Source organism: Aeromonas sp. 602396 (assembly GCF_049173735.1).
GTDB classification, from domain to species: Bacteria; Pseudomonadota; Gammaproteobacteria; order Enterobacterales; family Aeromonadaceae; genus Aeromonas; species Aeromonas veronii_A.
Window position 1 is genome coordinate 1 of record NZ_JAAKSD010000008.1, and the last position, 115,343, is coordinate 115,343.

General features: G+C 57.0%; 100 protein-coding genes and 1 tRNA gene (1 of these 101 running past the window's edge). 64 read left to right on the forward strand and 37 right to left on the reverse strand.

The window, feature by feature from the left end; genetic code table 11:
• The first annotated feature begins 15 nt into the window (after window positions 1-15).
• From G5229_RS11180 to G5229_RS11190, 3 genes are all read left to right on the forward strand, one after another.
• Entirely contained in the window at window positions 16-3,498 is a 3,483-nt protein-coding gene (locus G5229_RS11180; RefSeq protein WP_421206637.1) for a VWA domain-containing protein, read from the forward strand.
• 85 nt (window positions 3,499-3,583) lie between these two features.
• Complete coding sequence (locus G5229_RS11185; protein ID WP_042056172.1) at window positions 3,584-4,144, forward strand: hypothetical protein; 561 nt, start codon at window positions 3,584-3,586, stop codon at window positions 4,142-4,144.
• A gap of 56 nt (window positions 4,145-4,200) precedes the next feature.
• Complete coding sequence (locus G5229_RS11190; RefSeq protein ID WP_005337338.1) at window positions 4,201-4,917, forward strand: SIMPL domain-containing protein; 717 nt, start codon at window positions 4,201-4,203, stop codon at window positions 4,915-4,917.
• A 136-nt stretch (window positions 4,918-5,053) separates the two neighbouring features.
• Here G5229_RS11190 and ahpF read toward each other — a convergent pair whose 3' ends face one another.
• The 3 genes from ahpF to G5229_RS11205 form a co-directional block, all read right to left on the reverse strand.
• Window positions 5,054-6,634 carry an alkyl hydroperoxide reductase subunit F gene (gene ahpF, locus G5229_RS11195; protein WP_421206635.1) on the reverse strand — a complete coding sequence of 527 codons (1,581 nt, stop codon included), beginning with the start codon at window positions 6,632-6,634 and terminating at the stop codon, window positions 5,054-5,056.
• Window positions 6,635-6,757: 123 nt separating this feature from the next.
• The gene (ahpC, locus tag G5229_RS11200; RefSeq protein ID WP_005337335.1) at window positions 6,758-7,324 is read right to left on the reverse strand and encodes an alkyl hydroperoxide reductase subunit C; all 567 of its coding nucleotides are present in this window, start codon (window positions 7,322-7,324) and stop codon (window positions 6,758-6,760) included.
• A gap of 703 nt (window positions 7,325-8,027) precedes the next feature.
• Window positions 8,028-8,474, reverse strand: a complete 447-nt coding sequence (locus G5229_RS11205) for a CBS domain-containing protein (protein WP_013723842.1) — start codon at window positions 8,472-8,474, stop codon at window positions 8,028-8,030.
• Window positions 8,475-8,686: 212 nt separating this feature from the next.
• Here G5229_RS11205 and queA point away from each other — a divergent pair, with 212 nt between their 5' ends.
• The 8 genes from queA (at window position 8,687) to G5229_RS11245 (ending at window position 17,222) form a co-directional block, all read left to right on the forward strand.
• Window positions 8,687-9,739, forward strand: a complete 1,053-nt coding sequence (gene queA, locus G5229_RS11210) for a tRNA preQ1(34) S-adenosylmethionine ribosyltransferase-isomerase QueA (RefSeq protein WP_042056163.1) — start codon at window positions 8,687-8,689, stop codon at window positions 9,737-9,739.
• Between the two features lie 74 nt (window positions 9,740-9,813).
• A complete protein-coding gene (gene tgt / locus G5229_RS11215) occupies window positions 9,814-10,950 on the forward strand; it encodes a tRNA guanosine(34) transglycosylase Tgt (protein WP_005337329.1) in 1,137 nt (378 codons plus the stop codon).
• A gap of 49 nt (window positions 10,951-10,999) precedes the next feature.
• Complete coding sequence (yajC, locus tag G5229_RS11220) at window positions 11,000-11,335, forward strand: preprotein translocase subunit YajC (protein ID WP_005337327.1); 336 nt, start codon at window positions 11,000-11,002, stop codon at window positions 11,333-11,335.
• Window positions 11,336-11,353: 18 nt separating this feature from the next.
• The gene (secD, locus tag G5229_RS11225; RefSeq protein ID WP_005337324.1) at window positions 11,354-13,207 is read left to right on the forward strand and encodes a protein translocase subunit SecD; all 1,854 of its coding nucleotides are present in this window, start codon (window positions 11,354-11,356) and stop codon (window positions 13,205-13,207) included.
• A 10-nt stretch (window positions 13,208-13,217) separates the two neighbouring features.
• On the forward strand, window positions 13,218-14,165 hold the full coding sequence (gene secF, locus G5229_RS11230; RefSeq protein ID WP_421173000.1) for a protein translocase subunit SecF: 948 nt from the start codon (window positions 13,218-13,220) through the stop codon (window positions 14,163-14,165).
• A gap of 84 nt (window positions 14,166-14,249) precedes the next feature.
• Window positions 14,250-14,618, forward strand: coding sequence for a rhodanese-like domain-containing protein (locus G5229_RS11235; protein WP_005344690.1), 369 nt, complete (start codon window positions 14,250-14,252; stop codon window positions 14,616-14,618).
• A gap of 90 nt (window positions 14,619-14,708) precedes the next feature.
• Entirely contained in the window at window positions 14,709-15,644 is a 936-nt protein-coding gene (nlpI, locus tag G5229_RS11240; RefSeq protein WP_005344691.1) for a lipoprotein NlpI, read from the forward strand.
• A gap of 600 nt (window positions 15,645-16,244) precedes the next feature.
• Window positions 16,245-17,222, forward strand: coding sequence for a helix-turn-helix domain-containing protein (locus G5229_RS11245; protein WP_421209120.1), 978 nt, complete (start codon window positions 16,245-16,247; stop codon window positions 17,220-17,222).
• Window positions 17,223-17,317: 95 nt separating this feature from the next.
• On the opposite strand, the gene G5229_RS11250 is transcribed toward G5229_RS11245, so the two are convergent.
• From G5229_RS11250 to G5229_RS11260, 3 genes are all read right to left on the reverse strand, one after another.
• Entirely contained in the window at window positions 17,318-19,699 is a 2,382-nt protein-coding gene (locus G5229_RS11250; RefSeq protein WP_421209121.1) for a beta-glucosidase, read from the reverse strand.
• Window positions 19,700-20,121: 422 nt separating this feature from the next.
• Complete coding sequence (locus tag G5229_RS11255) at window positions 20,122-20,583, reverse strand: serine protease chaperone (protein ID WP_421209178.1); 462 nt, start codon at window positions 20,581-20,583, stop codon at window positions 20,122-20,124.
• 15 nt (window positions 20,584-20,598) lie between these two features.
• Window positions 20,599-22,476, reverse strand: a complete 1,878-nt coding sequence (locus G5229_RS11260) for a S8 family serine peptidase (protein ID WP_421209122.1) — start codon at window positions 22,474-22,476, stop codon at window positions 20,599-20,601.
• Window positions 22,477-23,078: 602 nt separating this feature from the next.
• Between G5229_RS11260 and G5229_RS11265 the strand changes: the two genes are divergently transcribed.
• Window positions 23,079-23,864, forward strand: a complete 786-nt coding sequence (locus G5229_RS11265; RefSeq protein WP_058056192.1) for a MetQ/NlpA family ABC transporter substrate-binding protein — start codon at window positions 23,079-23,081, stop codon at window positions 23,862-23,864.
• Window positions 23,865-23,948: 84 nt separating this feature from the next.
• Here the strand turns inward: G5229_RS11265 and G5229_RS11270 are convergent, their stop codons facing one another.
• Both G5229_RS11270 and G5229_RS11275 read right to left on the reverse strand, forming a co-directional pair.
• A complete protein-coding gene (locus tag G5229_RS11270; protein ID WP_058056147.1) occupies window positions 23,949-25,799 on the reverse strand; it encodes a DUF3413 domain-containing protein in 1,851 nt (616 codons plus the stop codon).
• Window positions 25,800-25,846: 47 nt separating this feature from the next.
• Window positions 25,847-26,074 (reverse strand): DUF1414 domain-containing protein, encoded by a 228-nt coding sequence (locus G5229_RS11275; RefSeq protein ID WP_421209123.1) that lies wholly within the window; start codon window positions 26,072-26,074, stop codon window positions 25,847-25,849.
• A 73-nt stretch (window positions 26,075-26,147) separates the two neighbouring features.
• Here G5229_RS11275 and yejK point away from each other — a divergent pair, with 73 nt between their 5' ends.
• The 5 genes from yejK to G5229_RS11300 all read left to right on the forward strand — a co-directional run bounded on the left by yejK (window position 26,148) and on the right by G5229_RS11300 (window position 32,623).
• Complete coding sequence (yejK, locus tag G5229_RS11280; RefSeq protein WP_005333872.1) at window positions 26,148-27,197, forward strand: nucleoid-associated protein YejK; 1,050 nt, start codon at window positions 26,148-26,150, stop codon at window positions 27,195-27,197.
• 408 nt (window positions 27,198-27,605) lie between these two features.
• Window positions 27,606-28,787 (forward strand): maltose/maltodextrin ABC transporter substrate-binding protein MalE, encoded by a 1,182-nt coding sequence (malE, locus tag G5229_RS11285; RefSeq protein WP_005333871.1) that lies wholly within the window; start codon window positions 27,606-27,608, stop codon window positions 28,785-28,787.
• Window positions 28,788-28,862: 75 nt separating this feature from the next.
• Window positions 28,863-30,515, forward strand: coding sequence for a maltose ABC transporter permease MalF (gene malF, locus G5229_RS11290; RefSeq protein WP_005333870.1), 1,653 nt, complete (start codon window positions 28,863-28,865; stop codon window positions 30,513-30,515).
• Between the two features lie 12 nt (window positions 30,516-30,527).
• On the forward strand, window positions 30,528-31,418 hold the full coding sequence (malG, locus tag G5229_RS11295; protein ID WP_005333868.1) for a maltose ABC transporter permease MalG: 891 nt from the start codon (window positions 30,528-30,530) through the stop codon (window positions 31,416-31,418).
• A 68-nt stretch (window positions 31,419-31,486) separates the two neighbouring features.
• Window positions 31,487-32,623, forward strand: coding sequence for an ABC transporter ATP-binding protein (locus tag G5229_RS11300; protein WP_005333867.1), 1,137 nt, complete (start codon window positions 31,487-31,489; stop codon window positions 32,621-32,623).
• 112 nt (window positions 32,624-32,735) lie between these two features.
• On the opposite strand, the gene ppk2 is transcribed toward G5229_RS11300, so the two are convergent.
• Window positions 32,736-33,551, reverse strand: a complete 816-nt coding sequence (ppk2, locus tag G5229_RS11305) for a polyphosphate kinase 2 (protein ID WP_421209179.1) — start codon at window positions 33,549-33,551, stop codon at window positions 32,736-32,738.
• A 128-nt stretch (window positions 33,552-33,679) separates the two neighbouring features.
• On the opposite strand from ppk2, the gene G5229_RS11310 reads away from it, so the two are divergent.
• On the forward strand, window positions 33,680-34,480 hold the full coding sequence (locus G5229_RS11310) for an alpha/beta fold hydrolase (protein ID WP_421209124.1): 801 nt from the start codon (window positions 33,680-33,682) through the stop codon (window positions 34,478-34,480).
• A 111-nt stretch (window positions 34,481-34,591) separates the two neighbouring features.
• On the opposite strand, the gene G5229_RS11315 is transcribed toward G5229_RS11310, so the two are convergent.
• Genes G5229_RS11315 through G5229_RS11325 form a run of 3 tightly spaced genes read right to left on the reverse strand, consistent with a single transcriptional unit; the run spans window position 34,592 to window position 36,763 of the window.
• A complete protein-coding gene (locus G5229_RS11315; protein WP_421209125.1) occupies window positions 34,592-35,398 on the reverse strand; it encodes a MipA/OmpV family protein in 807 nt (268 codons plus the stop codon).
• Between the two features lie 35 nt (window positions 35,399-35,433).
• The gene (locus G5229_RS11320) at window positions 35,434-36,504 is read right to left on the reverse strand and encodes an AI-2E family transporter (protein ID WP_421209126.1); all 1,071 of its coding nucleotides are present in this window, start codon (window positions 36,502-36,504) and stop codon (window positions 35,434-35,436) included.
• A 25-nt stretch (window positions 36,505-36,529) separates the two neighbouring features.
• Window positions 36,530-36,763: a sulfurtransferase TusA family protein gene (locus G5229_RS11325; RefSeq protein ID WP_101529959.1), complete on the reverse strand. Its 234-nt coding sequence runs from the start codon at window positions 36,761-36,763 to the stop codon at window positions 36,530-36,532.
• 121 nt (window positions 36,764-36,884) lie between these two features.
• On the opposite strand from G5229_RS11325, the gene G5229_RS11330 reads away from it, so the two are divergent.
• Entirely contained in the window at window positions 36,885-38,339 is a 1,455-nt protein-coding gene (locus G5229_RS11330; RefSeq protein ID WP_005333848.1) for a M48 family metalloprotease, read from the forward strand.
• A gap of 90 nt (window positions 38,340-38,429) precedes the next feature.
• Here the strand turns inward: G5229_RS11330 and G5229_RS11335 are convergent, their stop codons facing one another.
• Entirely contained in the window at window positions 38,430-38,912 is a 483-nt protein-coding gene (locus G5229_RS11335; protein ID WP_421209127.1) for a TlpA family protein disulfide reductase, read from the reverse strand.
• A 60-nt stretch (window positions 38,913-38,972) separates the two neighbouring features.
• Here G5229_RS11335 and arsC point away from each other — a divergent pair, with 60 nt between their 5' ends.
• Both arsC and G5229_RS11345 read left to right on the forward strand, forming a co-directional pair.
• Window positions 38,973-39,323 (forward strand): arsenate reductase (glutaredoxin), encoded by a 351-nt coding sequence (gene arsC / locus G5229_RS11340; protein ID WP_304520777.1) that lies wholly within the window; start codon window positions 38,973-38,975, stop codon window positions 39,321-39,323.
• The gene (locus G5229_RS11345) at window positions 39,320-39,703 is read left to right on the forward strand and encodes a DUF2069 domain-containing protein (protein WP_421209128.1); all 384 of its coding nucleotides are present in this window, start codon (window positions 39,320-39,322) and stop codon (window positions 39,701-39,703) included. The genes arsC and G5229_RS11345 overlap by 4 nt, the downstream gene beginning before the upstream one ends.
• A 56-nt stretch (window positions 39,704-39,759) precedes the next feature.
• On the opposite strand, the gene G5229_RS11350 is transcribed toward G5229_RS11345, so the two are convergent.
• A complete protein-coding gene (locus G5229_RS11350; RefSeq protein WP_019445363.1) occupies window positions 39,760-40,368 on the reverse strand; it encodes an ACP phosphodiesterase in 609 nt (202 codons plus the stop codon).
• A 389-nt stretch (window positions 40,369-40,757) separates the two neighbouring features.
• On the opposite strand from G5229_RS11350, the gene G5229_RS11355 reads away from it, so the two are divergent.
• On the forward strand, window positions 40,758-41,537 hold the full coding sequence (locus G5229_RS11355) for an ABC transporter substrate-binding protein (RefSeq protein WP_026034932.1): 780 nt from the start codon (window positions 40,758-40,760) through the stop codon (window positions 41,535-41,537).
• A 66-nt stretch (window positions 41,538-41,603) separates the two neighbouring features.
• Window positions 41,604-42,734, forward strand: a complete 1,131-nt coding sequence (iadA, locus tag G5229_RS11360; protein WP_421209129.1) for a beta-aspartyl-peptidase — start codon at window positions 41,604-41,606, stop codon at window positions 42,732-42,734.
• 103 nt (window positions 42,735-42,837) lie between these two features.
• Here the strand turns inward: iadA and G5229_RS11365 are convergent, their stop codons facing one another.
• On the reverse strand, window positions 42,838-43,740 hold the full coding sequence (locus G5229_RS11365) for a lysine exporter LysO family protein (RefSeq protein WP_227343036.1): 903 nt from the start codon (window positions 43,738-43,740) through the stop codon (window positions 42,838-42,840).
• Window positions 43,741-44,273: 533 nt separating this feature from the next.
• Between G5229_RS11365 and G5229_RS11370 the strand changes: the two genes are divergently transcribed.
• From G5229_RS11370 to G5229_RS11420, 11 genes are all read left to right on the forward strand, one after another.
• Window positions 44,274-45,044, forward strand: a complete 771-nt coding sequence (locus G5229_RS11370) for an ABC transporter ATP-binding protein (protein WP_005337310.1) — start codon at window positions 44,274-44,276, stop codon at window positions 45,042-45,044.
• A 49-nt stretch (window positions 45,045-45,093) separates the two neighbouring features.
• The gene (locus tag G5229_RS11375) at window positions 45,094-45,867 is read left to right on the forward strand and encodes an ABC transporter substrate-binding protein (protein WP_005337307.1); all 774 of its coding nucleotides are present in this window, start codon (window positions 45,094-45,096) and stop codon (window positions 45,865-45,867) included.
• Window positions 45,868-46,078: 211 nt separating this feature from the next.
• Entirely contained in the window at window positions 46,079-46,819 is a 741-nt protein-coding gene (locus tag G5229_RS11380; protein WP_005352911.1) for an ABC transporter permease, read from the forward strand.
• Window positions 46,820-46,822: 3 nt separating this feature from the next.
• Complete coding sequence (locus tag G5229_RS11385; RefSeq protein ID WP_005337302.1) at window positions 46,823-47,515, forward strand: ABC transporter permease; 693 nt, start codon at window positions 46,823-46,825, stop codon at window positions 47,513-47,515.
• A 177-nt stretch (window positions 47,516-47,692) separates the two neighbouring features.
• Complete coding sequence (locus G5229_RS11390; protein WP_203116596.1) at window positions 47,693-48,352, forward strand: TIGR01621 family pseudouridine synthase; 660 nt, start codon at window positions 47,693-47,695, stop codon at window positions 48,350-48,352.
• A complete protein-coding gene (locus tag G5229_RS11395) occupies window positions 48,352-49,047 on the forward strand; it encodes an HAD family hydrolase (protein ID WP_421209130.1) in 696 nt (231 codons plus the stop codon). The genes G5229_RS11390 and G5229_RS11395 overlap by 1 nt, the downstream gene beginning before the upstream one ends.
• 224 nt (window positions 49,048-49,271) lie before the next feature.
• Window positions 49,272-50,408, forward strand: a complete 1,137-nt coding sequence (hppD, locus tag G5229_RS11400) for a 4-hydroxyphenylpyruvate dioxygenase (RefSeq protein ID WP_421209131.1) — start codon at window positions 49,272-49,274, stop codon at window positions 50,406-50,408.
• Window positions 50,401-51,552, forward strand: a complete 1,152-nt coding sequence (locus tag G5229_RS11405) for a homogentisate 1,2-dioxygenase (protein WP_110302312.1) — start codon at window positions 50,401-50,403, stop codon at window positions 51,550-51,552. The genes hppD and G5229_RS11405 overlap by 8 nt, the downstream gene beginning before the upstream one ends.
• 10 nt (window positions 51,553-51,562) lie before the next feature.
• Window positions 51,563-52,558: a fumarylacetoacetate hydrolase family protein gene (locus tag G5229_RS11410; protein ID WP_245132399.1), complete on the forward strand. Its 996-nt coding sequence runs from the start codon at window positions 51,563-51,565 to the stop codon at window positions 52,556-52,558.
• A gap of 139 nt (window positions 52,559-52,697) precedes the next feature.
• The gene (gene maiA / locus G5229_RS11415) at window positions 52,698-53,333 is read left to right on the forward strand and encodes a maleylacetoacetate isomerase (RefSeq protein WP_421209132.1); all 636 of its coding nucleotides are present in this window, start codon (window positions 52,698-52,700) and stop codon (window positions 53,331-53,333) included.
• Window positions 53,334-53,789: 456 nt separating this feature from the next.
• Window positions 53,790-55,286, forward strand: coding sequence for a C69 family dipeptidase (locus G5229_RS11420; RefSeq protein WP_421209133.1), 1,497 nt, complete (start codon window positions 53,790-53,792; stop codon window positions 55,284-55,286).
• 172 nt (window positions 55,287-55,458) lie between these two features.
• On the opposite strand, the gene G5229_RS11425 is transcribed toward G5229_RS11420, so the two are convergent.
• Window positions 55,459-55,983 (reverse strand): acyloxyacyl hydrolase, encoded by a 525-nt coding sequence (locus G5229_RS11425; protein WP_201996469.1) that lies wholly within the window; start codon window positions 55,981-55,983, stop codon window positions 55,459-55,461.
• 1,171 nt (window positions 55,984-57,154) lie between these two features.
• On the opposite strand from G5229_RS11425, the gene G5229_RS11430 reads away from it, so the two are divergent.
• From G5229_RS11430 to G5229_RS11505, 16 genes are all read left to right on the forward strand, one after another.
• Window positions 57,155-57,529, forward strand: coding sequence for a hypothetical protein (locus G5229_RS11430; protein ID WP_201996467.1), 375 nt, complete (start codon window positions 57,155-57,157; stop codon window positions 57,527-57,529).
• Window positions 57,516-59,324, forward strand: coding sequence for a polysaccharide biosynthesis/export family protein (locus tag G5229_RS11435; RefSeq protein ID WP_254204258.1), 1,809 nt, complete (start codon window positions 57,516-57,518; stop codon window positions 59,322-59,324). Before G5229_RS11430 ends, G5229_RS11435 begins: the two co-directional genes overlap by 14 nt.
• Window positions 59,325-59,389: 65 nt before the next feature.
• Entirely contained in the window at window positions 59,390-60,190 is an 801-nt protein-coding gene (locus G5229_RS11440) for an ABC transporter permease (RefSeq protein ID WP_421209134.1), read from the forward strand.
• An 11-nt stretch (window positions 60,191-60,201) separates the two neighbouring features.
• A complete protein-coding gene (locus tag G5229_RS11445) occupies window positions 60,202-60,852 on the forward strand; it encodes an ABC transporter ATP-binding protein (RefSeq protein ID WP_421209135.1) in 651 nt (216 codons plus the stop codon).
• Between the two features lie 14 nt (window positions 60,853-60,866).
• Window positions 60,867-62,093: a sugar transporter gene (locus G5229_RS11450; RefSeq protein ID WP_421209136.1), complete on the forward strand. Its 1,227-nt coding sequence runs from the start codon at window positions 60,867-60,869 to the stop codon at window positions 62,091-62,093.
• 227 nt (window positions 62,094-62,320) lie between these two features.
• Entirely contained in the window at window positions 62,321-63,313 is a 993-nt protein-coding gene (locus tag G5229_RS11455) for a CgeB family protein (RefSeq protein ID WP_421209137.1), read from the forward strand.
• Between the two features lie 48 nt (window positions 63,314-63,361).
• Window positions 63,362-64,537, forward strand: a complete 1,176-nt coding sequence (gene wecB, locus G5229_RS11460; protein ID WP_227342487.1) for a non-hydrolyzing UDP-N-acetylglucosamine 2-epimerase — start codon at window positions 63,362-63,364, stop codon at window positions 64,535-64,537.
• Window positions 64,538-64,604: 67 nt separating this feature from the next.
• The gene (gene wecC / locus G5229_RS11465) at window positions 64,605-65,861 is read left to right on the forward strand and encodes a UDP-N-acetyl-D-mannosamine dehydrogenase (protein ID WP_421209138.1); all 1,257 of its coding nucleotides are present in this window, start codon (window positions 64,605-64,607) and stop codon (window positions 65,859-65,861) included.
• Between the two features lie 59 nt (window positions 65,862-65,920).
• Window positions 65,921-68,686 carry a glycosyltransferase family protein gene (locus G5229_RS11470; RefSeq protein WP_421209139.1) on the forward strand — a complete coding sequence of 922 codons (2,766 nt, stop codon included), beginning with the start codon at window positions 65,921-65,923 and terminating at the stop codon, window positions 68,684-68,686.
• Window positions 68,683-69,462 (forward strand): alpha/beta hydrolase family protein, encoded by a 780-nt coding sequence (locus tag G5229_RS11475; RefSeq protein WP_421209140.1) that lies wholly within the window; start codon window positions 68,683-68,685, stop codon window positions 69,460-69,462. The genes G5229_RS11470 and G5229_RS11475 overlap by 4 nt, the downstream gene beginning before the upstream one ends.
• Window positions 69,459-71,411: a hypothetical protein gene (locus tag G5229_RS11480; RefSeq protein WP_421209141.1), complete on the forward strand. Its 1,953-nt coding sequence runs from the start codon at window positions 69,459-69,461 to the stop codon at window positions 71,409-71,411. Before G5229_RS11475 ends, G5229_RS11480 begins: the two co-directional genes overlap by 4 nt.
• On the forward strand, window positions 71,408-72,277 hold the full coding sequence (galU, locus tag G5229_RS11485) for a UTP--glucose-1-phosphate uridylyltransferase GalU (protein WP_421209142.1): 870 nt from the start codon (window positions 71,408-71,410) through the stop codon (window positions 72,275-72,277). Before G5229_RS11480 ends, galU begins: the two co-directional genes overlap by 4 nt.
• An 11-nt stretch (window positions 72,278-72,288) precedes the next feature.
• Window positions 72,289-73,359 carry a galactosyltransferase-related protein gene (locus tag G5229_RS11490; protein WP_421209143.1) on the forward strand — a complete coding sequence of 357 codons (1,071 nt, stop codon included), beginning with the start codon at window positions 72,289-72,291 and terminating at the stop codon, window positions 73,357-73,359.
• Window positions 73,360-73,383: 24 nt separating this feature from the next.
• Window positions 73,384-75,474: a capsular polysaccharide biosynthesis protein gene (locus tag G5229_RS11495; RefSeq protein WP_421209144.1), complete on the forward strand. Its 2,091-nt coding sequence runs from the start codon at window positions 73,384-73,386 to the stop codon at window positions 75,472-75,474.
• Window positions 75,475-75,481: 7 nt separating this feature from the next.
• A complete protein-coding gene (locus G5229_RS11500) occupies window positions 75,482-76,816 on the forward strand; it encodes a capsule biosynthesis protein (RefSeq protein ID WP_421209145.1) in 1,335 nt (444 codons plus the stop codon).
• Between the two features lie 60 nt (window positions 76,817-76,876).
• Window positions 76,877-77,383: a hypothetical protein gene (locus G5229_RS11505; RefSeq protein WP_421209146.1), complete on the forward strand. Its 507-nt coding sequence runs from the start codon at window positions 76,877-76,879 to the stop codon at window positions 77,381-77,383.
• Window positions 77,384-77,700: 317 nt separating this feature from the next.
• Here G5229_RS11505 and asnB read toward each other — a convergent pair whose 3' ends face one another.
• The 4 genes from asnB to G5229_RS11525 all read right to left on the reverse strand — a co-directional run bounded on the left by asnB (window position 77,701) and on the right by G5229_RS11525 (window position 82,462).
• Window positions 77,701-79,365 (reverse strand): asparagine synthase B, encoded by a 1,665-nt coding sequence (gene asnB, locus G5229_RS11510; protein WP_139463991.1) that lies wholly within the window; start codon window positions 79,363-79,365, stop codon window positions 77,701-77,703.
• 192 nt (window positions 79,366-79,557) lie between these two features.
• Window positions 79,558-79,926: a cupin domain-containing protein gene (locus G5229_RS11515; RefSeq protein WP_267511228.1), complete on the reverse strand. Its 369-nt coding sequence runs from the start codon at window positions 79,924-79,926 to the stop codon at window positions 79,558-79,560.
• 157 nt (window positions 79,927-80,083) lie between these two features.
• Window positions 80,084-81,658, reverse strand: a complete 1,575-nt coding sequence (locus G5229_RS11520) for a cation:proton antiporter (protein ID WP_421209147.1) — start codon at window positions 81,656-81,658, stop codon at window positions 80,084-80,086.
• 54 nt (window positions 81,659-81,712) lie between these two features.
• Window positions 81,713-82,462: an HAD-IIA family hydrolase gene (locus G5229_RS11525; RefSeq protein WP_005337281.1), complete on the reverse strand. Its 750-nt coding sequence runs from the start codon at window positions 82,460-82,462 to the stop codon at window positions 81,713-81,715.
• Between the two features lie 197 nt (window positions 82,463-82,659).
• On the opposite strand from G5229_RS11525, the gene G5229_RS11530 reads away from it, so the two are divergent.
• Complete coding sequence (locus tag G5229_RS11530; RefSeq protein WP_421209148.1) at window positions 82,660-83,724, forward strand: adenosine deaminase; 1,065 nt, start codon at window positions 82,660-82,662, stop codon at window positions 83,722-83,724.
• A gap of 111 nt (window positions 83,725-83,835) precedes the next feature.
• On the opposite strand, the gene G5229_RS11535 is transcribed toward G5229_RS11530, so the two are convergent.
• From G5229_RS11535 to G5229_RS11550, 4 genes are all read right to left on the reverse strand, one after another.
• Window positions 83,836-84,822, reverse strand: a complete 987-nt coding sequence (locus G5229_RS11535) for a zinc-binding dehydrogenase (protein ID WP_421209149.1) — start codon at window positions 84,820-84,822, stop codon at window positions 83,836-83,838.
• A 147-nt stretch (window positions 84,823-84,969) separates the two neighbouring features.
• Complete coding sequence (locus G5229_RS11540; RefSeq protein WP_421209150.1) at window positions 84,970-86,091, reverse strand: alkene reductase; 1,122 nt, start codon at window positions 86,089-86,091, stop codon at window positions 84,970-84,972.
• Window positions 86,092-86,298: 207 nt separating this feature from the next.
• The gene (locus tag G5229_RS11545; protein ID WP_421209151.1) at window positions 86,299-87,834 is read right to left on the reverse strand and encodes a TerC family protein; all 1,536 of its coding nucleotides are present in this window, start codon (window positions 87,832-87,834) and stop codon (window positions 86,299-86,301) included.
• Window positions 87,835-88,134: 300 nt separating this feature from the next.
• Entirely contained in the window at window positions 88,135-89,061 is a 927-nt protein-coding gene (locus tag G5229_RS11550; protein ID WP_005352774.1) for a cation diffusion facilitator family transporter, read from the reverse strand.
• 167 nt (window positions 89,062-89,228) lie between these two features.
• Between G5229_RS11550 and G5229_RS11555 the strand changes: the two genes are divergently transcribed.
• From G5229_RS11555 to G5229_RS11570, 4 genes are all read left to right on the forward strand, one after another.
• The gene (locus tag G5229_RS11555) at window positions 89,229-92,300 is read left to right on the forward strand and encodes an FAD-binding and (Fe-S)-binding domain-containing protein (protein ID WP_421209152.1); all 3,072 of its coding nucleotides are present in this window, start codon (window positions 89,229-89,231) and stop codon (window positions 92,298-92,300) included.
• The gene (locus tag G5229_RS11560) at window positions 92,300-92,788 is read left to right on the forward strand and encodes a hypothetical protein (RefSeq protein WP_421209153.1); all 489 of its coding nucleotides are present in this window, start codon (window positions 92,300-92,302) and stop codon (window positions 92,786-92,788) included. The genes G5229_RS11555 and G5229_RS11560 overlap by 1 nt, the downstream gene beginning before the upstream one ends.
• Window positions 92,789-92,956: 168 nt before the next feature.
• The gene (locus G5229_RS11565; RefSeq protein WP_216953377.1) at window positions 92,957-93,418 is read left to right on the forward strand and encodes a hotdog fold thioesterase; all 462 of its coding nucleotides are present in this window, start codon (window positions 92,957-92,959) and stop codon (window positions 93,416-93,418) included.
• A gap of 180 nt (window positions 93,419-93,598) precedes the next feature.
• Complete coding sequence (locus G5229_RS11570; RefSeq protein ID WP_199258754.1) at window positions 93,599-95,494, forward strand: DEAD/DEAH box helicase; 1,896 nt, start codon at window positions 93,599-93,601, stop codon at window positions 95,492-95,494.
• 449 nt (window positions 95,495-95,943) lie between these two features.
• Here G5229_RS11570 and G5229_RS11575 read toward each other — a convergent pair.
• The 9 genes from G5229_RS11575 to G5229_RS11615 form a co-directional block, all read right to left on the reverse strand.
• A tRNA-Ser gene (locus tag G5229_RS11575) sits at window positions 95,944-96,031 on the reverse strand.
• 145 nt (window positions 96,032-96,176) lie between these two features.
• Complete coding sequence (locus tag G5229_RS11580) at window positions 96,177-96,794, reverse strand: TPM domain-containing protein (protein WP_421209154.1); 618 nt, start codon at window positions 96,792-96,794, stop codon at window positions 96,177-96,179.
• A gap of 21 nt (window positions 96,795-96,815) precedes the next feature.
• A complete protein-coding gene (locus G5229_RS11585) occupies window positions 96,816-97,541 on the reverse strand; it encodes a TPM domain-containing protein (protein WP_139743589.1) in 726 nt (241 codons plus the stop codon).
• A complete protein-coding gene (locus G5229_RS11590) occupies window positions 97,538-98,128 on the reverse strand; it encodes a LemA family protein (RefSeq protein ID WP_421209155.1) in 591 nt (196 codons plus the stop codon). Before G5229_RS11590 ends, G5229_RS11585 begins: the two co-directional genes overlap by 4 nt.
• A gap of 85 nt (window positions 98,129-98,213) precedes the next feature.
• Window positions 98,214-98,951, reverse strand: a complete 738-nt coding sequence (gene mepA / locus G5229_RS11595) for a penicillin-insensitive murein endopeptidase (protein WP_421209156.1) — start codon at window positions 98,949-98,951, stop codon at window positions 98,214-98,216.
• Window positions 98,945-99,850 carry an amino acid ABC transporter permease gene (locus G5229_RS11600; protein WP_069555751.1) on the reverse strand — a complete coding sequence of 302 codons (906 nt, stop codon included), beginning with the start codon at window positions 99,848-99,850 and terminating at the stop codon, window positions 98,945-98,947. Before G5229_RS11600 ends, mepA begins: the two co-directional genes overlap by 7 nt.
• Window positions 99,850-100,671 carry a transporter substrate-binding domain-containing protein gene (locus G5229_RS11605; protein ID WP_139442150.1) on the reverse strand — a complete coding sequence of 274 codons (822 nt, stop codon included), beginning with the start codon at window positions 100,669-100,671 and terminating at the stop codon, window positions 99,850-99,852. The genes G5229_RS11600 and G5229_RS11605 overlap by 1 nt, the downstream gene beginning before the upstream one ends.
• A 2-nt stretch (window positions 100,672-100,673) precedes the next feature.
• Window positions 100,674-101,471: an amino acid ABC transporter permease gene (locus G5229_RS11610; protein ID WP_257124755.1), complete on the reverse strand. Its 798-nt coding sequence runs from the start codon at window positions 101,469-101,471 to the stop codon at window positions 100,674-100,676.
• Complete coding sequence (locus tag G5229_RS11615; RefSeq protein WP_421209157.1) at window positions 101,464-102,234, reverse strand: amino acid ABC transporter ATP-binding protein; 771 nt, start codon at window positions 102,232-102,234, stop codon at window positions 101,464-101,466. The genes G5229_RS11610 and G5229_RS11615 overlap by 8 nt, the downstream gene beginning before the upstream one ends.
• Window positions 102,235-102,340: 106 nt before the next feature.
• On the opposite strand from G5229_RS11615, the gene G5229_RS11620 reads away from it, so the two are divergent.
• On the forward strand, window positions 102,341-102,883 hold the full coding sequence (locus tag G5229_RS11620; protein WP_421209158.1) for a hypothetical protein: 543 nt from the start codon (window positions 102,341-102,343) through the stop codon (window positions 102,881-102,883).
• A 216-nt stretch (window positions 102,884-103,099) separates the two neighbouring features.
• Window positions 103,100-103,381, forward strand: a complete 282-nt coding sequence (locus G5229_RS11625; protein WP_005337180.1) for an RNA recognition motif domain-containing protein — start codon at window positions 103,100-103,102, stop codon at window positions 103,379-103,381.
• 71 nt (window positions 103,382-103,452) lie between these two features.
• On the opposite strand, the gene G5229_RS11630 is transcribed toward G5229_RS11625, so the two are convergent.
• Window positions 103,453-104,352: an aldo/keto reductase gene (locus G5229_RS11630; RefSeq protein WP_421209159.1), complete on the reverse strand. Its 900-nt coding sequence runs from the start codon at window positions 104,350-104,352 to the stop codon at window positions 103,453-103,455.
• Between the two features lie 147 nt (window positions 104,353-104,499).
• Here G5229_RS11630 and G5229_RS11635 point away from each other — a divergent pair, with 147 nt between their 5' ends.
• The 3 genes from G5229_RS11635 to ltaE all read left to right on the forward strand — a co-directional run bounded on the left by G5229_RS11635 (window position 104,500) and on the right by ltaE (window position 106,828).
• Complete coding sequence (locus G5229_RS11635; RefSeq protein ID WP_005351138.1) at window positions 104,500-104,907, forward strand: helix-turn-helix domain-containing protein; 408 nt, start codon at window positions 104,500-104,502, stop codon at window positions 104,905-104,907.
• A gap of 87 nt (window positions 104,908-104,994) precedes the next feature.
• Window positions 104,995-105,696: a short-chain dehydrogenase gene (locus G5229_RS11640; RefSeq protein WP_216953382.1), complete on the forward strand. Its 702-nt coding sequence runs from the start codon at window positions 104,995-104,997 to the stop codon at window positions 105,694-105,696.
• Window positions 105,697-105,808: 112 nt separating this feature from the next.
• Window positions 105,809-106,828 carry a low-specificity L-threonine aldolase gene (ltaE, locus tag G5229_RS11645; RefSeq protein WP_216953383.1) on the forward strand — a complete coding sequence of 340 codons (1,020 nt, stop codon included), beginning with the start codon at window positions 105,809-105,811 and terminating at the stop codon, window positions 106,826-106,828.
• Between the two features lie 89 nt (window positions 106,829-106,917).
• Here the strand turns inward: ltaE and G5229_RS11650 are convergent, their stop codons facing one another.
• The 3 genes from G5229_RS11650 to G5229_RS11660 are packed head-to-tail and all read right to left on the reverse strand — an operon-like array spanning window position 106,918 to window position 109,373.
• On the reverse strand, window positions 106,918-107,349 hold the full coding sequence (locus G5229_RS11650) for a PAS domain-containing protein (protein WP_005337175.1): 432 nt from the start codon (window positions 107,347-107,349) through the stop codon (window positions 106,918-106,920).
• A gap of 8 nt (window positions 107,350-107,357) precedes the next feature.
• On the reverse strand, window positions 107,358-108,380 hold the full coding sequence (locus G5229_RS11655) for a response regulator (RefSeq protein WP_421209160.1): 1,023 nt from the start codon (window positions 108,378-108,380) through the stop codon (window positions 107,358-107,360).
• 54 nt (window positions 108,381-108,434) lie between these two features.
• The gene (locus tag G5229_RS11660) at window positions 108,435-109,373 is read right to left on the reverse strand and encodes a LysR family transcriptional regulator (RefSeq protein ID WP_216978986.1); all 939 of its coding nucleotides are present in this window, start codon (window positions 109,371-109,373) and stop codon (window positions 108,435-108,437) included.
• Between the two features lie 833 nt (window positions 109,374-110,206).
• On the opposite strand from G5229_RS11660, the gene G5229_RS11665 reads away from it, so the two are divergent.
• The 4 genes from G5229_RS11665 to G5229_RS11680 form a co-directional block, all read left to right on the forward strand.
• A complete protein-coding gene (locus G5229_RS11665) occupies window positions 110,207-112,159 on the forward strand; it encodes a putative bifunctional diguanylate cyclase/phosphodiesterase (RefSeq protein WP_421172599.1) in 1,953 nt (650 codons plus the stop codon).
• 143 nt (window positions 112,160-112,302) lie between these two features.
• Entirely contained in the window at window positions 112,303-113,868 is a 1,566-nt protein-coding gene (locus tag G5229_RS11670; protein ID WP_216978984.1) for an AbgT family transporter, read from the forward strand.
• Window positions 113,869-113,939: 71 nt separating this feature from the next.
• Window positions 113,940-114,665, forward strand: a complete 726-nt coding sequence (nfsA, locus tag G5229_RS11675; RefSeq protein ID WP_216978983.1) for an oxygen-insensitive NADPH nitroreductase — start codon at window positions 113,940-113,942, stop codon at window positions 114,663-114,665.
• A 192-nt stretch (window positions 114,666-114,857) separates the two neighbouring features.
• Window positions 114,858-115,343, forward strand: the 5' portion of a protein-coding gene (locus G5229_RS11680; RefSeq protein ID WP_216953387.1) for a DNA repair protein. 279 nt of this gene lie beyond the right edge of the window; the window shows 486 of its 765 coding nt (coding positions 1-486); it begins with the start codon at window positions 114,858-114,860; the stop codon falls past the right edge of the window.

Here is a 115,343-nt window from a genome sequence, read left to right on the forward strand (position 1 = left end):
GACTGGAGCGGGGTCGTGAATGGCAATGTGGCGGGGACCACGGACGAGGGTGGGGCAGACAGCAAGCCCTTCACCGTGACCGTCACTGCAACTAATGATGCTCCCATGCTGACTGTCTCGGATCTGCGCATATCCGAGGAGGGATTACCGGGATCCAATCCAGACAATTCACCCAATCCCGGCGATATTACCGATAGCACCTCGACCCATGCGACGGCAAGTGTGACAGATATCGACAGCAATACCTTTACGTTCACTCTTTCTGCTCCATCTGGCCTGAGCTCTGGAGGGGTACCAGTTGTGTGGAGTGGTATAGGGTCTGCGACACTGGTGGGTTCAGCGGGAGGGATCCCAGTCATACAAGTATCTGTAGATCCGGTTGGTAAATATACCGTCACCTTGCTGGGGCCCATCGATCATGAATTTGGAGACAATAAGGAAGGACTGAAGACATTTACCTTCAACCTGTCAGCCAGTGATGGTGACTTGAGTGATACCAAGCAGGTCAGTGTTGTTATTGAAGACGATATGCCCGTGATCACAGGCATCGAAAGTCTGGAAGTGATGAATGTAGCCGACATCACTACCGGTGGATTGTTTGGCGTCTCTTTTGGTGCTGATGGCCCTCTGGGTACTGGTGGACTGAAACTGACTGGATGGCCTGATTTGGCAGGGATCACCGAAACCTTGTCGACTGATGGCAAGACTCTGGTAGCAACCATTGATGGTAGTGGGCAGCCACCTAAAGTGTTCTATACATTGACACTCAATGACGACAATACTTACAGCTTTGAACTGGTTACTCCCCAGCCAACCCAAACTTTCTCGATCGGGGCACAGTTCGGTGCTGGCGGGCCTGTTGAGACGATCGGAGTTACTGCTGGCGGGATTGGTGTACTGTTCGATGGTCTGCTGTTCAATGGCAGCGTCAATAATCCTCAGGATCTGCCGGGGAGTGATGCAGATAATCTCAACCCGAACAACAATGGTTTCGGGATTAAGAACGGCAACCTGGACAATAACGAAGGGTTCAAGGTATCCACGACTGCAGCCGTTGATGGGCTCTCTTTCAACGTCTACGGGGTTGGCAACACCAATACCAGCACCATACAGTGGGTGGCTTATGCTGCCGATGGCGTGACCGTCGTCGATTCCGGAGAGCTTGTTCTGTCAGGACTCAAAGGGTCGATGCAGTTGGCCAGCATAGAACCCGATGGGGAGTTCAGCCAGCTTTATGTCCGCTTTGTGCTGAATGGCAATGACTCGGTGAGGATCGAGAATTTCGGAGTGATCGACAAGATCACGCCTCCTGATATTGACCTTGATTTCAGTGCTACCTTGACTGATGCCGATGGAGATAAAGCCAGCGCCAACTTTACTGTATCGGTCAAGAGCAATGAGCCTCCCGTCGCGTCCAATATTCTGGTTGTGGGCAGCAACACCTCGGATACCCCCGACACTACCGGGACCCCCGGCACGGATGATGATCACAAGGTGCCCAACTCCAACGGTAGTGTGGATGGTCTGGTTGCAGGCGGTGCTGGTCACGATATTGTGGTGGGGGACATCGGCGGCACCAGTACCAATTTCATCCCGGGTGAGAATTACAATATTGCCCTGGTGGTCGATGTGTCTGGAAGTATGGCTGGAGCACGACTGAATATGCTCAAGGCCTCCCTGACCCATTTGGCCAACCAGTTGAAAGATCATGATGGTGAGATCAATGTCACCTTGATTGGTTTTGCGGCGAATGCCAGCGAGAGTGTGACAATAGTAGGGCTTGATGCCAGTAATGTGAGCAACCTGACCAATGCCATTGATGCACTGGTTGCCAATGGTGGCACCAACTATGAAGCCGCGTTCAATCAGGCCGTGCAGTGGTTCAATGATGGTAGCAAGGCTGCTCCCGGTTACCAGAACCTGACATTCTTTGTCACGGATGGTAACCCGACTTACTACCTCAATGACAGCAATCAGGTCGCCGGACCAGGCAACAGCACCACATTTGAGGTGATCAAGGAGTCGGTGGATGCTTTTGTTTCACTCAGTGCCATCAGCCAGGTCAATGCAATCGGGGTGACCAATGATGTTAACAAGGATTTGTTGAAGTTCTTTGATAACACGACTGAAACGGCAGATCAGTTTTACTCGGCAGGCAGCTTCCTTGACTTGGCCACATTTGGTAGTGGTAGCGGCATAAATGCCGCCTCGGGATGGGTGCTCAGTGGTGATGCTCAGGGATCGCATACTGTTACAAATGGAAGCTTGCGGATCCGGGATGATCGAACCGGTTCTGATTCTGACAGGACAATATTGGCGCTCGCCGTGGCCAATGCCATCCAGGTTTCTGCGGCACAAGCCGGAGCAAGTCTGCAGTTCCAGTATGCCTTGAATGGTGTTAATAGCAGCGACAGCTTCACCTGGAAGTTGGTGAAACTCGAGGGTGGCGTCTGGGATATGCTCAATCCAGTGCAAACGGGCACCATTACTGGCGTTAGTTCATCTGTTTTGACGGCTTACAGCACTATCACAACCGATGGACTGCCTGTCGGGCAATACGGGTTTGTGTTCGAACTGCTCGACAGCTCCAATGACCGGAATGCTGAGGTACGGATAGACAATATCCGGATCGAGCAGGGTTTCAATGCCCCGATCGGCGATGCCCAGATTGTGACCAGTGCCGAGCAGTTGACGGCAGCCCTGACCGAGGGGGATCAGATTACTGTGTTGCTGGGGGCCGGCAATGACGTGGCCGATGGTGGTGTTGGCAATGACATCCTGTTTGGCGATGTACTCAATACCGATACGCTGGCCAGCGAGTTGGGACTGGATCTGCCCCAAGGTTCTGGTTGGCTGGTATTTGAAACGCTGGAGTCCAGTCATGGGTGGACACGTGAACAGACGGTGGATTACATCCGGACCCATATTACTGAGCTGAGTGGGGAGAGTAGCCGCAGTGGTGGTAATGACACCCTATATGGTGGCAGTGGCAACGATATCCTTTTTGGCCAGGAAGGGAACGACACCCTTGTTGGAGGTGTCGGTGATGATTATCTGGATGGTGGTTCTGGTAGCGATATACTCACGGGCGACCTTGGTAAGGACATTCTGATCGGCGGCCTTGGCAGCGATACCATGACCGGTGGTGGGGAGAGTGACACCTTCAAGTGGCTGGCGGGGGATGCGGACGGCAGTATCGATACCATTACTGATTTCACTTTAGGTGATACCAACAATGGTGGAGATGTACTGGATCTCTCGGATCTGCTGGTCGGCGTACCTGCAGTGGGGAACAACGAGGATCTGGCAGCCGTGCTGGACAACTATCTGCAGTTCAACACGACGACCAAGACGTTGACGATAGATCCTGCCGGGGCCGGTGGGAGCCCGGAACTGACCATCCAGTTCCAGAACTCACTCGACCTCGCCTCACTGGGCTCCAATCAGGAGATCATCAAGCACTTGCTGGATGACGGTAACTTGAAGGTTGATCCGTAACCCTCTCTCGGGGCCGGGCTTGCCTGGCCCCTGTTTTTTCTTTAGGTGGATGGATAAGATAGCGGCCGTAGAAGAGAGGGTAATCATGCAGTCATTCAACTGGGTCGACATTGATGGCATCCGTTATAGCTGGGATGGACAGGGCAACATTACCTGCGCAGGTCAGTTTGGCTATCAGGCCTCGATCGCCGGTGATCGGCTGGATGGGATGGAGATAGAGAATGAGGCCGGTGATGTCGCGGGCTCGCTCTATGTTGACTTTGCTGCAGCCTCTATCACCTATGTGCCTGTTTTGGATACCGAGTCTGCCCATAACATGATTCTGGTTGGCCATGAGCAGGGTCAGCAGGAGTATCCACTGGTCAGTTTTCACCCTCCGTTGTTGCAAAATTTGCTTGGGCCGTCTGATACCATCCCTTGGTCTGCGATGGAGGAGGCAATTGGTGGCACCGATCTCGGACAGGCGGTGCAAGGACATGTTCTGTCGTGGGACTCGTTCCATTTCGATGATGAGGTGCAGGTCTGCGGTGCGACATCGTCACAAGATAAGGTAGAGCAGAGCCCAGATGTCTGCAGCGTGGTCACCATCAGTCTCGATCTGACCAATCAGATACTGGATCAGTTCCCCCCCTCGCATGATATATGAATCCCGTAGCTGCACGGGCATAATGGCCTCAATCTTTTCGATTGAGGTTTTTTTCTATGTGGCGTCCCCTTCTTACTCTTTCCGCTCTGGTTGTCAGTGCTCCGCTGCTGGCGATTGAAGTGCCGCAAGCGCCCCATCTGGTGGTGAGTGGTTATGCCGAGCAGAAGACCGAACCCGATATGCTCACCCTCAATGTGGCGGTGAGTGCACTGGATAAGCAGGGCCTCAAGGCCAAGCAGCAGGTCGATACCAAGGTCGCAGCCTTTTTCAGCCAACTGGAAGGGCTGGGGATCAAGCGCAGCGATGTTGAGGCTGGCAACCTGATGGTCTCTCCGGAATATCAGTATGGCGAGAACAAGAAGCCGGTATTGTTGGGATACCGTGCTCAGCGACAATTGGCGGTGAAGCTCTATCAGCTCGACAAGTTGAGCCCCCTGATGGATACCGCACTCAAAGCCGGGCTGGAGTCCGTATCCCAGATTGAGTACGGGTTGAAATCGCCGCAGGTCATCAAGGAGCAGGCCCGTTTGAATGCCGTTGAGGATGCCAAAACCAAGGCTGAATCTCTGGCCAAGGCCTTCGGGATGAAGCTTGGCAAGGTCTACAGTGTGGAGTACCGCAATGCTTCGCCCATTACCGCCTACAGCCGCAACCTGAAGGTAGTGCAGGCCATGGCGATGGCTGCACCTGCGGCGGATATGGCGGACAACAGCTATCAACAACAGCAGATCACGGTAAGTGATAATATTGAGGCTGTTTTCTTGCTGGAGTGATGCCCGTCGTTTAAGTCCAGTCATGAACACCCCCGCCATTTGCGGCGGGGTTTCTATTGCGCATCGATGCAGATATAAAAAAGCCGACGCTCGTGTTTACTAAATCGAGCATCGGCTTTTTGTTGCGCTGGGTTTATCAGGCGGTCACAGCATCAGCCTTGGTCGCTTCCGGCGCCGGGTTGCGGATGAGGTAATCAAACGCACCCAGTGCGGCGGTGGCGCCAGCACCCATGGAGATGATGATCTGCTTGAACGGTACCGTGGTGGCATCGCCAGCGGCGTAGACGCCGGGCAGGGAGGTCGCCCCTTTGGTATCGATCTCGATCTCGCCAAAGCGGGTCATGGCAATCTCGCTCCCTTTGAGGAACTCAGTGTTCGGTACCAGGCCGATCTGGACGAAGATGCCCGCTACCGCCAGGTGCTTGATCTCACCTGTGGTGCGATCTTCGTAATCCATGCCGACCACCTTGCTGCCATCACCGATCACTTCGGTGGTGCGAGCGCTCATGATGATGTCGATATTGCCCATGGAGCGAGCCTTCTTCTGCAGCACTTCATCGGCACGCAGGGTGTCGGCGAACTCCACCACAGTCACATGCTCGACGATGCCAGCCAGATCGATGGCCGCCTCGATACCGGAGTTACCGCCACCAATCACAGCTACTCGCTTGCCCTTGAAGAAGGGGCCATCGCAGTGCGGGCAGTAGGCCACGCCCTTGGTGCGGTACTCAAGCTCGCCCGGTACGTTCAGATCACGCCAGCGGGCACCGGTAGCCAGGATCACGGCGCGGCTCTTCAAGGTGGCACCAGAGGCGAGATCCACGTTCACATATCCATCTTTGCTGATGGCGGCGGCGCGCTGTTCGGTTATCACTTCCACGCCGTACTGTTTGACGTGCTGCTCCAGGCTGGCGGCCAGTTTGGGGCCTTCGGTGTAGGGCACGGAGATAAAGTTCTCGATACCGACGGTGTCCATCACCTGACCACCGAAACGCTCGGCAACGATGGCGGTGCGAATGCCTTTACGGGCGGCATAGATGGCCGCTGCGGCGCCAGCCGGGCCACCGCCCACCACCAGTACGTCGTAGGGATCTTTCTCATTCAGCTCGGCAGCCTTGCGCTCGGCGGCGCCGGTGTCGAGTTTGGCGACGATCTCTTCCAGCGATATCCGGCCCTGGCTGAACGGTTGACCGTTCAGGTAAACATTCGGTACCGCCATGATTTGACGCTCGGCGACCTCTTCCTGGAACAGGGCGCCGTCGATCATGGTGTGAGTGATGCCGGGGTTCAGGGTCGCCATCAGGTTGAGGGCCTGTACTACGTCCGGGCAGTTGTGGCAGGAGAGGGAGATATAGGTCTCGAAGTGGAACTCACCTTTGAGATTGCGGATCTGCTCCTGCACTGCCGCATCGGCCTTGGAGGGGTGGCCGCCGCTTTGCAGCAGGGCGAGTACCAGAGAGGTAAATTCATGACCCATGGGGATGCCGGCAAAGTGAACACGCGGTGCTTGGCCCTGGGGCGCGACGCTCATGGAAGGCTTGCGAACGGCAGTGCCAGAGGTCTGGGTGATCTTGGGGGACATCTCGGCGATCTCGCTGGCCAGTGCCAGCAGCTCTGCAGATTTGTCGCTGTCGTTGCCGGACACGCTGATCTCGATGGGATTGACGATGTACTGCAGATAGGTGTTCAGCTGTTGTTTGAGGTTGGTATCCAACATGGTCGAATTCCTTCTTGTAATGGCGAGTTGGCATTAAATGTGAGTCGGTCTGCTTTCAGGCCTATTTGGCAATGCCGGAAAGCAGACCGGCCCTTATGCGGGCCGGTCTTGGAAGCGGGAGGCTTAGATCTTGCCTACCAGATCCAGGGACGGGGCCAGAGTGGCTTCGCCTTCTTTCCATTTAGCCGGGCACACTTCACCCGGGTGGGAAGCAACGTACTGGGCTGCTTTGACTTTGCGCAGCAGTTCCAGTGCGTCACGGCCGATGCCGCCAGCGTTGATCTCGACGATCTGGATGATGCCCTGCGGGTCAATCACGAAGGTACCGCGGTCAGCCAGACCAGCTTCTTCGATCATCACGCCGAAGTTGCGGGTGATGGTACCAGTCGGGTCACCAATCATCGGGTACTGGATCTTCTGAATGGTGTCAGAAGTGTCGTGCCATGCTTTGTGAGTGAAGTGGGTATCGGTAGAGACAGAGTAGATCTCAACGCCCAGCTTCTGGAATTCAGCGTAGTTGTCAGCCAGGTCGCCCAGCTCGGTCGGGCAAACGAAGGTGAAGTCAGCCGGGTAGAAGAAGACCACGGACCACTTGCCTTTCAGGTCAGCGTCAGACACCTGAACGAATTTACCATTGTGGTAGGCGGTAGCATTGAACGGCTTGATTTCAGTGTTGATGTAGGTAGACATGTAATTGCTCCTTGGTGATGTACATATGCCGGTCTGGTGTTGAAGAGTCTGCCAGACGAGGCGCTTAACTTTCGATGGATTCATCATAGGGGCTTCCACTAATCGAGAAAAGCCGCAATTTTGAATCGCTTAAATCTACTTATTAGATAACTCACTATGGCTGTACCTAACATGAATATCTCAGGCCTACTGAGATAACTCCTTGTCGTGGTTCAATATCTGTGCGCTACATCGCCTTTTCAAGGCATGGGAAGAGGTGTGCAGAGCCACGATAACGCGATGAGATAAACGGTGGTGCAAACATATAGAGCAAACAGGTGGCGAGGAGGTTGAGACCGTTCCTCGCAGCGATGGGGGATGTGCTGACAAGGGGGAGAGCAGAAAACGCGGATAAAAAAATCCCGGCGCTATCGCAACGACAGGGCCGGGTCATCAAACAAGGAATGGCTATATAAACAAATGCTTTACAGCAAAGACTAACTACGGGGTGTGCAAACTTGCAGACATATGAGAGGAAGATAATGGGTGCACAATCCCTCGTCTTCCCCTCGGCAACTATTGCATGGGAGGGATAATAGTGTGACGCAGATCACAAGGCAAGTGTTTGTTGTAATTTTTCAATCAAAATGAAAGTGTTTCATCATTTCAGCTTATTTAGACGGCTGAAAACGCTTTTATTGTAATTTAATTACAACTTAATCTATCAAAAGTCGGTAGGTGGTTCCTGCTCTTCCATCAATTCCAGCAGGTTGATGGCCACGGCAATAAAGTCCGACTCGGTGACAATGCCGATTAGCTTGCGTCCTTTGAGTACCGGCAGGCAGCCATATCTGTGGCGCTGCAGGTAAAGTGCTGCCTCCTTGATGCCGGCGTGAGGATCTACGCTCGCCACTTGCCGTGTCATGATCTCGTCGAGTTGCACGCTGTCGGTAAATTCGGCTTCCCGCTCCGGGCTGATGAGCAGCAGCTTGGATTCCCGGGTGGCCAGGATATCGGTGAGAGTTACCAACCCCAGCAGGTGATGCTGCTCGTCGACGATGGGAATGTGGCGGATTCGCTCCTGCTGCATCAGGTCCATCGCCTGTTTGACACTGTTTGACGGACCCAGAGTGAAGGGGTGTTCGGTCATGATTTCGGATAGGGTCATCATGGTGGGCCTCCTTGTGTATCTGCTTTCACCCTAGCCCAGCGCCCATTGGCAAAACATGATCAGGGTCAATACAGAACATTAAAGAATCATTAACCGGATGTGTGTCTCAATATTGCTCGCTACCCCTTGTCTCTCTTGGGTTTTTGGTCTTTTGGGTTGCCTTGGAAGATGGGGATAACTAGACTAGCCGCCGATTCCCCCCGAGGTGAAAGATGCAAGTATCCGATTTTCATTTTGATCTGCCAGACGAGCTGATTGCCCGCTATCCGATGGCAGAGCGTACTGCCAGCCGCCTGTTGCAGCTCGATGGTCAGACTGGCGCCCTGCGCCACGGTCAATTTGTGGATGTGCTGGATCAGCTCAATCCGGGTGACCTGCTGGTATTCAATAACACCCGTGTCATTCCGGCTCGCATGTTTGGCCAGAAGGCCAGCGGCGGCAAGCTGGAGGTACTGGTCGAGCGCATTCTGGACGAGCACAGCGTGCTGGCCCATGTCCGGGCCTCCAAGGCGCCCAAGCCCGGCACCCGGATGATCATGGATGGTGGTGTGGAGGCAGAGATGCGCGCCCGCCACGACGCCCTGTTCGAGATCCACTTCCTCGACCCGCGTCCGGTGCTGGAGATTTTGGAGGCCATCGGCCACATGCCGCTGCCCCCCTATATCGACCGCCCCGACGAGGATGCCGACAAGGAGCGCTACCAGACCGTTTACAATCAAAAGCCGGGCGCTGTCGCTGCGCCGACCGCCGGCCTGCACTTTGATGAGCCGCTGCTTGAGAAAATTCGGGCCAAAGGGGTTGAAACGGCCTTCGTCACCCTGCATGTAGGGGCGGGCACCTTTCAGCCGGTGCGGGTAGATAAGATTGAAGATCACCACATGCACTCCGAGTATGCGGAAGTGCCGCAAGAGGTGGTGGATGCCATCGCGGCCACCCGTGCCCGTGGTGGCCGGGTGATTGCGGTCGGTACTACTTCGGTCCGTTCGCTGGAGAGCGCGGCCAAGGTCACCCTGGCGCAGGGCAAACCGCTGGCGCCCTTTTTTAGTGACACCGATATCTTCATCTTCCCTGGTTACCAGTTCCAGATTGTCGATGCCATGGTCACCAACTTCCATCTGCCGGAGTCGACCCTGATCATGCTGGTCAGCGCCTTCGCCGGTTATGACAACGTGATGGCGGCCTATCAGGCAGCCGTGGTCGGACAGTACCGTTTCTTCAGCTACGGGGATGCCATGTTCGTCACCCGTCGCCAGGTTGAAGCATAAGCTTCAGCTTATTTACCGGGCCGTGAGCGGCCCTCCTATAGTCAGACTGTTTATCTGACGCAGCCGAGGTAGCAATGAAATTTGAACTGAAAACCACCGACGGCCGTGCCCGTCGCGGTCAACTGGTCTTCGAACGTGGTGTGGTACAAACGCCGGCCTTTATGCCGGTCGGGACGTACGGCACCGTCAAGGGGATGACCCCGGAAGAAGTGCGTGAAACCGGCGCCCAGATCCTGCTGGGTAACACCTTCCACCTCTGGCTGCGTCCGGGTCAGGAAGTGATGCGTGCCCACGGCGATCTGCACGATTTCATGAACTGGCAGGGCCCGATCCTGACCGACTCCGGTGGTTTCCAGGTGTTCAGCCTGGGCCATATTCGCAAGATCACCGAAGCGGGCGTCCACTTCCGTCACCCCATCAATGGCGAGAAGATCTTCCTTGACCCCGAGAAGTCCATGGAGATCCAGTACGATCTGGGCTCCGACATCGTGATGATCTTCGACGAGTGCACCCCGTACCCGGCTACTTATGAAGAAGCGCGCAAGTCCATGGAGATGTCCCTGCGCTGGGGCAAGCGCTCCCGCGACAAGTTTGATGCACTGGGTAACAAGAACGCCCTGTTCGGCATCATTCAGGGCTCGGTCTACGAAGATCTGCGGGATGTCTCCCTAAAGGGGCTGCTGGAGATCGGTTTCGACGGTTATGCGGTCGGTGGTCTGGCCGTGGGTGAACCCAAAGAGGACATGCACCGCATCCTCGAGCACGTCTGCCCGAAAATTCCAGCCGACAAGCCGCGTTACCTGATGGGGGTCGGCAAGCCGGAGGATCTGGTGGAAGGGGTGCGCCGTGGTATCGACATGTTCGACTGCGTCATGCCGACCCGCAACGCCCGCAACGGCCACCTGTTCACCACCGATGGTGTGGTGAAGATCCGCAACGCCCAACATCGCAACGACACCAGTACCCTGGATGCCGAGTGTGATTGCTACACCTGCAAGAACTACAGCCGAAGCTACCTGCACCATCTGGACAAGTGCAACGAGATCCTCGGTGCCCGTCTGAATACGATTCATAACCTGCGTTATTACCAGCGTGTGATGCAGGGTTTGCGGGACGCGATCGAGCAGGGTAAATTAGACGACTTTGTAACAGAGTTTTACCGTCGGCAAGGGAAGCCTGTGCCTCCGTTAGCTGAAAATGACGTTAAATAACAACAACATATAATTTTTTTTTAAATCTACATCAATAAGAGGTTGTTAAATGAGCATTATCTCCAAGGCGTATGCAGAAGGCGCAGCACCGGGTGCACAGGGTGGTGGTATGGAAATGATCATCATGCTGGCCGTATTCGGCCTGATTTTCTACTTCATGATCTATCGTCCCCAGGCCAAGCGTGCCAAGGATCACCGCAATCTGATGAGCTCATTGTCCAAGGGTGATGAAGTGCTCACTTCCGGTGGCCTGGTTGGCAAAATTGCCAAAGTGGCTGCAGACAGCGATTACCTGGTGATCGCCCTGAACGACCAGACTCAAGTCACCATCAAAAAGGACTTCGTCTCTGCCGTTCTGCCCAAGGGTTCTATCCAGTCCCTTTAATCTCCCAAGGAGCACAGCGTGTTGAATCGCTATCCGCTGTGGAAATACCTGATGGTGATCCTGGTGATCGCCATCGGTTTTCTATATGCAGCCCCCAATCTTTACGGCGAAGATCCGGCTTTGCAGGTTTCTGCCAGCCGTGGTGCCGAAGTCAAGCTAGATACTCTTGATCTGGTGAAAGAGACCCTTGAAGCGGCCAAGATCCCGGTCAAACATGCTGCATTCGAGCACGGTTTTATCCTGATCCGTTTCAAGAACACCGAAGACCAGCTGAAGGCGCGCGATATCGTTGCCAACAAGCTGGGCGACAACTTCATTACCGCACTCAACCTGGCACCTTCCACTCCCGCCTGGCTCGAAGCCATCGGTGCGGCGCCTCTGAAGCTGGGTCTTGATCTGCGCGGTGGTGTGCACTTCCTGATGGAAGTGGACATGGCCGAAGCACTGACCAAGCAGCAAGAGCAGATGGTGCAGGATTTCCGCTCCGAGCTGCGCACCCAGAAGATCCGTTACTCCGGCGTGCGCCGGGTCGGTGATCAGGTGCAGGTGATCTTCCGTGACGAAGCCGATCAGGAACGCGCCGTTTCTCATCTGCGTCGTCAGAACCCTGATTTGACCTTCACTACCGAGCAGAAAGGGGATGAGTTCATCCTGCTGGCTGGTCTGAGCGAAGCCAAGATAAAGGAAGTGAAGAAGTACGCCCTCGAGCAGAACATCACCATCATCCGTAACCGGGTCAACGAACTGGGTGTGGCCGAGCCGCTGGTACAACAGCAAGGTGCCGAGCGCATTGTCGTTGAACTGCCCGGTATTCAGGATACCGCCCGCGCCAAGGAGATCCTGGGGGCAACCGCGACCCTGGAGTTCCACATGGTCGATGAGACTGCCGACATCCAGGCTGCGGCCGACGGCCGTGTCCCGCCCAGCTCCAAGGTCTACAACGATCGCAACGGTCGTCCCGTGGTGCTGCAAAAGCGGGTGATCCTGACCGGTGACCACATTGTGGGTGCCCAGTCCGGTTTCGACGAGTACAGCCGTCCCCAGGTCAACATCAAGCTGGATGGCCAGGGTGGCAACAAGATGGCCAACTTTACCAAGGATAACGTCGGTAAAGGGATGGCGACCGTCTTCATCGAGTACAAGCCGGTCGGTCAACCGGGTCCGGATGGCAAGCGCAAGTTCCGCAAGCAGGAAGAGGTGATCAACGTCGCCACCATCCAGTCGCGTCTTGGCAGCCAGTTCCGTATCACAGGTATCGACAACGCCAACGAAGCCCACAACCTGGCGCTGCTGCTGCGTGCCGGTGCCCTGATCGCCCCGATCCAGATCGTGGAAGAGCGCACCATTGGCCCGAGCCTGGGTCAACAGAACATCGACAGCGGTATGGAAGCCATCGGCTGGGCCATGCTGGTGATCGTGCTGTTCATGGGGATCTACTACCGCGCGTTCGGCTGGGTTGCCAATCTGGCGCTCTGCATGAACCTGGTGTTGATTGTCGGCATCATGTCGATGATCCCGGGGGCCACCATGACATTGCCGGGTATCGCCGGTATCGTCTTGACGCTGGGTATGGCGGTGGATGCCAACGTACTGATCTACGAGCGTATTCGTGAAGAGATCCGCAACGGTCGTGGTGTTCAGCAAGCCATCCATCTGGGCTTTGATCGAGCATTCTCCACCATCGCCGACTCCAACGTGACCTCGCTGATCACCTGTGTGATCCTGTTCGGTATCGGCACCGGCGCCATCAAGGGCTTTGCCCTGACGCTGGGCATTGGTCTGACCGCCTCCATGTTTACTGCCATCACAGTTTCCCGTGCCATTATCAACCTGGCTTGGGGTGGACGGCGTATCGACAAGCTGCCCATCTGAGGATAGAGAGATGTTTCAGATTCTACATTTTGAAAAACCGATCCCGTTTATGCGCTATGCCAAGCCGGGTGTGGTTTTCTCTTCCGTGCTGATGGTGGTAGCCCTGTTCTTCCTGTTTGATCGGGGGCTGAACTGGGGTCTGGACTTTACCGGTGGTACCACCATCGAGGTGGGATTCCAGCAGTCGGTGAGCCTGGACAAGATCCACGACGTTCTGGAAGAGCAGAAGATTGAAGGGGCCACCCTGCAACACTTTGGCTCCAGCCGTGACGTGCTGTTCCGTTTGGCGCCGAAAGAGGGGGTCAAGGTCGAGCAGCAGGGTAACGAGGTGCTGGCAGCGGCCAAGCTGCTCGATGAGGGCGCTGTACTCAAACGCGTCGAATTCGTCGGCCCTTCAGTCGGTGACGAGCTGGCTACTGACGGGGCGTTGGCGATGCTGGCCTCCATCATCTGTATCCTGATCTACGTGGCGGTGCGCTTTGAATGGCGTCTGGCCATGGGCGGCATCCTCTCGCTGGTGCATGACGTGGTGATCACCCTGGGCGTCTTTGCCTACTTCCAGTACGAGTTCGACCTGACCGTGCTGGCGGCATTGATGACCCTAGTGGGTTACTCCCTGAACGATACCATAGTGGTGTTCGACCGCTTGCGGGAGAACTTCCGCAAGGTGCGCAAAGGGGATACCGACTACATTCTCGATCTCTCCATGACCGAGACCCTGAGCCGTACCATCATCACCTCCGGGCTCACCTTCGTGGTGGTGCTGGCGCTGCTGCTCAAGGGCGGCGCGCTGATCCACGGTTTTGCCGTGGCCATGGTGATCGGTGTGGCGTTCGGTACCTACTCCTCCATCTATGTGGCGAGTGCGTTTGCCATGTTCCTCGGCGTCAAGCGCGAGCACATGCTGCCCACCCAGGTAGAGAAAGAGGGTGCGGACCAACAGGAAATCCTGCCGTAACAGTGAAGAGCGCCTCATGGCGCTCTTTTCTTATCTCTGCGTGTCGTTTGCTGACGCAGATGATTTCAACAAAAGGAGCTTGCCATGCAACACAATCCCCGTTTTTTGGCGCTGGTTGACGGGATCCGCTCCCGCATCACCGAAACCGATGTTCACCAGATCAAGCGCTGGCAGGACGAAGGGCGCACGTTTCACCTGATCGACGTGCGGGAAGAGAGCGAGTGGGCCAAAGGCCATCTGCCCGGAGCCCAATATCTGGGTCGTGGAGTGATTGAGCGGGATATCGAGACCCTGTTCCCGGATCCCGAGACCACGCTCTATCTCTATTGCGGTGGCGGTTTTCGCTCCGTACTGGCGGCCGACAATTTGCAACAGATGGGTTATCGCAACGTAATCAGTGTTGACGGCGGTTTTCGCGGCTGGCTGGAGGCCGGATACCCTGTCGAATCCTGATTTATTTGATGGAGAGGGGCTCAGCTACATGACAAAGTGGCGGCTGACCTTTACCATATGCGGGGTCAAGCGTAAGCGTCGGAGTGTTCATTGAACGTCAGGAAAGGGATTGGATACCTCCTTGGTATCCTGTTGCTGCTACCCATGTGGGGTTGCAGCAGTAGCAGTCATGTCAACACCCCTAAGGTTCCCAAGGCGCAGCCTGCTTCACTGGTATTGGCGACCCCCCTGCAGGTCTCCTACCAAAGCGAGTTGGCGCTCGCCCGACTCGGGCAGATGCTGAGTGAAATGGAGTTGACCACGGAGCAACGGGCCGAGTTGTTCTATGAACGTGCCGTGGTGTTTGATCGCGTCGGCTTGCGTTCCCTTGCCCGTCTCGATTTCAACAGGGCCCTGCGGGAGAAACCGGATTTCGCTGAAGCCTACAACTTCATCGGTGTCTATCTGGTACAGCAGCAGAACTACGACGAAGCCTATGAGGCATTCGACTCAGCCCTCGAGCTGGCACCCGATTATGACTATGCCTACCTTAACCGCGGTATTGCCCTCTATTACGGTAATCGTCCCGAGCTGGCAGCGGCCGATATGAAGCGTTTCTACGAAGCGCAGCCGGAAGACCCTTATCGGGTGATCTGGCTCTATCTGGCCGAGCAGAAGCTCAATCCCGCTGCGGCCATGAGCCGGATGCGCGAGCGCCTCAACAAGTACGATGACGATGCATGGAACTGGGATCTGGTGCGTCTCTACACCGGTGAGATCAACGCGTCCCAGCTGATGGGCAATGTGGTGAAAGGGGTGAAAGATAACCGGGAGCTGGCCGAGCGCCTGTGTGAAACCTATTTCTATCTGGGCAAGTTCGAGTTGGGCAAAGGCAACCGCAAGGAAGCCATCAGCTACTTCAAGCTGGCGCTCTCCAACAACGTCTATGACTTCATCGAGCACCGCTATGCTCTGCTCGAACTGGAGTTGATGGCGCGCAAACCCTTGCCGCCGGGTGCCCAGAGCAAAGGCGAACAGCCCTCCTGAATGGAGATGGCGATTACCCGGTGATAAAAAACCTCGGTATGAGGCTAATGCCAGTCAGTAAAGCCTGACTGGCATTGTTTTTATCTGCTTTTTCACACCCACTCCCGTGGCTTGGCTCCATGTCACAGTGAGCTTCGTGTCGCTAATCCACACAACCCCACCAGTTTTTCCAACTCTGCCGCCCGCCTCTGAATAATGAACGGGCACATCTGATCCATGCAGCTCAACAGATGGATGGGGCCGACTCCGTGTGAAACCCGGTCGGCTCGTCGTATGCCTCCTGATATGGGTGATTCTCTTCCCTATCGCGGTGGGCGACTGGTTGACTATCGCTGCTCTTGTCCGATTCCTGCCGGACTGCCTCTCTCATAATGGGTGAGGCTGACGATAGGGAGTAAATATGCGTGCTGGCCCGTGCTTTTACACTCCGTTACATCTGCTCGTCCTGTGACCGCCCCATAATGGTCCCTGGTCTCCTAACCCTGTTCGATGGGAGGTGGATCAGTAGTCGATAAAGTGGAGATCACGAGCAATTTCCTGTCAGCACGGAGGCCTGGACGACGGATGTCACAGAGCGTATCAAACCAGGTGATCAGACGAATGCTGGGAGCCTGCCAGCAGCAGGGGGGCGATCCCGATGCCATTTTGATGGCGGGCGGCCTCACGTCGTTCGACATCGAGCGGGAGCAGGGCCGGCTGCCGGCCCACAGCCACTACCGGATGCTGCAACTGATGCAGCCCTATCTGGCGAGTTTTCACGAAACCATCCTCTCCTACGACATCGGCCAGCTTTACCAGCACTATCCGCCGCTCATCAGCCTGTGCCTGAACCAGCCCTCGCCGCGGGCGGCGCTCGAGGTGCTGCTGGCCTATCGCCCCATCATCGGCAGTTGTGACGAGCTGCGGGTACGGCGGGGGGCGCAGGCCAGCCAATACCTGTATGTCAATCAGGGGCCTGCCAGCCTGGGGGCGAGTCAGGCCATCCCCAACTTCATCATGCTCTACCGGATTTTGCGGGTCTATCTGGCGGATCCCCGGGTCTCGGTGGGCTTCACGGGGCGGCCGCCACCGCGCCATCAGTTGCTGGACCAGTTCTTCGCCACCCGCTGCCGCTGGGAGCAGGAGGAAAACACCCTGACCATCGACAACGCCCAACTCGACTGTTCCAGCCAGTGCTACAACGAGCCGCTGGGTCATCTGCAATTGGCTCAGCTGGCGCAGATCTGTGCCGACATCGCCGAGCGGGCCCCCTTTGCCTGTCTGGTGGGGGAGCGGATCCGCCACAAGATCCGGGAAGGGGGGCTGGAGAGCGACGAGAGCCTGCTCAAGGAGGTGTGCGCCGCCATGAATGTCAGCCGCTGGACCCTCAATCGCAAATTGCAGGGGGAGGGACGCAGCTTCTCAACCCTGCTCAGGGAGGCGAGGGTGAGCGAAGCCTGCCGCTTGCTGGGGGAGGGTGATCAACCGCTACAGAACATCAGCGATCGGGTCGGCTTCTCGTCCCAGAGCGCCTTCAACCGCTTCTTCAAGGCCAACACCCGGATGACGCCGCTAGCCTATCGCAACGCCCGCCAATAAAAACGGGACTGGTGCAAGGCCGGTCCCGTGGGCGGGTCATTGCTGGGCAATGTTCGGGCAAGGCCGGGCTGGGGGCCCGGCCGTGCCTGCCTTTGTTAGCGGGTGATGGTGGTGACGCTGGCGGGATCCACCCCGGTCGGCAGTGCCAGTGCCCCTGGCGTGGTGTTGCTCACCACGATCTCTTTGCTAACCGTGAAGCTGACCGGCGTGCTGGCGGAGACATCCGACGAGGGGCTGATGTAGGCGCTGTAGCGGCCCGGCTCCACGATCCACTGGTTGCTGGCCTCATCGAAGCTGGCGAGGATGCTGGCCGGAATGGTGAAGCTCAGCTGTTCGCTGGCCCCCGGTGCCAGTTGCGCCGTCTTGGCAAAGGCCTTGAGCTCGATGAGCGGTTTCTTCAGCTTGACCTCGGGGGCGGTCACATAGACCTGGGCCGCCTCCTTGCCTGCCACGGCGCCGGTGTTGGTGATGGTGGCGGTCAGCACCAGGTTGCCGGCGCTGCCGTCCGCTAGGGTATTGCTGGCGATGGCGGGGCTGGTGTAGCTGAAGCTGGTGTAGGAGAGACCGAAGCCGAACGGGTAGGAGACCGCCTGCTCGAAGGTGCTGTAGTAGCGATAGCCCACGTAGATCCCTTCGTTGTAGTAGAGATCGTCCGGTTCGCCGTCCCCGTCGGTGTCCTCGCCTGGGAAGGTGCCGGCGGAGGGTACGCTGGCGTAGCTGTGCGGGAAGCTCTGGGCCAGTTTGCCGCTCGGGTTGACCGCGCCGGAGAGCACGTCCGCCACCGCGTGACCGGTCTCCTGGCCGGCCATGTAGGCCAGCAGGATGCCATCCACCTTGTCGCTCCACTGGGCGGTGTCGATGACGCCGTTGACGTTGAGCACCACCACCACCTTCTTGCCCTGGGCGTGGAAGGCGCTGCTCACCGCGTCGATGAGGGCGCGCTCGTCATCACCGAGCAGATAGTCCCCCTTGCCGCTGCTGCGATCCGCCCCTTCCCCGGCCTGGCGGCCGATGCTGATGACGGCGGCTTGCTGGGTAGCGGCCGCACTGGCGATCAGGGCCGCCAGATCGCCGCTGATTGGCGCCTCGGCGCAGGTGTAGTAGCCCTTGGCGCCAAATTGCCCCTCGTGATAGACCTTGTTGTTCTCGTAAAAATCGCGGTAGTAACTCTGCAACGCCTCGTTGACCGGGAAGCGTGCCGCCAGTCCCTGCGCGATGGTGGTGGTGCTGGCGGCGTTCACATCCCCGCTGCCGGTGCCGCCCTTGTAGGTGTTGATCTGGTTGATGCCAAAACTGGCCAGCGTGCTGCTTGCCGCCAGCGGCAGGGCCGCGGCGTGGTTGCGCAGCAGCACCATGCTCTCGGCACCGGCCTGACGGGCCAGTTTGGCGTGGGCGGTCAGGTCCGGGCTGTTGCTGATGGCCAGCTGGTTGTAGGAGGGGCTCTTCATTACCTGGGTCAGGATGTGGATGGCGGCCTCGTTTACCTTGGCTTCGTCGAGCTGGCCCTGCTCGATGGATTGCTGCAACTGCTCCTTGACGTTGCCCGGCTCGATCAAATCCTGTCCCGCCAGCACCTGCTTGTAGGCGTTGTTGGCCACGTCGCCGGCAAACCAGTCGGACATCACCAGGCCGTCGAACTTCCACTCGCCGCGCAGCAGGTCGGTCACCGCATCCTTGCGCTCGTTCACATAGGTGCCGTTGACCTTGTTGTAGGAGGTCATCACCGCCCAGGGCTGGGCCTCGTCCACCGCTATCTGGAAGCCGCGCAGATAGATCTCGCGGAAGGTTCTCGGTTCGCCGATGTCGTTGATCTGGTTGCGGTTGGTCTCGGAGTTGTTGCCGAAGTAGTGCTTGATGGTGGTGCCTACCCCGTTGCTCTCCACCCCGTTGACCATGGCGGCGCCGATTTTGCCGGTGAGCAGGGGGTCTTCCGAGTAGTACTCGAAGTTGCGGCCATTGAGGGGGTTGCGCTGGATGTTCATGCCCGGGGCCAGCAGGATGTCGACCCCGTACTGGCGCACCTCGTCCCCCATGGCTTCGCCGACGGCCTTGACCAGCTTGACGTCCCAGCTGGAGGCGAGCAGCGAGCCGATGGGCCAGGCGGTAGCGTAGTAGCTGGCGCTGTCACCGTCGCGGTTGGCGTTGATCCGCACCCCGGCCGGCCCGTCCGCCAGTTTGAGGGCCGGAATGTCGATGCCGTCCGCGCTGCGCAGCACGCCGTTGATGTAACCCGCCACGCCGGGCACGTCCTGCTTGACGTTGATGGCGCCGTTGGCACTGCCGTAACCGGGGCCGGAGAGCAGGTCCAGCTTCTCGCTCAGGGTCAGCTTGGCCACCATGGCCTCGGCTTGGTCGCGGTAATAGGCATCGTCCTTGACCAGGGGATCCGAGTCATTCTGGTTGCAACCGACCAGCAGGCCGGCCAGCGCCAGGCTGACACCCAGTGAAACCGCTTTCAATTTTGTGGTGATAGGCATGAAGACGTCCTCGTAACTGTCTGAATAAAAATAAAAAGGAGATATCGACACCGGGTGGAAGGCATCCGCCCGGGCTGGGCCGCTCTGCTGGCGGCTGCCATTGGATATCGCAAGGAAGGCCGAACGGGCCCGTGGGCCGGCGTTTGGCTGCAGGCAGGTTAACAAGCCGGGCGAGGGCCGCCTTGCCCCGGGGGAGCGAGAAATGTGCCGGCGGGAGCAAGGGTGCCGAGTTGTGAGCGAGGTCGCATCGAAAGGCGGTGCCAAACCAGGGGCTGAAAGTGACAAGAGGGGAGAAGGGCAGGGGAGATGCGGAAAAAACGGGTGGCCTGATGGCCAATGAAGATGACCGCGGGCAACACGCGAGGGGGCCGGCGGCCCCCTCGAAGATCAGCTGATATGCCCGGGCAATGGCCCGGGACGGCTCACTTGGGCTGTTTGAGGGCCCCGGCGAGTTCAATCTGCACCTTGACCCCCTCCTGCTTGAGCGCCGTGGCGACGGCGTTCAGATCGGTACCCGGCTTGGCTTCCAGCAGGGCGATGCCGCCGCTGCTCTGCTTGAAGCGCAGGCCGTGACGGCTGGCCAGTGCGCTGGCCTGGTCGTCATCGGCTTCCACCAGCAGGGTGCCGCTGACGGTGAGCTCGGGGCTGGCGGCCCCCTGCATCAGCACATCGCCACGGTGCAGGGTCTGCAGCGGTTCCTTGCCATCGAGACTGCGGGTGGTTCGCGACTTGCTGCCATGGTCGGGGATGAGGTAAGTCTGGCCATTTACCTCTATAGTGCGGTACTGCTTGCCCTCCAGAGTCACGGCTTCTGCCGCCACAGCATTAAGCACGAGGGGGGCCAACAGGCTGGCCAGCAGTAAGGTAACCGGTTTGTTCATGATAAAACTCCTCGCTTGTTAGCTGTGGTTGGCGTCGTGACCCAGGATCCGCAAGGACCACTCGATCAGCTTGCCTGGCTGGCGGTTGTTGCGCTCGGTCAGGGTGGTGCGCTCACGGGTCTGGAGACTGAGCAGAGAGACCTCGCGATTACCGTTGGCAACGTCGGTTACTTCCAGTCGCCAAGCTCCTTGTGCCGGTTCACCATAAAACTTGTGGGAGAGCAGGCGCATGTCACGCAAGCCCTTGGTGCGCACATAGCCCATTTTTTGCAGATCGAGCGACTGGCCAACCAGGCTGTTGAACGGGTTCAGCAGTATGCTGCGGGTACCGGCGGGGGAAACCAGTTCGATCAGCAGATCGGGCAGACGCTGGTGATCCAGGCTGACCGTGATCTGTACCGCTTCGACGGTCAGCGGGGTTGCGACTGTGGCGGTCGAACTGGTCGGGCTATTGCCCACATCGGCAATGGCAGAGGAGGCGCGATCCACCGGTTTGACCTTCAGCCATGGCAACTGAACCAGTGGCGGCAGTGGCTGGTGAGTGGCCGCCAGCGCGAGAGCCTTGTTGACATCGATCAGGCCAAAGCCATAGGTGGGACTGAACCACATGCCGGCGGCATTGCGCTCCCACCCTTCCAGTCCCTTGACCTCACGGCGTTTTCCGGTGCTGCTGGTGTAGCTCACCATGACCGGAGGGTGCGCAGCATCAACCCGGGTAGCACTGCGTGCCAGCAGATCCCGTTGGTCCCGCACCGACAGATCGGGATAGGCAGACATTAGCAGCGCCATGGCGCCAGCGGTGCTCGGGGTCGCCGAAGAGGTGCCGTTCATCACACCGTTGTAGTCACAGCTGGCATCCAGTTGCAGGTTGCCGTGCAGCCGGTTGCTACTGGGATCATCGGTACGGTTGTAGCCCATGTCACAACCGGGTAGATCCGTGGTGACCATGGCGGGGGAGTCGGTGCCATATTCGCCACCGGTGGCGCTCAGGAAGACGTTGCTGCCGACGCTGGAGTAGGAGGATCTGACACCATCTGCGTTGAGCGCACTTACCACCAGGTTCCAGAAGTTACTGTTCGAGGGGTCGATATTGCTGTTTTCAAACGGCAATTTGGGGCCGCTGCCGGTGCGGTTCAGCACATAGCCACCTGCCGCTATTCTGTTGAAGCCGTTGCCGGCAGCCTTGATATAGGCCGCCCCTTGCCGCTTGAGGGTCTGTTGTTCGAACAGACGATCGAGTTGCACCTGATCGAGATCGTTGGCCGGACGGGGATCCACCAGGCTCATGCCGTAGCTCTGGTTGAAGACCCGATTGTCGCGGCTGGCCTCGCTGTCGCCAAGGGCGTAGAGCCAATCCTGCTGCAGCTGTTCACTCTCGTCATCAAGCAGATTGAATCCCTGCAACTGGGCGCGGGGGGCGATCCCCTTGGTGCCTATGGTGTTGTCCACCGCGGCGATAATGCCCGCCACCGAGGTGCCATGGGCGGTATCCGGATTGGTCGGGGTCGGGTCATCGCTGCCGGTTACCACATTTTTTGAACCCGGACGCACGTTGTCCGCCAAATCCGGGTGGCCGATGGCCAAGCCATCATCCACTACCGCGATATTTATACCCTGTCCCAGCACGCCGGTACGGTGTGCCCACCAGAGGTTGAGGTCATTGCCTGCCATTCCTGCCCTGGCACTGAATCCATCCTGGCCGCTGTTGAGCAGATACCACTGTTGCTCCTGCAGGGGATTGGCACCTGGCAGGCAGCGCTCGGTGCTGCTGCGTCCGATATCCATGCCGCTCTCCTTGCCGGTGAGCGGCGCACAACCTTCATTTGCCTGAACGAGCGCACTGGGCAGGGTCGACAGCAGTGCTGTGATCGCCAGTGCTAACGATGTTTGCTTCATTATTTTTTTAACTCCATCTTGGATCGCACCATCCTGAGTGCGACGGAAATCTATACACGGGTGGAGGGGGTTCAAAAAGAGCCATTTTCAAAAAACGCAATGAGGTTCAAAGAAATCCGATCTGGTTTATGGTAGGTATTCCAATGACGCTGGTTATGTGTTTTATTGAGAATGGTTCTCACCGCCCACTACTGATCTTTTTATCTGTAATTCACTCCTCTCGCGACTCTCCTTCGCCGCAGCCATCTCGATTCGGGGCAATCCCGAGGGGAGCTCGTGCGCTCTTGAACGTGAGTGGCATTGTTGTATGTGCCAATGTGATACAGCTATGCATTCGGGGGTGACAGCAAGGGTGATGAGGTGGGACCAGCGGTTTATTGCTTGGCGGCGGTGGATGGCTCTGTTATGGTAATTGAAATGGCCGTTTGGATGGCTAGATTGCTGCGGTTTGAGGGGCCTAATCTATGAGAGCCACCCCGCCGCAGTCCCATAGCTTGATGCGTACCTGACAGGGAGTCCCTATGCCGTTTCGTTCCTTCTTATCTTCTCCTTTGACTGCTTCCTTGCGCGCCACTGCTGGCGCCAGCACCTTTATTGCCGCGATGGCGGTCGGGAGCCTCTCTTTTTCCGCGGTTGCCGCCGATGCTCCCTTGCCGACCAAGCAGGAGATCGTGATTGGTACTACGGTGGGGGATTTTGCCGACATGGTGACCGACTCGATCAAGCCGCAGCTGGAGGCCAAGGGGTACAAGGTCAAGCTGGTGGAGTTCACCGACTATGTGACGCCCAATATTGCTCTGGCTGACGGATCACTGGATGTGAACTGCTTCCAGCACAAACCCTATTTGGAGAGTTTTGCCAAAGATCGCGGCTTGTCGCTGGCGCCCATTACCCAGGTGCCAACCGGTCCGATGGGACTCTATTCCGGCAAGCTGGCAGCACTCGACAAGGTGAAAGAGGGGAGCACGGTGGCCATCCCCAACGATCCCACCAATCAGGCGCGGGCGCTGTTGATGCTGCAGGATCTTGGTTGGCTCACTCTCAAGGAGGGGATAAACCCGCTCAAGGCGAGCGAGTTTGATGTGGTGAACAATCCGCACAATCTCAAGCTGGTGTTGCTGGAGGCGGCGCAACTGCCACGCTCGCGGGAGGATGTGGACTTCTCGGTGATCAACGGTAATTTTGCCGCCTCCAGCGGAATCCCGTTCAGTGAAGGACTGTTTCTGGAGCGCAGCTACGATTTTATCAACTGGGTGGTGGTGAAAAGCGCAGATGCGGATCAGCCGTTTGCCAAAGATGTGGCGGCAGCCTACAACTCGGCGGCTTTCAAAGCCTATGCAGCCAAGCGTTTCGTCGGCTACAAGTACCCGCAAGGGTGGGGTGGCTAACAGTCGTGAACGTGGCCGGCTATACAACGAAAAACGCCCCGAATTCGGGGCGTTTTTTATGGTATCAAGCCATCAACGGGCGCTTCACTGGTTGCGATAGAAGCGGTTCAGCTCGTTCATCACCTGGATCATGGCGCCCATATCCGGGGTGCCGTGCTTGATCGGGCGATAGCTGTTGCGCTCCAGCAGTTCGAAGTCACCCTGCTTGTTGAAGTGGGTGATGGTCTCCCCTTCATAGATGGCGAAGTCGTTCTGATCCCCGGCCAGCAGCCAGTTGCGCGGGCTGGTATCAAACAGCGAGCGGCCAACGCTGTAATCGCGCGCCGGATTGCGCACGCCCAGCATCCCCTGCATCAGGGTCGGCGCCAGATCGAAATGGCTGCTCGGTTGTTCCCGAACGTCACTGCCGCGCCCCGGCCAGGCCATTACCAGCGGTACCTGCACCTGATAGGGTGAGTAGTTGCTGCCTGCGCCCCAGCTGTTGCTGCGGGTGTCGTTGAACTCCTGACCGTGGTTGGAGGTGATGACGACGATGGTGTTGCTGTCCATCCCCTGCGACTGCAATTTGGTCAGCATCTGCTCAAGCAACTGGTCGGTATAGAAGACCGAGTTCTTGTAGCGGTTTTCCAGTTTTTGCAGGTTCTCCGCCCGATAGGCGGTCGCCGGATTGAAGTTGGCAAGCTCCGGTTGGAACGGCCCCTTCATGGTGGCGGGTAACTGGTAGTCGCCTGGGCTCGAGAGATAGACCAGCGAGAACCAGGGGCGCTCGGGAGAGCGCTTCTCCAGCCACTGTTGCCAGTCGGTCAGCAGCTTGCCATCGTCACTCTGTTCGGAGACAAACACCTGTTTGCGCAGACCGGCGAGGATGCTCTTGCGATACTTCTGGGCATCTTCCATCGCGCCGAACAGCCCGAACTGGTAATCCTGGCGCAGCATCTCGTCGAACAGCACCGGCGGACGCTTGTCGCTGCTGATGTCCTTGTAGTAGTGACCGGGCAACCCGTAGAAGAGGCTGAACATGCCCATCAGGTCGTCGTTGCCGCCACTCAGGTGATTGCGGAACGTCAGATGCTGATCCGCATAGCGCTGCAGATTGGGCATGTTGATGTTGTTGAGCATGTCAAAGCGCAGCGAATCGACCACCACAATCAGCAGATTGTTGTGAGTCAGGGGGGCGTTGACGTTGAGCGGGCGCAGCGGATAGTGCATCCGGCTGTCGCTGTTATCCCCCTGGGAAGCAGCCTGCTTCTCGTACTGATCCAGATCCAGCCAGCCATGTTTGGCCAGGAAGGAGCGGGCCGTCATGGGGTAGGAGAGGGGGAAGTTGGCTCTCTGCATGGTGATCGGCTGATAGAGGGTCGCATCCGCCCAGCTGTTGACCACGTGGGTCAGAATAAAGCAGATCAGCAGGGCCAGCCCCACCTGATTGCCGTACTGGCGGCGCTTGCGCTTGTTGATCTTGCGCCAGACATAGGCCGACAGCAGCAGTTGCAGCAGGAAGATGGTGGGCACGGCAACGAAGATGATGCTCCAGATTGAGCCCTCTTCGGTCTGCGCCTGATCCAGCAGTAACTGCCATACCTGACTGTTGAGGTGGAACTTGAACAGCCGGAATACCTGGGTGTCGATCAGCAGCAACACCAGCGCCAGGGTAGCGATGATGGCCGAGATGAACCGCAACGACTTCTCCTTGGGCAGCACGAAGCTGAGCGGGAAGATCGTCAACAGGTAGGTGACAAAACTCAAAAACGAGAAGTGGCCAATCCAGCTTACAACGAGATAGATCACGCCAAGCGTGGTCGATGGCCAGCTGATGGCACCCAGATAACGGGTGGCGATGAGCATGGCCAGAATAATGTTGAAGAAGGAGAACCAATGCCCCCAGGTGATCAGGCGAGAGACATTATCACGATAGGGGTTACCGGTTTCGACCATAGTGATCCATCTGCGTTGAGAAACGTCAAATCAACAGAGTCGGGGACTCAGTGTGCGTCGTGGCGATTATCGACCGATGCGGTCAGGGCCTGGACAAACTTTTCAGTGATGGCCTGGCGCTGGGCCGGTGCCATACTGTTGATGATATTGGTGGTCAGATTGCCAAGCACCATAAGGCTGAGATCCACCGGCGCTTTATGCTTTTCCAGCGCGGTGATCAGGTCGTTCATCAGGGCGTCAAATTGCTCGTTATTGTACTTTGATACGATAGGCATAATCTTCAGTTCATCTCGGTTCAAAGCGCCTTATAATACTTCACCCTTTCGGCTAACACTATGGCTTTGTGACATGAGTCTCGATATCGACAAGATCATTCTTCACTCCTTGCGCCAGGGCGGCGATGGTCAACCCCACGCCGATACCCGCAGCCAGACCCTGCCCCCTGATGAGGCGGTACAGGGACTGATGGCGGAACTGCATCGGATCTACAACGGCAAGGGCGGCAAGGGCTTTGGCTTCTTTGCTGACCCCGAGGCCGCCGTCGCCGAGCTGGCCGACGGTGAAGAGGCTCCCAAGCAGCCTTCACCCGCGTTTCGTATCGCCCTCGAACAGCTGCTCGACGAGCAGACCGAATTCGTCCCCTTCTCGGTCACTGTGACCCAGATGCTGGTCAAGCAGCTGGTGGAGCACGCCCTCGATGAGCAGGGGGTGCTGCTGTTTGCCAAATATAACTACGTCGGGGTCGATTATCTGCTAATTGCTCTGCTGGAGGGCAAGGAGAGCGTCACCGTCAGCGAAGCGCTGGAATTGCGCCATATCCAGTATCTGGATATCGGCAAACTCAATCTGGTGGCCCGCATTGATTTGACCGAATGGAAAACCCAACCGGATTCGCGCCGCTATATCACTTTCAGCAAGGGGCGCATTGGTCGCAAACTGGGCGACTTCTTTATGGATCTGCTGGGTGCCCGCGAGGGCATGGATGCCAAGGTACAAAATAAAGGCTTGCTGCAGGCGGTCGAAGATTATTGTGACAGTCGTCAGCTCGAACCGACCGAGCGCAATGACTATAAAAAGCAGGTCTTCAAATATTGCACCGAACAGGCGAGCGCCGGTGAAGAGATCGAAATCAAGGAGCTGTCTGCAGAATTGCCCGGCGACGGTGACCTCGATTTTTACAGCTTTATCGGTCAGGAGTATGAGCTGGAAGAGCGCTTCCCGGCGGATCGCTCTACTCTGCGTGGTTTGACCAAGTTTGTTGGCTCCGGCGGCGGTCTGACTCTGAGCTTTGAGCAGAAGCTGTTGAACAGCCGGATCTTTTACGACCCCCAGACCGACACCCTGACCATCAAGGGTGTGCCGCCCAATCTCAAGGATCAGCTGCTGCGCCAGTCGTAGTCATGCTCCCGAGTGTGATCAACTCGTCATTTCTGGCAAAAAGAGACTCCGCCCCGGCGGGGTCTCTTTTTTTATTGCGCCCGGGCAGACCTCGAAACTGGCGCGGTACTTTGTTAACAAATCAAACAAAATAAACCATCTGAAAGGGTTTTCATTGAGGTGAAAACCCTTTCATTCATGAAATTTTATTTCATTTTGGTAATTATTATTCTGTGGTTGTCTGGAATTAAGCCGATAAATGGCCGTAATTCCCTGAAATAAGAAAATGTTTTCAAAACTTTCTGGAAGGAAATACGTAATTGCATTTCAAAAATGCGAGTTGCGTCATGTGAGCCGTTTGCCGCTTGGGATAATATTCATCTCGCACACAATGCTCTTACAGCGCGGAACTAATACAAGGAAAGGCTCATGAAAAAGAAATTGCTGTCATCCCTGATCGGTCTGGCCACTCTTGGCGTCGCTTGCTCTGCTACTGCTGCCATCGATGAAGGCCAGCTGACCATCTGGATCAACGGTGACAAGGGATACAACGGTCTGGCTGAAGTGGGTAAGAAGTTTGAAGCAGAAACCGGCATCAAGGTTACTGTGGCTCACCCGGATCAGGTTGAAGTGAAATTCCAGCAAGCCGCCGCCACTGGCAACGGCCCGGACATCTTCTTCTGGGCTCACGACCGTTACGGTGAGTGGGTCAAAGCCGGTTTGCTGGTTCCGGTAACGCCGAACGCTGCCACCAAAGGCAAATTTGAACAGCTGGCATGGGATGCCATGACTGTTGATGGCAAAACCTATGGCTACCCGGTTGCCATGGAAGCGGTCAGCCTGATTTATAACAAGGACCTGCTGCCCGAGCCGCCGAAAACCTTCGAAGAGATCGCCAAGATTGACGAGACTCTGAAGAAAAACGGCAAGCGCGCCATCATGTGGGCTTATGACACCCCGTACTTCAGCTATCCGCTGGTGGCTGCCAACGGTGGTTACGCCTTCAAGAAAACCGCTACCGGTTATGACGTCAAAGATACCGGCGTGAACAACGCAGGTGCCAAGATGGGCGTGGGCTACATCTCCGAGATGATCAAGTCCGGTCACCTGGAAAAAGGCATCGACTACGGTGTGATGGACGCCAAGTTCAACAAGGGCGAAGTGGCCATGATGATCAATGGTCCCTGGGCCTGGAGCAACCTAGACAAGAGCGGTATCAAGTACGGCGTAGCGCCGCTGCCGACCCTGAACGGCAAGCCGGCCAAAGCCTTCGTTGGCGTACTGGGTGCCACCATCAACGCTGCCAGCCCGAACAAGGATCTGGCTATCGAGTTCCTGGAAAACTACCTGCTGACCGATGCCGGTCTGGCGCCGGTTAACGCCGACAAGCCGCTGGGTGCCGTTGCGCTGAAATCCTTCCAGAAGACCCTGGAATCCGATCCGCACATCAAGGCCACCATGCTGAACGCCCAGGCTGGCGAGCCGATGCCATCCGTTCCCGAGATGAGCCGTTTCTGGTCTTCCTTCGAAACTGCCCTCAAGAACGTGACCTCCGGTCGTCAGGGTGTTGACGAAGCTCTGGATACCGCTGCCAAGCGTATCGTTCAGTAAGCACGCACTACCCGGGAGGCCGTCATGGCCTCCCACTCTCTCAAATCTCTCTTGGCGTTATAAAGGTTAATTGGCATGGAAGTAGTACCTTCTGTTGAGTCCTATGCCGGTCCGAAGGATAAGCACACCTGGCTTAAGTGGACCATAGCGGCCCTGGTTGCCATCCTCAACGGCTACGCAGCCGTGATGATGTACGCCAGTGGCGAGTGGGTATTCGCGCTGCTGGATCTGGTGGTGGTTTCCGTCGGTCTGTATGTCTTCATGAACAAGAAGACCTATGCCCATCGCTACATCTTTCCGGGTGTTGCGGGCATGGTTGTGTTTATCATCTTCCCTCTTGCCTACACCATTGGCATTGCCTTCACCAACTATTCGGGGTCCAACTTGCTCTCCGTGGAGCAGGCGCGGGACTACCACCTGAAGAAAACCTACAAGGTGGCGGGCGGTGAATTCGATTTTACCCTGCTGGGTGGCGACAACGGCCAGTTCCAGCTGCTGCTGACACAGGATGATCAATCCTTTATCAGCCAACCTGTTTCCCTGATGACCAACAAGGCCCGTGAGCTGGCGTCCCGCGAGGGCCGTGTGCAGAACACCCAGCAAGTGGTCGAGCTGCAGCCCTTCACCGGCGAAGCGGCCAGCAAGGCCGCACCGATCCGCGCCATTGTTGAGCATCGTACTCACCTGAGTGACCTTGATCTGGTGCTGCCGGATGGCGGTACCCACCTGACCCTGAGCAGCCTGCGCAAGTTTGCCGCCCAGAAGCAGCACTACACCCGTCTGATGGATGGTGCCGTGCTCAAGTCCGGCGTGGTGATCAAAGACAGCAACCTGCTGCGTGATACCCAGAATGGCGAGCTGATGCTGCCCAATGGCGAGACCGGCTTCTATCAGTACATCGACGAACAGGGTCAGTTTGTCGGCAAGGGTATTGCTCCGGGCTTTGTGGTGAGCGTCGGTTGGAAGAACTTCGCGCGCATCGTCACCGATCCGGGCATCCAGTCACCCTTCCTGCAGATCTTCATCTGGACCGTGATCTTCTCAACCTGCTCCGTCGCTTTCACCCTGGCTATCGGCATGGTGCTGGCCTGTCTGGTGCAGTGGGAAGAGCTCAAGGGGCGCGGTTTCTATCGGGTCATGTTGATCCTGCCCTATGCGATCCCGGCGTTTATCTCCATCCTGGTGTTCAAGGGGTTGTTCAACCAGAACTTCGGTGAGATCAACATGTTCCTGGAAGCGGCGTTTGGCATCAAACCGGACTGGTATACCAACCCCTTCCTGGCCAAGGTGATGATCCTGATTGTCAACACCTGGCTCGGCTACCCCTACATGATGATCCTCTGCATGGGCCTGCTCAAAGCCATCCCGGAAGATCTCTATGAAGCGTCCGCCATGGACGGTGCCGGTCCGGTGCAGAACTTCTTCAAGATCACCGTGCCGCTGCTGATGAAGCCGCTGACACCGCTGTTGATTGCCTCGTTCGCATTCAACTTCAACAACTTCGTGCTTATCCAGTTGTTGACCAACGGTGCGCCCGACATCATCGGCGCCAGCACCCCGGCCGGTACCACCGACTTGCTGGTGAGTTATACCTACCGGATTGCGTTCCAGGGATCGGGTGGTCAGGACTACGGTCTGGCCAGTGCCATCGCCACAGCCATCTTCCTCATCGTAGGTGCGCTGGCGCTGCTCAACCTGAAATTGTCCAAAGCCGACAAGCAGCTGTAAGGAGGCTTCAACATGGCAATCGTACAACCCAAATCAGTCAAATACCGGGTGTGGGCAACCCACCTGGTCATGTGGGGCTTCCTGGCGTTGATCATCTTCCCGTTGATCATGGTTATCGCCATCTCGTTCCGTAACGGTAACTTCGCGGTAGGGGAGATCATCCCCTCCAATCCGACGCTGGATCACTGGAAGCTTGCGCTGGGCATGTCCATCACCAACGCCGACGGCAGCATCACGCCGCCGCCGTTCCCGGTGCTGACCTGGTTGTGGAACTCCATCAAGATCGCCGGCATCACTGCCCTGATGATCGTGACGCTCTCCACCACCTGTGCTTACGCCTTTGCCCGCCTGCGTTTTCGTGGCAAGTCCACCATCCTGCAGGGCATGCTGATTTTCCAGATGTTCCCGGCGGTGTTGGCGCTGGTAGCCATCTACGCGCTCTTTAACAAGATTGGTGACTATATTCCCTGGCTGGGTCTCAACACCCACGGTGGCCTGATCCTGGCGTACATGGGGGGGATTGCCCTGCACGTCTGGACCATCAAGGGCTACTTCGAGACCATCGACTCCTCCCTGGAGGAGGCGGCGGCCATCGACGGTGCAACCCCGTGGCAGGCATTCCGTCTGATCCTGTTGCCTCTGTCGGTGCCCATCCTAGCGGTAGTGTTTATTCTGGCCTTTATCGGTTCCATTACCGAGGTGCCCATGGCCTCCATCCTGCTGCAGGATGTGAACAATCTGACCCTGGCGGTCGGGGCCCAGCAGTACCTCTATCCGCAGAACTATCTGTGGGGTGATTTCGCGGCGGCCGCAGTGCTCTCCGGTTTCCCCATCACAGTGGTCTTCCTGTTGGCACAGCGCTGGCTGGTTGGCGGTCTGACCGCCGGTGGTGTGAAAGGTTAAGTTTATGGCCGGGGGAGCTGACTCCCCCCGCTATCACGATTTGCAAAGATTCAAGAGCGGAGCTCGTCATGGCTGAAGTAGTACTCAACAACGTTCGCAAAAATTACGATCCGGCTGTTCACAAGGACACCCTGCGCAACATCAACCTCTCCATCAAGGAGGGCGAATTCATCGTCTTCGTCGGCCCGTCCGGCTGCGGTAAATCCACCCTGCTGCGGATGATCGCGGGTCTGGAAGACATCACCAGCGGTGAGCTGACCATCGGCGGTCGCTACATGAACGACGTGCCGCCGGTAGAGCGCAACGTCGGCATGGTGTTCCAGTCCTACGCCCTCTATCCGCACATGAACATCTACGAGAACATGGCCTTTGGTCTGAAGCTCAAGAAAATGGACAAGGAGAACATCCACAAGCGGGTGATGCGCGCCGCCGAGATCCTGGGTCTTGAGCCGCTGCTGGACAGAAAGCCCAAGGCGCTCTCCGGTGGTCAGCGTCAGCGTGTCGCCATCGGTCGCTCCATCGTGCAGCAGCCGCAGGTGTTCCTGTTTGACGAGCCGCTCTCCAACCTGGATGCCGCGCTGCGGGTCAAGATGCGGATCGAGATCGCCAAGCTGCACAAAGAGCTTAACTCCACCATCATCTACGTGACCCACGATCAGGTGGAAGCGATGACCCTGGCCGACAAGATTGTTGTGCTGAGCCCGCTCAAGGCCGAAGCTGCCACCAACCTGGAACAGTTCGGTTCACCGCTGGATCTCTACCACAACCCAGACAACAAGTTCGTGGCGGGCTTTATCGGCTCTCCCAAGATGAACTTCCTGGCGGGCGAGTTGCTGGAGATTGGCGAGCAGGAGTGCCTGGTCAAGCTGACCTCTGGCGATACCGTGCGTGCCCGGGTCGATGCCCGCAGTGGCGCTGTGGGTGACAAGGTGGAGCTGGGCATTCGCCCCGAGCACCTGATGCCGCTGGATCACCCCCATGCACACAGCAAGGTGAGCGGGATCGTGCAGGTGGCCGAGCACCTGGGTGCCGAGTCCTTCGTTTATATGGATGTGGATGGTCACGACTTTACCGTCAAGGCCACCTCGGATGTGGATGTGGCGACCGGTCAAACCTACAGCGTGGGTATCCCGGCCGAAGCCTGCTACCTGTTCGATGCCAAGGAGCAGGCGTTCCCCCGTACCGCCAAATATATCCGTACCTGATTTTTTGTTGTGCCGGTTTTCCTTTCTTAATAATCAATGCCTTTTTGCCGGTCGTCAGACCGGCTTTTTATTGCCTGCGATTTGAACATGCAGATAGGCAAGGTAACCCGGTTCAAGCCTCGAGTTCGGCGGTAATATCGGGCACAAAGGTCTGGCTGGCCAGCGGCGGGCGCTCATACCCTTCGGTCTTGATGGGGGGAAGCTTGATAGGCTCGTAGTGGATCGCCTCGTAGGGCACCTTGCTCAGCAGATGTGCAATGCAGTTGAGGCGGGCACGGCGTTTGTCGTCCGCCTCCACCACGAACCAGGGGCAATCCTCGGTGTCGGTGTAGGTGAACATGTCATCCTTGGCGCGGGAGTATTCCACCCAGCGCGAGCGGGACTGCAAATCCATCGGGCTGAACTTCCAGCGCTTGATGGGCGTATTTATCCGCTCCTTGAAGCGCTTCTCCTGTTCCTCATCGCTGACCGAGAACCAGTATTTGATCAAGGTGATGCTGGAGCGGATCAGCATCCGCTCAAACTCGGGGCAGGCGCGCAGAAACTCGCGATACTCGGCATCGCTGCAAAATCCCATCACCCGCTCGACTCCGGCCCGGTTGTACCAGGATCGGTCAAACAGCACCATTTCGCCAGCGGCGGGCAGGTGGGCCACATAACGCTGAAAGTACCACTGGGAGCGCTCCCGATCGGAGGGGGCGGGCAGTGCCGTGACCCGGCAGACCCGGGGGTTGAGCGGTTCGGTAATCGCCTTGATGACGCCCCCTTTACCGGCGGCGTCCCGTCCCTCGAACAGCACCACCACCTTCAGCCCCTCCTGCTTGACCCACTCCTGCAGCTTGACCAGCTCCTCCTGCAGATGGGCAAGGTGGTGCTCGTAGCACTTCTTGTCCAGACGCGGCCGCTTCTTGCTCTTCTCCTTCGCCATGGGCTTCTCCTTTTGGCATCCTTTCATGGGTGACTTCTTTGAGTCACTGTCAGCTTGCACCAGGGAGGCGTCACCTGCCAAGGGGGACGTGATACACTGCCCGCCCATCGCTGGCAACAGGAGATAACATGAAGCATTTTATGGAGATAGCGGGCCGCCGGATGGCCTATCTGGACGAAGGGCAAGGGCCGGTACTGCTGTTTGGCCACAGCTATCTGTGGGACAGCGCCATGTGGGCGCCGCAAATCGAGGCGTTCAAGGGCAGCTATCGCTGCATCGTCCCCGAGCTGTGGGGCCACGGTGATTCCGACCTGCTCCCCAAAGGTAGCTGCACCCTGGCGACTCTGGCGCGGGATCACCTGGCGCTGCTCGATGCCCTCGGCATTGAGGAGTTCGTGTTGGTGGGCCTCTCCATCGGCGGCATGTGGGGTGTTGAGCTGGCGCGCATGGTGCCAAACCGCCTCAAGGGTCTGGTGCTGATGGACAGTTTTGTCGGCCTCGAGCCCCAGATCACCTGCGAGCGCTACCTCGGCATGCTGGCGATGATCGAGCAGCTCGGCACCGTGCCGGCGCCCATCATCGAACAGGTGGCGCCGATCTTCTTTGCCAACCAGCCCGATGCCGACTTGCTGGCCGATTTCAAGGCGCGCCTCGCTGCCTGGCCAAAGGATAAGATTGCCGCCATGGTGGCGGTGGGCCGCAGCTTTGTGACCCGCGAAGATCGTATCGAGTGGCTGGAGGAGATCACTACTCCCGCACTGGTGATGACAGGCTGTGAGGACAAGGCCCGTCCGGTGCTGGAGGGCTATCTGATGGCCGAGATGCTGGGTTGCCCGTTCAGGGAGATCCCGATGGCTGGCCATATCTCGTCGCTGGAAAATCCGGCCTTCGTCAATCAGCAGCTGACCGAGTTTCTGGCGGCGCTGTAAGCCTGAATTGGTGGCCTGAGTAGGCTGTACTACCAGCCTGATGGTCGTGAAAAAGGGAGCCGAGGGCTCCCTTTTGTTTGGTCGTGTCTCACGGTTCAAGACTCATAACCGTTACCAGATATAGCCCAGCGCAAAACCCGCATAGAGCTCGCCATCGTGCTGGACGATGGGGCTGTTTTTGATGTCCCGATCATACCATTCGTAGTTCATGGCAAACATGCCAATCCAGTTGGGGCTGAAGCGGTAGCTGGTGATGAGGGCCGCCATCGGGGATAGGGTGGTACCGGTATCCCAAGCGGGCCGCTGGGCAGTCGCCTCGCTCTCGGAGATGCCGCCGAAGTAGTAGTTGGCCATCTTGTCGCTGCGCAGCATCAGCCCCATCCCCGGCATGATCAGCAGGTTGTCGCGCAGGATGGGGAAGTCGGCCCACAGCAGCAGCTCCTGCCCCTTGCTGCGGCCGGTGACATCGCTGTTGGCCCGCACGGTCAGCAGGGCATAGGGGGTGATGATGTTGCCACCGATCCCGCCTTCCAGCTGCCATTTTCGCTGCTCCATGCCGCTGAAGGCGGGCGAATCCTCGGGATCCAGATTGCCAAAACGGACCCGGCCATAGCCGTACAGGGCGATCTTCTCATCCTTGTGGAAGTAGTAGCGGGCCCGATCCCCCAGAAACATAAAGTCGTCGCCGAAGTAGATAAAGCCGGGGATGGCGTAGAGGGCGTTGTCCTGCGCTTCATAGCGGGCTTGTCCCCCGATGAGCGCAGCTCCGGCGACAAAGCCCTGTGGCACCGGGCTGGTAGGGCTGTCGCTGGTGAGCAGATCCATGGCGCCAAGATCGATATCGGCACGCGCTGGGAGGGTTGCAGCGAGGAGCAGGGCCGTCAGCCCTGCCGCTCTGATTTGACGAAAAAAGGTCATGGACACTCCGTTGTCACGATTGCAGGGGAAGTTGGTTATTTTGCGGCACCGGGCATCTCTTCACGTTTTGGCCAGGCATTGATCACCGCTTTGACCAGGGTGGCGAGGGGAATGGCGAAGAAGACTCCCCAGAATCCCCACAAGCCGCCGAAGACCAGCACGGCGATGATGATGGCCACCGGATGGAGGTTGACCGCTTCCGAGAAAAGCACCGGCACCAGCAGGTTGCCATCGAGGGCCTGAATGACCAGATAGGCCACCATCAGCCAGGCAAAATCCGCGGTGAGCCCCCATTGGAATAATGCCACCATGGCCACCGGCACGGTCACCACGGCGGCGCCGATATAGGGGATCAGCACCGAGAAGCCGACCGCGACCGCCAGCAGCACCGAGTAGCGCAGTCCCATCAGGGCGAAGGGAACATAGGTGGCGATGCCGACGATGAGGATCTCGATCACCTTGCCGCGGATGTAGTTGATGATCTGGTTGTTCATCTCGACCCACACCCGGTTGACCAGGGTGCGGTTGCGCGGCAGAAAGCGGCGCAGGCTGCCCATCAAGACCCGCTTGTCCTTGAGCATAAAGAAGACCATCAGCGGCACCAGAATGAGGTAGATCATGATGGCGACCACGTTGACCAGCGAACTGAGGGAGGCGCTTACCAGATGCTCGCCGCCACTGAGGATGCGCTGGCGAATATTGTCGATGACGGTCTCCACCAGACTGACGTCGATGAGCTCGGGGTATTTGTCCGGCAGGGTGCGCACATAATCCTGAGCGTGGGTCAGCATGGCCGGCGCCTCTTTGGCCAGATTGATCCCCTGACTGACCAGCGTCGGGATAAGACCCAGCAAGGAGGCGACTGCTACCGCAATAAAGAGGATCAGAATGACGCTGGTGGCCAGGGTGCGCGACAGCCCCGCTTTTTGCAGCCGGGCTACCGGCCACTCCAGCAGATAGGCCATTACCAGCGCCACCAGCAGGGGAGCCAGCAGATCGCCAAACAGCCAGATGATGGTGAAGCAGAACACCAGCAACAGGAAAAGGGTAACGGCATCGGGATCGGAAAAACGGGTCTGATACCAGCGCTTCAATACTTCTAACATGACGGCATCCTTACATCACTGGGGCTCAAGATGGTTGTTTCGCCCCGACAACCAACTGCAAAGAGAGGGTTTTGTCCGCTTCTTGCTGCACCTCGACATGGTGGCCCTGACGGTGCAGATAGGCCGGAATATCCTGCCGGGAGCCCGCATCGGCCAGCCGTATGGTGACGGTTTGACCGCTTTTGGCCTCCCTTAACCAGAGCTTGAGCCGGATGAGCGGCTCGGGGCAACGCCAGGGGGTCAGGTCGAGAACTTCCATGGGGGCTCCATCAGGCAGGTGGCCGCTATTATGGCCGTGATAAGAGCATGAAACAACGCTTGTAGCCCTTGATGGGCAAGGGTATTCTGCCGAGGCCCTTTCTGATGGAGATAGAGATAACGTGGCACGTTTTTCCCCCCTGATGGCATCGCTTCCCCTGCTGGCTTCCCTGATGGGCGCCACGTTTCATGCCGAGGCCAACAATCAGCTTCCCGACATCGGCACGGCCGGGGTTGCTGCCCTGCCCATCGAGCAGGAAGTGCGTTACGGCAACGCTTTTATGCGCTTTGCCCGTGCGGGTCTGCCGATCATCGATGATCCCGTGTTGAGCCAGTACATTGACGATCTGGGTCAGCGATTGCTGACCAACGCCGATGGGGTACGTTTCCCGTTTACCTTCTTCCTCATCAATGATCCCAGCATCAACGCGGCCGCCTTCCTCGGCGGGCGAGTCAAGGTGCACACCGGCCTCTTCCTCTACGCCGACAGCGAGAGCGAGCTGGCCTCGGTACTGGCCCACGAAATCACCCACGTGACCCAGCGCCATATCGCCCGTTATATGGAAGCGCAGGCGAGCAGCTCGGCGGTGACCCTGGCCGGTCTGGTGGGCTCCATCGCACTGGCGGTGATCAACCCGACTGCCGGTATCGCCGCGCTGCAGACCACGCTGGGCCTCTCCATGCAGTCGGCCATCAACTACACCCGCGACAACGAATATGAAGCGGATCGCATCGGCATGAAGACCCTCTATGATGCCGGTTTCGATCCCATGGGGATGGCCAACTTCTTCCAGAAACTGGCTGCCGAATACCGTTACGCCAGCAAGCCGCCGGAAATGCTGCTCACTCACCCGCTGCCGGAGACCCGGATCAGCGAGGCCCGCGCTCGGGCGGGCAGCTATGGTCGCCGCGACTTGCCGCCCAGTCTCGACTTCTGGCTGGCCAAGGTGCGGATTCAGGTGCGTTTTGGTACCGATACCCCGCAGGGGCTGCTGAGCTACTTCGATAGCCGGATCCAGAAGGGGGATTACCCGCTCAAGGATGCCGCCATCTATGGCAAGGCGCTGGCGCTGATCCAGCTCAAGCGCACCGACGAGGCTGATACCCTGATGCAGGAGCTGGCGGCCCGTCATCCGGAAGATCTCTTTATCGTCGATGCCCAGACCGACATCGATCTGGCCAAGGGGCGCAGTGCCCAGGCCATCGCGCGCCTCGAGAAGTTCCGCAGCCGGATGCCGGACAACGAAGTGGTGGTGGTCAACCTCGGCAACGCCTATCTCGAGAGCGGCAACTACAAGAAGTCCATCGCCATCCTCGACCCCTATGCCCGTGCGCATGAGGAGAACAATCTGGCCTGGAACCTGCTGGCCGATGCCTATCGCAAGGCGGGCAGAATGACCGAGCTGCATATGGCACGGGCCGAGATGCTCGCACTGCGCGGGGATTATCAGGCGGCCATCGACGAGCTGATCGTGGCACGCGGTACCACCAGCGATCGGATGACCCTGGCTCGTCTGGAGGCGCGCATCACCGAGCTGGAGCGGGCCAAGAAGGATCTCGACAGCCTCAAGGGCTAACGAAACCTATCAAACAAGGGCGCACTATGGTGCGCCCTTGTTGTTTATGGCGGTGGCGTTGATGTGGGGGACGGTGATAGCAGCGATGGGCTAGTGACTCATGCTGCTGGCGGTCGCCTTGAGCATCTCGATCTGCTGCTGGTCGAGCTCGCCGACCAGCGTCTGCTTGAGCTTGCCCTCGCTATCAAGCAGATAGCTGGTGGGCAAGCCGCTTGGTCGAGGGAAGGTAAGCCTGGCATCTTCATTGGCAATAAGGTGGGGCACCTTGATGTGGTACTGCGCAGCCAGTTCGTTCAGCTCTGCTGGGGTGGTCGGGTCGTAGTTGATGGCCACCACTGTGATCTGGCCCTCCGCTGCCAGCCTGTTGAGGCGCGGCATCTCCCGCAGGCAGGGGGCGCACCAGGGGGCGAAGTAGTTGACCAGCAGCGGCTTGCCAGCAAAGTGGCGCAGGCTGACCGACTGCCCTGTTGCATCGGTAAATTCGGGGGCAGGTGTGCATGCGCCCAGCAGGCCAGCCACAATCAGCCAACAAATTCGTTTCAATTCCTTTCCACTGCCGCTTACCCTGACCATCACTTTCCCCTACAATAGCGCCGTTTCTAGTCCCATCTTGCGATTAATCAGGGAGTTACCATGAGCGAGACCCAAATCTACCACAATCCGCGCTGCTCCAAGAGTCGCGAAACCCTGGCTCTGCTGGAACAGCACGGGATCGCCCCTGATGTGGTGCTCTATCTGGAGCAGGCCCCGAGCGAAGATGAGATCCGCAACCTGCTCTCTCTGCTCGGCTTTAACGATCCGCGCCAGCTGATGCGCACCAAGGAGGATCTCTACAAGGAGCTGGGATTGGCCGATGTCAGCAGTGATGCCCTTATTAGCGCCATGCACCAGCATCCCAAGCTGATCGAGCGCCCCATTGTCATCAAGAATGGTCAGGCCCGCATTGGTCGCCCGCCGGAGCAGGTGCTGGAGATCCTCAAGTGAGCACCCGCTTTGCCCGTCTGCTGACTCTGGTCGGCTTCTTTGGTCTGCTGGGCTGGGTCATCCTCTGGCATCTGTGGCTATCACCCCATCCGGACCTCAACCCCTGGCTGCTGCCGGTGGTCTGGACGGTCCCGCTGCTCTTCCCTCTCAAGGGGATAGTGCAGGGCAACCCCTACACCCACGCCTGGGGCAACTTCGTGTTGATGCCCTATTTCCTGCACGCCCTCACCCTGATCACCACGGATGAGGGGGAGCGGTGGCTGGCGGTGGTGGAGCTGGTCTTCACCACTCTCGCTTTTGTCGGCACCATCTATTACGCCCGACTGCGTGGTCGGGAGCTGGGCTTAAGCATTCGCAAAAAGAAAGACGAAGCCAACTGATGACAAACGCCCCGCAAGGGGCGTTTTTTATGGGGACGCAGGGCTATCCAGAGGGATCACTGTGCCCCTTGCGCTGCCCGATATTGGGCCAGCTGTTGCTGGCTAAAGTCCATCAGCTGGGGATAGAAGCGCAGAAATCCCGCCTCGCATGTTTGCCACTGCGACTCATCGAGGGTCAGCAGCGCCTCTCCCAGTTGTACCGGGCGGCGCAGTCGGCGACCTATGCCGTTCAGCGCTTGCCCCAGCCCCTCCCTGTGGCGGTAGGAGGCGATCCAGTTCTGCTCGGCCATCCGTTTGAGGGGGAGTGGCAGTCCGTCCGGCAGGCGTGGGTGATCCGCCAATAGCTGCTCATAACTGCGTTGCAGGAAGCGGGGCAGGGGCTCGGTGCTGAACAGTCCCCAGTGCAGGCTCAGCCAGTGGTCGTAGATCATATCCACCACTATGCCGCCAAAGCGGCGCCAGGGGGCCTCGAAACAGGCGACGGCCGCCTTGTGCTCGGGGTGGCCGTCGGTGAAGGCGTCAATTTTGCGGTGCAGCCAGATCCCCTCATCGAAGTGGGCGGCAAGCCCCGTGGGCAGCGTGCCTTTGACGAAATCGCCGAGCAGATTGCCGGTGAGGGAGCTTCGGGTGTGGGCAGCCAGATGGAGATGGGCCAGAAAATTCATCGGTAGCTGTGGGTCTGTTATGGGATGGCAAGGTGCTTCGAGCCTAACGGATCCCGCCCGCCTTGACCATGATCGGGATTTTGCTACTGTCCTGCGGCTGCCTCTTGCCGGGCAAAATTCGGGCGTGCTAAGGTGATGCCATCTTTGTCACAGGACGCGACAAACCACCATGATGCGCAAAGCCAGAGGCTTTTTTCTGGCCTTCTACTTCAAGCCTTTCTATCTCTCCGAGTGGTTCGACGAATAGATCGAACCCCTGGAGCAGTTCACTGACGCCCGCTCGGGCGTGATCTCGCTCATCCAGATTCTGCCGCTTTTGGTCATCGCATGCATTCGCCTGCGGTGCCTTGTTCGCGCCTGTGCGCTTTTTATGTAATGGAGTACTCAAGATGAAGATCAGACTGACCCTCTCAGCCCTGTTTGTTGCCAGCCTGCTGGCCACCCCCGCCATGGCCAAGGAGTGGAAAACCGTGCGTTTCGGGGTGGAGGGGGCCTACCCGCCCTTCTCCTGGACCGATGCGTCGGGCGAGATCAAGGGGTTTGATATCGATCTCGCCAACGCCCTTTGTCAGCAGATGGCGGTCAAGTGCGAGTTGGTGGCGCAGGATTGGGACGGCATGATCCCGGCCCTGCTGTCGCGCAAATACGATGCCATCATCGCCGCCATGTCGATCACCGACGAGCGGCGCCAGAAGGTCGATTTCACCGAGAAATATGCCCATATTCCCAATCGCTTTGTGGCGGCCAAGGGGACCGAGCTGACGCTGACCCCGGAAGGCATGGCGGGCAAGCGCATCGGGGTGCAGCGGGCCACCACCCACGACAAGTACCTGACCGACAATTTTGGCTCGAATGTCACCATAGTCCGCTACGGCAATGCCGATGAGGCCTATCTCGATCTGAAAGCGGGTCGGGTGCTGGCCCTGCTGGCCGATGCCTCTGCCATTGAGCAGGGGCTCCTTGGCAAAGAGGGGGGCGACAAGTTCGATTATGTAGGGCCCGCCCTGACCGATCGCCAGTGGTTTGGTGATGGCATGGGGATCGCCGTGCGCAAGAGCGATAAGGAGCTCAAGGGCAAGCTGGACGAGGCGATCAAGGCCCTGCGTGCCAATGGCACCTATCAGCAGATCAACCAGAAGTACTTCAAGTACGATATATATGGTGGTTGACGGGGGGAGGGAGCTTGCTCCCTCTCTTTTCATTGGGCAAGCGACTATCGTGCAAGGAGGATCGCCATGTTGACCCTGATCGAGGGGGCCGAGATCTTCAGCCCCACCCACCTTGGCCAGCAGGATCTGCTGGTGGCTGATGGCCGTATCGCCTGGATGGGCAAGGGGTTGACGGTGCCTGCAAACTGGCCGCTGCATCGGGTCGATGGTCGTGGCCGCTATCTGGTACCCGGGTTGGTGGATCCGCTGGCCCATATCACGGGCGGCGGCGGTGAGGGGGGCTTTGCCTTTCGCACCCCTGAACTGGCGGCGAGCGAGGCGCTCAAGGCCGGCGTCACCACCCTGGTGGCGGCGCTTGGCACCGACAGCCTGACCCGCACTCCCGCGCAGGTGCTCGGCAAGGTGCGCGAGTTTCGCGCCGCCGGGGTGAGCGCCTTTATGTATACCGGCTCCTACCATCTGCCGGTCAAGACCCTGACCGGCACGGTGGAGTCGGACATCATCCTGATCCCAGAGGTATTGGGGGTGGGGGAGGTGGCCATCAGTGACCACAGATCCAGTGCGCCGACCCACGACGAGCTGGCCAGGCTTGCCAGCGAGGCGCGGGTGGCCGGGCTGCTTGCGGGCAAGAGCGGGGTCAGCTTCTTCCATGTCGGGGATGGCAAGGGGGCATTGGCCCTCCTTCGGGCCCTGCGCGATGAGACCGATATTCCGCTGCGCCAGCTCTATCCCACCCACTGCAACCGCAATCCCTGGCTCTTTGCCGAGGCCATCGAGTGGGGCAAGGCAGGAGGTTGGGTCGACCTCACCACCTCGAGCTTTCCCGATCTGCTGGAGGATGGCGAGCGGCTTGCCGCCGATGCGCTCGTCGAGCTGCTGGCCGCCAATGTGCCTGCCGAGCGCATCACCTTCAGCTCGGATGCCAACGCCAGCCTGCCGCGCTTTGATGGCGAAGGGCGGCTAATCGAGATGCGCTGCGGCCAGATTGCCAGCCTGTGGCAGCAGTGCGTGCGCGCGACCCGGCTCGGTGTCTCGCTGGAGAAGGCATTGGCCGTGGTGACGAGCAATCCGGCGCAGGCGCTGGGGCTTGGCAGCAAGGGGCGTATCGGGGTTGGGCAGGATGCGGATCTGCTGCTGGTGCACGACCGGACGTTTGCTATCGAGCGAGTGATGAGTGGCGGTCAGTGGCGCGAATAAGGCTGCGGGCAATATCGCAGCCAGTGCGAGTGCGTGGTTGCTCCAAACAGCAAAAGCCCGACAACAAGGTCGGGCTTTTTTATCTGCAATGTGGGAATCAGGCTTAGAGCGCCAGAAACCCGAGGATCAGGATGGGGCCGAGCAGGCTCAGGATAAAGCCGGAGACAATGGCCACCGGCACCACCTGAATACCCCCTGATTTCTGGATGACCGGCAGGGTGAAGTCCAGCGCTGTGGCGCCGCCGTAACCAATGGCCGCCGAGGGGTGGCGACGCATCAGGACCGGGATGATCAGGATGGCGATAAGCTCACGCCCAAGATCGTTGATAAAGGCAGCAGAACCGAGCACCGGCCCCAGTTTGTCGGCCACCAGAATACCGGAGAGCGAATACCAGCCGAAGCTCGAGCTCATCGCCAGACCATGGGCAAAGGGCATCCCCAGCAACTGGGCCGCCAGCAGGCTGCCCAGCCAGCTGCTGAGGATGACGGTGGCGGCGATTTTCATTCCCCAGGGGTTGAGCAGGATCTGGCGCAGCCGCATGCCGGAGTTGCGCATCTGCACCCCGATGAGAAACAGCAGCAGCATCAGGGCCCACTCGCTCCACTTGTCGATGGGCAGGGCGCGCAGATCCACCAGTAGACCCAGCAGCACACCGCCGAGCACCACAAAGCAGAGCTGCAGGGATTCCCACAGCAGGTGCAACTTGCCCGGCATCTTGGCATCGCTCGCCTCGTGGGTCGGCGGCGTGCGCTTGTCGAGCCACCAGAGGGCCAGCAGGTTGCAGACCGTGATCGCGGTGAGCATCACCCCGGCGACCTTGAAGATCACCGCAAGATTGCTGCCCAGGTTCTCCACATAGGCAAGCCCGAGCCCCATCAGAAACAGAATGAGGTAGACCATCTTGCCCAGACTCTGGTTGACCAGCTTGATCAGTCGGGCAGAGGAGAGGGGAACCAGATAGCCGATTGCCAGTGGCAACAGGATCAGCAACACATTGAGCAGCATCGAGGCCTCGATCACAAAAACTGATAAAAACACCACCTTATCATTACTTATTGGCTCTGTGTCACATATCTCTCGCTTTCATGGCCGAAAACAGCCCTTTTGGGGGCAGATTGTTACTTTTTTGCCACAACCTCTCTGTTTGATAAGGTTCTGTGCGAGCCCGAGTGCACCAATGAAATCAAGTTGATCCGATCGGGTGGCCGATATTTCGCTCGGCAAGGGGGGGCATAAAGCCATTTTGGTGCCGGTTTGGCACACATCACGCTTTTCTCTTGCCACTGATATGATTGGGGTATAAAAAGGCGGTATCGGAATAGCCATTGAAACGGCTGTTTATGCAAACAAAGTGCTGAAAAATACGCAAAGAGCGAATAAAAATAGAGCGAATCCCCTGAAGACCCTCGTTCTGTATTGTTTTTTCACTATCCTGGTGATATTTTCGCTGAAGGTTGCCATCGGTTAACTTTTTGTTAAATGGACGATGGTTGAGTCACGCCCCCTGCGGCGTCTAGGGACAGACAAGGTTGTAATGGATGAGCGACGTTGCCGCACTGGAAGTACGTGATCTGCACAAATATTTTGGCACCCACGAAGTGCTCAAGGGCATCGACATGACCGCCCACAAGGGTGATGTGATCTCCCTTATCGGCTCCTCCGGTTCGGGGAAGTCGACCTTTCTTCGCTGTATCAATCTGCTCGAAACCCCCTCATCCGGCACCGTCTCGCTCCATGGCGAGCTGATCCGGATGAAAACCAGCCGCGCCGGCGAGCGGTTGCCGGAAGATATGCGTCAGGTTGAGCGGATCCGCAGCCGACTGGCCATGGTGTTTCAAAGTTTCAATCTCTGGTCACACATGACCATCATGCAGAACATCATCGAAGTGCCAATCCAGGTGCTCAAGGTGCCTCGCGCCGAAGCACTGGCCAAGGCAGAGCAACTGCTCAACCGGGTTGGACTCTGGGAGCGGCGTGACTATTATCCCGGCCACCTCTCCGGTGGTCAGCAGCAGCGGGCCGCCATCGCCCGTGCGCTGGCGGTAGAGCCCGAGGTGATGTTGTTTGACGAACCCACCTCGGCGCTGGATCCCGAGCTGGTGGGGGAGGTGCTCGGCCTGATGCGCGAGCTGGCTGAAGAGGGGCGCACCATGCTGGTGGTGACCCACGAGATGTCGTTTGCCCGGGATGTATCGAACAAGGTGATGTTTCTGCATCAGGGGCGGGTGGAAGAGGAGGGCAACCCCAAGGAGATTTTCGCCCATCCCAAATCCGAGCGGTTCAAGCAATTCATCTCCTCCATCTACTGATGGCGGGATGCCTGGTTACCCAATCAACTGTTTTATCAAGGAGAGATACATGAACAAGCTGATGCTGGCGACAGCCGTAGTTACTGCCCTCGCGTCCGGTAGCCTGATGGCCAAGGAGTGGAAAGAGGTCCGGATCGGGGTTGAGGGTGCCTATCCCCCCTTCTCCTGGACCGAGCCCAGTGGCGAGGTGAAAGGTTTTGATATCGACATCGCCAACGCCCTGTGCGAAGAGATGAAAGTGAAGTGCACCCTGGTCAAGCAGGACTGGGACGGCATCATTCCGGCGCTGCTGTCGCGCAAGTTTGACGCCATCATCGCTACCATGGACATCACCGAAGAGCGCAAGAAGAAAGTGGACTTCACCCAGAAGTACCAGCACATTCCGGCCCGCTTCGCCGCCAAGAAGGGCACTGACGTGCAGCTCGACAAAGCCTTTATGGAAGGCAAGTCCGTCGCGGTGCAGCGTGCGACCTCCATGGATACCTTTATTACCGACAACTTCCCCAACGCCACCATCAAGCGTTACGGCACCGCCGATGAAGCGTATCTCGATCTGAAATCCGGTCGTGTGGACTATGTGCTGGCCGACTCTGCCGCCATCACCGACGGTCTGTTGAAGAAAGAGGGCGGTGATGCCTTTGAATTCGTCGGCCCGAAACTGACCGATCCCAAGTGGTTTGGCGAGGGTGCCGGTATTGCGGTGCGCAAGGCTGACAAGGATCTGAAAGAGAAATTCAATGCCGCTATTCTGGCGCTGCGTGCCAATGGCAAGTACAAGGAAATCAACGACAAGTACTTCGAGTTCGACGTTTACGGAGAGTAAAACAAAGAGACGTTTACGGCGAGTAAGTCCAAAGACGTCTACGGCAAGTAACGACAGGTTGATCCCGTCAGTAGTCATCGGGCCCGTCACCTCCCTGAGGGAGTTTACGGGCCCGCATTGATTGCAATGGAGCTGCACATATTTCATTCGGACTGCTATGGAGCCTTCTGGTTAGCAGGTGCGTGAAGATTCAGTGGCGATGGAGCTGCATATGTTTGATTTGAAAGGATACGAAGCCTCGCTGCTGGAGGGCGCCTGGGTCACCCTGGAAGTGGCGCTGGCCTCCCTGCTGCTGGCGTTGCTGCTGGGGATGCTGGGGGCGCTGGCCAAACTCTCTCCCTACAAGTGGGCCCGGGCCATCGCCACCGGCTACACCACCATCATTCGCGGCATCCCCGATCTGGTGCTGATGATGCTGCTCTTCTTTGGCGGCCAGGTGCTGATCAACGGTATCTGCACCTGGGTCAACGAGACTTACAACAGCTGGTTACTGGAGAGTAATCCCAATCAGGAGTGGGTCTCCCTGCTTCCGGACTATATCGACATCAGCCCCTTTGTGGCCGGTGTCGCGACCATCGGCTTTATCTTCGGCGCCTACATGACCGAGACCTTTCGCGGCGCCATTCTGGCGGTGGACAAAGGTGAGCTGGAGGCCGCACGGGCCTTTGGCATGCGGGCAACCCAGGTGTTTGTGCGGATCCTCTTCCCCCAGATGATGCGCCACGCCCTGCCGGGGTTTGGCAACAACTGGCTGGTGCTGCTGAAAACCACCGCGCTGGTCTCCATCATCGGCCTCGATGACATGGTGCGCAAAGCCTCGCTGGCGGCGGGCTCGACCCAGCAACCCTTCACCTTCTACATGGCGGTGGCGTTGATCTTCCTGATCTTCACCGCAGTCTCCACCTCGGCGCTCAAGTGGGCCGAGCGTCATTACGCCATCAAGACGAGGTAAGCCATGGATTTCTCAATCATTCTCAAAGAGTGGCCCACCTACTGGGAGGGGCTCTATACCACCGTCTGGCTGGTGGCCCTCTCTCTGATCCTTGGGTTGATGCTGGCGGTACCCATGGGCATCCTGCGCAACAGCCGCAACTGGCTGATCAAGGGGCCGATCTGGGCCTATATCTACTTCTTTCGCGGCACCCCGCTGCTGGTGCAGCTCTTTATCATCTACTACGGCGCCGCCCAGTGGGAGTGGCTGAAGAACAGTGCCGCCTGGTCGCTCTTCTCCGAAGCCTGGTTCTGTGCTCTGCTGGCCTTCACCCTCAATACCGCCGCCTATACCGCCGAGATCGTGCGCGGGGCGGTACACAATATGCCGCGCGGCCAGATTGAGGCAGCCAACGCCTTTGGCATGACACGCTGGCAGACCCTGACCCGGATCATTTTGCCCAACTCGTTTCGTCGGGCGCTGCCGGCTTACAGCAACGAGGTGATCTTCATGCTGCAAGGCTCGGCGGTTGCCGGCATCATCACCATCGTCGATCTGACCGGCGCGGCGCGGATCATCAACTCCCGCTACTACAGTCCGTTCGAGGCGTTTTTGACCGCAGGGCTGCTCTATATGCTGCTCACCTTTGTCATCGTCTGGCTGTTCAAGAAGTGGGAAGCGCGCTGGCACGCCCACCTGCGCCCGCGCAATGTGTAAGGTGTGATCTGCCAAGATGAGTGAAAATGGCCCCGCCTGTTTGCAGGCGGGGCCATTTTTCATCTTCATCGTCTGCCCGCCCGGTTTGCCAAATGGCGGCCGAGCAGGGAGAATGCAGCACTCCCAAGCGCCGCCAGCCGTTGGCTGCGTGCCTTATTCCCCAGTTCCCGAGGTTTTATGTACCGGATATTGTTTGAGCATCCCGCTTTCCTGGTTATCGACAAGCAGCCCGGCATCGGCATGCACGACGAGAAGGGCGACGGGGAGTCGGTCAATCCGGGGCTGGTCAATCGCGTGAAGGCCGATACCGGGCTGACCCTCTATCCGGTGCACCGGCTCGACAAGATGACCTCCGGCCTGGTGCTGCTAGCCCGCACCACAGAGGCTAATCGCGAGCTGAGTATGGCCTTTGCGGCCCGCGAGGTGAGCAAACAATATCTGGCGCTCTCCGATCGCAAACCCAAGAAGAAGCAGGGTTGGGTGAAGGGGGATATGCAAAAGGGGCGCGGCGGCAGCTGGATGCTGGCGCGTACTCTGGATAATCCTGCCATCAGCTGGTTCGATTCAGTGTCGGTGCGCGAGGGGCTGCGGCTCTATCGCATCAAGCCCCAGACCGGCAAGACCCACCAGATCCGGGTTGCCCTCAAAAGCATCGGTGCCCCCATTCTCGGGGATGAGCGCTATGGCGGTACGCCAGCCGATCGCGGCTATCTGCACGCCTGGCGACTGAGTTTTACGCTGACGGGGGAACCGTTCGATTTTGTCTGCCCGCCCGATGTGGGGAGTGAATTTGTCACTCCCGAGCTCACGGCAGCCATCGCAGCCCTTGCGCCCTGATGCTGATGCGCCCAGCGCCTGACGCCATGATCCATTCAGCGAAAGAGCGTGATCCTGACGGACGTGCGCCGCGCTGGATCCTGGCCGACTTTGACGACACCCTGGCCCCCGGTGACAGCCACGCCGGTCTGCTGCGCTATATCCTGCGCCACCGGATCTGGCCGCTGCTGTTGCTGCCGGTGATTGCGCTGGGTGGGGTAATCTATCTGATGCCCAGCCAGCGGCGGCGAGGTATCTCCCTTATCTGGTGGGCCATCACCCTAGGGCTCTCTCCCCTCGGTTGGCGCAAGCTGGTGCGTGCCTACTGCCACACTCGTCCGGGGCTCTTTCGCGAGGCGCATCGGCTGCTTGAAGAAGAAGGGCATCGCTGCTGGGTGATCTCCGCCAGCCCGCGGGCGCTGGTACGGGCCCAGCTCTATCAGCAACTGCCCGGCCAGTTGCCCCACCGGATCATTGGCTCACAGATGCGCTACCGTTTTGGCGGTCTGATGCCGCGCTTCTATTGCCACGGCCAGCACAAGCTGTTGCCGGAGATCTGTGCCCTCGATGCCGAATTGGCCTTGAGCGACAGCCTGCACGATCTGCCACTGCTGGGGTTGGGGAAAGAGGCGTGGCTGATCAATCCGACGCCCACGCGACTGCAAAAGGCCTGGGCCTGCTTGCCCCATCTGATGGTCAAAAACTGGCAACTGTAAGGCAAAGCTGACAGTCCTGCGGGTCGTCACCGTTTGATCCGCAAGGTTGTGGCTTCGCTGTCACAATCTATTTACATCTTTTGCTGCCAGCTGCGAAAAACTATCTGCAACCCGCCTCTTCTCTTCCTGCTACGCCCTGCCTCTAATGAAACAAGTTGTTAACACTTGCCGCGCCGCTGGGTGCTGCAATCCGTTTTAACCGAATCAAGAGCAAGGAGCGCCCGATGAATGCCACCTCTTCCGCTACCCACACCATCAATCCGTTAGGCACAGACGGTTTCGAGTTTGTCGAGTACACGGCCCCCGATGCCAAAGGGATTGCTGCCCTCAAGAGCCTGTTTGTGTCGCTCGGGTTTGCCGAGGTCGCCAAGCACAAACACAAGCAGTGCTGGCTCTACCGGCAGGGGGATATCAACTTTGTGGTCAATGCCGAGCCTCACTCCCAGGCGGAGCAGTTTGCCAGCCTGCACGGGCCGAGCGTTTGCGGCATGGCATTTCGGGTGAGCGATGCGGGCAAAGCCCAGCAGTACGCCATCGCCAAGGGGGCCAAGCCCTTTGTCGGCAAGATTGGCCCGATGGAGCTCAATATTCCCGCCATCTACGGTATCGGCGAGAGCACGCTCTCCTTTGTCGACCGCTATGGCGACAAGGGCTCCATCTATGACGTGGATTTTGTCTTCTACCCCGACTGGCAGTCCCGGATGGCAGAGGTGGATGCCGGTCTTATGGAGATCGATCACCTGACCCACAACGTCCATCGCGGCAATATGGATGTCTGGTCCAACTTCTATGAGCGGATCGGTAACTTCCGTGAAATTCGCTACTTCGATATCGAGGGCAAGCTGACCGGGCTGCATTCGCGCGCCATGACAGCCCCCTGCGGCAAGATCCGCATCCCCATCAACGAGTCGGCGGATGACAAGTCGCAGATCGAGGAGTACCTGCGTCAGTACAAGGGGGAGGGGATCCAGCACATCGCCATGGCCTCCAGCGATATTTACCATACCATCCGCACCCTGCGCAGCCGAGGTACCGGCTTTATGCCGACGCCCGATACCTACTACGAGAAGGTGAACAGCCGGGTCGAGGGGCATCAGGAGGATCTGGCGGCCCTCAAAGAGCTGCGCATCCTCATCGACGGCTCCCCCACCAAGGATGGCATTCTGCTGCAGATCTTCACCGATACCGTGATAGGCCCGGTCTTCTTCGAGATCATCCAGCGCAAGGGTAACGAAGGGTTTGGCGAGGGCAATTTCAAGGCGCTGTTTGAATCGATCGAGCTGGACCAGATCCGCCGTGGCGTGCTGGATGGCGCCGAGGATGAGAAGGGTGCCCGCAAAGAGGGAGCGAGCGATGCGTAACTGGATTAACTTCCCCCATCGGGAGGGGACCCACTCCCGGCAGGCCCATGCCGACCTGCCGGAACAGGCTATCTATGAGCGCGAGCTGGGGCGCAGCGGCTTTTTCGGCCCCGCCACCCACATGCACCACAAGCATGCCCCAACCGACTGGAGCAGTTGGGAGGGGCCGTTGCGGCCACGGCTGTTTGACCTCAATGCCCTGCAGGAGGAGGTGAGTTCCCTCTCCCCCTGGGTGGCCCCCGACATTCTTAGCAACCCCCACTGCCGCTATCGCATCTGGCGGCTCTCCGAGGCGATGCCGTTTCTGGTGCGCAACGCCGACGGCGACGAGCTGCTCTTTATCCACGAAGGGAGCGGCGAGTTCTTCTGCGACTACGGCCACCTGACTCTTCGCGATGGCGACTACGTGGTGATCCCCCGTGGCACCATGTGGCGCATCGAGCCGACAGCGCCCCTGTTCATCCTGATGATCGAGGCGACCAACGACAGTTACCAGCTGCCGGACAAGGGGCTGGTGGGTAATCACGCCATCTTTGACCCGGCGGCGCTGGATGTGCCTGCCATCAATGAACGCTTTTTGGCCCAGCAGGATGAGAATCCCTGGTCGCTGCAGGTCAAACGCCACGATCAGGTGTCGGTCATCACCTGGCCCTTCAACCCGCTGGATGCGCAAGGGTGGCATGGGGATTTGTGCGTGGTGCGCCTAAACTGGCGGGATATCCGCCCGCTGATGAGCCATCGCTACCATCTGCCGCCGTCGGCTCATTCGACCTTTGTGGCGAGCCGCTTCGTGATCTGTACCTTTGTGCCGCGCCCCATCGAGAGCGATCCCGGCGCCCTCAAGGTGCCCTTCTATCACAGCAACGATGATTACGACGAGGTGCTCTTCTACCACGCAGGGGATTTCTTCAGCCGGGACAATATCGAGCGGGGCATGGTCACCTTCCATCCCGCCGGTTTCACCCACGGCCCCCATCCCAAGGCGTTTGCGGCAGGGCAGGCCTATGCCAAGAAGTTCACCGACGAGGTGGCGGTGATGCTCGATACCCGCGATGCGCTGAACGTTGGCAGTCTGTGCGAAGGGATCGAGAACACCCGGTATGTCTCCAGCTGGCAGCGCCCGGACGCGGCTGCCGGCAAATAAGGAATCGCTTATGAAATTGGCAACATTGAACAATGGCAAGCGCGATGGCGCTTTGGTGGTGGTGAGCCGGGATCTGACCCGGGCGGTACGGGTGAGCGAGATTGCCCCGACTTTGCAGGCCGCTCTCGACGAGTGGGCCGAGGTTGCCCCCAGGCTGGAGGTTGTTTATCAGCAGCTTAACGAGGGCCGTGTGGCCGAGGCGTTCCCCTTTGACGAAGCGTCTTGCCTCTCTCCGCTGCCGCGTGCCTATCAGTGGGCCGATGGCAGTGCCTACGTCAACCACGTGGAGCTGGTGCGCAAGGCGCGCGGCGCCGAGATGCCGGAAAGCTTCTGGCACGATCCGCTGATGTATCAGGGGGGCTCCGACAGCTTTTTGGCTCCCCGCGGGCCGATTGTCATGGGATCGGAGGAGTGGGGGATCGATTTCGAGTCGGAAGTCGCCATCATCACCGACGACGTGCCGATGGGGGTGAGCCCGCAGGGGGCCGTTAGCCACGTCAAGCTGCTGATGCTGGTCAACGATGTGAGCCTGCGCAACCTCATTCCGGGCGAGCTGGCCAAGGGCTTTGGTTTCTTCCAGTCCAAACCGTCCAGCGCCTTCTCGCCGGTGGCCATCACCCCGGATGAGCTGGGCGATGACTGGCACGATGGCAAGGTGATGCTGCCCCTGCGCACCCATCTGAACGGCGCCCTGTTTGGCGCACCGGATGCCGGGGTGGACATGACCTTCAGCTTCTTCGAACTGATTGCCCATGCGGCCAAGACCCGTCCCCTTGGTGCCGGTTGCATCATCGGCTCGGGCACCGTCTCCAACTACGATCGCAGCGCCGGTTCATCCTGCATCGCCGAGCGCCGCATGCTGGAAATTCTTGATTGTGATCAAGCTATAACCCCCTATTTGCAGTTTGGTGATAGAGTGTCGATCGCGATGGAGGATCGCTCTGGCCAAAACCTGTTTGGCACCATATCTCAACAGGTGGTGCCAGCGAGCGGTCAGGGAGGTTGATGGCCAGCGCCGGTTGGCGGCAAGGATTTTCGGGATATGTCCGGATCACGACGAGCCCTCAACCGGTGCCGGATACACAAGGAGGCAGGTGGCGAGCACCTGCCGGGCTTCGGGCCCAGATAAGATGCAGGGACAGATTATGTTGCAGTTGTTTGGCTATTGGCGTTCGTCGGCAAGTTTTCGGGTGCGGATCGTGTTGCAGCTCAAGGGGCTCGCCTACGAGCAGCATCCCATCAATTTGCGGCAAGGCGAGCAGAGCGAGAAGGCCTATCGCCGGATCAACCCGCAAGGGCTGGTGCCGTTTCTGGTGGATGGCGATGTGCAGATCGGTCAGTCGGTCGCCATCATGGAGTACCTCGACGAGACCTATCCCGCCTACTCACTGATGCCCTCTTCCCCCGACGCGCGGGCCCGGGTGCGCCAGATCGTCAACATGATCGCCTGCGATATTCACCCGCTCAACAATCTGCGGGTGCTCAACTATCTGGAAGAGCACTTCAGGGCCAACAACGAGCAGGAGGCTCGCTGGTATCGCCACTGGATTGACGAGACCTTCACCGCCCTCGAACAGCTGTTGATGACCACCGCCGGTGTCTACTGCGTCGGCAACGAAGTGACCCTGGCCGACTGCATGCTGGTGCCCCAGGTTTACAACGCCCGCCGCTACGACATGACCCTGGACGATTACCCCACCATCCGTCGCATCGTCGCCAACTGCGAGCAGTTGCAAGCCTTTATCAAGGCCACCCCCGCCAACCAGCCGGACGCGCAGTGACCTACTGACTTGAATCGCGGGATGGCATCAACACGCCATCCCACGCGTCACATCTCCTCATCTCTCTATTCCCCTCTCTGTGCGCTTTTTGTTCTTCGTGTTGACGGCTGAATGTCGCCAATAATCCTTCGCTTGTCACACTTATCAACATTTTGCATCGATTGAGTCTCTGTTGTTGGTGTTTTGGGCTGCTAGTCACACTCAAGTCAGTTGATTGGGCCTAGTATCGCCACGCCAGCGGGACAACGGAAAGCAGAGATGCGAACAGGTCGTCTATCAGGGGGCCTTGGCTACCTCTCTGGTTTCCACGGTTTATCCGCACTGCTTTTTACGTGTTTACGGTTTGATGGCCCGCACTGCCCGGCCCGTGTCACCACGCAGATCCCTTGTGACAGCGGCAGGTTGACTGGCGAGCCACCGCTTATTTGCAACCACTCTGTGCAACAAGGAGATCTCATGCATTCCTTCAAAAAGTGCGTCGTCGCACTCTCCATCAACCTTGCTCTCTTCTCGTCGGCGTTCGCCTGTACCACCTTGCTGGTCGGCAGTGAAGCCAGCGCCGATGGCTCCATGATGGTGGCCCGCAGCGCCGACAGCGATGCCCTGAAAGCCCAGCATTTCGTAATCCATCCGGCCATGCAGGGGCAGAGCGGTATGTACAGCTCCAAGGCTCACAACGGTGCCAATGATTTCAGCTATCCCTTGCCGAAAAACTCCCTGCGCTATACCACGGTACCGAACTGGAAGACCCAGCTGCACGGCGCCACCGGGTTCAATGAGAAGGGGGTCGGGGTGAGCGGCACCGAGTCCATTTTTGCCTCACCCGAAGCGCTTGCCTTCGACCCCTATGTGGAAGAAAAGGGGATTACCGAAGACGACATTCCCGATGTGCTGCTCTCCCGGTCTACGTCGGCACGCGAGGCGGTCGCCTTGCTTGGCAACATCATCGAAACCATAGGTGCAGGAGAGGGATTTGGCGTCGCCGTGGTGGATGATACCGAGCTCTGGTATCTGGAGACCGCCACTGGCCATCACTGGATGGCGCAGCGTCTGCCGAAAAATCACTATTTTGCTACCGGCAATCAGGGCCGCTTGCAGCAGTACGATCCCGCCAGTGCCGACATGATGGGATCGAAGAATCTGATCAAATTTGCCACCGAGAAGGGGCTCTACCATCCGCAAAAGGATGGGGCGTTCAACTTCTCGAAAGCCTATACCCGCGATGACGAGCGGGACCGCACCTATAACGATCCGCGGGTCTGGACCATCCAGCAGATGTTCAACCCCTCGCTCAAGCAGGCGGTGGATGCCGGTCGTCAGTTCCCGGTCACCCTCGCCCCCGAGAAGAAGATGACGCTGGAGGAGGTCAAGGCGGTGCTGCGCAATCACTATGACGGCACCGAGCATGATCCCTACAGCAAGGGGTTGAACGGTCAGGAGCCGTGGCGCCCTGTCAGTGTGTTCCGCACCTACGAGTCCCACGTGATGCAGGTACGCCCCTGGATGCCGCGTGAGGTGGGGGAGGTGACCTATGTGGGCCTCGGCATGGCAGATCTGACCGCCTTCGTTCCCTACTACAGCGGTCTGGAAGCCTATCCGGCGCACTATGCCATGGGTAGCGGCAAGGCCGACAGCGACTCCATCTACTGGAAATATCGCAAGCTGCAGACCCTGATAATGACCGATTACCCCAAATTGGCCCCCATAGTGAAGCAGGCTTACCAGAGCTGGGAGGCGAAGATTGCCAAAGAGCAGAAAGAGATGGAAGCCAACTATCTGAAAACGGTCAAAACCGACAAGGCCGCCGCCAACAGCATGCTCAACGACTTCAATCTGCGGGTGATGAAGGAGGCCGAAATGCTGACCGACGATCTCACCAACCAGATCTTCACGGTGCGCACCCAAGATATTCAGACCGATATTTTCTTCGCCAACAAAGCGAAAAAGGACTGATTGCACCCCATGATGTGGTGGGGCGGCAGAGCGTGTCGTCATCCATGTCTTGAGTATGGTGATCTTCTCACTGTCACCTTTGTTATCAGAAGACGACATAACGAAAAGCCTTCACGGGAGTGAAGGCTTTTTTGCAGAGTGTGTTCAGATGAGCACGACGAAGCCTGTCTGGCTAAAAACGGTACTCGATATGGAGGGTATGGCTGTCCAGCCCCGGGTTCTTGTCATACATATAGGCGTTGGACATGTGCTCATACTGATAGCCGATCAGCCAATTCTTGGTGATGGCGTAACCGAGGCCGATACCCAGAGCGAACTGCAAGGGACCGCCGTAATCCTTGTAGCCGTGGCCGCGGGTGCCAAATTGATACTGATCGAGCCAGACCATTTCGCCGGGGATCCAGGTCACCCAGTTACCCCATTGGCATTCGATACGGGCACCGCCTCCCAGTCTTGCTGTCTCTTCATCTTCTACCTTGAGGGTACCGCCACGCACTCCCAATCCAAATTGACAGGCCGAGTCTCCCCAGCGCCAGAACATGTGGTGAAACTTGGCATCGGCGATCTTGATGTCGAGCTTTTCATTGCTGAACGCCTTGCCCAGCTGCAGGGCAAGAATATTGTCATTGGCCACGGCCCCTGCGCTGGTGAACAGTGAAACCAGCAGGCCAATCCTTGATAGAGTGTTAGCGTCCATGCCCCCTCCAATGTCGTTGAGACCCTGTGGTGCCGATTCAATCGGACACATATCAGGCATAGTCAACAGGCAATAACCCTGTCAATCACGGCCAGAAAAACTAAAAAAAACCATGTTGGCGAATAAATGGTCTATCGCTTTTATGTTCTCAATAACGGGGGAAAAATGGAGTCTGGCTGAACGTTATTTGAACAGTTTGTTATGTGTGATGTTAATGGTGGTCACTTTTCAGGCAATGGCTGAGTGGATTGATGGGGATATCAGAGAGGTTGCCGAACTCGAATAAAGTATTGCCAACCATATTTCGATTGAAACTTCAATGGATGTAACTCACAAAAAATTAATTTCTTTTTGGAGGGGCGAGGGATAATTAAGAAATTTCTAAATTAATCTTGCTTGTCGTCAAAAATATTTACACCGTACGAATACATTTATTACCAATGCTGCTTTGAGCGTAAATCTTTTAAAAACAGAGTCTTGTGTCCCTCCTTGTCGTGTGAAGAATGCAGGTGAGTTTTTTGAGTGTTGACCCAATTGTGGCTAATTGATAGCATTCGAAAAAAATGAGAATAAGTATGATATACGTCACATTGTGACGTTCTCATGCACGGGATGGGTGCTTACATTGTAATCAATTTCTGTCTGCTTTTTGAGCTGGCAGTCCTCGTTATTTTCCCTCCTGTTTTAGTTTTACATCCATTTTGTCTGTTTTTTGTCCGGGAAGATGTCGTTGCCGTGCGGTAGCTATGGCAAAAAAACAGTGTTTCGCATCAACATCGCTACATCTTTACAGCAATTGAGCCGCATTGCTCATTTTAGGGCTCATGCCTACTCCTGATGAGACTATTGCTGTTCTGTCTGAGATCCATCATATATCGTGCCTTGCTCGATTCACTCAGAACATTCTGAAATGTGTGCTGTAAATGGTAATTTTTTGAGCAAACTGCTCTTGTTCAGACTGCCTGGTATCGTTTCGCAGTCTCGGCAGATTGTCTGTTGATGAGGAACTCAAAATCCGCTTTTGCAGTTGCAGGGCTGGGGATGAACAGCCACATGTCAGTTCGTTTTTTGGTCATGAAAGATAATGAGTCGATCGGCAATAGCGTTGCCAGACCATAAGGCGACCTGGCTTTAACAGATCAACACTTGACTCCATGGGAAATATTGACACATGAATTTTGCAACCCGGTTATTGGCCATATCGTTAGCCATACAAGTTGGTGGCTGTGCATATGAGCCAAAGCAGGTAGAAGCGTCTCGTCCTCTCGTCAACCCGTCTGTTGCTACCGAATTGTATGCCATGCCTCCCGATCTGCAGCAGGCGCTGAATACACTGCCACAAGGCGCTGCATTCAGTAGAAACAATGTTACCTATACCCTGGGGCAACGCTATGTTTCGGCTCTTGGTCTTGAGTGCGTTGAGTTGTTGTTTAACAGCATGCAAGGCCATTCGCAAAGGCGCGCGGCATGCAAGACTGAAGAACAATGGTATCTGATACCTCAACTGGAACAGACCTCTGTCAGCAACCTTCTTGCTGAGCAATAAAATGAAGGCACATGTTTTGAACAAAATGAAAATTTATCAGCTCGGCACACTTCTGTTTCTCATCAGTACATCCTGCGCAACCATGGCCATTGCCGCCCCGGATTTAGCGCAAGCAAATGGATCATCATTTGGTTACACCCTTTCAGGAAAGGCTGCTGAAAACACCGGCACCCAGCTTGGTGGTCAAGCAGCACTGAGTGGGCAGGCCAACACAAGTTCAACGACCGGGAGTTTTACTCAACAGAATCGTCAAGGGATGTTGTTACCCGGTGAGGCAGATGTACGTAAATTACTGCCCCTGGCAGAGGCTGGATTACCTCCTCCCTATGGCGCCAATCTGTTTGCCGGTGGCTATGAGACCGAACGCAGCGATGGCTTGAATGACAATTATCTGATAGCGCCAGGGGACAAGCTTAATATCTGGATCTGGGGTGCCGTCAATTTTTCAAATGTAGTGACGGTAGATAATCAGGGCAATATTTTCATCCCTGATGTCGGCCCGATAAATGTCAAGAATGTACCTGCCAGCCAGGTCAATAATCTGGTGACCAGCAGGATTGGCGATGTTTTTACAAATAATGTCAATATCTACGTCAACCTGCTGACAACAACTCCCGTGAGTGTGTTTGTCACTGGCCCGGTAATACGGCCAGGCCAGTATGCGGGTCAATCCTCTGACAGTGTGCTCTATTTTCTAAAGCGGGCTGGGGGGATCGACTCGGAGCGCGGCAGCTATCGTCAAATAAAGGTATTACGCCAGAATCAGGTCATCCAAAAAATCGATCTGTATGAATTCATGCAGCAGGGCAAAATGCCCAAGCTCTCTTTTAAAGATCAGGATGTCATCCTGGTAGAGCCACAGGGCCCGATGATAAATGTCGCAGGCAAGGTTCGTAATCCCTTCCGTTTCGAATTGACTCAGCGCAATACGCTAGGCTCGGAGCTGGTCAACTATGCACTGCCGCTTGCCAAGGTGAGCCATGTCGGGGTGATAGGTGACCGTCCAAGTGGTCCATTCTCCATCTATTTACCTTACAAGGATTTTGCCAGCCTCCAGCTTAAGGATGGTGACAAAGTCTTGTTCAATGATGACATGCATGCACAGGTTTATGATGTGCAGGTCGCAGGTAGCTATATGGGGCCCTCATATTTCACTGTGCGCAAGCAGACCAAGCTGCATGAGCTGCTCAACCATATTCCCATTGACCCACAGCTTGCCGATTACCAATCCATCTACCTGATGCGCAAGAGTGTCGCTGCGCGGCAAAAAGAGATGTTGGAAGAGTCGCTCAACCGGTTGGAGCGCAGTGTGTTTACTGCTCCTGCCAGCTCGGATGGTGAAGCGTCGATCCGTGCCAAAGAGGCAGAACTGGTGATGCGCTTTGTCGAAAAGGCCAGAAAAATCCAGCCTCTTGGCAAGGTGGTGGTCGCAGACAAGGGGATTGTCGCGAACATTCAGTTGGAACAGGGTGACCAGATTGTCATACCGAACAGAACGGACCTGATTCAGGTCGGTGGGGAAGTCTTGATGCCACAGGCTGTGGTTTATAACGCCAATGCGACTCTCGATGACTATGTGGCCTGGGCGGGTGGATTCACCGAGCGTGCGAATGACCAGCGGATTGCCGTGGTTCATGCCAACGGATTGGTGGAGTTTAAAGATAAGGGGAGTGTCCAGCCCGGTGATCAGATTTTGGTGTTGCCCAAGGTTGACAGCAAAACCATGCAATCGGTCAAGGATATTACCCAAATCATTTATCAGATCGCCGTGGCTGCTAACGTAGCAATTAACTAAGCCGCTTCTTGCTGTAAAAATGCAGACTCGCCAATGGGCGAGTCTGCTATGGGTAAAGCGAACTAATGAATAAACCGATTCTTAATCAAACGCCACGCACATCCTTGCAGGTGTTGCGAGATGTTGTCTTTGGCCTGCTTATTCGTGAGCTTAAAACCCGATTTGGTAGTTACCGGTTGGGCTATGCCTGGGCTCTGCTTGAACCGCTTTTGATGATCGGTTTTTTTAGCCTTCTTTTTGGCTTGCGTAGCCATAGCGGTTTCGGCGGTGTATCTGCGCAAGTTTTTATTACGGCAGGTTATCTACCCTTCATGTTTTTCAATAAGGTCGTTAATCAGCTGAAGTTGTCTGTTAACGCTAATATGGGGTTGTTTTGTTACCGTCAGGTCACCCCATTTTCAACCTTCATCGCTCGTTTTATGCTCGAAAGCATGGTAGGCATGATTGTGGGAGTGATCTTGGTGCTGGGTCTGCTCTGGTTTGGCTTTGATGCCATCCCAGCAGATCCGCTTAAGGTCATCGTGGCCTATTTGTTGCTGATGGTATTTTCGTTTTCCCTCGGCGTTGTTTTTTGTGTGATCTGCAACCTGATGCAAGAGGCCGACAAATTTCTCGGCCTGCTGATGATGCCATTGATGTTTATCTCTTGCGTCATGTTCCCGCTGGCCACCATTCCGGCCCAATATCGGCACTGGTTTTTATGGAATCCGCTGGTGCATGCCATTGAGCTTATCCGCAGTGGCTGGATTGCCGGCTATAGCAGCCCATATGTTAGTTGGGAGTATCTGGCGGCTGTCACCTTGATACTGCTCACCTTCGCCATGAGTTGCTATCGGTTAAGCCATCGTCGCTTGATTGCCAGTTAAAGTGAGCTCCGATGATCGTTCTTGATTCTGTTACCAAGTATTACCCGACCAAATTTGGCCGCAACTATGTACTGCACGATGTCTCGCTCACCCTGCCTCGGGATCGAAATATCGGTATTCTGGGGGTCAATGGGGCAGGCAAGTCAACGCTGCTACGTCTGCTTGGGGGCATGGATATGCCCAACCGTGGCAAGGTGAGCCGGCATTGCCGGGTCTCCTGGCCACTGGCATTGGGGGGAGGCTTTCAGGGCAGCATGACGGGTCGTGAAAATACCCGTTTTGTCTGCCGTATTCATGGGGTACGCGAGACGGCTGCTGTGGAAGAGTGGGTCAAGGAGTTCTCGGAAATCGGTCAGCATTTCGAGCTGCCAATCAAGGGATACTCCAGTGGTATGCGCTCCAAATTTTCCTTTGCGGTTAGCATGGCGTTTGATTTCGATATCTATCTGACTGACGAAATCACCTCGGTGGGGGATGCGCGCTTTAAGCAGAAGTGTATCGATGTATTTAACAAAAAGCGTGAGACTGCCAGCCTGATTATGGTGTCGCACGATATGAATAATCTGCGTCAGCAGTGTGATATGGGAATTTTATTGCGCAATGGTCAACTGGAAGTGTTCGACAACATCGAAGATGCCATCCGTATTTATCAGAAATTATAAAAGCCATTTAAAATATGACTCATCCTATTCCAGCTAATAAACAACCACGTCTTTTGCGAAAACTGCGCAAACTTGGCAATCAGCCCAAACGTTTCTTTATTGACTCAAGTGGTTATAAGTTGGCTCATCGTTCCTGGCAGCAAAGCCTGAAACTGGGCAGTTTTTTATGGGTGGTGGCCTGTTTTGTAGTGGCATCACTCTATTTTGGCGGGATTGCTTCAGACCGTTATGTCAGCCGCAGCGAAATCATCATCAAGCAGGCCGACCAGATCAAAATGTTGCCCGATGCCCTGTCTATGTTGGGGCTGGGTGGTAACAATCATCAGGACGTATTGTTGGTACAAGACTATCTACGCTCTTGGGATCTGCTGGCCAAGCTGGATCGCGAATTGGCGCTTAAAGCACACTACCAAAGTCATGATGCCGACTTCTTCTCCCGTTTATCGGGGGAGGCGACCCGCGAAGAGTTTCTTGAATATTACCGTGATCACCTGAACTTGCGTCTTGATGAACTCTCCGGGGTATTAACTATCGAACTCCAGGCTTTTGATCCCGTATATGGTCAGCAGGTAGTTAGCATGATGCTGAAAGAGGCGGAAGGTTTTATCAACAAGCTGGGCCACCAGGTCGCCATGGATCAGCTTGCGTTTGTCGAGCAAGAGGTTAACCGTTCCCATCAACGCTTGCAGGCAGAGAAAGCCAAGGTACTGGCGTTTCAAAATAGCCATCAGCTAATCAGCCCGGAATCGACCAGCACTGCACGCCTTGGTGTGGTCAGTGAAATTGAAGCCGAGCTGGTGCGCCAGCAGGCAGAACTGAAGCAATTGCGCAGTTATATGAAAGAGAGCGCACCAGGGGTGGTATCGGTGCAAAGTCGTGTTGATGCGTTAAGCAAGCAACTGAAACAGGAAAAGGCGAAATTGACCACCAATGATGCCGGTGCTGGCACTCAGGTGGCACCTGAGGCAATGAACGAAATCACTGCCCAATATATGGATCTGAAAACCCAAGCCACTCTGGCTGCTGATCTCTACAAGACGGGCCTTATCAGTTTGGAGCAAGCCCGCGTTGAGGCATATCGCAAGCTGAAACACCTGCTGGTCGTGACGAAGCCAACCTTGGCGGAAGAAGCCGAATATCCACGCCGCTTGTATAACCTGGTCACGATTGGTGTTCTGCTTTGCCTCTTCTATGGCCTGATTATTATGGGGCTGGCGACCTTGCGTGAACACCAGGATTGATAAGGTGATGCAAGATAGGTCAGATCTCTATTCTTGGCAGATGAGAATATCATCTGCCAAAGAGATACGTTGAGGAATGAGGTCTGCCTGTCAGAATATAGCCAAGTGACTATTTTATAAAAATTTATTGGTTTTTTGATAAAAACCAGCATGCTGTTCATATTCCACACTATATAGACAATAGGTGGTTGTGATTTTTACTGGATTATATATGTGGATCAATTTCTTTGGGCAATAATCAACGACCATGTATTGCTTTAGTGGCCGACCAGTTTACTACATTCAGTTTGGCTCCAGACGCAGATTTAATTCAAATAACACCGATAGATTGGCAATGGAAGTTAAGATTTTACAAACCTGACTTTTTATTTGTCGAATCAGCCTGGCGTGGTTATAAGGATAGTTGGAAAGGGAAAATAGCCAGCTATGCCCATAGTTCGCCCAATAAACCAGAGCTGCGGAGGTTGCTGGAATTCTGCCAAAAGCGGAAAATCACAACAATTTTCTGGAACAAAGAGGATCCGTTTCACTTCGAACGCTTTGCTGATGCGGCCGCGTTGTTTGATGTGGTCTACACCACGGATTCCGGCTCACTGGAGCGCTATCATGCGCTCCCCCATCAGCGTTTTCAGCATGTAGGTGTGCTGATGTTTGCTGCCCAGCCACGCTGGTATCAACCTGCAGAGAATGGGGGGAGGGGTCAGGAGGTCGCATTTCTGGGGGGCTATTATGGTAACGAACTGGCTGAGCGAAGCAGGGTTCAGGAGGATATTCTTCTGGCATTGCGAGATAAGAATCTGATTATTTTTGACCGGTTTTGGCAGAAGGGAAATGGCTGCAGCTATCCTGAGCAACTACAACCTTACTGTAAACCTGCGATCACTCAAATGTCGGTTGCCAAGGCATATCAGCAATATCAAATATATTTAAACTTCAATACGATTAGTCAATCTTCAACCATGCTATCCCGTCGGGTGTTTGAATTGGCCGCTGCTGGCTGCCCTATTATCAGCACCCCTTCGATCGCCATGGATAACATTTTTGGCAAGAGCATTGTCGCAGTGCAGGATGGTGCTGCGGCGCGCGAATGGTGTGCACAATTACAAAAAAACGTTCGACTAAGAGACGAATTGGGTCAAAACGCGATGGAAATCGTGCTGGCCCAACACACCTGGCAACACAGGCTGACACAGCTCAACAGTGAACTCAGTCTTTATTAGTTAATTTCGGATAGATAAAACCAATTAGCTCACACGGGAGTGATTATTATGCCAATTAAGGCGCAGCGAGTATTGATCGTTTTTGGTACCAGACCGGAAGCCATCAAGATGGCCCCTATCGTCAAGGCTTTCCAGGCCAATCGCAAGGTTGATGTGCGGGTCTGTGTGACCGGGCAACACCGGGAGATGCTGGATCAGGTTCTCAACCTGTTCGAAATTGAACCGGAATATGATCTCAACATCATGAAGCCGGGCCAGGATCTGACCGATGTCACGACCGCCATCTTGCAGGGGCTCAAACCCGTTTTTGCCGAGTTCAAACCGGACCGCATTCTGGTGCACGGTGACACGGCTACGTCGTTTGCGGCGACACTGGCCGCCTACTACCACCGTATCGCGGTTGGCCATGTTGAAGCAGGGCTGCGCACCGGCAACATCTACTCTCCCTGGCCGGAAGAGGGGATGCGTCGTTTGACTGGCGGCATCGCCGATCAACACTACACCCCGACGATCAGCTCGCTGAAAAACCTCATCATGGAGAACATCGCTCCGGAGACCATCTTCGTCACCGGTAACTCGGTGATCGACGCCTTGATTGAGGTTTCCCAACGGATTGATAAAAACCTTGGCATGAAGGCTGAACTGGCCGCGCGCTTCCCTTTCCTCGACAAGAGCAAGAAGCTGATCCTGGTCACCGGCCATCGCCGCGAAAACCATGGCGATGGCTTTGAGCGGATCTGCAAGGCGCTCTCCGTACTGGCCCAGCGTGATGATGTGCAAATCGTTTATCCGGTGCACCTCAACCCCAATGTACAAGAGCCGGTCAACCGCAACCTCAAGGGTCTCGACAATGTACATCTGATCGAGCCGCAAGATTACCTGCCGTTCGTCTATCTGATGAAGCAGAGCTACCTGATCCTGACCGACTCGGGCGGTATTCAGGAAGAGGCGCCCACCTTGGGCAAACCGGTGCTGTGCATGCGAGATACCACAGAGCGTCCTGCTGCCGTCAAGGCCGGAACAGTTCGTCTGGTGGGGACCTGTGACGAGACTATCGTTGCAGAAACCGTTCGCCTGCTGGATGACGAGCTGGCCTACCAGGTGATGAGCCATGCCAACAACCCCTATGGGGATGGCAGAACCAGTCAACGCATCGTTGAGGCTGTCATTGGCCTGAGCGGCGCCCTCGGCCAGCAGATTGACAGCAGCCTGCAAGTGGCCTGATTTACAGATTACATAACTGTCCTTGGGGGCATATTGCCCCCAGTTTTACTTTTGAGAGCACAAGATAATGAAATTCGAAACCATCTCCGTCGTTGGTCTGGGTTATATCGGTTTGCCAACAGCAGCAGTCATCGCCAGCAACGGCATTCGGGTTATCGGTGTCGATGTGAACCAGCATGCGGTAGACACCATCAATCAGGGCAAGATCCATATCGTGGAACCGGGCCTGGAAGATCTGGTCAAGCAAGCGGTGCAGGATGGCCACCTGAGCGCACACACCAGCCCGCAGAAGGCGGATGCCTTCCTAATTGCTGTGCCGACCCCGTTCAAGGGTGAAGATCACGAACCGGATCTGAAATATATCGAGAGTGCTTCCCGTGCCCTGGCGCCTATGCTGGAAAAAGGCAATCTGGTGGTACTGGAGTCCACTTCTCCGGTGGGGGCCACCGAACAGATGGCCAAATGGCTGGCCGAAGAGCGCAGCGATCTGACCTTCCCGCACACTGTGGCAGAAGGCCAGACCCCTGACATCTTTGTTGCCCACTGCCCGGAGCGCGTGTTGCCCGGTCAGGTGATCCGCGAGCTGGTGGAGAACGATCGCATCATCGGTGGCATGGACAAGGCCAGTACCGAAGCCGCCACTCAGGTCTACAAGATGTTTGTCAAGAAGGGTGAGTGCATTGCCACCGAAGCGCGCACCGCCGAGATGAGCAAGCTGACCGAGAACGCTTTCCGTGATGTCAATATCGCCTTTGCCAACGAACTGTCGCTGATCTGTGACCAGCAGGGCATCAATGTGTGGGAGCTGATCTCCCTTGCCAACCGTCACCCGCGAGTCAACATCTTGCAGCCGGGTTGCGGCGTGGGTGGCCACTGTATCGCAGTCGATCCCTGGTTTATCGTCAACCAGAATCCTGACACGGCCAAAATCATCCACCAGGCTCGCCTGGTCAACGACTACAAGCCGCACTATGTGGTGGAGCAGGTAGAAAAAGCTGTTGCCGGTCTGAGCAACCCGAAAATTGCCTGTCTGGGTCTGGCCTTCAAGCCGGATATCGATGATCTGCGTGAGAGCCCGGCGCTGGATATCACCAAGACCCTGGCTAATAACCCGGCATATCAGATCCTGGCAGTTGAGCCCAATATCGAAGCTCTGCCGCCGGTACTGGAAAACCGCAATAATGTTAAGCTGGCCTCTTTGTCTGATGCGTTGCAACATGCCGATATGATTGTGATATTGGTAAAACACAAAGAATTCCTTGGTCTCAACCGTAGCGATGCGGTCAAGAACCAATTGCTTGACTTTGTTAACGCAGCTCAATAATCCACTTGTAAACAGTGGCTGGATTAGTCCGGCCACTGTGTGAAAAAAAGAACTCTGATATGTCTACCCGTCTTGCTAAAAAAAATTCTCGTAAAAATAAGCACTCACCCCATCCGGAAAATAATCAGCTCAATACCGTATTCTCTATCTATGATGAGCACTTTGATTATCTTTATCGGCAGTTGGCTCGCAAAACTGACAAGATTGAATGGGTTGAACAGTCCTATCCCCTGTTATCTTTCAAAAACATCAGTAATATAGAAAATGCTGATGCATGGCTACTCCCTGCTGATAATGACCGTAACAAATCAATCTCGGTTGATAAAAATGGCGTAGCAACTCTGACCATGGATCTGGTTGATGGCGACTCATTTTATTTGCAGACTGGCAGTATGAATATTAATGGGTTGCCACTGAAAAAAGAGATGTGGCGAATCAGTGGTAGTCATAAATATCAAGTGTTTATTGATGCCCAGTATGGTGAGCAGCGTCCTGATTGTGCCATGTTCTTCATTCAATACGATGAAGAAAAACGTATCGCGCATAAATTCCAGCAAGTTTATAACGGCCTTAATCGGATAGAATTTGAAACGGTTCCTGACGCACGCTATTTCAGTATTGCCTTGCGTTTCAAAGGCCAAGGAACTCTCAGCATCAAACCACTCAAGATCATTGCGGAAGAGATGCTGCCGGTTAACGCGATCACTCTTGAAAATTGCCAATCTCCAGAAGAGATAGCCCGTATATTTGAGCTTAAAGCCAAAGCGTTGACATCTGCCTTTGAGAAACGTATCCATGCGCTGCCAGATTCTCCAATGGTTCAAAAAACCAATCTGGAAGCATTAAAAGATAAGCTGGCTACTGCACTTTATGAAAAACAGCAAGTGGAGAAATCTCTGTATTATCGTCTTGGCAAAACATTGGCAGAAGCCAAGCGCAACAAGCTGTCAGGGCTTTTGTCACTGCCGCAAAAGCTCATCAAAATTCGGGCTGCCAAGCGCAAGGGGAAATTTGAACATTCACCCATGGACAGTTCCATCAGGCAGCAGTTGCTGGAACAGGTCGGCATCTTCAACGAAGCACGTCCCAATGACGAGATAACCTGGCCCGCGTTCGAGCCTCGTGCCCGCCTGCGCAATCAGCATATCAATGTCGTCTCGATCAGCGACAAATTCACTTACGAGTGTTTCCGCTACGAAGCCAACTTCATCCCGCTGACCAAGAAAAACTGGAAAGCCGAGATCGATGCTGCCAACCCCGTGCTGTTCTTCGTCGAGTCAGCCTGGAATGGTAATGATGGCGAGTGGACCTACACCATGGCGAGCTACAAAAAGCACCTTGGCGATCCGCTGCGCGAAGCCATCAAGTATTGCCAGTCCAAGAACATTCCCGTGGTGTTCTGGAACAAGGAAGATCCGACCAACTACGACGTCTTTATCGATGTAGCTGCCGATTGTGACTACATCTTTACTACCGATGGCGGAATCGTGGACAAGTACAAGGCCCGTGTTGGCCACGACAAGGTTTACCCGCTTGCCTTTGCCGCGCAGCCAGCGATCCACAACCCGATCCGTGATAAACGCAAGAAGCTTCCTATCTATGAAGCCTGCTTCGCCGGTAGTTGGTACAACAATGGCCATGATACCCGCCGTATTCAGACCGAGATCGTCCTCGATGGAGCCATGCATCGTGAGCTACACGTCTACGACCGCATGTTGCACGCCACCAAACATCGCGAGTCTCGTATCTTTCCGGCCAAATATCAGCCGTTTATTGTGGGTTCCCTCAGCTATGACCAGATGGTCACGGCCTATCGCCAGTACAAGCTGTTCCTGAATATCAACACGGTACAAGATTCACCGACCATGTTCTCTCGTCGGGTCTTCGAGATCCTGGCATGTGGTACGCCTGTTGTATCGACTCACTCCGATGGCATGAAGACGATGTTGGGCGAACATGTTCACATCGTAAACAACAAGGACGAGGCAAAGCAGGTTGTTCAGCTGCTGCTGGAATCTGATCTCGATCGTGAACGCCTGGGCCATCAGGCGGCGCGCTACTGCCTGCAACACCACTCTTATCAGCAACGTTTCGAGCAGATCCTGAAGACGATTGGCGTAGAAAGCTCTGTCGATCAGGGTGATAAAGTATCCATCATCATGTGTACCAACCGTCCCAAGAATATCGACATGATGATTGACAACTATCAGCGTCAGACCCATGCCAACAAGGAGCTGTTAATCATCCTCAACAACGATGATTTCGACATCGAAACCGTGAAGAGCAAAGTCCAGGGGCTGGCGAATGTTCAGGTACATCAGTTACCGCAAGACATGACGCTGGGTGATTGCCTCAATCACGGTGTTGCCAATGCATCGGGTGACTATATTGCCAAGATGGATGATGACGATATATACGGAGCAAACTATCTGGTGGATGCCCTGCTGGCCTTCAACTTCAGCGGTGCCGACGTAGTAGGTAAAGACTCCTATTTCTGCTATGTGGAATCCAAGAACATCATGGCTGTCAAACAGCTCGGCAAAGATAATCGCTATTCCGATTTTATTTCGGGCGGCACGCTGGTGATTCGTAGACAAGTCTTTGACAAGGTTAAATTCCATAGCCGCAATCGCGGTGAAGACACTAACTTCCTGAAAGACTGCAAGGAAAATGGCTTCACCATTTACTCATCGGATAAATACAACTTTATCCAGATGCGTTATGCGAATACCAGCGCTCATACTTGGACTATTGAAGATGATGAATATCTTAAAACATGTACTTATATATCAAACGATCTCATTAAAAGTCATGCCATATTATGATTGAGCTAGAATCCCAAAAACTGTCCCCTGAGCACCAGGGGATTTTTAAGTTACATGATAGTAATTGCTATCACAATATTTATATAAATCGCCATGATAGCCAATCTCTGTTTGTTTTTTTTCAAGGCGCTGTTGATAAAAGTAAACCGCAGCCTAACTTCCAGAGGATTAGTTGGTCAAATAGAGTCCCTGGTAATTTAATGATTCTTACAGACCCAACTGTAGATAACAATTCTTTGACCATCGGATGGTGTCAATATAGCCCAAAAGTTAATTACTTTTATAGAACCGCAGAATTAATAAAAAATTACGCCCTTGGTATCGGGGTGAGTGAGGAAAGAATATTTCTTTATGGCTCATCTGCCGGTGGTTTTACTGCCTTAATGGTTGCAGCATACTTCAACAACGCTACTGTTATAGTCAATAATCCACAAACAGATTGGACAATGTTCTATAAAAGCAAAGTTGATGAAGTTCTCAATGTAATTTATGGTGGCCTTACCAAAAATGAATACAAAGATACTTTTCCCAATAGATTTAATGTCGGCAAGGTGTATAAAAACATAGGGCGAGTACCTAACATATTTTATTTGCAGAACGTTGATGATGAATTTCATTATGTAAATCATTATTTACCACTTCTTGAGTTCGTTATAAAAAACAAACTTGGCATGCCTAACTTTCACTCAATACTATATTCCTCCAAAGTTGAAGGTCACAACCCTCGTAGCATTGAGGAAACTCTAAAAGTTATAAACATGGTAGTGAATAAATGAACGAAATAATAGTTGAAGATTTTGTTATAAATGACTCAAGAGTTACTTTTTCATGGGTTGATGATAGTTTTAATAATCCATTTAGGAAAAATAATTTCTATTTTGACTATGATGGTATTTCTCTGTTAGGTACGGATAAAAATATTTTATGGTCTGTGTTTTTATCATGTTTTATTCCAGTTATAAGAAGTGCGTATGAACGTGCCGTAATTATTTTACCATTTAATTCTCAAGATGACATTGTCAAGCCATGGATAGATTTCCACAACGCAAGAAATGTGAATTATATTTATGCAGGAAAACTTTTAGAAAGTTTAACTAGCAATTGCACAAAAACAGAACAGTTCAATCATGGGGTTCTGTACGGCGGTGGCAAAGATAGCTTGTTTACTTACAATAGCATTAGAGATATTTATCCTGTAGATAAAAATAGCCATGTAGTTCTCTCTTATATATTTCCAGCCTCATCATCCTTTGGTGACGACATAGAAAAAAGGCGTGAAAAATTCATTTTTGGTCCACTTCGCGATGTTTACAGTGATTGTAGAGTTCAGTTTATAAAGACCGATATAAGGTTGAGTGTCCGGGATGAGTATCTGTTTGCTTTTCATACTGGATTATATGCAGGCACTTGTTTGCCTGCGTGCTTATATCACAACCTTAGTTTTGTCACATTCAGTTTCGAGTTTACTCACTTTTGGACTCACACTAAGGAAAACAAAGAGTCTCCTTATTTTTGCACATCAAGACCTGAATCCAATAATTATATATCGCAGCATTTATCTAAGCTCTTAGGTTACAGTTTCAAATTCTATAATTTTAACTACCCTATATCAGAATACTTTGCATTTAAGGCTATAGTTAAACAGTATCCGAAATCTTTATCTGCATTAACCATGTGTGAAGGAACCAGCTCGGTACATGAAAAATACTGTTATAAGTGTACAAAATGTGCAGAATATATTTTGTATAATCTCTCTCTAGGTGTTGTACCAACAGATTTTGATATTGTGAAGTTTTTTGAGTCAAACACTTACATAGAAAATATAATAAAAAAAATAGAAAACAATGAAGTTGATTCTATAAATAAATGGTATCCGGGTCTAACCTTTGTCCTTCACTATATGTCATTTCAGCATGTTTTATCAAAGATTGATATTAAAAATTTACATGGTCTAATTGCAGAGAAACATATCGATACACTAGAGAAAATTATATCCTTCTATGGTAAAGACCACTCAAAGGAGATTGAATCTTTACATGTTAAGCTAGCATATCAAGAGGCTCCACCAAGATTGCAAGAATATTTGCGTGTTCTTGCAAAAGAAACATGCACAAATACTGACGAAAAAATCCGAATATCATATGGAAACTCCGATGTAATAGTAGATTCATGTTATGAATTCTGTATCGCAGATATACATAATGTATTAAACTACATTGATTATTATAGATGCGTGAAATCAAAAATTGACAGCAGTATTAAAACAGAGGTGAAAAGTCACCTTTGCCAAGGTATGAAATACTTCGAGAATGGGTGCCTCAATTTTAAAATAATAGATAGCGCACCAGTAGAGGGAGCGTATTGTAGTTTGAAAGTTTTTGTAAATAAAAAGAGTTATCCTAGTGATATAATGTTTAACTTGGAGAATGGATATATCAACAATGACTATCGAGGCATTATCTCATATGTTTTGTTGGTTGATGGTGTCCCTCTGCATGAATTTGATTTGTGTGACTGGGGGAACAAGGAATGCTTCAAAGTAACAGTACCCAAAGACAAAGGGTTTGAATTGGAAATAAAAATTCTATCCAAAAAGAACACTCAAGCTTGGAATTGGGGAAATGCCTCTGAGTTAAAGATGGATTTATTGCAGAGGGTTAAATCCAGAATGATACATAAAGATATAAAGTTAACCACAACCTATCCTTTGGAGGTCACTCAGTGATAAAGAAAGCTGTGTTTCCTGTCGCAGGAATGGGTACCCGCTTCCTGCCCGCCACCAAGGCATGTCCGAAAGAAATGCTACCCGTCGTGGATAAACCACTGATCCAGTATGCAGTTGAAGAAGCGATTTCGGCAGGTATTACCGACCTGATCTTTGTTACATCTTGGACCAAGCGTGCCATCGAAGATCACTTCGATAGCAACTTTGAGCTTGAGTACAAGCTCGAGCAAGCCGGTAAGAAGGCGTTGCTCGATACCGTCAAGAACATCATTCCCGCCGGCGTCAACTGCTTCTATGTTCGTCAAACAGAAGCCCTGGGGCTGGGCCACGCCGTACTGTGTGCCAAGCAGATCGTCGGTAACGAGCCGTTTGCTGTATTGCTGGCTGACGACATGATCCACTGCGACAAGACTCCCTGCCTCGACACCATGATTGCCCTCGCTGGCGAGAGCCATTGCTCGGTTGTGGCTGTGGAAGCTGTGCCGATGGAAAAAGTCAGTCAGTATGGCGTCATTGCGCCACAAACGGTGAGCGAACGCCTGTATAAGCTCAATGGCGTCGTGGAGAAACCGCCCCGTGAGGAGGCGCCATCCAACCTCTCCATCGTTGGCCGATATGTACTGCAGCCACGCATTTTCGAGCTACTTGAGCAGACCCAACGCGGGGCCGGTGGCGAGATCCAGTTGACCGATGCCATTGCCGATTTGCTCAAGGAGCAAGAGGTCATGGCTTACGAGTTTGACGGTATCCGCTATGACTGCGGCAGTAAACTGGGCCATATGAAAGCCAACATTGAATATGGCCTGCGCCATCCCGAGTTGTCGGACACGCTGCGAGCCTATCTCGAAGAACTGCTGGCACACTAGCGTAGGACACCATGTCGCGAGATCTCAGTGTTATTACACCGTTCCACTTTCAGCAAAGTGGGCGGGGTAGTCTGGATTCTGCGGTGAAGAGACTGGAGGCATGCCTCCAGTCTCTTTTTATCGCTGGCGATCTGGATATTTTGATTCCGACCAACCAGCGCAATCTGCTAGCAGGGCAGCTTGATGCCCGGATCTTGGAAGACTCACAGCCTTTTCCTATCTACTCGCCTGGACTGGCGCGTAGCCATGGTATTGAGCACAGTACCGCACGCACGCTCTTTATCATGGATGCAGATCTCCTTTGCTCACCGCAACTGGCCAAGCAACTTCCTGACCGCTGCCAGCTGTATGCTCATTCAGGGCAACCCTCTTTTGAGATGTACCCCTGCCTCTATCTGACCAAGGAAGAGACGGAGCGCTTTGACGGGGATTTTCAGGGCTGCCTGGAATCCTTTCTGCGCGGGGAGAATCACCGGGTGGAGGGAATCGCCCTGGCCAGCAGTTGCCTGCTGATCAATCGCGAGTGGTTTTTGCAGCTGGGGGGCTTTGACGAGCAGTTTGTCGGCCATGGCGGCGAAGATCTCGAACTGATTGACCGGCTCACCCGTCATTACCCCATCGGGCCGAGACCGGATGACTATGCCCTCAATATCAAGGCACAGCATCCGGGGGATTATCAGGGGTTTCGCCGCTATTTCAGCTATTATGCGCTGCCCCATCTGTTTGCCGGCCGGTTTCTGGTTCACCAGTGGCATCCGCGCCCCCTGACTCACCCTTACCACAAACATCGGGCTAACAATGATCAGCTGCTTGAGCAGATGCTGGCCCGCAGCGAAGCTGAGCGCGGCCCGTTGAAAGGGCCTGTAGTGCCCTGTGACGATCTTGGCGGGGAGTTGCCGGAGTTTCGGGAGTGGATGATCCGTTTGCAGGAGGAGGCGGGCTATCCGGTGAGCGAATATCCGGGGCTGTTGCGCTGGCAAGAGGGGGTACAGCGCAAGCGGCCACTGTGGCGCAAGCTGCGCAAGCTCTACCTCAACCCTCGGGCCTTTTTCAGGGACATGTTTAAGCCCACGTCTCGCTGAACTCTTTTTATCTGAGCAATTTGCATGACTCTATGGACACAATCCAGCGGCATTTTGGCCCGCAGCGCTCAAATCAGCGCATGTCTGGGACACCCCTTGGCGCGCTTTGCTTCCCCTGATGCCGTACAGCCGGGTGATGTGCTGGTCGGCTGGGGCCAGAAGGCCAATACCCACCAGATCAAGGAGCAGGCAAAGGCCCTGAGTTTGCCCTATTGGCAGTTGGAAGACGGCTTTATCGGTTATATCGGCCACCCGGCAAGGGGAGGGAAGGCGGTCTCGTTGATCGCCGATCCGGTGGGGATCTATTACGATGCCCGCCAGCCCAGTCAGCTTGAGCAGTTGATCGCAACCCCTTGTGAGCCTGCGATGTTGGCACGGGCCGAGCGACTGATCGGTGAGCTGGTTCGCCTCGGGATCACCAAATACAACTGTTATGCCACTGCCCCCGATCAGTCGATTGCCAGCGGCAGCGTGACCGCCCTCTCTGCCGTCGGGGACTATGGCGGCTTGCCATCAGGGCTTGCCACTCGTCTGCAGCAGAGCGCCAAACCCAGGATCCTGCTGGTCGATCAGGTCTCGGGGGATCTCTCCATTCCGGGGGCGCTGGCCAGTGAAGCTGATTTTGTGGCGATGGTGGAGGCGGCGCGCCGCAATCATCCCGATGCGCGCCTGCTGCTGCGCACCCATCCCGATACTCGCCTTGGCAAGAAGCGCGGGGTGTTGGCCCGTCTGAACCTGGATGATGTGGAGATTGTGGCCGATCACTGCCATCCCCATGCGCTGCTCAATGTGGTGGATGCGGTCTATACGGTGTCATCCCAGCTTGGTTTTGAAGGCCTGTTGCTTGGCAAGCCGGTCTATTGCTTCGGTATGCCGTTTTATGCGGGTTGGGGGCTGACCCATGACAGCAAGCTGTGTGAACGGCGCAACGTAAAAGTGTCGCTCGCCCAGCTGGTCGCGGCAGCCTTGATCCGCTATCCCCGCTATCTCGACCCTGTGCTGGGCCAGCGTTGCGAGGTAGAGGAGGTGATCGCCATTATTGCGAATCAGCGCCGCCCCGCGCCGCGCTGGCGCCGGCTCTATCTGGTCGGTTTCTCGCTGTGGAAGCGGGCATTTATGCAGGCGTTTTGCCAGCATTTGGCCGATGAGTTGCGCTTTGTGCGCAAGCCACCCAAGCGGTTGACCGGTGACGAGCAGATATTGGTGTGGGGTAGCCGCCACCCTGATCTCGCCTCTGCAATCCGGGTCGAGGATGGTTTTATTCGCTCGAGGGGGCTGGGCTCCAATCTCTGTCGTCCCTCCTCCTTGTCACTGGACCCGGTCGGGATCTATTTCGACAGTCGCACTCCCAGCGGGCTGGAACAGTTGCTCAACTATCAGGAGTTGACAGAGGCGGAGGTCAAGCGCGGGGATGCGCTGCTCGCCTTGCTACGGGAACACAGGGTCAGCAAATACAATGTGGGCGAGCCGCAGCACTACACCAGGCCCGATGATGGTCGTGAGCTGGTGCTGGTGGTGGGTCAGGTAGATGGCGATGCCTCCATCCTGACCGGGAGCCCCCATATTCGCAGCAATGAGCAGTTGCTGTGGGCGGTGCGAGCGGCCAAACCCGATGCTCATATTCTCTACAAGCCACACCCTGATGTGGTGGCGGGCAATCGTGGTGGGGCGATTTCTGCGGCCTGTCTGGCGGAGTGTGTCGATAGCCAGGTGCTGGATATTGGGCTCACCAGCCTCTATCCCCATGTGGATGAGCTGCATACCATGACCTCGCTCAGTGGCTTCGAGGCGCTGGTGCAGGGGGTCAAGGTGACGACCTGGGGCCAACCCTTCTACAGTGGCTGGGGGTTGACCACGGATGCCATTCCGCCTGCTCGTCGTCAACGTAGTCTGCCGCTGGCGGCGCTGGTCTATCTGACGCTGGTTGCCTATCCGCTCTATCTCGATTGGCAGACCGGGCTCTGGATAAGTCCGGAGCAGTTGATCCACCAACTGGCGAAGCAGGGACACTCATCGGCCCAAAAAGCGAGCCGCTGGCAACGCTGGCAGCTCAAGCTCGGTTACTTGTTCCAGACGCTCATGCAGCGCCCCTCTCTCTCCCCGTTTTTGAGATAAGTCGTCAATGAAGATTTTGTTACTGCAAGGCCCGCTTGGCCCTTTCTTTCAGACCCTGAGTCGCCAGTTGACCGAGGCGGGACATCAGGTGGTGAAGATCCATTTCAATGGCGGGGATGAGTGCTGGCCCTGTGCCGGAAAAAATTTGCGTTTTCGCGGGAAACCGGAAAGCTGGAACGCCTTTTTCCGCCGGGTGCTCAAGCAGCAGGGTATCGATACGGTGATCTGTTACGGGGACTGCCGTTATTACCATCTGGAGGCTGGCCGTATCTGCAAGTTGAAGCGAGTGCCATTCTGGGCGATGGAGGAGGGCTATCTCAGACCCGATTTCGTCACGCTGGAGCAGGGTGGGGTCAATGCCTTCAGCCCCTGGTATGAGCAGCGCGATCAACTTGCCCAACTGGATTGGCCTGTGCCTTATGACAGCTCACTCAAGGTGGGCAAGACCTTTGCGGTGCGCGCCTGGTATGCCAGTCGCTACCACATCAACAAGTCGCTGTTCCGTTGGCGTTATCCCCACTTTGTGAATCACCGTCCCTGGAGTCTGGTGCAGGAGGCGATGGGGTGGGTCTGTGGAGCCATGGTGAAATACGGCAACTTGCGCCAGGATCGCGCCCTGCTCAAGGCGTTGCCGCAGCACGCCGGGCGGATCTTCTTTGTGCCACTGCAAGTGACTGAAGATTTCCAGATCCGGGAGCACTCTGACCTGAGCGGGGTAGAGGAGATGGTTGCGCAGGTGATCAACTCCTTTGCGGAGCATGCCAAACCCGAAGATGTGTTGCTGTTCAAGCACCACCCCATGGATCGGGGCTATGTCAGTTATCGTGCCCAGATAAACAGGCTCATTGCGGTGCTTGGCCTGGAGGGGAGGGTCTTTTACGGTTATGAACTGCCGCTGCCAACCCTGTATCCCTTGCTCAAAGGGGTGATCACCATCAACAGCACGGTCGGTCTCTCTGCTCTGCTCCATGATGTACCCACCTTCTGCATGGGGCGGGCACTCTATGATATTGACGGTCTGACCACCAAAGGTTCGCTGGCCTCCTTCTGGCACTCGCAGAGCCCGGTATGTGCCGAGACATTCAAACGGGTGCGCCACTCCTTGCTCCATCTGACCCAGCTCAATGCCAGTTTTTACCGTCATCTGAAAATGAGTGCGCTGGCGGTCATGGAAAAAATGAAGCTTTCAGCGCCGAATATGCGTGATGAGCTTGTATCGCCGGAACGCCGTATGAGGGTGAATAATACCATGTGCCTTACATTACCCTGGCTGGCCACTCTCGATGGTATTAGCGACCCGTTTACATCTATCGGTTCAACCGCTCTGATGTTACTCGTTTGATGTCTGCCTATTTTTGATTTAGTGTGTTAGTGAGAGGTAAATAAAACCAGGAAGGTTAACATGAACATTCACGGTTGCTTGTTATCCATTGGACTCTTGGGGTTGCCGACTTTTTCCATGGCAGCTGAACATGATCTTTCACTTATTATTCACGGGGCATCAATACACAGTGATTGTTCGCAGGGAACAGGAAAAAAAAGCAAAACCTGTGACTTTAATGGTTTTAACCCGGGATTGGGATTGGCGTGGGTGTTCTTGGGTGACAACGACACGGGAAAACTTGCGCTGCACGGCGGGCTTTATCGGGATTCTCTAGAAAATACAGCTGGTTATGCGGGTTTCTCTTATCGGAAAGAGTGGTATCTCACCGAACATGTTTTTGCTGGGGTAGGGGCGCAGGCTGGTTATCTCAACGGTTCGGGTATTGATGGTTTTGCCGCTTTGCCGATAGTGATACTGGGTTACAAGTCAGTTGCATTGGAAGTCGGTTATGCACCCAAGGTTGATTGGGTACCTGGGGGAGACCATGTCGCGGTCACCACCTTCTCATTGCGATGGACGCTGTAATATTAGCGAAATATGATCGCCATTACGCATTGTACTTTGTCATTTTGTCACGTTTTTTTAATACACATTTGTGGTGGATATAATCTGGCAAGCTGTGTGAAATATATTTCAGGCCAGATTTTGACTTGTGAGTCATAAAATGATGCCCCATTTTATCTGAGCAACAATTATTGTGGATTTATTTCAAGATGAGCTAAGTGGCATATTCATTTATCAATATTGATTGCATCTGGAACATTTAAAAATAAAAAGCCCTTCACCATGGTGAAGGGCTTTTTGCTATCTGGCGTTAGCCGATGGGGTCGCCCCGCTCTGGCTTAGTAGCCCTGCTGGTGCACGTCCATCACGGCGCGGCCGGACGGGTCGGCCATCTCCTTGAACTTGGCATCCCACTCCAGCGCGGTAGGAGTGGAGCAGGCGACCGACTTGCCGTAGGGCACGGTGCGGGCGGCAGCTTCCAGCGGGAAGTGCTCGTCGAAGATGGCGCGGTAGAAGTAGGCCTCTTTGGTGAGCGGAGTGTTGATGGGGAAGCGGAAGGCGGCCGCCTCGAACATCTGATCCGTCACTTCCTGTTCCACCATGGCTTTCAGGCTGTCGATCCACGAATAGCCCACGCCATCGGAGAACTGCTCCTTCTGGCGCCACGCCACTTCGTGGGGCAGCAGATCCTCGAACGCTTCGCGCAGGATGTGCTTCTCGATCTTGCCCTTGCCGCACATCTTGTCGGCAGGTTGCAAGCGCATCGCCACGTCCATGAACTCCTTGTCGAGGAAGGGCACGCGACCCTCCACCCCCCAGGCTGCCATCGACTTGTTGGCGCGCAGGCAGTCATAGAGGTGCAGTGAGGCAAGCTTGCGCACGTTCTCTTCGTGGAACTCTTTAGCGTTGGGCGCCTTGTGGAAGTAGAGGTAGCCACCAAACAGCTCGTCGGAGCCTTCACCGGAGAGCACCATCTTGATCCCCATCGCCTTGATGTAGCGGGCCATCAGATACATGGGCGTGGAGGCGCGGATGGTGGTGACGTCATAGGTCTCGAGGTGATAGATGACGTCGCGCAGGGCATCCAGACCCTCCTGCACGGTGAAGTGGATCTGGTGGTGGATGGTGCCGAGGTGATCAGCCACCTTGCGGGCGGCGGCGAGATCCGGCGACCCTTCCAGACCGACGGCGAAGGAGTGCAGTTGCGGCCACCAGGCTTCGCTCTTGCCATCGTCCTCGATGCGGCGCGCCGCATAGAGCTTGGTGATGGCGGAGATGACGGAGGAGTCCAGCCCGCCGGAGAGCAGCACGCCATAAGGCACGTCGCACATCAGCTGGCGTTTGACCGCGGCTTCCAGCGCGGCTTTCAGCTCGGCCTTGTCGCTGACGTTGTGCTCGACCGCGGCGTACTCCATCCAGTCGCGCTTGTACCACTGTTTGAGCTCGCCATCCTTGCTCCACAGATAGTGTCCCGGCGGGAAGGTTTCGACGCTCTTGCAGACCGGCACCAGCGCCTTCATTTCGGAGGCGACATAGAAGTTGCCGTGCTCGTCGCGGCCGGTATAGAGGGGGATGATCCCCATGTGGTCGCGACCAATCAGGTAGGCATCCTGTTCGGCGTCATAAAGAATGAAGGCAAAGATGCCGTTGAGATCGTCGAGAAACGCCGGGCCCTTCTCCTTGTAGAGGGCCAGCAGCACTTCACAGTCAGATTTGGTCTGGAACTGGAAATCGACCTTGAGGGTTTTCTCCAGCTCTTTGTGGTTGTAGATCTCGCCGTTGACCGCCAGCACATGGGTGCGCTCGGGGTTGTAGAGCGGCTGGGCGCCATTGCCCGGGTCGACGATGGCCAGACGCTCGTGCACCAGAATGGCTTTGTCTGAGCTGTAGACGCCGGACCAGTCAGGCCCGCGGTGACGCAGTCGCTTGGACATCTCCAGCGCCGATTTGCGCAGGGCAACTGCATCGGACTTGATATCCAGAATGCCGAAAATTGAACACATTGGCGGTAATCCTCTTGATTTTTATATGAGCCCCCCACGTTTGGGCTCGAAATTCCATTTACATTCCTCGTCAGACACAATGCCTAGCGGAAAAACCTTTTGCAAGCGGGAAAACCGCAGAAAATCATGCCGTAAGCGTCAAGCAGATCAACAGGATAAGGGTTACTGCAACGGGGCAGGGTGACGTGAACGTCAAGCCGAGGCGGGTTCGAAGATGACGTAGACCTTGCGACAGGGGGTAAGGGTCTCCCACTCACCGACAAAGCCTGCCGGAATCACGAATTGATCGCCGGGTTTGAGAGCAAGCTGGCCGCCCTCACTGTCGTGGATCACCACATCCCCCTCCAGCAGCTGGCAATACTCGTGCTCGGTGTAGTGGATGGCCCAGCGGCCAGGCTCGCAAGCCCAGAAGCCCACGTGAAACTGCTGGCTTGGGTCGGAGTAGTGGTTCCACACCGTTTGCGCCGGGTTGCCCGCTTTAATGCGCTCGGGGGCTGGCATCAGCGGGGTAGGGGCCGCCTCGTGGCGGTCGAGCAAAATCCAGTCGTTGAGGGTCTTCATGGTGCCTCCTTGGCTATCGGCAGATAGGAAAGTGGGGCCATCCCGGCCCCGCGTTTGTTCGTTTTATTAAACGAGGTTGTGCATAACTTAAACGATGCATATTCCCTTGCCAAGAGCCCTTGCCAAGAGCCCTTGCCAAGGGCTGCTGGCCGACGACTCAAAGCGGCTGCAAGCGGCGGATCACATGGCGGGCAAAGCCGCTGCCCGCTTCGTTGTAGACGTTGAACACCGCATCCACCCCCTGCTCCTGCAAAGAGGCGATATCATCCTCAAAGCGGACGATGGCAGCGATCTTGCCGTTGAATCCGTGGCTGCGCAGCTTCTCGATGGCGTAGAGATTGCCCGAGTGGTGGGGCATCGCCAGCAGCACCAGATTGACTTGATTGGAGAGCAGCACCTTGTCCCAGAAGTCGGTATCGGTGGCATCCCCCTCGATGACGTTCATCCCCTGGGCGCGCAGTGTAGGCAGCTTCTCGCTGTCGTTCTCCACCCCGAGGATGACGTTGCCGTACTTGTTCTCCAGCTCGAAGTAGGCCCCCTGACCGATCCGCCCCATGCCGAGGATGATCACCTCCGCATCGCCAAGCTCGATGGGCCTGTCTTCCGGATGAAGGTTGCTCGCCTGCAACCCCTTGAGCCAGTGACCGATACGGTGGTAGATGCGCTCACTCTGGGCATTGAGCGGGGCAGAGATCATAAAGCTCGCCGCCAGTGCCAGCGAGACCGCCACCAGCCACTCGTGGGAGAGCCAGCCCGCCTTGGCGGCGATGGCCGCGACGATCAGGCCAAACTCCGAGAAGTTGGTGAGCGCCAGGGTAGAGAGCAGCGCGGTACGCACCCGCAGGTGAGCGCCGCTGTAAACCAGATAGTAGAGCGCGCTTTTGAGCGGCAGGGCCAGCACCAGCGCCAGTGCCAGCAACATGGTGTCGTGGGTCGGCAGGCCGTTGAGGCCAATGGTGAGAAAGAAGCAGACCAGAAAGAGATCTTTGAGGTTGAAGAGCGCCTTGGCCAATCCCGCCGCCGCCGGATGAGAGGCGAGCAGCATGCCAATGATGAGAGCCCCCAGATCCGGCTTGAGGCCGACCACTTCAAAACCGGCGGCCCCGATCACCAGCGCCAGAAAGACTCCGAACAGCACCTGCAGCTCGCCGTGACCGGCCCGCTCCAGCAGCTTGAACAGCAGCGGGCGCAGCAGCGGCAGCCCCAGCACCCAGAGTGCCCAGATGCTGGGCCACTTGCCGCTGGAAAACGCCAGAAAGGCCACGGCGAATACATCCTGCATCACCAGTACCCCGATGGCGATGCGGGCGTAGAGGGCGTTCATGTCGCTGCGATCTTCCAGCACCTTGACCGCAAAGACGGTGCTGGAGAAGGAGAGGGCAAAGCCCAGCAGCAGCGCCAGCTTCCAGTCCAGCGACAGGGCGAGGTGGAGCCCCAGTCCCTTGCAGACCAGCAGCACCACGGTAAAGAGCAGGGTGGAGAGCAGCAGGTGCAGGCTGGTGGTGCCCCACACATCGCGCCGCATCAGGGTCTTGATATTGAGCTTGAGGCCGATGGTGAACAGCAGCAGGGTGACGCCGAGATCGGCTACCTCGCTCAGGGCGGGAGTATTTTCATATCCCATGCCGTTGAGGATAAAACCGGCGGCCAGAAAGCCGAGCAGGGGGGGCAGGCCAATCAGATTGACTACCATGCCGCAGCCAAAGGCCACGGCGATCAGAATGGGTTCCATAACAGATCCTGCAAGGGCAGGAGAGACCTGCCCTGTTTAACGCTTGGGTGGTGATTAGACGATATCGATGTCGACCACGGAGTCGAAAATATGGTTCGGTCTGAACGGCATGCGGTCGATATCGGCGACCTTGCTCACCCCGGAGAGCACCAGCACCGTCTCGAGACCGGCCTGAAAGCCCGCCAGAATGTCGGTGCGCAGGTTGTCGCCGATGATGATGGTGTCGTCGGAGTGGGCCTCCATCCGGTTGAGCGCCGCACGGATGATCCAGGCGCTCGGCTTGCCGACATAGAACGGCTTCTTGCCGGTCATCCGCTCGATGGGGGCGCACAGGGCGCCGCAGGCCGGGTGCATCATGGGGCCGTGGGTATCGGGGTTGGTGGCGATAAAGCGGGCCCCCTGATCGACGAACTTGGCCCCCTGTTGCATCATGGTCCAGTTGTAGTTGCGGGTCTCGCCAACCACCACGAAGTCCGGGTCTATGTCGGTGATGGTAAAGCCGGCCTTGTAGAGCTCGTGGGTCAGTGCCCCTTCACCGATCACATACGCCTTCTTGCCATCCTGTCGCTTGAGAAAGTCGGCGGTGCCCATGGCGGAGGTGTAGAAGCACTCCTCCGGCACTTCGATCCCGGCGGAGCGGAAGCGGTTTTGCAGATCTTTCTGGGTCTGGGCCGGGTAGTTGGTGAGGAACAAGAGCTTGCTGCCCTGCTCCAGCAGGCGATGGACGAAACGGTCGGCACCGGGGATGAGATCGTTGTTGTGCAGGATGACACCGTCGATATCGCAGATGACGTTCTTCTTCATGAAAACTCCTTGTCAGGGCGCAGGCGAGCCGCCAATCGTTAAGATGTTCAATCATTTATGATTTTTGTGACGCCATTATAAGTCTGTTTGATGACAAGTCTCCCCTGTCTCGCCACTTCGGTGCACAATAAAGCTGCCGTCGGGTCAGTCTGGTGGAGGGGCTGACGCCGGATCACTTTGCTGATGGAGCCGTTGCCATGGACACCCCGATTCCCAAGCCAGTCACCCCCGAACACCTTACCGCCGCGCAATTTATCGCCGGACTGCCGAAACTGGAGCTGCACCTGCATATCGAGGGCAGCCTCGAACCCGAGCTGATGTTTGAGCTGGGCCGCCGCAATAATGTGCCACTGCCCTGGCCCGATGTGGCCAGCGTGCGCGCCGCCTATGACTTTGACTGCCTGCAATCCTTTCTCGACCTCTACTATCGCGGCGCCAGCGTGCTGGTGACCGAGCAGGACTTCTTCGACCTCACCTGGGCCTATCTTGAGCGTTGCGCCGCCGACAAGGTGGTGCATGTGGAGATCTTCTTTGACCCGCAGACCCACACCGCCCGCGGTGTCCCTTTTGCTACTGTGCTGGGCGGCATCGAGCGGGCGCTGCAGAGCGGGGAGCAGGAGTTTGGCATCAGCTGGCGCCTTATCATGAGCTTTTTGCGCCACCTCAGCGAAGAGGATGCCTTTGCGACGTTGGAAGAGGCTATGCCCTTCTTGTCGCGCATTCATGGCATCGGCCTCGACTCGGGTGAAAAGGGCAATCCGCCGACCAAGTTTGCCCGGGTCTTTGCCAAATGCCGCGAGCTGGGGCTGCCGGTGGTGGCCCACGCAGGTGAAGAGGGCCCTGCCGACTACATCTGGCAGGCGATCAACGAGCTGCAGGTATGCCGCATCGATCACGGAGTGCGTTCGGCAGACGATCCCGAGCTGCTGCGCTATCTGGCGGATACCCGGCTGCCGCTCACCGTATGCCCCCTCTCCAACACCCGGCTCAAGGTGTTCGGCAATATGGCCCAGCACAATGTGTTGCGGCTGCTGGAGCAGGGGCTCTGCGTCACCATCAACTCGGACGACCCCGCCTACTTTGGCGGCTATATGAATGCCAACTTTGTGGCGCTGGCCGATGGCCTTGGCGCGACCATGAGTCAGCTCTGCCGCTTGTCGCTCAATGCCGTTGAGGCGAGCTGGCTAAGCTTGGCCGACAAGGCGCGGCTGACCCGGGAGATCCGCAGTTATGCCGAGACTCACGGGGTGATCCTGCATTGAGTCAGGCGCCAATGAAGTCGAGATGACATGCACTATATAAAGAGAGGCCCGCCATCACTGGCGTGCCTCTTTCGTTTCAATGGTCGGTGTGGTTATCGGGGCAGGTCAGCGTTATGCCACTCGCACCAGAAACTTCTCACCCTGTCCTTCACGCTTGAAGCGCTCGAGCAGGGTGGGCAGTGCCTCGAAATTGCCCACCACCAGCGGCGGCAGGGTCAGCTTGCCGCTCGTCATCTGCTCCATCATGGCGACACCGGCGGCCACCAGTCGGCTCCACTGCTTGTCGGTGCCAAAGGCGTGCTGGGCACCGAGCGCAATCTCGTGCAATGAGTGGCAATGGGCAAAGGCGGGTAGCGGATTGTGCGGGATGCGCCCCAGCACAGTCACCATATGGCCGTAGTAGCCCAGCGCGGGCAGCAAGCTCTCTGCCTGTTGGCTGGAGACCAGATCGATGATCCCCTCAAACGGCTCGTTGCCGTTGGCCGCCTGCAAAGTGGCGAGCCACTCGGGATCCCGATAATCGGCCACCCCCTGCACGCCGATCTGTTTGAGCCAGTGATGGTGGCGTGGGCTGGCGCTGGCAAAGACTCGCGCTCCTTGCTGGAGGGCGAGCTGCACCGCAAAGCGGCCGACACTGCTGCCAGCACCTGTGATGAGCAGCGCTTCCCCGTGCAGGCGCGGCAGCTTGGCCAGCGCCTGCCACGCAGTGAGGCCGGGACAGGGCAGGGCGGCGGCCGCCTCGTCACTCAGGGCATCGGGCACTGGCAGCAGGGCGCGGGCTGGTACCCGGGTGTGGCGGGCAAAGCTGCCGTGGTGGCGCAGGTCGGTGTGATAGGCGACCCGGGCACCGAGGCGCAGATGGCTGACGTTGGCGCCGAGGGCCACGATAGTGCCCATGCCATCGACGCCGGGCACCTGACCCTCCTGCCAGTTGGAGTGGCCATATTCGATCAGCTTCCAGTCCACCGGGTTGAAAGCGATAACCCGGTTGGCTACCAGTACCTCGTCAGGGGCGAGCGGTGCCAGGGGCAGATCGGCGAGGGTAAGCTGGGTCGGTTCACCGGGGGCATGCCAGCACCAGGCTTGGGTGTGATTCATGATGACTCCTTGTGAAAGCGAGGGGAGAGAACAACGAGATCATTGCAACAGTGATTCGGTCAGTCATATCACTGTTGCTAATGCGCAACAATACAGCAGGCCCCAACCTGTGGGGCCTGCGTTACGTGGCCGGTTGGCCATCGGCAATCAGCGGCTGGTAGCTGCGTCATCGGCCTGATAGACGGGGTAGTCGGTCAACCCCTTCTCGCCGCCGCCAAACAGGGTGGCCGGATCGTGGGGGGCCAGCGGATAGCCGTGGCGCAGCCGGTTCGGCAGATCCGGGTTGGCAACGAAGGGGCGACCAAAACCAATCATGTCGGCCCAGCCCGCTTCGAGGGCGGCGCGTGCGCGATCACCATCATATTTACCGGCGTAGATCAGGGTGTTGGGGAAGGCATCCCGCAGACCCAGCTTGAAATTCTCCGGCATCAGGGGGGCATCGTCCCAGTCCGCCTCGGCAATGTGCAGGTAGACCACGTTGAGCTGGCCCAGCAGACGGGCGGCCGCCAGATAGGTCTCCTGCGGATTGGCATCGACTGTGCCGTTGAGGGTGGTGAGCGGCGCAAGACGCACCCCGACCCGATCGGCGCCGATTTCGCTACTGACTGCCTCGGTCACCTCTTTGAGGAAGCGCAGCCGGTTTTCCAGCGAGCCGCCGTAGCCATCGGTGCGGGCGTTGGACTCGGAGTCGAGGAACTGGTTGATGAGGTAGCCGTTGGCGGCGTGAAGCTCGATGCCGTCAAAACCGGCGCTGATGGCGTTGCGTGCTGCCTGACGGAACTGGCCCACCACCGCATCGATATCGGCCTGAGTCATGGCGCGCGGAGTGACGGTCTCGACAAAGCCCGGCGCATCGCTGCCGTTATCGACGAACACCTTGACGCCCACTGCGGGCAGGGCTGAAGCGGAGATGGGCTGGGCGCCGCCGATGTTGTCCGGATGGGTGACCCGGCCCACGTGCCAGAGCTGGGCGAAGATGGTGCCCCCCTTGGCGTGCACGGCATCGGTCACAAGCTTCCAGCCAGCGATCTGCTCGGCACTGTAGATCCCCGGCGTCCAGGCATAGCCCTTGCCCATGGGGTCGATTTGGGTGCCTTCGCTGATGATCAGGCCCGCCTCGGCGCGCTGGGCGTAGTAGCTCGCCATCATGGCGTTGGCCACATCACCCTGCTGACTGGCACGGGAGCGGGTCATGGGGGGCATGACGATGCGGTTGGCAAGGTGCAGCTGGCCGAGGCGCAGGGGGCAGAACAGGTGATCGTGGCTCATCTTGAGTTCCTCATGGTGGAAGTGAGGCCACTTTATGCCGCCATCTTGTTGTGAAAAAGGGGGGTAATTGCACAAGAGAATTGTGCTTGATGCAGCAATCGATGCAGCAATCAGTGCAAACCGTCGGGAAAGAGGCGTTGAGGCATAAAGTTGAAGCATAAAAAAGAGGGCCGTCTGGCCCTCTTCTGTATTCTGCTGGTGGCAGGCTCAAGCGGTGGTGGGCATCACTTTCACCCGCTCGATGCGCCGCTCGCTCACCTCGATCACCTCGAAGTTGAGTTGCTGCAGTTGCAACTGCTGGCCCGGGGTGGGCAGGGTGCCGAAGTGGGAGAGCAGCATGCCCGCCAGGGTCACGTATTCATCGCTCTCGCTCACCAGCCCCTCGTGCTCCAGCACCTGCTCCACATGGTGGATGTTGGTGCTGCCGTTGATCAGCCACCCTTCGCCATCGCGCACGATATCCGGGGTTTCGTCCTCGTCCGGCAGCTCGCCGACGATGGCCTCCAGCAGATCGTGGGTGGTGACCAGCCCCTGGATCACGCCAAACTCGTCGGAGACCAGAATAAGGCTCCCCTTGGCTTTGCGCAGCTCCGCCAGCAGACGGATCACGTTGATGGTCTGCGGCACGATAATGGGATCGTTCTGCTTGGCCAGTTCGCTCAAGGATTGCCCTTCGTTCAAGGCAAACAGCAGATCGCGCGCCTTGACCACTCCGATCACCTCGTCCAGATCCCCTTCACAGATGGGGAACAGGCTGTGGGGTTCGCGCTGCAGCAGGGCGCGGATCTCGTCGCTGGAGTCGTTGATATCAATCCAGGCCATCTCCGAGCGCGGGGTCATGATGGTGCGAATGGAGCGCTCGGCCAGCGACAGCACCCCGGTCACCATATAGCGCTCCTCCTCGCCAAAGCTGAGCGGCTCGGCAGGTGCGGCATCCAGATCGTCATCCGGTCTGTCCTGATAGGCCTTGCTGCCCATCAGCTTGAAGATGGCGGCGGTGGTGCGCTCGCGCAGGGGCTGTTTGGATTCGTGACGCATGGCGCTGCGTTGGGCCAGCTGGTTGAAAAACTCGATCAGCACCGAGAAGCCGATGGCTGCGTAGAGGTAGCCTTTCGGAATATGAAAACCGAACCCTTCCGCCACCAGGCTGAAGCCGATCATCAGCAGGAAACTCAGACAGAGCACCACCACGGTCGGGTGGGCGTTGACGAAGCGGGTCAGCGGCTTGGAGGCGAGCACCATCACCACCATGGCGATGGTCACGGCGGCCATCATGACGCCCAGATGATCTACCATGCCGACGGCGGTGATGATGGAGTCGAGCGAGAAGACCGCATCCAGCACCAGAATTTGGGCGATCACCACGCCGAAGCTGGCGTAGGCGCCGACCGGGCCGTCATCGTGGGGTTTGGCTTCCAGCCGCTCATGTAGCTCGGAGGTGGCCTTGAACAGCAGGAACAGGCCGCCCCCCATCAGGATCAGGTCCCGACCGGAGAAGGGGTGATCCCACAGGTGCAAAATCGGGGTGGTGAGGGTGACCAGCCATGACATGACACTCAAGAGCCCAAGTCGCATCAGCAGGGCCAGCGACAGGCCGATGATGCGCGCCTTGTCCCGTTGGGCGGGGGGCAGTTTTTTCACCAGAATGGCGATAAAGACCAGGTTGTCGATCCCCAGCACGATTTCCAGAATGATCAGGGTAAACAGACCAATCCAGATATGGGGATCCAGCAGCAATTCCATTGTATGACCTCAATAAAAACAGACAGAGCAGAGAGTAATCACGGCGCGCGATGGCCGCAGTAACAGCAAGGCAAAGGTGTTATTTAGAGGCGCTGATTAAGCAGAAAAAGATAGGCTTTGACAGAGAGAGACGAAGGGCAACTTCGGGGATTGTCCATGATGGGCAATAAAACCTCGGGTGAAAAATGAGCCCTGATGATAGCGGCTGGCGCCAATTTGGCAAGAGCAGTGTCAGTGGGGCGTGATGGGGTTGTGATGCGACAGGGGGAGGCGGCGGTGCCACGCTCCCCCGTGCGGTCGTTACAACCAGCGCTTTTCGCGGGTGAAACAGACCGACAGCCAGGCATCCCCAAGGGTATCGCCAAGGCGAGACCAGAGCTCCTGACGCAGGGCATCCTGACGTTCGACGGGCCACTCCTGACCCGGCGCCACCAGAATGTTCAATTCCAGATCGAAGCGGCGACCGCTTTTGGCCAGATGGCTGTAGCACTCGATGCCATGGCGCTGGCGCAGCGCCTCGATCTCCTGCTCGACTTGCCGTGGCACATCTCCCTTGGGGGCGATCTTCAACACTTCCCGCAGGTTGCGACCGAGCACCTTGATGGGAATGAGGGTGGCACAGAGGGCCAGCAGCGAGACCAGCACCGGGTCTATGTAGCGGTTGTATTGGCCGTAGCCGATGGCATCAAGGCCAATGGCGACTACGAAACCGATAAGCAGGGTGGCGCTGAGCAGGGTATCCACCAGCCACTCCTTGGAGTCGACCCGCACCAGCTCGGAGTCTACCTGTTCGGCAACCTGGGCTTCGATGCGATAGATGATGGCGCAGAAGAAGGTGGAGACGGCGGCATATATAAGGGCGTGGCCGAGATCGATCTCCCGTCCGCCATCCAGCAGGGTGGTGATGCCGCTATAGAGAGCGCCAAGGCAGAGCAGCAAGATAATGGCGCCATTGATGACGTTGGTGATGGGCTCGAAGTGGGCGTAGCCGTACTGGAAGCGCGCATCGGAAGGGCGGGTAACGAGATAGGCAGTGACCAGACCGAGGCCTGTCATGCCCATGCTGAACAGGGTGAAGATACCATCGAGCATGATGGCGTTGGAACCGACGAAGAGGCCGTAGCCGATGCCGAAGATGGCAAAGGTGATACAACCGAACAGCGACAGGGTAAGCGCCTGTTTTTCGGTGGTGACCAGCGTACTGATAACATGGCTGTGGTGAGCCATAAAAGTCCTCCTTTCAAATGGTGAATATTGCCAAGCGCAAGCGGTTTTCTAGCTGATATACTGCCCGCTCACATGTGAGCGGACTGGCCTGATTGCCATTGACAGGCGGCTGGCCAGTCGTAGTCGCCGGGGTGCCGGCATCAAGCAAAATAAGGGAACAAGGATTCATGATCCCGAGACTCGATTACCAGGACAGTTTGTCACCCACAACCCTGTCGTTCCTAGAGTTGCTAGGGCGCAGCGCCTTTCGTGGTGATATCGAAAAGTCTTATGCAAGCCGGTTGGCGATGGCGACGGATAACAGCGTCTATCAGGTAGTACCTCAGGCGGTTCTCTATCCGCGCAGTGCGGACGACATAGCAGCAATGCTCAAGCTGGCCGCAGAGCCGGCGTTCGCCTCCTTGAGTTTTTTCCCTCGCGGTGGCGGTACCGGCACCAATGGCCAGTCATTGGGCGGCGGCATTATCGTCGATCTCTCCCGTTATATGAACCAGATCATGGAAATTAATCTGGAGGAGGGGTGGGTGCGTGCCCAGGCCGGGGTGGTGAAAGACCAGCTCAACGCCTATCTCAAGCCCCACGGTTACTTTTTCTCGCCGGATCTCTCCACCTCCAATCGCGCCACCTTAGGGGGCATGATCAACACCGATGCCTCGGGGCAGGGGTCTCTGGTCTACGGCAAAACCTCGGATCACGTGCTGGGCCTCAAAGCCGTGCTGGAGAATGGCGACATCATGGCGACCGAGCCGCTGACCGGTGAGCGACTGGCCGACAAGCTGGCGCTGGAGAATCGGGAAGGGGAGATCTATCGCACCCTCTATCGTATCGGCAAGGAGCGCCGCGCCGACATCGAGGCGACCTTCCCCAAGCTCAACCGCTTTCTGACCGGCTACGATCTCAAGCACCTCTATCAACCCGATACCGATACGCTGGATGTGAGTCGGGTGCTGTGCGGCTCGGAAGGATCCTTGGGCTTTATCACCGAAGCCAAACTCAATATCACCCCCATCCCGCGCTACCGCACCCTGGTCAACGTCAAGTACGACAGCTTCCCCTCCGCCCTGCGCAATGCCCCCTTTATGGTGCAGGCGCAGGCTCTCTCGGTGGAGACGGTGGACTCCCGGGTGCTCGGGCTGGCCCGCGCCGACATCATCTGGCATTCGGTGAAAGAACTTATTCAGGATGTGCCCGGCAAGGATCTGCAGGGACTCAACATTGTCGAGTTTGCCGACACCGATGAGGCAGAACACAAGGCCAAGGTGGCGGAGCTCTGCCGCCGTATCGACAATCTGCTCGCCAAGGGGGAGGCGGGGATCATCGGCTATCAGGTGTGTGACCACCTGCCGAGCATCGAGACCATCTACACCATGCGCAAGAAGTCGGTGGGGCTGCTGGGCAACGCCGAAGGACGCAAGAAGCCGGTGGCCTTCACCGAAGATACCGCCGTGCCGCCAGAGTCACTGGCCGATTTCATCATGGAGTTTCGCGCTCTGCTGGATGCCCACGGCCTCGACTACGGCATGTTTGGCCACGTTGATGCCGGTGTGCTGCACGTGCGCCCGGCGCTCGATTTGTGCGATCCCGAGCAGGAGGTGCTGCTGCGCCGCATCTCCGATCAGGTGGTAGCGCTCACTGCCAAATATGGCGGCTTGATGTGGGGCGAGCACGGCAAGGGCTTTCGCTCCGAATACAGCCCCGCCTTCTTTGGCGAACTGTGGGAAGAGCTGCAGCGGGTCAAGGGGGTATTCGACCCGGGCAACCGCATCAACCCGGGCAAGATCTGTATCCCCTATGGTAGCGGCGCCGAGCTGGTGTCGGTGGATGGCCCCAAACGCGGCAAGTATGATCGCCAGATCCCGCTCGCGGTGCGCACCAGCTACACCCGCGCCATGGATTGCAACGGCAACGGTCTCTGCTTCACCTTCGAGACCGACTCCCCCATGTGCCCCTCGGTCAAGATCAGCCGTGATCGTCGCCACTCCCCCAAGGGGCGGGCGGGCCTGATGCGTGAATGGTTGCGTCAGCTGGCAGAGCAGGGCTTCGACCCGTTGGCGGAAGAGGTGGCGCTGCAATCCGGTGGTGTGCGCTTTAAACAGCTGGTGGACAAGGTGCGCAACAGCTGGGCCAAACAGCGCGGCGAGTATGACTTCTCCCACGAGGTGATGGAGGCGATGGCTGGCTGTCTGGCCTGCAAGGCGTGCACCAGCCAGTGCCCGATCAAGGTGGATGTGCCCGATTTTCGCGCCCGCTTTATGCAGCTTTATCATGGCCGCTACCTGCGCGCCCCCAAGGATTACTTCGTCGGCACGGTGGAGAGCTATGCGCCGTTGCTTGCCAAGGCGCCGAAGCTGGTCAACTTTTTCCTCGAAAAAGAGTGGGCCCAGAAGGCGACCGAGAAGAGCATCGGCATGGTGGATGTGCCGCTGCTCTCAGTGCCGACCCTTGCCGAGAGCCTGCACGATAACCGTGCCCGCTATTTTGATCTGCCGGGACTGGAGCGGATGAGCGTCGAGCAGCGCAAGCAGGTGGTGCTCATCGTGCAGGATCCCTTCACCAGTTATTACGACGCCCCTGTGGTGCGCGACCTGGTGAAACTCGCCAGCAAGCTCGGCTTCCAGCCCTACTTGCTGCCCTTTAAACCCAACGGTAAACCCCAGCATATCAAGGGGTTCCTGCGCGCCTTTGCCCGTACAGCGGCCAACAGCGCCCAGTTCCTCAACAAGGTGGCGGCGCTTGGCATTCCCATGGTGGGGGTGGATCCGGCCATGGTGCTCTGCTATCGCGACGAGTATGCCAAGGCGCTGGGGTCGGCCCGCGGTGATTTTCAGGTGTTGTTGCCGCAGGAGTGGCTGCTCTCGCTGCCAGCAGATCAACTGCCTGCTCGCACTGACAAGACCAAGAGCGAGGAGGGGGGCGAGCCCTGGTATCTCTTTGCCCACTGCACCGAGAAGACCGCCAAGCCCTCCACTCACGGCGACTGGAGCACCCTGTTTGGCCGCTTCGGGGCCAGCTTGCAGCCAGTCTCTGTGGGTTGCTGCGGTATGGCGGGCACCTATGGTCACGACGTCAAACAGGTGGAGAACTCCAAGGGCATTTATGGGTTGAGCTGGGCTGACCCGCTAGCCCGTCTACCCAAAGCGCGCTGTCTGGCGACCGGCTATTCGTGCCGCAGTCAGGTCAAGCGGATGGAGGGGGAAAAGCTCAAACATCCATTGCAAGCCCTGCTGGAGCTGCTCTGATGCTGACGTTTCCCAAGCGGTTTCGGGTGCCGAAGGCCTATCGGCACCCGCGTTTCTTGCTATTACCCGCCACCCCCGCTCAGGCGGTGGTGGAGTTTGTCGCCATCCTGCGCGAGCGTGAGCAGCTCCATCAGCTGTTTCGCCCGAATGATATCTGGCCCTCCGCCAACTTCAGCCTGAGCCAGCACGAAGGGGATCTGGAGTGGCAGCAGTCGGAGTTTCTGGCCAAGCGCTCCTTTGCCTATGGCCTCTGGAGCCCGGATCGGGAGCCGCAATTCTGGGGCGGGGTTTATCTCTACCCCTCGGTGTTGCCTGAGGTAGCGGTGGAGCTCTTCTTCTGGAAGGTGGCCGAGGCGCCAATCACGGATGAGGAGCTGGAGATTCAGCTGCGCGACTGGCTCGCCAACGTTTGGCAGTGGCCAGACCCCCGCTTGCCGGGGCGAGAAGTGCCCTGGGCTGAGTGGCCCGGCGTTACCTACCCCTGGTGACATCCCGCTTAAGGGCATGATTGTGTAACACGCAGTTCCGAGTCGGGGCTGCGTTGTTAACATGTCACCCGGTAACCAACAACTCATATAACCGAACCATTTTGTCGATGGAGGGCGTTTCACTCATATCGGTACGCATTCATCGCTTACATAAGGAGTCTGCTCGCAATGAGTCACGATATTGCGCCCATCTGGCGTAAACCCATGAGTCTGGAGGGGCTCAACGCCACCTCTCGCAACACCCTGATGGCCCATCTCGATATCGTCTACACGGCTTTTGGCTCCGATTGGCTGGAAGCGATCATGCCGGTGGATCACCGTACGCACCAGCCCCTTGGCATGCTGCATGGCGGCGCATCCGTGGTGCTGGCGGAAACCTTGGGATCGATTGCCGCCAATATGGCTGTGGGGCCAGATAGCTACTGTGTGGGGTTGGAGGTGAATGCCAACCATCTGCGGGCCAAACGGGAAGGGGTGGTGACCGGGCGTTGCGCGCCGCTCCATCTGGGAGCAACAACTCAGGTGTGGCAGATTGAAATTCGGGACGAACGTGAGCGTTTATTGTGCACCAGCCGACTGACCATGGCGGTGCTCAAACACAAGCGGGGCAAGGACTCCAGCGAGGAGTGATCTGCAATAACGCACTATGAGTGCAAAATAAGCAAGCCATACTCGCCAGATCCCTCTATAATTGCCAACGTCTTGAGAGGCTTATCACATTTTTCAAGACAGCAGAACAAAGTGGCGCTATAATCGCCGCCTTTTTGCTATTCCGCGGTGTTAGCCGCCTGCCTTAATCTGGAAGAATCTATGTCTGATACCGAACAACTGCCCCTTTTTAGTGAGCTTGGACTGGCCGCGCCTGTATTGAAAGCGCTGCAGGACGTGGGCTATGAGCGCCCGTCACCGATCCAGGCCGCAGCAATTCCCCACCTGATGGCGGGACACGATCTGCTGGGGCAGGCGCAAACCGGTACAGGGAAGACCGCTGCTTTTGCCTTGCCTCTGTTGTCTCGTCTGGAAGCTGGTAACCGCAACACCCAGATCCTGGTGCTGGCGCCTACCCGCGAACTGGCGCTGCAGGTGGCTGAAGCGTGCCAACGCTATGCACACCACATGCCTGATTTCCACGTGCTGCCGATCTACGGTGGTGCCTCCTACGAAACCCAGACCCGCGCCCTGCGTCGTGGTGCCCAGGTTGTCGTCGGTACTCCGGGCCGCGTGATGGATCTGATCCGTCGCAAGAACTTGGATCTCTCCGGCCTGAAAGCTCTGGTACTGGACGAAGCTGATGAAATGCTGCGTATGGGCTTCATCGACGACGTGGACTGGATCATGGAGCAGTGCCCGAGCTCTCGTCAGGTTGCTCTGTTCTCTGCCACCATGCCGGAGCAGATCCGTCGCGTGGCCCAGAAGCACCTGAAGCAGCCCAAAGAGATCAAGATCGCCTCCAAGACTGCTACCGCTACCACTATTCGCCAGCGTTACTGGCAGGTAACCGGTCTGCACAAGCTGGACGCCATGACCCGCCTGCTGGAAGTGGAATCCTACGAAGCCCTGCTGGTATTCGTACGTACCAAGAACGCTGCCGAAGAGCTGGCTGGCAAGCTGGCCGCACGTGGCCACGCCTGTGAAGCGCTGCACGGTGACATCCCGCAGAAGCTGCGTGAGCGTACCGTTGACAAGCTGCGTCAGGGCCAGCTGGACATCCTGATCGCCACCGACGTGGTTGCCCGTGGTCTGGACGTTGAGCGTATCACCCACGTAGTGAACTACGACATTCCGTACGACACCGAATCCTACGTTCACCGTATCGGCCGTACCGGTCGTGCCGGTCGCAAGGGCGAGGCCATCCTGTTCGTGGCTCCGCGCGAGCGCCGCATGCTGCGCGCCATCGAGCACGCAACCCGTCAGGCCATCGAGCCGATGAAGATGCCGAGCACCGAGGACATCAACCAGCATCGTCTGGCCAAGTTCAAAGAGCGCATCCGCGAAACCATGATGGGCGAAGAGCTCGAGATCTACCACAACCTGGTAAACGAGCTGATCGAAGAAGATTCTGCCGATCCGCTGGAGCTGGCTGCCGCACTGGCCAAGCTGGTACAGGGCGACCAACCGCTGCTGCTGGATGACTCCATCCCGGATCCGCTGTTCAACAACAGCAACGATCGTGGTGGCTTCGAGCGTCGTGACTTCAACGATCGCGGCGGTCGTGACTTCGGTGACCGTGGCGATCGTCCGGCCCGTCGCATGCCGTCCCTGGAGCCGCGTCCGCTGAAAGACAACCCGGACGTGGAGATGGAGCGCTACCGTGTCGACGTGGGTGCCCATCACGGCGTCAAGCCGGGCCAGATCGTGGGCGCCATCGCCAACGAAGCGAATATCGAGAGCCGCTTCATCGGCAACATCGACATCGCTGACGACTTCTCCACCGTTGACCTGCCCAAGGGCATTAGCGCCGATGTGCTGGAAGTGATCAAGAAAGCCCGTGTTTGCCAGCGTCCGCTGCAGATCACTCGCTACACCGAGGTGCCGGCCGGTGGCAACACCAGCAGCCGTCCGCCGCGCGGTGATCGTCCGTTCCGTGGCGACCGTCCTTTCAACAAGGATCGCCGTCCGCAGGGTGACCGTCCGTTCAACAAGGATCGCCGCGAAGGTGGTTTCAACAAAGATCGCAAATTCGGTGGCAAGCGCCGCGAAAGCTGATTGCTGATCCCGTTATGAAGAAGGCCGCTCATTGAGCGGCCTTTTTTTGTGCCAGCCTCTCGCGAGGCGGTAAGGTGCTGGTGCGCCGAGGATAACAGGAAAACTGTGCTCAGAACCTTGTGGTGAGCGCTCAGGCTGCCATAAAGCTGTCATGCTGAGGAGATAGATGACGCCGACGTGGCATGCCTCACCATCGCCCTGAGGGTGGTTTGCTGGGTACCCGTCGCTGAGCGTTAGAAAAGGGGGGCATGCCGGCTAATGACACAACGGCGATGAGCAAGCCCATGCCCAACCAGCTGCTCCATGGGAAGTGCCGGGGAGGTGTTGCTCATACAGGCGATGGTCTGGCGAGAGTGCTCACCTGTTTTTGTCGTTGTTGCCGTTGTCGGCACCGATGTTTGTGTTTTCCGGAAAGCAAAAAACCGACCCTGAGGTCGGTTTTTTTAATTTGGCGGTGAGGGAGGGATTCGAACCCTCGATACGTTGCCGTATACACACTTTCCAGGCGTGCTCCTTCAGCCACTCGGACACCTCACCAAATTTTCGTTCACTGCGCTGTTGCGCTGGAACGGGGCGTAATTTAGGGGAAAGGACTGTGTGGGTCAACCTCTTTTCCCCTTATTTTTCATAATCTTTTCCGAATGCCTAACCCTTGCGCAGAATGCCGGTTTTTTAAACCGGATCAGGGCTTGTCGAGGATGATCAGACTGTCCGGCAGCTCGTTTTGATCCCGGGTGGCCGGGAAGGCATCGGTCAGAATGGCACTAACGCGCTCCACGCACTCCAGAAAACCCTGTTCGATCTCCTTGTTGCGCACTCGCGCCACGAAGTCGTCGATGATCTCCTGCCACTGGCCGTTGTCGATATGCTGGGCGATGCCGTCATCCACCAGTATTTCTACATAGTGCTCGGCGGCTGAGACGAAGATCAGCACCCCGAGCCGGTCGCGGGTGCGGTGCAGCCCTTGCTCGACAAATTGCAGGCGGGCCATCAGGGCCGCCCGGTGCTGGCGAACCTTCTTCGGGATGAGCCGCATCTTGATGGGGGTCCAGTGGAACAGCAGGCTCAGCAGCAGCCAGACCGACCACTGGACCAGCAGGATTTCGTACCAGCCTAGCCAGAAGCCGAGCTGGAACACCAGCAGCGGGGTGAGCATCGCCAGCAGCGCCGCCCAGAGGGTGGGAATGTAGCGATAGCCATCGCTGGCCGGGGCCAGCACGGTCACCAGTTCGGCATCCGTTGCCTGTTCGGCTTGTCTGACCCTGGCCTGAAGCGTGTGATAAAACTGTTTGGAAATCATGTCGTTGTCTCTTAATCCCTGTTACCAGCCACCGGAGGCTCCGCCGCCGCCAAAACTGCCGCCGCCACCGCTGAATCCGCCGCCGGAGCGACCACCAAAGGAGCCGGCACCCAATCCACCGGCCATGTAGGCCGACCGACGTCGTCCTCCCGGCCCACCGCCGCCACCCCCGCGCAGGTTGTGGAGCACGATCATCGCAATCACCACCAGAATAAACAGCCAGGGGCCGCCACCCTTGTCACTCTTTGGCTGCTCGACCGGCTGATATTCTCCGGCGAGTGCCTTCATGATGCTCTGGCTGCCCGCCATGATCCCGGCCACCATATCGCCGCGCTTGAAGGCGGGCAGGATGCGGCCATGGATGATGTTGGCTGCGATGGCGTCGGGCAGGGCGCCTTCCAATCCATAGCCTACCTCGATCCGCACCTTGCGCTCATCCTGGGCGATCAGCAACAGCACGCCATTGTTTTTACCTTTCTGGCCGATCCCCCAGTGACGACCGAGCTGGTAGCCGTACTCCTCGATAGTCTCCCCATCGAGGCTGTCGACAGAGACCACCACCAGCTGGATACCGCTGCGCTTTTCAAAGGCGGCCAGCTGTTGGGTCAGTTGATGGGCCTGTTTGCGGGACATAAGACTGGCTTCATCCACCACCCGTCCGCTCAGCGTCGGGAAGTCCGGCGCCGCTTGCAGGGCAGTGGCCCAGAGCAGCAGACAGGGAAGAAACCAGCGCAGCATCATCTTCATTGGAAGCTGACCTTGGGCGCCTCATCGGCACCGGGTTTGGCACTGAAACTGGGTTTGGCCTCCAGATCCGAGTAGAGCAGCTTGGACCAGATGACGCCGGGGAAAGTGCGGATCTCGGTATTGAACTGGCGCACCGCCTCGATATAGTCGCGGCGAGCCACTGAGATGCGATTCTCGGTTCCTTCCAGTTGGGCCTGCAGGGCAAGGAACTGCTGATCCGCTTTCAGCTCGGGGTAGCGCTCTACCACCACCATCAGGCGAGAGAGGGCGCTGGAGAGCTGGTTCTGCGCCGCTTCAAACTCCTTGAGCTGGGCAGGATCGTTCACCTGCACGCTGCCGACCCGGGCACGGGCATCGGTGACCGCCTTTAGGGTCTCCTGCTCATGGCTGGCGTAGCCCTTGACGGTGGCGACCAGATTGGGAATGAGGTCGGCGCGGCGCTGATACTGGTTCTCCACCTGCCCCCAGCTCGCCTTGACCTGCTCATCCAGGGTCGGAATGTTGTTCATGCCGCAGCCGGTCAGGCCGAGCAGCAGGGTCAGGGTCAACAGGCTCTGCGTGGTTTTGCGCCAGAGTGATGTGGCCATCTTGTTGTTCTCCTTTGGTATTTCGAGTCGATAGTGCGCCATGGATGGTGTACGACCAAGAGTGCATCACCATACCAGCTTGGGGTCAGTTGCCACAACGCGCAGGTAGCTCAGGTCGCTTGTTGATGCCGGATACCTTGGGCAGCTGGGACTTGTCTTTTAGCCAGGATGCCAGCTCTTCCCCACAGCCATTGCCGGGCGGAATGGGAGCCTGGGGTTCACAATCGGGGCTGCCCACCGGGCAGCGCAGCCGCACGTGGAAGTGGCTGAAGTGGCCCACCCAGGGGCGTAGCTTGGCGACCCAGGGTTCGTTACCAGCTTGTTGGCAGACCGCGGATTTGATCACCGGATTGACGAAGATGCGGGCCACCTCGGGTTTGCTGGCCGCAAGCCGCAGCAGGGTGAGCTGCTGCGGGCCAAAGCGGCCCGGTAACATCTTGTAGCTGGGTTCGTCGATCAGTGCCCACTCCTTGGGGGCATCCTGCTCCCATTTGCTGATGGGGCGGTTGGCCATGCGAAACCAGATATCGGCATCAAGGCCAGTCTGGTGGCTGCGATGGCCGGAGGTAAAGGGGCCGCCCCGGGCCATCGCCAGATCGGCGATATAGAGATCCGGCAGCCCGGCCATGCGGGTCTGGTTGGCCAGCGCTTGCAGATAGTGGATAAGGTCGGGGTGGCCGTAGTAGCGCAGCCGTTTGGTGCGGATCACCTGATAACCCGGCCCTTCGAGGGGCAGGGATACGCCGTTTTTCAGGCAACCGGCGGCATAACCACCGATGGCTTCCGCTTGCAATACAGTCGCCAGCAACAGGGACGTCAGCATGTGCGTGCTCCTTGTCTTGCTTCGAGTCGGCTCAGCAATACGAACAGACTCAAACATATAAATAAATAGGCCGCGGCTACCAGCAGCCAGATCTCGTAGACCAGTCCGCTGGAGTTGGCCATCTCGGTACCGACGAAGGTGAGCTCCTGCACCGAGATAAGGGAAACAATGGCGGTATCCTTCACCAGCGCGATGAGCTGACCGGTGAGGGGGGGCAACATCAGCAGCATGGCCTGCGGCAGGATCACATGGCGCAGCCGCACCCAGGGGGAGAGTCCGAGGCTCTGCGCCGCCTCCCACTGGCCACGGGGGATGGCGGCAAGCCCGGCACGGACGATCTCGGCGACGAAGGCTGCGCTGATCATGCCAACGCAGAGGGTGCCTGAGATGAGGTTTTCCCAGCGGGCAGGTGGGCCAAACAGCGCCTCTTGCCACGGGGAGAGTGATACGGTGCCGAGCCAGCGGGAGAGGCCGCTCGCAGGCAGCAGCTGGTTGGCGATAAAGAAGTAGAAGATGAAGATAAAGACCAGCGGCGGCAGATTGCGGATCAGCTGGATAAACAGGGTCGCGGGCATCACCAGCCAGGGGCGGCGGCTGAAGGCGGCTACCCCCAGCGCAGTGCCGAGCAGCAGCGCCAGCACCATGCCGAGCAGGGCGATGCGCAAGGTGGTGAGCAGACCGCTGAAAAAGTAGGGCAACTCGCCGTGAGGGCCAGGGGTGAACAGCAGATCGAAGGCCTCATGCCAGCGCCACTGATAGGCCACCCCGATGTGCAAGCGGCTGGCCAGCCAGAGGCCAGCCAGCAGCAGGATCAGGGCGATCGCCCCATCCAGCCAGTTGATGTTCCGACATGCCCCACGGACGATGCGCCGGATGGTCTCTTTTAGAGCAATCAGCATCAGGGGTTGGCGACCTGCGCTTCCCAGGCCAGCGACTTGAACCAGTAGTCATGGCGCGCCTTGAGCCAGCCATCGGCCTGACGGGCGGCGATCCACTCGTTGAACTGTTCAGCCAGGGCATCATCCCCCTTGCGCAGGGCAAACCCTTCACTCCCCTCTGCCAGCGGTTTGGCAAACGGCATAAAGAGGGCATCCGGGTGGCGCAGGGCTTCCTGCTCGGGTTTCGGGGAAGAGGAGAGGGCGCCGTGGGCGCGGCCGTTCAGCACCTCCTGAAATACCTGTGACTCGTCATCAAACTGGCGCAGGGTGGCCTTGGGGAAGTGTTCTTTTGCCACCTGTACCGGTGAGGCGCCACGACGTACCGCCAGGATCACCCCGCGCTGGTTGAAGTCCGCCACGGTTTTCTTCTCTTTGGCCATGGTGCTGGAGGCGGCCAGCTGCACCCCCGAATGGGAGTAGGCCTGGGTGAAGCGCACGCTCTTCTCCCGCTCGGGGGTGATGGTGAGGCCGCCGATGATGACGTCATATTTTTTCGCCAACAGGGAGGGGATGATGCCATCCCAGGCGGTAGGCACGAACTCTACCTGCCAGCCGTTATCTGTGGCGAGGCGACGGGCCACGTCAATCTCGAAACCGATCAGGGCCCCCTGCTTGTCGCGCATCGCCCAGGGGGCGAAGGTGGACATGCCGACCCGCAGGGTACCGCTCTGTTCGATCTGTGCCTGGGTGTCGGAGGGGGCAGTTTGTGCCAGTGCCGGAGTGAGCAGGCTTGTCAGTAGCAGGGCAGCGCCCGACAGGGTGGTCTTGAATGACAGATTCATGGTTAGCGTCCTTGTTGATCCGGATTCAGGTGACGGGCCAGCGCCCTCGAACAGGCTGACAGCGTCAGGGTTAACAGCAAATAGAGGGCAGCTACGGTAAACCACACCTCAAAGGTCAGAAACGTATCGGCAACCAGAGTACGCCCTTCGTTGGTCAGATCGAAGATGGCGATCACACTCACCAGCGCCGAATGTTTGATAAGGGAGACCAGCTCGTTGGTGAGCGGCGGCAAGGTGATGCGCACCAGCTGGGGCAGGATCACCTTGCGCAGGGTGATGGCCCGTGACAAGCCAAGCGACTGGGCTGCCTCCCACTGTCCTTTGGGAATAGCCTGTACACCTGCACGCAGCACTTCGGCGGTGAAGGCCCCCTGATAGAGGGAGAGGCTCAACACGGCGCAGGCAAGGGGGGCCAATCCCAGCATGGGGCCCAGCAAGAAATAGAGAATATAGAGCTGCACCAGCTGGGGCGTGGTGCGCACCAGCGCCAGATAGGCTATGGCGAGCCAGGGGCCGAGCCGGGATGGGAGCAGCCGCAGGCTGACCACGCACACCCCGACCGCCATCGTGCCCAACAGACTGAGCAGCGCCACCTGCAAAGTGACCAGCAGGCCGTTTAGCAGGGGGCCGGCATAAAAGGTTCCCTCGTCCCATTCGCCGAGAAAGGGCAACACCCGCGGCCACTGCCACTCATAGCCCATCTGGCGAGCACCGCTATAGAGCGCCCAGCCGAGCAACACAGAGAGCATCACAGTGCCTGACAACCAGCCGAGCAGGCGGGGGCGATTGAGCCTAGCCATGATAGCTGAGCACCTGTTCGAGGAAGGCCCGGGTGCGCGGGTGCTGGGGGGCGTTGAACAGCTGGGCGGGCGGGGCCGACTCGATGATCTTCCCCTCATCCATAAAGAGCACCCGATCCGCCACCTGACGGGCAAAGCCCATCTCGTGGGTAACGCAGATCAGGGTCATCCCCTCGTCAGCCAGCTCGCGGATCACATCGAGCACTTCGCGGATCATCTCGGGGTCGAGGGCGGAGGTGGGCTCGTCAAACAGCATCAGCTCGGGTTGCATGCAGAGGGAGCGGGCGATGGCGACCCGCTGCTGCTGGCCGCCGGATAGCTGGTGGGGGTACTTGTCAGCCTGTGCCTGAATGCGCACCCGCTCGAGCAGTCCGAGCGCTCGGGCTTTGGCCTCCTCAGGGCGCAACCCCAGGGTATGCACCGGCGCCACCATCAGGTTCTCCAGCACCGTCATATGGGGGAAGAGGTTGAACTGCTGAAACACCATGCCGACCCGACCTTGCAGGCGGCGCAGGTAGGAAGGGGTCACCGGTTCGCCAAACAGGAACAGTTGGCCGTCGTCGATCCCCTCCAGCCCGTTGATGGTGCGGATCAGGGTCGATTTCCCCGAGCCTGACGGGCCACAGATGACCCACTTCTCTCCCCGTTCAATGGTGAGATCGATGTGATGAAGAGCCTGAAAGTCGCCATAGAATTTGTCGACGCCACAAAAGCGCACACAGGGTTGCGAGCTGGTCAAGAAGCGGGTTCCACTGAGAATCATTTACGCCATGGTATTGATTTTATAGGGGGATGACAAAGAAAACCCCCTTGTCAGCATCCTGATGCCTATTCACAATGGCGCCATTTCGTGATGACAGGAGCTTTTCATGCGTATTACATCCTTGCTTGCCGATTCGCAGGTGCAGCTGTTGATGCCGCCAGTGGTGCGCTATCGCTGCGTCATTTTTCTGCTGTTGCTGGTGAGTTGGGGCGTGGTAGCGGCCTCCTTGTGGGATGGTTGGGGCGCCATGGCGCTGCTCAACTGGGTGGGAGTGGTCTTTGGTGGCATCACCGGGATCATGGTGTCGCTGCCCCGCAGCTGGCAGCCATGGCGCCTGGCGGAGCTGGGGTGGGATGAACAGCATATCTATCTGCTTAATGGCAACAAGGACGAAGCGCTGGCACTGCCCCGCAGCCAGCTGGTGGCGCTCGAGCGGGAGCGGCGAGTGGGTCACGACGGCCAGTGGCTCGACTTCAGCCTCGATCTGCAACTGAGTGAAGAGGAGCTGGCGGCGGCCATGGCCTTGCTGGATCTCAAGGCGGGGGAGCTCCATCTGGTTAGCCCGTCTGTCTATCGCTTCGGCTTTAAACGGGCCTGGCACGGTCGCCGGATGTTGGCGCAACGGTTGTCAGATCTGCAATCGGCCTGAGTCGACTATTTTCTCGACAATTCCCGGCAAAGCTCAGATACTGCCAGTGACTCGAATTGATCTTGTCTGCACTGTTAACCCAAGAGATCAATCACTTGACGACAGTGTGGAGAAGGCCACGGCATGAAGCCATGGCAGGTCCGGCATAGGGGTTGTGCCCTTACCGTTATGCTGGGAATTGCATAGAGAAGGCACCTTGAATCGAGAGTGGATGGCATGAAGATTTACGTAGGAAATCTGTCGTACCGGATGACGGCCGACGAACTGAAAACCCTGTTCAGCCAGTTTGGACAGGTCGACAAGGTTGATATCATCATCGACCGCGATACCGGCCAGTCAAAGGGGTTTGGTTTTATTGAAATGCCGGTCAATGGTGATGCCGAAAAGGCCATCGCTGGTCTGCATGGCACAGAAGTCGGTGGCCGTACCATCACCGTCAACCAAGCCAAACCGAAGACAGATGCTCCCCGTGGTCGCCCGCAACAGCGCCACCGCTAAGGTGCCTCGGCAATAAAAAAACGGCATGGGTTTCCCCCATGCCGTTTTTGTTTCTGGACGTTTTGCTGTTATCAGGGGACGTCGTAACCGAGCGCCGCCTTGCGGATGCGGAACCACTGCTGGCGATTGAGGACGATGGATTCGGTGGCCACGGCGGCAGCAATCCGCTCTCGTTTGCCGGAGCCAATCAATGGCAGCGGCTGGCTTGGCAGCATCATTACCCAGGCGTAGACCACCTGCTCGATAGTCTGGGCGCCCACTTCCTGACGGACCTGCTCCAGTTCGGCACGCAGCGGGGCATAGGCCTCATCGCTGAACAGTCGGCCGCCGCCGAGACATGACCAGGCCATCGGCTTGATGCCAAGCTGCTGGCACTGATCCAGGGTACCATCGAGGGTCCCTTCCTGATGAAGCGGCGAGATCTCCAGCTGGTTGGTGACCAGCGGGAAGGGGAGGCGCGATTGCAGCAGCTCGAACTGCCGGGCGGTGAAGTTGGATACCCCGGCGTGCTTGATCTTGCCCGCCTGTTTCAGGGTGATAAAGGCGTCGGCCACTTCATCTGCGTTCATCAGGGGATCCGGGCGGTGGATCAGCAGCAGGTCCAGATGGTCGGTGCCGAGCTTGCGCAGCGAGGCTTCGGCGCTGGCGATGATATGGTCCTTGCCGGTGTTGTAGTGGTTGAGAGCATGCTCCGGCTTGGCGGTGAGGGCGATACCGCACTTGGTGACGATCTCCATCCGGCTGCGCAGGGAAGGTTCGAGGCGCAGGGCGTGACCAAAGGCCTCTTCGCACTGGTAGCCACCATAGATATCGGCGTGATCGATGGTGGTGACCCCCAGATCCAGATGATATTTCATCAGATCGAGCAGAGCGGCCGGAGAGAGCTGCCACTCCATCAGGCGCCAGTAACCCATGATGAGGCGAGAGAAGGTGGGACCTTGCGGATGCAGGGCGACACGGGATACAGACATGGTTGACTCCTTGAAAAACACGATGCGAAAACGATGTGCAACATAGATGACTGCGGGCATCTTGGCCTCATGTGGCTGGCAAAGCAATAATGGGCAGTGGCATGATTCGAACTTTGGTTCTGATCGCTGAGTAGGAGAGAGAGTTGGATGGAAGGATTTGCCGAGCGCTTGCAGAGCCTGATCGGGGAGATGAGCGTGAGCGCGTTTGCCCGCAAGGTGGGGCTCAGTGAAGCGCTGATCCGCAAATATTTGAAGGGAGCCGAGCCTGGCCTGGCGCGGGCCAACCAAATCGCCATGGGGGCCAACTGCTCGCTGGAGTGGCTGGCAACCGGCTGCGGTTATCTCTACCGTCAGGCGGAAGTGGTCGACAGGGAGGCGCTGGCAGCGGCGCAGCTACTGCTGGGCGAGCAGCAACCCGGGGTGGGGCTGCCCGATGAGGAGGCGCTGGTCACCCTGCTCGCCTACTACCAGTTTTTGCGCACCCACAAGAAAGCGGACGGTTTTCTCGACTTGGCGCTGGCGCGGGAGTTTGGCCGCCATCTGGGGGAAGCGTGATGAGGAGCATATTACCCTTTGGTCGTGTCACGGCCGGTTGATTATTCTGATACGCTCTAAGCAAGATAAGTCTCCATGGAATGGGCGATGAGCTACTTGATCCTCGGAAGTGGTGCGCTGGGCTCGGCGCTGGCAAGAGAGCTGATGGCAAGGGGGGAGTCATTCCTGCTGGCCGGGCGCAACTATCCCAAAGGGATCGAGATGGAGGACTTCTTCCCGCTGCCAGATGTCGATGCCATCTCGTTCGATGCCTTGTTTACCCTCTACGATTGCGATCCGCTTCCCACCGTTGTGATCAATACCATCGGCGTGTTGCACGATGTCAGCTTTATGCCGGAGCGGCGGGTCGAAGAGGTGCACCCCAAGTGGCTGTGCGACAGCCTGCTGGCCAATGCCTGGCCAACACTGGCGCTGGCTGCCCGTTTCAGCCGGTTGATGGGCAATGACCATCCGCTGTGGCTCTGCGCCATCTCCGATCTGGCGGGCTCCATCACCGCCAATCTGGAGGGGGGACGTTACAGCTACCGGATGAGCAAAGCGGCCCTCGACATGGGGGTGAAAACCCTGGCCCTTGAGTGGACGCAGCGTTTCCCGCAAGCAGGGGTGGTGGCCGTTGCGCCCGGCTTGATGGACTCCCCGATGAATACCCCCTTTCTGAGCGAGTTGCCCGCGGATCAATTGCTGGATCCTGCCGAGGTGGCGGTGAAACTGCTCAATCTCATCAAGGGGTTATCATTGACTCAATCGGGCCAGCTACTGGATCTGAACGGTCAGCCGCTGCCTTGGTAAATCCCGCCTGCGGGTTCTACGGACGTCTATTGGCTTCACATTCTGCTCATGCGCCCCTTGCCAAGCGAGGGGCGCATGGCTAACGTCACTCTCCTGTTTCAGGAGGGATCTCATGCGCTATATCGATTTACGAAGTGACACCGTCACCCAGCCTACTGACGCCATGCGTCAAGCCATGCTCCACGCCGAAGTCGGTGACGATGTCTATGGTGAAGATCCGGGCGTCAACGCGCTGGAGGCCTTTGGGGCCAGATTGCTGGGCAAACAGGCGGCGCTGTTTGTGCCGTCCGGCACCATGTCCAATCTGTTGGCGGTGATGAGCCACTGTCAGCGCGGTGAGGGGGCCATCCTCGGCAACGCCGCTCACATCTATCGCTATGAAGCGCAGGGGAGTGCCGTGCTGGGCTCCGTAGCCCTGCAACCCTTGCCGATGCAGCGCGATGGCACACTGGCATTCGATGATATCAGGGCTGCGCTGGCCCCTGATGATGCCCACTTCGTCCAGACTCGCCTGATCTGCCTTGAGAACACCCACAACGGCAAGGTGCTGCCGCTCTCCTATCTGCAGGAGATGGGGGCATTCGTTGCCGAGCGCGGCTTGAAGCTTCATCTCGATGGCGCCCGGCTTTTTAACGCCGCCGTGGCCAGCGAGACCCCGGTCGAGGTGATCGCCGCTCCATTTGATAGCATCTCGATTTGTCTCTCCAAGGGGTTGGGCGCACCGGTGGGCTCGCTGCTGGTGGGCAGACACGACTTCATCGCCCGTGCGCGCCGACTGCGCAAGATGCTGGGGGGCGGCATGCGTCAGGCGGGGATTCTGGCGCAAGCCGGTCTGTTTGCCCTCGAGCAGCACGTGACCCGCCTGGCCGATGATCACCGCCGTGCCAAACGGCTGGCCGAAGGGTTGGCTGCACTGCCGGGCATCGAGCTCGACCTCTCGCTGGTGCAGAGCAATATGGTGTTCCTGCGGCTGCGTGAGGGGGAATCAGCCCCTCTGCTCGCTTTTATGAAGGAGAGGGGGATCCTCTTCTCCGGTTACGGCGAGCTGCGGTTGGTGACCCATCTGCAAATCAACGATGACGATATTGAAGAGGTGATCGACGCCTTCACCGAGTATCTCGGGGCGCGTTGAGACGGCTGGTGAGGTAGAGGTTATACCGAGACCTGTTCATACCGAAATAAAAGAGGGCGCCGCGGCGCCCTCTGTTATTTGCTGCAAGCTCAAGCCTGCCGCTGGCCGCTCATCAGCATGGCCTCATCGGTAGCGTCGTAGATCATCACCGCGATGTGGGTCACCTGACCGCCGAAATCGGCCAGTGGCACCAGCGTCAGGTTCTGGAACATATGGGGGGCCGAGCCGGTAATGGGGCGATAGTTGGAGAAACGTAGCAGATAGGGCTTCTGCTCCCAGGTGCTGAAGGCGCGGTTGTTGAGCTTGAAGACCATGTTGGCCTTGCGCTCGAACCAGGCTCTGTCCACATCGGGGAAGAGCTCGAACAGTACGCCATCGCGCACGTCACTGGCCAGTCGGCCGCTGTGGCTCTCCATAAAGCCGTTCCACACCTGTACCTTGTACTCCTTGTCGAGCACTACCAGGCCTACGTCCAGGTTCTGGACTATGTTCATCAGCCAATGAAATTCACGGATTTCCATAGTCACTCCTAGAGCATGTGCATGATTTTGTTGTTCATGGTGGCGATGGAATCTTCGGTAAACAGCAGCAGCAGATCACACTGCACCGCGTAATCCTGGATCCGGTAGTTGATCTCGATGGCGAGCGTGCGGCGCCAGCGACTCTTGTTGGTGTTGATCAGCTCGTTGATGGGTCTGTGCTGGCCGAGCACCACCGGGTGCCCCTGACTGAAGGGGGTGTCGAGCTGGTTGGCGTAGCCGCGTAGGAAGGCGCCGATCAGCACGTTGGCGGTATCCATCAACAGCTCCAGTTCGGCGGTGCGATCCAGCGTCCCCTGATGGTTCATCAGCTTGGCCAAATCTTTGAAGCTGGAGTCATGGAACAGGATCAGCGCTTCACCGGCGATCCCAGCTCCGATAAACCCCTGACAGACGGCGGAGAGGGTATCTGAATCCGCAGCGGCCGAGAGGGCCATATGCAACTCTGATACTTCCAGCACGTTGACGTTGGGGATGGGCAGTACCACGAAGGCGTTGAGCAGACGAGCCAGCAAGTCGGCGGCCTGACCCATGGAGACGTTGGCCAGCTCCTGATAGACATCGCGGATTTCGGGGGTGATCTTGACGCCTGCATCGGCTACCACTCCGTTTGTCTGCTGCTCGGGGGCGCTTGGTTGACCGCTCGGGGTGGCACTCCAGAAATCATGCTTTTTGAGCAGGGCGAGCAGGGTTTCTGGGGCGGCAGGTTTCTTGATGAAATCGAGCGCCCCTAGCCCCATGACCCGTTGATAGGCCTCTGGTTGGATATCCCCGGAGACCACGATCACCTTGTTGCGTAGACCCTCCCGTTGGAGGGTCTCCAGCACGCCGTAACCGTCCATTTCCGGCATGGTCAGATCGAGAAAGATGAGATCCCCATGGCCCATCAGCACCTGTTCGATCCCTTCAAGGCCATTCGCCGCATAGTGCAAATCGACTTTCCAGTCAGCCGGTAGCGCTCGTGCCAGCTGTTTGCGGGCGAACCCGGAGTCATCACATATCAATACATTCATGGCGTTAGGCAGGCTCTGTTGGCAAGGATTGCTATAAGTGTGGCCCGCTAACAGTCAGATGCAATGTGGGAGGTTGTCACCCTGTGAAAATTGGTTATCCCATTGCCGGTTACGATAGCGTGCGGAGTATTTCTCAACAAATTCAGCGAACATCTTAACACGCAACGGGGCGAATTGGTGCTGGCAACACAACATGTAGAAGGGGCGATTGCCGGTCTGCCAGTCGGTCAGTACCGGTACCAGCTGCTCGTCATGGAGGAAGCTGCTCAGATAGTGCAGCGGGGCGTTGACTATCCCCAGATGACGCCGGGCTGCGCGCACGGCGGCCTGAGTCTGGTTGACGGTCAGTTTGGCGCTGCGTTTGATGCAGATATTTTGGCCATCCTTGTCGGTCAGTTGCCAGTGCTGGTGTGGCCAGCAGTAGATGAGATCATGTTCTTCCAGCTGGCTGGGGTGGGAGGGGGTTCCCTTCTTGGTCAGATAGAGTGGCGAGGCAAACAGGCCGTACTCGATATGACCGAGACAGATCGCATTGGGCAGCGACTGGGGCAGCTCACCGTTGAAGAACACCAGATCCCGATCATTGTCGAACAGGTGCTGGTGATCATTGGTCTGGGTGATATCGAACTGTACCTCGGGATAGTGCAGCCCGAATTCGGCCAGCATATCGATGAGGATGGTGTTGGAGAGCGCGATCGGCGCGGCTATCCGGATAAGCCCGGTGATGTCTGCTTCTTTACCCCGGATCTCGCTGGTGGCCTGCTCGATTTGTGCAAGCGGTGTGCAGAGACGCTCGTAGTATCTGAGCCCTTCATCGGTAAGACGGAGTTTACGGGTAGAGCGATGTAGCAGGGAGCAACCCAGTTGCTCTTCCAGCTGGGAAATGCGTCGACTGATGGTGCCTGTTGGCATGCCCAGTGCGGCTGCAGCATGGGAGAATCCTCCCTCTTGCACCACCTTGACGAACAGGTAGAACTCTTCGATGTGCTTCATAAACGCTGTTCTGGGTGTAACAAGGGGGCAACCATAAAAAGAGCCTTATCGCTTGGCAAGGGTAATTCAGCGTTTAATTGATCTGGATTCGATTTCTACTGATACCAGTTTAAATTTTCAATTGTTCTCGAATGAGGATTATTTTCTGCGCCACAGTCATTGTTGCGAGATGTCACCCGTTAGCTCAAGAGAGAGAGGCGACATGGTATGACTACAATACGACCCATCCTCAGGAAAAAAGAGGATCGCGCTGGTCAAGAGCAGTTCTTTTTTTCGGCGATGTGAATGTGATGACAGTCGCATATTCATCATGCCGGTCTGGTGAAGGTAGATATTCGGTTTTGAGGTATTTAAGTTCCTTGTTAAGTCGCTATTTGGGGCCGGTTTTGCTCTTTTTTGTCTGTTTATTCAACGCGCTGGTTAATAAATGAAAGTTTTACGAGGGAAATGCCGGCACTTTTTTTAGTTGACTTTTTTGTCAGTAAATAAGTGTTTGTTGTGAATCGTAAAAATGTTTTTTGAAGTATCCAGAGTGCAATTCTTAGTGCTTGTTTTTGCTGGGAAAAAAAGTTAAAAACGAACGAGGGATTTGTTCTGATTGACAGGAGTATTGGCTGAGTCCTTTTTTCTGTGGCTGGATTGGCTCTCCTGTTGTTGATTTCTGAAATCAGTTATCTGCTTTTGGCCATCGCGAGAAATAGTGGCCGAGAGGTGTTGTCACCTTGCATTCTGCATACGGCGGTTTGCCCATTTGTTTTCCGGTTCACCAGTGACCATCCAGCATGAATGATTTTGACCAGATGAATACGCTTGACGAACGGTTACTGAAGACAATGGATGTTCTGCATACCCCTATCTGGGTATATGACATCGAACATCACCATATTTTCTGGGCAAACCGCGCAGCACTTCCTCTCTGGGAGGCCACCTCCCTTGACGAGCTCTGTTCCAGGGATTTTTCGGCTGATATGGCCACAGCCATAGCGCTGTTGTTGCAACGCTACCTCGGTGATTTTCAGCAGGGGCGAAGTTACAACGAGTGGTGGACTATCTCCCCAAAGGGGGTCAAGAAGCAGATCTATCTACGCCTCTCCGGCATTCAGCTGGCTGGCCGTCTGATGATGATGACCGAGGCGGTGCTCGACTCCGATACCCTCTATCAGGAGTCCTCGCTGGCAACCGGTGATACCCTGGCCTGCCTGTTCGATAGCAATGGCGCGTTCGAAAGCGGCAACTATCACTTCGAGATGTGTTTCGGTCATCGGATCGCCACGCTCTCCCAAGTTTTTTCCGGTAGTGACGACAGTTTTTACCAGAAGCTCTCCCGACTCGATGAAGTAGTGACCGAAGGGGAGTGCCGAACCCTCAAGGGGATGCGCTGGTTCCAGTATCAGTTCCGCTATATCCAGCAAGGAGCACGGATCCTGCTCACCATGCGCGATATTACCGATCGCAAACTCGAGGAGCTGGAGCATCGCCACCTCGCCTGGCATGACTCCCTGACCGGCCTGCTCAACCGTTATGGCTTGATGAAATCTCTCGAGGCCTATTGCGGGCTGGGGGAGCGTTTCGCGCTGGTATTCATGGATCTGGACAACTTCAAGCTGGTCAACGACAACTACGGCCACAAGGCGGGAGACCGCCTGCTGGAGCGGGTTGCCGGTCGCCTCAAACAGATTTGCCCCCGCGATGTTGAGCTGGCCCGTCTTGGCGGGGACGAGTTTACCGCGTTGGTTCCCTTGGGAAACCAGAGCGAACGAGCCCAGGATGTGGCCGATCAGATGCTCTCCCAGATGACCAAGCCGCTGCAACTGAGCGGTCTGCCGGAGGTAACCATCGGCGGCAGTATCGGCATTGCCATCTATCCCGATGATGCGGACGATGGTGATAACCTCATCACCCGCGCCGATATGGCCATGTATCAGGCCAAGCAGATGGGGCGGCTGCGCTGGCAGCGTTTTACCCCCAGCATGCAGCAGACCCTGCAGCGCAAGCTCAATCTCAAGCAGTTTCTGGCCAAGGCTATCGGTCGTCAGGAGCTGAGCCTCTGTTACCAGCCACAGGTCGATGTCGCCAAACGGCGTCTGATCGGTTACGAGGCGCTGCTGCGCTGGTATAACCCGGTGCTTGGCCATGTCTCGCCAGTGGAGTTTATCCCCCTTGCCGAAGAGATGGGGCTGATCCGCGAGATCGGCAGCTGGGTGCTCTCTACCGCGCTTGCCCAAATGGCCAGTTGGAAGAAGCGCCTCCATCACCGGGTGCCAGTCTCCGTCAACCTCTCTGGTTTCCAGCTCTCGTCGGCACTGCCCGGGCAAGTGCGCCAGCAGCTGGAGCTGCACGGGGTGGATGCCTCCCTGTTGACGCTGGAACTGACCGAAACTGTGCTTATGCTGGATATGAAGGGGTGCCTCGATATTCTCGATGACTTGAGTGAACTGGGGATCAAGATTGCCATCGACGATTTTGGTACCGGCTACTCATCCCTTGCCTATCTCAATCGCCTGCCCATCGATACGATCAAGCTGGATCGCTCTTTCGTGGTCGGCCTCAACCTGCCGGTGATCCGGGCGACCGCCGCCATGGCCACCAATCTGGGTTTGGGGATCATGGCAGAAGGGGTGGAGGAGCCTCACGAGCTGGCCGCACTGCAGACCCAGGGGTGCCATGTGTTCCAGGGATATCTGTTCAGCAAGCCGCTGACGGTGGCACAAGTCGAGGCAAGCGGTTTCGTGGTGGAGTGTCAGGTTGGGCGTTATCCACTGTTAGATGCCGTGATGGCAGAGTAACAAGTGTGCGTTAGGCCACAACTTGGAATTTTATTCCGCAATATTTAATCAAAATTAATCATTCTTTTGCGATCGGTCATGAGACGGATTGGCTGGAATTGCTAGCATGCGACCTCGTTTCTAGGGAAAGGAGTATCGCAATAATGAGTCATGCTGCTGTCAATGACCGTCCGGCCAGCCCTCCCAAAGGTTGGCTGAACCGTTTCCTCAATGGCGTCGAGAAAGCCGGGAACAAATTACCCGACCCCGCCATGCTGTTCCTCTACGCCTTGCTGATCGTCTGGGTCGGCTCCTGGGTGTTGTCACAATTCCAGTTTGATCTGGTCAACCCCCGTACCGGGGAGGCGGTAGTGGTCAACAACCTGCTGACCGGTGCCGGTCTGGCCGAGTTTCTCTCCACCATGGTGACCACTTTCACCGGCTTTGCCCCGCTGGGCATCGTGCTGGTGGCCATGCTGGGGGTCGGGGTGGCCGAGCAGTCCGGTTTTATCAATACCGGTCTGAAAAAGTTGCTCAAAGTGACGCCTGCCCGTTTTCTCACTCCCATGCTGATCCTGGTAGCGATCGTCAGCCACACCGCCGCAGATGCGGGTTATGTGCTGGTGATCCCCATCGGTGGCATCATCTTCCACGCTGCCGGACGCCATCCGCTGGCGGGGATCGCCGCTGCCTTTGCCGGTGTCTCCGGCGGTTTTGCCGCCAACTTCCTGCCCTCCGGCGGGGATGCGTTGCTGCAGGGCTTTACCCAGTCCGCCGCTCAGTTGCTCGATCCTGACTATATGGTCAACACCCTTTGCAACATCATCTTTACCGGAGCCTCTTCGCTGCTGATCATCTGCGTCGGCTGGTTCATTACCGAAAAGGTGGTGGAGCCGCGCCTCAAGCATGTGGCGCTTAACGAGGATCTGGAGAGTGCCGACGAGATGGGGCGCTACAGCGCGCAAGAGAGCCGAGCCTTCAACTGGGCCGGGTTTGCCATGCTGGCGGCTATCGTGCTGCTGGCGCTGGCGCTCTCCCCGAACGATTCCCCGCTGCGTGCTGCCGATGGCTCCCTGACCACCTTCGCTGCCCCCGTGATGAAGTCCATAGTGCCGCTCATCTTCCTGCTCTTTATCCTGCCCGGGATTGTCTACGGCTTTGTCGCAGGCAGCTTCAAGAGCGGCAAGGATGTGATCGATGCCATGTCGGCCACCATGAACAAGATGGGCTCCTACATGGTGATGGCTTTCTTCTGCGCGCTCTTCATCAAGGCGTTTGGTGACTCCAATCTGGGCACTCTGCTGGCCCTTTCCGGTGCCGAAGTGCTCCATGCGCTGGCGCTGCCCGGTGAGGTGACTATCGTCGGGATGATCCTGCTCACAGCCAGCGTCAATCTGGTAGTCGGCTCGGCCTCCGCCAAGTGGGCGCTGATCAGCCCGATCCTAGTGCCCATGTTGATGGCGGTGGGGATCTCCCCCGAGCTGACCCAGGCGGCCTATCGGGTCGGGGATTCTGCTTCCAATATCATCACCCCGCTGATGGTCTTCTTCCCGCTGGTGGTGGTCTATTGCCAGCAGTATGTGAAGAGCACCGGGATCGGTACTCTGGTCTCCATGATGCTGCCCTACTCGCTGGCCTTCCTGGTGAGCTGGACGATTTTCCTGCTGCTCTACTGGGCGCTCGGCTTCCCGCTCGGGTTGCAAGCCCCTTACGTCTATCCGGCCCCTTAAGCTGGGTGTGCGAGGGAGCCTTGGGCTCCCTCGTTTTTTTCGCTATGGTGTTACCTCATTTTGGAGGTGCCATGAATCAGACCATCGATCTTATCCTTTCCCATCGCTCCATTCGTCAGTTCACTGCCGAGCCGATCGCCCCGCAGCAGCTGGATGTCATTCTCGCCGCCGCCCAGTCCGCCTCGACCTCGAGCTTTTTGCAGGTGACCAGTATTGTGCGAGTCAGTGAACCCGAGGCGCGTCAGCAGCTGGCCATGCTGGCGGGCAATCAACCCTATGTGGTGCAGGCGGCCGAGTTTCTGGTGTTCTGCGCCGATTACCATCGTCACAGCCAGATCGTGCCCGAGGCCCAGACCGGTTATGCGGAACAGTTGTTGATCGGTGCCATTGACGGCGCCCTGATGGCGCAAAATGCCCTGCTGGCGGCGCAGTCGTTGGGACTGGGCGGGGTCTATATCGGCGGCATTCGCAACCATCCTGCCGAGGTGAGCGAGCTACTGGGCTTGCCCCATCAGGTGATCCCGCTGTTTGGCCTCTGCCTTGGCCACCCTGCCCAGCAGCCGGAGCAGAAACCCCGCCTGCCCAGGGGATTGGTGGTGCATCAGGAGCGCTACCAGCACGAGCTGGATCGCGACCTGCTGGCCCGGTACGATCAGCAGATCGCGGACTACTATCAGGCCCGCAGCAGCAACAACAAACAGCAGACCTGGAGTAGCCAGATCCGCGCCATTCTGGGCAAGGAGTCCCGCCCTTTCATGCTGGGATTCCTGCAATCGCAGGGCTTTAACCTCAAGTAATGGCGCTGATGGGCGATACTATGGGAGTGATGACCACCATGGTCATTTTCCCGTGATCCTGAAATCTTTCCCTGAGACCGGGTATACAGCTTGGCGACAAATCGTGGGCAAGGGGGGATCTACAGGCTACCTTAAGTAGATAAGCTGTTGTAGGATCACGCAATTGGATTGGGACAGGGGTTTGGACATCCTATGATTTTAACTTTGGTATTGCTGTCTATCGGCGCGCTCCTGTTTTTGGTTATCGCCTATAACGTGGTACAGCAATATAAGCAGAAGGCGGAGGCTGAAAAGCGTCACGCCGTTGCCAGACACAAGACGGTAGCCGACGAGACCGAAGAGGTACTGCTGAACGTCAATCTGGTGCCTTTCTCCAAAAACATGGTGTTGCTGTTGCAGCACCGGATCCTTGATGCCTATCGCGCCATCGCCCAGGTGATGCCCAACAACCAGATCAAGCAGCGCATCGCCGATGTGCAGATCCAGATCAAGAACGTGCAGGAAAATTACAGTGCGCAGGATGAGGGGCACTTCAAAACCCCCGAGTCTGATCGTCAGGCGATCCAGATGTTGCAGCTGGTAAAAAAGCTACGTGCCGTACTGCGTGTCGAGCACAACAAGGGCAAAATTGATCCGCAGGGGTTTGCTCAGGAAGATCGTCGTCTCGAGCTGATGCAG

Bases quoted from the DNA above. Each gene is read 5' to 3' on its own strand.
- G5229_RS11185 (WP_042056172.1), top strand. From the start codon at position 3,584: ATGCAGTCATTCAACTGGGTCGACATTGATGGCATCCGTTATAGCTGG.
- G5229_RS11190 (WP_005337338.1), top strand. From the start codon at position 4,201: ATGTGGCGTCCCCTTCTTACTCTTTCCGCTCTGGTTGTCAGTGCTCCG.
- ahpF (WP_421206635.1), bottom strand. From the start codon at position 6,634: ATGTTGGATACCAACCTCAAACAACAGCTGAACACCTATCTGCAGTAC.
- ahpC (WP_005337335.1), bottom strand. From the start codon at position 7,324: ATGTCTACCTACATCAACACTGAAATCAAGCCGTTCAATGCTACCGCC.
- G5229_RS11205 (WP_013723842.1), bottom strand. From the start codon at position 8,474: ATGATGACCCTATCCGAAATCATGACCGAACACCCCTTCACTCTGGGT.
- queA (WP_042056163.1), top strand. From the start codon at position 8,687: ATGCAAGTATCCGATTTTCATTTTGATCTGCCAGACGAGCTGATTGCC.
- tgt (WP_005337329.1), top strand. From the start codon at position 9,814: ATGAAATTTGAACTGAAAACCACCGACGGCCGTGCCCGTCGCGGTCAA.
- yajC (WP_005337327.1), top strand. From the start codon at position 11,000: ATGAGCATTATCTCCAAGGCGTATGCAGAAGGCGCAGCACCGGGTGCA.
- secF (WP_421173000.1), top strand. From the start codon at position 13,218: ATGTTTCAGATTCTACATTTTGAAAAACCGATCCCGTTTATGCGCTAT.
- G5229_RS11235 (WP_005344690.1), top strand. From the start codon at position 14,250: ATGCAACACAATCCCCGTTTTTTGGCGCTGGTTGACGGGATCCGCTCC.
- G5229_RS11245 (WP_421209120.1), top strand. From the start codon at position 16,245: ATGCTGGGAGCCTGCCAGCAGCAGGGGGGCGATCCCGATGCCATTTTG.
- G5229_RS11250 (WP_421209121.1), bottom strand. From the start codon at position 19,699: ATGCCTATCACCACAAAATTGAAAGCGGTTTCACTGGGTGTCAGCCTG.
- G5229_RS11260 (WP_421209122.1), bottom strand. From the start codon at position 22,476: ATGAAGCAAACATCGTTAGCACTGGCGATCACAGCACTGCTGTCGACC.
- G5229_RS11265 (WP_058056192.1), top strand. From the start codon at position 23,079: ATGGCGGTCGGGAGCCTCTCTTTTTCCGCGGTTGCCGCCGATGCTCCC.
- G5229_RS11270 (WP_058056147.1), bottom strand. From the start codon at position 25,799: ATGGTCGAAACCGGTAACCCCTATCGTGATAATGTCTCTCGCCTGATC.
- G5229_RS11275 (WP_421209123.1), bottom strand. From the start codon at position 26,074: ATGCCTATCGTATCAAAGTACAATAACGAGCAATTTGACGCCCTGATG.
- yejK (WP_005333872.1), top strand. From the start codon at position 26,148: ATGAGTCTCGATATCGACAAGATCATTCTTCACTCCTTGCGCCAGGGC.
- malE (WP_005333871.1), top strand. From the start codon at position 27,606: ATGAAAAAGAAATTGCTGTCATCCCTGATCGGTCTGGCCACTCTTGGC.
- malF (WP_005333870.1), top strand. From the start codon at position 28,863: ATGGAAGTAGTACCTTCTGTTGAGTCCTATGCCGGTCCGAAGGATAAG.
- malG (WP_005333868.1), top strand. From the start codon at position 30,528: ATGGCAATCGTACAACCCAAATCAGTCAAATACCGGGTGTGGGCAACC.
- G5229_RS11300 (WP_005333867.1), top strand. From the start codon at position 31,487: ATGGCTGAAGTAGTACTCAACAACGTTCGCAAAAATTACGATCCGGCT.
- ppk2 (WP_421209179.1), bottom strand. From the start codon at position 33,551: ATGGCGAAGGAGAAGAGCAAGAAGCGGCCGCGTCTGGACAAGAAGTGC.
- G5229_RS11310 (WP_421209124.1), top strand. From the start codon at position 33,680: ATGAAGCATTTTATGGAGATAGCGGGCCGCCGGATGGCCTATCTGGAC.
- G5229_RS11315 (WP_421209125.1), bottom strand. From the start codon at position 35,398: ATGACCTTTTTTCGTCAAATCAGAGCGGCAGGGCTGACGGCCCTGCTC.
- G5229_RS11320 (WP_421209126.1), bottom strand. From the start codon at position 36,504: ATGTTAGAAGTATTGAAGCGCTGGTATCAGACCCGTTTTTCCGATCCC.
- G5229_RS11325 (WP_101529959.1), bottom strand. From the start codon at position 36,763: ATGGAAGTTCTCGACCTGACCCCCTGGCGTTGCCCCGAGCCGCTCATC.
- G5229_RS11335 (WP_421209127.1), bottom strand. From the start codon at position 38,912: ATGGTCAGGGTAAGCGGCAGTGGAAAGGAATTGAAACGAATTTGTTGG.
- arsC (WP_304520777.1), top strand. From the start codon at position 38,973: ATGAGCGAGACCCAAATCTACCACAATCCGCGCTGCTCCAAGAGTCGC.
- G5229_RS11350 (WP_019445363.1), bottom strand. From the start codon at position 40,368: ATGAATTTTCTGGCCCATCTCCATCTGGCTGCCCACACCCGAAGCTCC.
- G5229_RS11355 (WP_026034932.1), top strand. From the start codon at position 40,758: ATGAAGATCAGACTGACCCTCTCAGCCCTGTTTGTTGCCAGCCTGCTG.
- iadA (WP_421209129.1), top strand. From the start codon at position 41,604: ATGTTGACCCTGATCGAGGGGGCCGAGATCTTCAGCCCCACCCACCTT.
- G5229_RS11365 (WP_227343036.1), bottom strand. From the start codon at position 43,740: ATGCTGCTCAATGTGTTGCTGATCCTGTTGCCACTGGCAATCGGCTAT.
- G5229_RS11370 (WP_005337310.1), top strand. From the start codon at position 44,274: ATGAGCGACGTTGCCGCACTGGAAGTACGTGATCTGCACAAATATTTT.
- G5229_RS11375 (WP_005337307.1), top strand. From the start codon at position 45,094: ATGAACAAGCTGATGCTGGCGACAGCCGTAGTTACTGCCCTCGCGTCC.
- G5229_RS11380 (WP_005352911.1), top strand. From the start codon at position 46,079: ATGTTTGATTTGAAAGGATACGAAGCCTCGCTGCTGGAGGGCGCCTGG.
- G5229_RS11385 (WP_005337302.1), top strand. From the start codon at position 46,823: ATGGATTTCTCAATCATTCTCAAAGAGTGGCCCACCTACTGGGAGGGG.
- G5229_RS11390 (WP_203116596.1), top strand. From the start codon at position 47,693: ATGTACCGGATATTGTTTGAGCATCCCGCTTTCCTGGTTATCGACAAG.
- G5229_RS11395 (WP_421209130.1), top strand. From the start codon at position 48,352: ATGCTGATGCGCCCAGCGCCTGACGCCATGATCCATTCAGCGAAAGAG.
- hppD (WP_421209131.1), top strand. From the start codon at position 49,272: ATGAATGCCACCTCTTCCGCTACCCACACCATCAATCCGTTAGGCACA.
- G5229_RS11405 (WP_110302312.1), top strand. From the start codon at position 50,401: ATGCGTAACTGGATTAACTTCCCCCATCGGGAGGGGACCCACTCCCGG.
- G5229_RS11410 (WP_245132399.1), top strand. From the start codon at position 51,563: ATGAAATTGGCAACATTGAACAATGGCAAGCGCGATGGCGCTTTGGTG.
- maiA (WP_421209132.1), top strand. From the start codon at position 52,698: ATGTTGCAGTTGTTTGGCTATTGGCGTTCGTCGGCAAGTTTTCGGGTG.
- G5229_RS11420 (WP_421209133.1), top strand. From the start codon at position 53,790: ATGCATTCCTTCAAAAAGTGCGTCGTCGCACTCTCCATCAACCTTGCT.
- G5229_RS11425 (WP_201996469.1), bottom strand. From the start codon at position 55,983: ATGGACGCTAACACTCTATCAAGGATTGGCCTGCTGGTTTCACTGTTC.
- G5229_RS11430 (WP_201996467.1), top strand. From the start codon at position 57,155: ATGAATTTTGCAACCCGGTTATTGGCCATATCGTTAGCCATACAAGTT.
- G5229_RS11440 (WP_421209134.1), top strand. From the start codon at position 59,390: ATGAATAAACCGATTCTTAATCAAACGCCACGCACATCCTTGCAGGTG.
- G5229_RS11445 (WP_421209135.1), top strand. From the start codon at position 60,202: ATGATCGTTCTTGATTCTGTTACCAAGTATTACCCGACCAAATTTGGC.
- G5229_RS11450 (WP_421209136.1), top strand. From the start codon at position 60,867: ATGACTCATCCTATTCCAGCTAATAAACAACCACGTCTTTTGCGAAAA.
- wecB (WP_227342487.1), top strand. From the start codon at position 63,362: ATGCCAATTAAGGCGCAGCGAGTATTGATCGTTTTTGGTACCAGACCG.
- wecC (WP_421209138.1), top strand. From the start codon at position 64,605: ATGAAATTCGAAACCATCTCCGTCGTTGGTCTGGGTTATATCGGTTTG.
- G5229_RS11470 (WP_421209139.1), top strand. From the start codon at position 65,921: ATGTCTACCCGTCTTGCTAAAAAAAATTCTCGTAAAAATAAGCACTCA.
- G5229_RS11475 (WP_421209140.1), top strand. From the start codon at position 68,683: ATGATTGAGCTAGAATCCCAAAAACTGTCCCCTGAGCACCAGGGGATT.
- G5229_RS11480 (WP_421209141.1), top strand. From the start codon at position 69,459: ATGAACGAAATAATAGTTGAAGATTTTGTTATAAATGACTCAAGAGTT.
- G5229_RS11490 (WP_421209143.1), top strand. From the start codon at position 72,289: ATGTCGCGAGATCTCAGTGTTATTACACCGTTCCACTTTCAGCAAAGT.
- G5229_RS11495 (WP_421209144.1), top strand. From the start codon at position 73,384: ATGACTCTATGGACACAATCCAGCGGCATTTTGGCCCGCAGCGCTCAA.
- G5229_RS11500 (WP_421209145.1), top strand. From the start codon at position 75,482: ATGAAGATTTTGTTACTGCAAGGCCCGCTTGGCCCTTTCTTTCAGACC.
- G5229_RS11505 (WP_421209146.1), top strand. From the start codon at position 76,877: ATGAACATTCACGGTTGCTTGTTATCCATTGGACTCTTGGGGTTGCCG.
- asnB (WP_139463991.1), bottom strand. From the start codon at position 79,365: ATGTGTTCAATTTTCGGCATTCTGGATATCAAGTCCGATGCAGTTGCC.
- G5229_RS11515 (WP_267511228.1), bottom strand. From the start codon at position 79,926: ATGAAGACCCTCAACGACTGGATTTTGCTCGACCGCCACGAGGCGGCC.
- G5229_RS11520 (WP_421209147.1), bottom strand. From the start codon at position 81,658: ATGGAACCCATTCTGATCGCCGTGGCCTTTGGCTGCGGCATGGTAGTC.
- G5229_RS11525 (WP_005337281.1), bottom strand. From the start codon at position 82,462: ATGAAGAAGAACGTCATCTGCGATATCGACGGTGTCATCCTGCACAAC.
- G5229_RS11530 (WP_421209148.1), top strand. From the start codon at position 82,660: ATGGACACCCCGATTCCCAAGCCAGTCACCCCCGAACACCTTACCGCC.
- G5229_RS11535 (WP_421209149.1), bottom strand. From the start codon at position 84,822: ATGAATCACACCCAAGCCTGGTGCTGGCATGCCCCCGGTGAACCGACC.
- G5229_RS11540 (WP_421209150.1), bottom strand. From the start codon at position 86,091: ATGAGCCACGATCACCTGTTCTGCCCCCTGCGCCTCGGCCAGCTGCAC.
- G5229_RS11545 (WP_421209151.1), bottom strand. From the start codon at position 87,834: ATGGAATTGCTGCTGGATCCCCATATCTGGATTGGTCTGTTTACCCTG.
- G5229_RS11550 (WP_005352774.1), bottom strand. From the start codon at position 89,061: ATGGCTCACCACAGCCATGTTATCAGTACGCTGGTCACCACCGAAAAA.
- G5229_RS11555 (WP_421209152.1), top strand. From the start codon at position 89,229: ATGATCCCGAGACTCGATTACCAGGACAGTTTGTCACCCACAACCCTG.
- G5229_RS11560 (WP_421209153.1), top strand. From the start codon at position 92,300: ATGCTGACGTTTCCCAAGCGGTTTCGGGTGCCGAAGGCCTATCGGCAC.
- G5229_RS11565 (WP_216953377.1), top strand. From the start codon at position 92,957: ATGAGTCACGATATTGCGCCCATCTGGCGTAAACCCATGAGTCTGGAG.
- G5229_RS11570 (WP_199258754.1), top strand. From the start codon at position 93,599: ATGTCTGATACCGAACAACTGCCCCTTTTTAGTGAGCTTGGACTGGCC.
- G5229_RS11580 (WP_421209154.1), bottom strand. From the start codon at position 96,794: ATGATTTCCAAACAGTTTTATCACACGCTTCAGGCCAGGGTCAGACAA.
- G5229_RS11585 (WP_139743589.1), bottom strand. From the start codon at position 97,541: ATGAAGATGATGCTGCGCTGGTTTCTTCCCTGTCTGCTGCTCTGGGCC.
- G5229_RS11590 (WP_421209155.1), bottom strand. From the start codon at position 98,128: ATGGCCACATCACTCTGGCGCAAAACCACGCAGAGCCTGTTGACCCTG.
- mepA (WP_421209156.1), bottom strand. From the start codon at position 98,951: ATGCTGACGTCCCTGTTGCTGGCGACTGTATTGCAAGCGGAAGCCATC.
- G5229_RS11600 (WP_069555751.1), bottom strand. From the start codon at position 99,850: ATGCTGATTGCTCTAAAAGAGACCATCCGGCGCATCGTCCGTGGGGCA.
- G5229_RS11605 (WP_139442150.1), bottom strand. From the start codon at position 100,671: ATGAATCTGTCATTCAAGACCACCCTGTCGGGCGCTGCCCTGCTACTG.
- G5229_RS11610 (WP_257124755.1), bottom strand. From the start codon at position 101,471: ATGGCTAGGCTCAATCGCCCCCGCCTGCTCGGCTGGTTGTCAGGCACT.
- G5229_RS11615 (WP_421209157.1), bottom strand. From the start codon at position 102,234: ATGATTCTCAGTGGAACCCGCTTCTTGACCAGCTCGCAACCCTGTGTG.
- G5229_RS11620 (WP_421209158.1), top strand. From the start codon at position 102,341: ATGCGTATTACATCCTTGCTTGCCGATTCGCAGGTGCAGCTGTTGATG.
- G5229_RS11625 (WP_005337180.1), top strand. From the start codon at position 103,100: ATGAAGATTTACGTAGGAAATCTGTCGTACCGGATGACGGCCGACGAA.
- G5229_RS11630 (WP_421209159.1), bottom strand. From the start codon at position 104,352: ATGTCTGTATCCCGTGTCGCCCTGCATCCGCAAGGTCCCACCTTCTCT.
- G5229_RS11635 (WP_005351138.1), top strand. From the start codon at position 104,500: ATGGAAGGATTTGCCGAGCGCTTGCAGAGCCTGATCGGGGAGATGAGC.
- G5229_RS11640 (WP_216953382.1), top strand. From the start codon at position 104,995: ATGAGCTACTTGATCCTCGGAAGTGGTGCGCTGGGCTCGGCGCTGGCA.
- ltaE (WP_216953383.1), top strand. From the start codon at position 105,809: ATGCGCTATATCGATTTACGAAGTGACACCGTCACCCAGCCTACTGAC.
- G5229_RS11650 (WP_005337175.1), bottom strand. From the start codon at position 107,349: ATGGAAATCCGTGAATTTCATTGGCTGATGAACATAGTCCAGAACCTG.
- G5229_RS11655 (WP_421209160.1), bottom strand. From the start codon at position 108,380: ATGAATGTATTGATATGTGATGACTCCGGGTTCGCCCGCAAACAGCTG.
- G5229_RS11660 (WP_216978986.1), bottom strand. From the start codon at position 109,373: ATGAAGCACATCGAAGAGTTCTACCTGTTCGTCAAGGTGGTGCAAGAG.
- G5229_RS11665 (WP_421172599.1), top strand. From the start codon at position 110,207: ATGGATGTTCTGCATACCCCTATCTGGGTATATGACATCGAACATCAC.
- G5229_RS11670 (WP_216978984.1), top strand. From the start codon at position 112,303: ATGAGTCATGCTGCTGTCAATGACCGTCCGGCCAGCCCTCCCAAAGGT.
- nfsA (WP_216978983.1), top strand. From the start codon at position 113,940: ATGAATCAGACCATCGATCTTATCCTTTCCCATCGCTCCATTCGTCAG.